This window comes from Streptomyces sp. NPDC041129 (assembly GCF_055592265.1).
This window is the reverse complement of record NZ_JBVIYV010000005.1, coordinates 265977-380579: the sequence shown is the minus strand read 5'-3', so window position 1 is coordinate 380579 and position 114603 is coordinate 265977. Positions and strand designations below refer to the sequence as shown.

The following is a 114603-nucleotide window of genomic DNA, read 5'->3' as shown; positions in this document are numbered from 1 at the left end:
GGAGCCGGCGAGAACAACAAAAGACCAGGTCACGCTTTACGCGACCTGGTCTCCAGTGGAGCCGCTTTCGGGATTCGAACCCGAGACCTACGCATTACGAGTGCGTTGCTCTGGCCATCTGAGCTAAAGCGGCGCGCTGCCCGCACCATGGTGCGATCAGCAACGTCGGTAAGTCTACACAGTTTCGCGGGGTGCTTCGCACCCGCCCCGGAGCAGGGGGCTCCGGGGCGGAGGCGAGGCTATGAGCAGCGTTTTCCGGGGGACGGCGGGGTGCCGTTGAGGAGGTAGGCGTTGATCGCCGAGTCGATGCAGGAGCTGCCGCGGCCGTAGGCCGTGTGGCCGTCACCGACGTAGGTGAGGAGACGGGCCGAGGACAGCTGGCCGGCCAGGGACCGGGCCCAGCGGTAGGGGGTCGCCGGGTCGCGGGTGGTGCCGACGACCACGATGGGGGCGGCGCCCTTCGCCTCGATCCGGTGCGGCTCGCCGATGGCCTTGACCGGCCAGTACGCGCAGTTCAGCGCGGCCCAGGCCAGGCCCGCGCCGAAGACCGGGGACGCCTTCTCGAACGTGGGCAGCGCCTTCTCCACCTGCTCGGGGCCGGTGAACGCGGGCGGCAGGTCGAGGCAGTTCACGGCGGCGTTGGCCATCATCAGATTGCTGTACTGGCCCTTGGCGTCGCGTTCGTAGTAGCTGTCGGAGAGGGCGAGCAGGCCCGCGCCGTCGTTCTCCCGCATCGCCGAGGTCAGCGCCTCGCGGAGCTGCCCCCAGGCCGCCTGGTCGTACATCGCGGCGATCACCCCGGTGGTGGCCAGCGACTCGCCGAGCTTGCGGCCGCTCGAGTCACCCGCTGGGACGGGATGGGCGTCCACCTTGCGGAAGAACGCCCTGAGATGGTCACCGACCTGCGCGGGAGTCGTGCCCTTGCCGCCGAGCGGGCAGTCGGACCGGTGCACGCAGTCCTTCGCGAACGCCTGGAACGCCGTCTCGAAGCCGGCCGTCTGGTCCAGGTTGATCCTGCGGGAGTCGAGGGAGGGGTCGATCGCGCCGTCCAGGACCAGCCGGCCCACCCGGTCCGGGAAGAGGCCGGCGTACGTCGCGCCGAGGAAGGTGCCGTACGACGCCCCCACGTAGTTCAGCTTCGCGTCGCCGAGCACCGCCCGCAGGATGTCCATGTCCCGAGCCGCGTCGACGGTGGACACGTGCCGCAGCAGCCGCGCAGAGCGCGCCCCGCAGCTCTCCGCGAACTTGCGGTACTGCCCGACCAGCGCGTTCGTCTCCTGCCGGTCGTCGGGCGTCGTGTCGGTCTGGGTGAAGGTGTCCATCTGGCGGCCGTCGAGGCACTCGACCGGCTCGCTGCGCGCGACGCCCCGCGGATCCATCGCGACCATGTCGTAGAGCGCGCGGACCTCGGCGGGGTAGCCGATCCCCGCGTATTGCTCCAGGTAGCCGATGGCCGAGCCGCCCGGGCCGCCTGGGTTGACCAGCAGCGAGCCGAGCTTGTCCTTGCCGGTCGCGTTCTTGCGCGCGACGGCCAGCTTGATGTCGCCCGCGCCGGGGTCGGCGTAGTCCAGCGGCGCCTTCATCGTGGCGCACTGGAAGCCGGGGACACCGCAGGCCCGCCAGCGCAGGTGCTGGCTGTAGTACGGGGCCAGCGCGGAGGGCGTGGCCCGCGGCAGCGCGGCCAGCGCCGCCTCCGCCGCACCGGTGGACGTCGTGGTCGAACTCCCGGCGGAGCAGGCGGACACGAGCAGGGCGGCGGCCGCGATCAGGGCGCCCGTGACGCGGGCCGTCGCCCGGGATCGGGGCCGGGTGCGCGTTCCGGTGCGGGTCCGGCCGGTCCGGTGGGGACGGCGGAGGGAGGGCCAGGTGTGCATCAGGCGATCGTAACGCTGAGCGACGTGATGAGTACGCTACGTACGAAGCGTGGCCTCGTACGGAGGACGGCGTCCGTCAACCACGGTACGTCCGGCTCACCCCGCCCGCAGTGCCATCGTCATCGCCTCCACCGCGAGCAGCGGCGCCACGTTGCGGTCCAGGGCCTCACGGCAGGCGGCGATCGCCTCGATGCGGCGCAGTGTGGACTCCGGGCTGCTGCCGCGGGCCAGCCGGTCCAGGGCGTCCTCGGTGTCGCCGTTGGCGATCGCGACCCGGGAGCCGAGCTGGAGGGCCAGGACGTCGCGGTAGAAGCCGGTGAGATCGCCGAGGGCGACGTCGAGGCTGTCGCGCTGGGTGCGGGTTCTGCGGCGCTTCTGCATCTCCTCGAGGTCCTTCACGGCGCCCGCCGTGCCGCGCGGCAGCCGGCCGCCCTGGGCCGCGCCCAGAGCGGCCTTCAATTCCTCGGTCTCCTTGCCGTCCATCTCCTCGGCGAGCTGCTTGGCGTCCTCGGCGGCCGCGTCGACCAGTTCCTGGGCCGCTCTGAGGCAGGCCCCGATCTCGTCCAGCCGCAGCGGGAGTCTGAGCACGGCGGCCCGGCGCTCGCGGGCCGCGGGGTCGGTGGCCAGGCGCCGGGCCCGGTCGACATGGCCCTGCGTGGCGCGCGCGGCGGCCATGGCGGCCCCGGGTTCGATGCCGTCGCGGCGTACGAGCATGTCGGCGACGGCTTCGACCGAGGGCGTGCGCAGGTTCAGGTGGCGGCAGCGGGAGCGGATCGTGGGCAGGACGTCCTCGACCGAGGGGGCGCACAGCAGCCACACCGTGCGGGGCGCGGGCTCCTCAACGGCCTTGAGGACGGCGTTCGCCGACTTCTCGTTGAGCCGCTCGGCGTCCTCGACCAGGATGATCTGCCAGCGGCCGTTGGCCGGGGCGGTGTACGACTTGCGGACCGTGTCCCGCATGTCCCTCACCAGGATCTCGGCGCCCACGGCGGCGACCGTGCTGACATCGGCGTGGGTGCCGAGCAGCGCGGTGTGACAGCCGTCGCAGAAACCGCAGCCCGGGGCGCCGCCGAGGGCCCGGTCGGGGCTCACGCACTGCAGGGCCGCGGCGAAGGCCCGTGCCGCCTGGTTCCGGCCGGCTCCGGGCGGGCCGGTGAACAGCCACGCGTGCGTCATCCTCGACGCCTCCGGCGGCGGCCGGTCCGTGGCGGCGGCCGTGACGAGGGCGTCGGCGTCCCGCGCGGCGCCGTCGAGCACCGCGCTCACCTTGTCCTGTCCGACGAGGTCGTCCCACACGGTCATGGGTCACGCCGTCCTTCCGTCACACTCCGCGTTCCGCCCTCCATTGTGCGGGCGGGCACTGACAACGACGGCGGCGCCCGCCGGTACCCCGTGGGGTCCGGCGGGCGCCGCCCGGTGTTCCTCGCTCGGCGCGCCCGTGCGCCCGTTCGGTGTGCCCTCGGCGTGCGCGCTCAGCCGCGCCGGCCGCGGCCGCGCCGCCGGCGGGGCTCGTCGTCGCCGGACTCGTCCCGCTCCGGCTCCCGGTCGCCGTAGGACCCGAGCAGTTCGTCCGCCAGCGAGGGCAGGTCGTCCAGCGGGGTCTCCTCGGCCCAGTCGGACCGGGGGCGGCGACGGGGCGTGCCGTCGGCGTCGATCTGCGGCATCTCCCGCGTGCGGTCCTCGCCGCCGCCGGGACGGGTGGCGCTCCGCCCGTCCCGGGAGTCGTCCCGGAAGTAGCCGGGCGGCACCCGGTGCGCGGGGTCTTCGTCCCGGACCGGCGGCAGCACGGCGGTCTCGTCGGCGGCACCGGACGGCACGGGCGGCAGTACGGCCGTCTCGTCGGCGGACACGGGCGGGAGCACGGCCGTCTCGTCCGCGGCGCCTGAGGGGGCCGGCGGCTGCGGCAGCTCGGCCGTCACCTCGGAGTCGGGGGTGCGGCCGGCCGTGCGCGCGTCCTCGGCGCGCTCCTCGCGCACCGGCCGCAGCACCGCCGTCTCGTCGTTGCCCGGCGAGAGCACGGGCGTGGGCACCGTCTCAGCCGCCCCCGGCGAGACCACCGGCGTCGCCACGGTCGCCGCGTCGGGCGTCATGCCCGGCACCTTCGGCTGCGGCGTGCCGGGCCGGCGGGCCGCGGTGTCGGCCGCGGCGGCCGCCTCGGCTGCCTGCCGGCGGGCCTCCTCGGCGCGCAGCAGCGCCTCCTCGGCCTTGCGCTGCTTGTCCAGGCGCCGTGCCTCTTCCTCGGCACGCAGCCGGGCCTGCCGCGCTTCCTCGTCGGCGCGCAGCCGGGCCTCCTCCTCGGCCTGCCGGCGCCGGCGTTCTTCCTCGGCCCGGCGGCGGGCCTCCTCCTCGGCGCGGGCCTTCTCCTCGGCGAGCAGCCGCTGCCGCTCCTCCTCGGCCCTGCGGGCGGCCTCCTCGGCCCGCTGCCGGGCCTCCTCCGCCTGCCGTTCGGCCTCGCGGCGCTGCGCCTCCTCCAGCTCGCGGCGCTTGCGCTCCTCCTCCTCGGCACGCAGCTTGGCGAGCTGCTCCTGGCGCTCACGCTCCAGGCGCTCCTCCTCGGCCTTGCGCGCGGCCTCCTCCTCGGCCTTGCGGCGCGCTTCCTCCTCGGCCTTCCTCCGCGCCTCCTCCTGGGCCTTGATCTCGGCCTCGGACAGCGGCAGCACGGTGTCGAGCCGGTGCCGGATCACGGTGGTGACGGCCTCGGGCTCCTGCCCGGCGTCCACGACCAGGTAGCGACCGGGGTCGGAGGCGGCGAGGGTGAGGAAACCGGCCCGCACGCGCGCGTGGAACTCGGCCGGCTCCGACTCGAGCCGGTCGGGGGCCTCGGTGAACCGCTCGCGGGCGGCCTCCGGCGAGACGTCCAGCAGGACGGTGAGGTGCGGGACGAGTCCGTTGGTGGCCCACCGGTTGATGCGGGCGACCTCGGTCGGGGACAGGTCGCGGCCGGCGCCCTGGTAGGCGACGGACGAGTCGATGTACCGGTCCGAGATGACGACCGCGCCGCGCTCCAGGGCGGGCCGTACGACGGTGTCGACGTGCTCGGCGCGGTCGGCCGCGTACAGCAGCGCCTCCGCGCGGTGCGACAGGCCGGCCGAGGAGACGTCCAGCAGGATCGAGCGCAGCCGCTTGCCGACCGGGGTGGCGCCCGGCTCGCGGGTCAGCACGACCTCGTGGCCCTTGGCCCGGATCCACTCCGCGAGGGCCTCGGCCTGGGTGGACTTGCCGGCGCCGTCGCCACCCTCCAGGGCGATGAAGAAACCGCCCGCCGCCTGGGTGGTGACCGGGTCGTCGCCGCCGAGCAGCGCGTCCCTGAGGTCGTGCCGCAGCGGGACGCCGGAGCGGTCGTCGGCCTTGGCCAGGACGATCACGGCCACCGGCAGCAGCAGTGCGCCGACCAGCATCAGGGTGAACGAGGCACCGCCGTGCGCGAAGACGAACTTGCCGTTCTCCAGCCGGTGCGGGCCGATGAGCCCCGCGACGACGGGAGCGATCAGGGCGCCGAGCGCTATGAAGACCCGCACGACCGCGTGCAGGTGCTCGGTGGTGCGCGCCCTGCGGTACTCCTCGGTCTCCTGGTCCAGCAGGGCGTGCCCGGTGTTGGCGGCGATGCCCGCGCCGACACCGGCCAGCGTGACGATCAGCAGCACGGTGGTGACGTCCGGGACCAGCCCGGCGGCCAGCAGCGCGATGCCGGTGAAGGCGATGGCGAGCGCGAGGAGCCGGCGGCGCGAGAGCGACGGCAGCACCGAGGGCGCGGTGCGGATGCCGACGGCGGTACCGCCGGTCAGGCCGAGGACCAGAAGCCCGTAGAGGACCGGGCCGCCGCCCAGGTCCCTGGCGTGCAGCACGCACACCGCGACGGCGGCGGCGATGGCTCCGGCGACGGCGGCGCAGGCCGGGACCAGCAGCGGGATGGCGCCGGTGCGGCCCTTGTCGACACCGGTGCCGGTGCGCGGGCGGCGCAGCCCCTCCAGCGGGGACCGCGCGCGCGGGGTGCGCGTGCCGGGCAGCTCCAGGGAGGTCAGCACGGACAGGGACGCGGCGAACAGGCCGGCCGCGACGTAGGAGCCGAGGGCCGCCTGGTGCTGGTCGAACCAGGCCACGCCGGTGCCGAGCAGGTTGTTCAGCAGGGCGGCGGCGACCAGGACGGCGGCGGCCAGCGGGACGGCCAGGAAGGCGGTGCGCAGCGCGAGCCGGCGCAGGGCGTCCAGGTGGTCCGGCAGCGGCCGCACCGTCGCTCCCTCCGGGGGCGGGGCGGGCAGCAGGGCGGGCGCCGCGCTCTCCCGGCACACCGTCCACAGCCGCTCGGCGACGCCGGTGACGAAGACGGTCACCAGCAGGACGGCGAGCGCGTTGTCCGGGATCCAGTCGATCCACAGCGGCGCGACGATCAGCAGCGCGGCCCGCAGGCCGTCGGCGCCGACCATGGTCCAGCGGCGGTCGAGCGGGCCCTCCTGGGCGGTGAGCGCTGTCAGCGGACCGAGGAGGACGGCGCCGAAGAGCACGGTGGCGAGGATGCGTGCCGCGAAGACGGTCGCCACTGCGAACGCCGCGCCCCGGTACCCCCCGCCGAAGGAGCCCTCGGCGACGGCCGTCTGGAGGACCAGGACGATCAGCACGAGAAGGGCGAGACAGTCACCGACACCGCTCACGAGCTGCGCGCTCCACAGGCGCTTCACCTGCGGTCGGCGCAGCAGTGAGCGGACGGCGCGCTCGCGGGAGTCCGCGACCAGGGCGTCGTCCGGTGCTGGCGTGGGGGCCGTAGGCTGCTCGGCTCGCGTCATGCGTTCAGCCTATCCGCAGGCGCCGACACCACACCCACCACTCCTGACGTGTGCACGCCCCGACATCGAAGTGATGCCGGGGCGTTCGTTTCGCGAAGCCTGAGCCGGAGCTGCGGCCGGGACCGGGGCCGGCCGGAGTGACGGTCCGGCCGACGGCCCGGCGGGGTGTCAGTCCTCCGTGCCCGAGGCCGTCGCCTTCGAGGCCGTCGCCTTCTTCGCGGTCGTCTTCTTGGCCGTGGTCTTCTTCGCGGTGGTCTTCGCGGCCGCCGCCGTCTTCTTCGCCGCCGTCTTCTTGGCGGTCGTCTTCTTCGCGGGAGCGGCCTTCTTCGCGGTGGCCTTCTTCGCCGTCTTCTTCGCGGGGCCCTTCGCCCGCTTCTCGGCGAGCAGCTCGAAGCCGCGCTCCGGGGTGATCGTCTCGACGCTGTCGCCGGAGCGCAGCGTCGCGTTGGTCTCCCCGTCGGTGACGTACGGCCCGAAGCGGCCGTCCTTCACCACGACCGGCTTGCCGGAGACCGGGTCCTCGCCCAGCTCCTTCAGCGGGGGCTTGGCGGCGGCCCGGCCACGCTGCTTCGGCTGGGCGTAGATCGCCAGCGCCTCTTCCAGCGTGATCGTGAAGAGCTGCTCCTCGGCCTGCAGCGAGCGCGAGTCCGTGCCCTTCTTCAGGTACGGGCCGTAGCGGCCGTTCTGCGCGGTGATCTCCACGCCCTCCGCGTCCGCGCCGACGACACGCGGCAGCGACATCAGCCGCAGCGCGTCGTCGAGGGTCACCGTGTCCAGCGACATCGACTTGAAGAGGGAGGCCGTCCGCGGCTTCACCGCGTTCTTGCCGGTCTTCGGCGTGCCCTCGGGGAGCACCTCGGTCACGTAGGGGCCGTAGCGGCCGTCCTTGGCGACGATCTGGTGGCCGCTCACCGGGTCGGTGCCCAGCTCGAAGTCGCCGCTGGGCTTGGCCAGCAGTTCCTCGGCCAGGTCGACGGTCAGCTCGTCGGGCGCCAGGTCGGCCGGGATGTCGGCGCGCTGGTGCTGCTCGGTGTCCTTCTCGCCGCGCTCGATGTAGGGGCCGTAGCGGCCCACCCGGAGCACGATCTCGTTGCCCACCGGGAAGGACGACACCTCGCGCGCGTCGATCGCGCCCAGGTCGGTCACCAGCTCCTTGAGGCCGCCGAGGTGGTCCCCGTCGCCGTTGCCGGCGTCGGCGGCGCCGCCCGTGGCGCCCGCGGCGAAGCCGCTGTCCGGCACGGTCTCACCGAAGTAGAACCGCTTAAGCCACGGCACGGCACGCGCCTCACCGCGGGCGATGCGGTCGAGGTCGTCCTCCATCCGCGCGGTGAAGTCGTAGTCGACGAGCCGGCCGAAGTGCTTCTCCAGCAGGTTGACCACGGCGAAGGACAGGAAGGAGGGCACCAGGGCCGTGCCCTTCTTGAACACGTAGCCGCGGTCGAGGATCGTGCCGATGATCGACGCGTACGTCGACGGGCGGCCGATCTCCCGCTCCTCGAGCTCCTTGACCAGGCTGGCCTCGGTGTAGCGGGCCGGGGGCTTGGTGGCGTGGCCGTCGACCGTGATCTCCTCGGCGGACAGCGCGTCGCCCTCGGCGACCTGCGGCAGCCGGCGCTCGCGGTCGTCCAGCTCGGCGTTCGGGTCGTCGGCGCCCTCGACGTAGGCCTTGAGGAAACCGTGGAAGGTGATCGTCTTGCCGGACGCGCTGAACTCGACGTCCCGCCCGTCGGCGGCGGCGCCACCGATCTTCACGGTCACGCTGTTCCCGGTCGCGTCCTTCATCTGGGAGGCGACGGTCCGCTTCCAGATCAGCTCGTAGAGCTTGAACTGGTCACCGGTCAGGCCGGTCTCGGCCGGGGTGCGGAAACGATCACCCGAGGGCCGGATCGCCTCGTGCGCCTCTTGCGCGTTCTTGACCTTCCCGGCGTACGTACGCGGCCGGTCCGGCAGGTAGTCGGCGCCGTACAGCTGCGTGACCTGGGCGCGGGCGGCCGCGACGGCGGTGTCGCTCAGCGTCGTGGAGTCCGTACGCATGTACGTGATGTAGCCGTTCTCGTACAGCTTCTGGGCGACCTGCATCGTCGCCTTCGCGCCGAAGCCCAGCTTGCGGCTGGCCTCCTGCTGCAGCGTCGTCGTACGGAACGGGGCGTACGGCGAGCGGCGGTACGGCTTGGACTCGACGGAGCGCACGGAGAAGCGGGTGTTCTCCAGCGCGGCGGCGAGGGCCCGGGCGTTCGCCTCGTCGAGGTGCAGGGTGTTCGCGCCCTTGAGCTGTCCCAGGGAGTCGAAGTCGCGGCCCTGCGCGACCCGCCTGCCGTCGACGGTCTGCAGGCGGGCGACCAGCGTCGACGGGTCCGACGGGTCTCCGGCGCGGCCGGTCGCGAAGGTGCCCGTCAGGTCCCAGTACTCGGCGGAACGGAAGGCGATGCGCTCGCGTTCACGCTCCACGACGAGCCGGGTCGCGACGGACTGGACACGGCCGGCCGACAGACGCGGCATGACCTTCTTCCACAGGACCGGCGAGACCTCGTAGCCGTAGAGGCGGTCGAGGATGCGGCGGGTCTCCTGGGCGTCGACCATGCGCTGGTTGAGGTCGCGCGGGTTGGCGACGGCCTCGCGGATCGCGTCCTTGGTGATCTCGTGGAAGACCATCCGCTTGACCGGGACCTTGGGCTTCAGGACCTCGAGGAGGTGCCACGCGATGGCCTCGCCCTCGCGGTCCTCATCGGTGGCGAGGAAGAGCTCGTCGGAGTCCTTCAGCAGGTCCTTGAGCTTCCTGACCTGCGCCTTCTTGTCCGCGTTGACGACATAGATCGGCTCGAAGTCGTGCTCGACGTCCACGCCGAGCCGGCGCACCTCGCCGGTGTACTTCTCGGGTACCTCCGCGGCACCGTTCGGAAGGTCGCGGATGTGCCCGACGCTCGCTTCGACTACGTAGCCGGGGCCCAGGTAGCCCTTGATCGTCTTCGCCTTGGCAGGCGACTCGACGATGACGAGTCGGCGGCCGCCCTGTGCGGTCTCGCTGGTCGGGGACAACTTCGCTCTTCTCTCCGGTCGACGCCGCCCGCTCCCCCCGGCCTTCGTCCCGGGGTCACGGCGTGCTTCTGGCTCGTGTGACGCTGCGGAGTGTGACGGTACATCCCGCCCCCGTGTCAAACGGGAAAAGCCCACAACGGCCACTCGAACGGTAACCCGACTACCGGCATTCCTGCCGCCCGGACTCCACGGCGACCCCCGCTCCCCTGTCCGGAGCGTGACGCTCCTATTACCGGGGCGGCACCACGGCCGCCGACGTCAGAGGCGGGTCAGACAGTACGCGGCGAGGCCCAGCGCGACCACTCCGACGGCACCGGCGAGGGTGGCCGATGCGACCGGGCTCACACCTCGGGCGACCGGCTCACGGTGCCGTACCCGGGTGCCGGTCCACACCAGCAGGGCGCCCCCGAACAGGGCGAACACCACTCCCGCGAAGATCGCCGGTCCGCTCTCCATGACCCCGCCCGCCCCTTACGCGCCGCCCGCCGTACCCAGCGCGGGGAGGGTGGCACGCGCGGGAGACGGGCCGGCGACATCGCGGTGAACGGAAGGCCACGGCGCCTGCGAACCCGCGCACGAGCGGGACCCGGCCGGGCCGCACCCGTATTTTTCCGGCCGTTTTACCGGCACCGGCACGTTCCGGCCCGTGCCACCGGCATACGACGACGGTCCGGACGCGGCTACGACGGCTCGGGGAGCGGGGATACGGCAGCGGGGCGCGTGGACGTGACCGCGCTCCGTCAGGGCTGCTGAGCCGCCCCCGCGTCCGGCTGGTGCTCCGGTTCCAGGAAGCCCTGCTCGACCAGCAGCCGGATCTGGGAGGGGGTGCGGTCGCGCAGCAGGACCGGGTCCTCACCGACGAGCTGGGCGATCGCGTCGAGAATGCGGCCGGCGCTCAGCGTGCCGTCGCACACGCCCGCGAAGCCCGCGCCGATCGTGTCCACCTTCGTGGCCCGGCGCATACCGCGGTGCTGGCGCAGCACCACATGCTCGGGGTCCTCGGCGCCGGGCAGCCCGACCTGTTCCTGGACCACCTCGGCGGTCAGCCTGAAATGGCCTTCGAGCAGGGCGGCGTCGTCGTGGTCCCGGAGGTAGTCGAGGCGGTCGAAGTGCGCCCGGATCGCCTCCCCGAGCGGCTGTTCGATCGAGTGCGGCCACTCCTCCACGGTGACCGAGGGCTCCGCCGCCCCGGTCCTGCGCAGGGTGATCCAGCCGAAGCCGACCGCCTTGACCTTGCGCGCCTCGAACTCGTCGAGCCAGGCGTCGTAGCGCGCCTGGTACTCCGCCGGGTCACCGCGGTGGTCGCCGGCGTCCCTGAGCCACAGTTCGGCGTACTGCGTGACGTCCTGCACCTCGCGCTGCACGATCCAGGCATCGCACCCGCGCGGCACCCACGACCTGAGTCTGTCCTGCCAGTCCTCCCCCGCGACGTGCTGCCAGTTGGCGAGGAACTGCGCGAACCCGCCCTCGTTGAGCCGTTCCCCCGCCTGCTGAACGAGCGAGCGGCACAGATCGTCCCCGCCCATGCCACCGTCGCGGTACGTCAGCCGCGCGCCGGGCGAGATCACGAAGGGCGGGTTGGACACGATCAGGTCGAACGTCTCGTCGTCGCGGACCGGCTCGAACAGCGAGCCCTCGCGCAGGTCGGCGGCGGGCGCTCCGGAGAGCGCGAGGGTGAGCGCGGTGATGTGCAGCGCGCGCGGGTTGACGTCGGTCGCCGTCACGCGCGTGGCGTGCGAGGAGGCGTGCAGTGCCTGGATGCCGGAACCGGTGCCGAGGTCGAGCGCGGAGGCGACGGGGGTGCGCACGGTGATGCCGGCCAGGGTCGTGGAGGCGCCGCCGACGCCCAGGACCACTCCCTCGTCCCGCCGGCCGATGCCGCCCGCGCCGCCGACCGCGCACCCCAGGTCGGACACGATGAACCAGTCCTCACCCGCGGGGCCGCCGTAGGGCCGTACGTCCACGGTCGCGGCGACCTCGTCGCCGGTCACGGACCTGAGCCAGCCGCCCTCCAGCGCCTCCGCGACCGGCAGAACGGCCGCCACGCGGGCGCGCGGCACCGGTTGCTGGAGCAGGAAGAGGCGTACGAGCGTCTCCAGCGGCGTGTCGCCGCGGGTGGCCCGGAGCGCGGGCACGGTCTCGCTGCGGGCCAGCGCCGCGTAGGCGGGGGCGCCGAGCAGATCGAGCAGCCCGTCGGCGGTGAAGGAGGCGGTGAGCAGGGCGTCGCGCAGCGTTGCGGCGACGTCGGGCCGGTCGGTGGCGGGCAGGGGGGCGAGGCCGGAGTCAGTCACGCTCCCATTGTGGCCCGGCGCGGCCGGCCGGGGCCGCCTCCGCGCGGGCGGGCCGGCCGTGTCCGCCGGTCCGCGATGCCTGTCGGGCACCGGGGCCGGCCGCCCACGGACGCCGGCCGCCTGCCCGCGTCCGTCTGTCTGCCGGGTCAGCCGGTCGTGGCCGACGCGGGGGCGGAGCCCGATGCGGCGACCTTGCAGCTCGGCTGCTTGGCGATCGCCTCCTTCACATCGCCCTGCTCCAGCCGCTTCAGCGCCTCCGTGCCGCTGTTGCTCTGCTCGCCGATCTGCTTCGTCTGGTCGGCGACCTCGTGCAGGCCCTTGGCGAACTTGCCCTGGTCCTTGGTGTCGAGTCCGTCGACCTTCTTCTTCAGGTCGCCGTAGGCCGTGGCGAGGCCGGCGAGGTTCTTGGCGGCGTCCTTCTGCCGCTTGGCACCGCCGTCGACCCCGGGAGGCGCTCCGGCGCTGTTGATGGCGGCGGCCAGCCCCTTGTAGCCGTCGGCCATGTCCTGGAAGGCCGACGAGTACGTGCTCTTGGCGGTCTTGGGCGGCAGGTTGCTGTCCGTGGCTATCTTGGCGATCGAGGCGTTCGCCTCCCTGATCTTGGCGTCCTGCCCGGGCACCGCGTCGCACACCGTCTTGGCCCAGGCGACCAGCTTGGGGTCGGGCCCGCTGCCCCCGCTGCCGCTGCATCCCGACAACGCCACTACCAGTACCGCACCGCCGGACAGTGCGGCCGTGAGCTTCTTGTTCACCGGATCGGTCCCTTCCATGGCTCTCGGCCCCCGGAATCTACACGGCATACCGACACCCCCCACATGCCGAAGGCCCCAGAAGTCTGCTTTTGTGATTCTTTGCACCATGGGAGAGAAGGCTCACGGCCGGGGCGGCACCGCACACGCGACGGGCGGGCGGCACGTCAGCACGTGCCGCCCGCCCGCCCGTTGCGCGAGTCCGGTGGAGGCGGACTACGAAACCACCGCCGTGTCCGGTGAGTTGGATACCCGCTCGGCGCTCTCGTCGTCCCCGACGGCGATCCCGCGCCGCTTGGAGACGTACACCGAGACGACGATGACCAGCAGCGCGAGAACCGCGACTCCGATCCGCACGCCGAGGTTCTTGTCGTCGCCGTAGGAGAACTTGATCACCGCGGGTGCGATGAGCAGCGAGACCAGGTTCATGACCTTCAGCAGCGGGTTGATCGCCGGCCCCGCGGTGTCCTTGAAGGGGTCGCCGACCGTGTCGCCGATCACCGTGGCGGCGTGGGCCTCGCTGCCCTTGCCGCCGTAGTGGCCGTCCTCCACCAGCTTCTTGGCGTTGTCCCAGGCACCGCCGGAGTTGGCGAGGAAGACCGCCATCAGGGTGCCCGCGCCGATCGCGCCCGCGAGGTAGGAGCCGAGGGGGCCGACGCCGAGGGTGAAGCCGATGAAGATCGGCGCCATGACGGCGAGCAGACCGGGTGTCGCCAGCTCGCGCAGGGCGTCCTTGGTGCAGATGTCGACGACCTTGCCGTACTCGGGCTTCTCGGTGAAGTCCATGATCCCGGGCTTCTCACGGAACTGCCGCCGCACCTCGAACACCACCGAACCGGCCGAACGCGACACGGCGTTGATGGCGAGTCCGGAGAAGAGGAAGACGACCGCGGCGCCCGCGATGAGGCCGACGAGGTTGTTGGGCTGCGAGATGTCCATCGACAGGGTCATCAGCGAGCCGGGACCGGTGAGCTTCGCGCCGACGTCCTGCACGTTGGTGGTGATGGCGTCCCGGTACGAGCCGAAGAGCGCCGATGCCGCGAGGACGGCGGTGGCGATGGCGATGCCCTTGGTGATGGCCTTGGTGGTGTTGCCGACCGCGTCCAGGTTGGTGAGCACCTGGGCGCCCGCGCCCACGACGTCACCGGACATCTCGGCGATGCCCTGCGCGTTGTCCGAGACCGGCCCGAAGGTGTCCATGGCGACGATCACGCCGACCGTGGTGAGCAGACCCGTGCCGGCCAGGGCCACCGCGAACAGCGCGAGCATGATCGAGGTGCCGCCGAGCAGGAACGCGCCGTACACACCGAGCCCGATGAGCAGGGCGGTGTAGACGGCCGATTCCAGACCCACCGAGATGCCGGAGAGGACGACGGTGGCCGGGCCCGTGAGGGAGGTCTTGCCGATGTCCCTGACCGGGCGACGGGTGGTCTCGGTGAAGTAGCCGGTCAGCTGCTGGATCACGGCGGCGAGCAGGATGCCGATCGCCACCGCCACCAGGGCGAGGATCCGCGGGTCACCGTCCTTGGTGCGGATCGCCGCGTCGGTGACGCCGCTCAGGTCGGAGTACTTCGCGGGCAGGTAGACGAAGACCGCGATCGCGACCAGCGCGAGGGAGATCACCGCCGAGATGAAGAAGCCGCGGTTGATCGCGGTCATGCCACTGCGGTCGGCCCGGCGCGGCGCGACCGCGAAGATGCCGATCATGGCGGTGATCACACCGATCGCGGGCACCAGCAGCGGGAAGGCGAGCCCCGAGTCGCCGAAGGCGGCCTTGCCGAGGATCAGCGCGGCCACCAGGGTGACGGCGTACGACTCGAACAGGTCGGCCGCCATGCCCGCGCAGTCGCCGACGTTGTCGCCCACGTTGTCGGCGATGGTCGCGGCGTTGCGCGGATCGTCCTCCGGAATGCCCTGCTCGACCTTGCCGACCAGGTCGGCGCCGACGTCGGCGGCCTTGGTGAAGATGCCGCCGCCCACTCGCATGAACATGGCGATCAGGGCGGCGCCGAGGCCGAAACCCTCCAGCACCTTCGGCGCGTCGGCCGCGTACACCAGCACCACGCAGGAGGCGCCCAGCAGGCCGAGCCCCACCGTGAACATGCCGACGACGCCGCCCGTGCGAAATGCGATCTTCATCGCGGTGTGCGAGACGGTGGTGAGATCCTTTTCGGGTTCGCCTTCGCCCGGAGTCGCTTCCCGGGCCGCGGCGGCGACGCGCACATTGGCGCGCACGGCGAGCCACATGCCGATATAGCCGGTGGTCGCCGAGAACACCGCACCGATCAGGAAGAACACCGATCGTCCGGCACGCTGATTCCAGTCGTCCGCGGGCAGCAGCAGGAGCAGGAAGAAGACGACGACGGCGAATACGCCGAGCGTGCGCAACTGCCTGGCCAGATACGCCTTGGCACCTTCCTGGACCGCTTCGGCGATCTGCTTCATGCTGTCGGTGCCCTCGCCCGCCGCCAGGACCTGGCGCACCAGGACGCCTGCGACCGCGAGCGCGGCCAGGGCGACGGCCGCGATCACCGCCACGATGATCCGGTTGTCGTCCGTGAGTACCGCGGCCGCGAGGGTTGTGGGGTGGCCAAACTGATGAGGGGTAGAAAGCCCCGCCATTCGTCCTCCTTGACGCTTGGGCTGAGCTCAAGATGTGGACGGATTGTAGGTACCCCGGAGTGATCTAAACAGGGGACGGTAAACGGAATTCGCCTTCTCGCGCTCTTCAGCAAATGATCGAGTTCCCGCCATCGAACCCGAAAGTGGTAATGCCTCAAAGGCATTGACGGCCACATTGATGCTTGATCAAATTATCAGGTATTGATCGTGAATTCTTTCACGATTTTCCCTGGGCACGCCGGCGACAGCACGAAGGGCCCTGCTCAGCAGGGCCCTTCGGTGCGCTGTGCGCGGTGTCGGGACGCGCGGTGCTCGGCTTCAGACGAGCGTGACGGCCGGTGGCGCGGTGGGCCAGCTCATGCGGATCAGCCCGCCGTCCCGGCCCGTGGTGACCTCCACGTCGTCAACGAGACCGCTGATGACCGCGAGGCCCATCTCGTCCTCCTCGGCCTCCACGTCCGCGTCCGCGGCGGCTCCGCCGGCCACCCGCTCGGCGGGAGCGGCGTGCGGGGCCTCGTCGCCGACCTCGATGGAGAACTGTTTCTCGTCTTCGATCAGCGCCACCTTCACAGGTGCCGTGATGGCGTTGCTCTGATGGAGTCCGACGGCACGGGAGCAGGCCTCACCCACGGCGAGGCGCACCTCGTCGAGTACGGCCTCGTCCACTCCGGCCCTGCGCGCCACCGCTGCCGCCACCAGCCGGGCGGTCCGGACGTGCTCGGGCAGCGCGCTGAAGCGGAGTTCGACGGTGGCCATGCATCCCCCTCGCGGCTACGGGCGTGCGGTCCGGGGGCGGGGCCGCCGAGAGCCCGCACCCCCTGCTGTACTACTGGGCCCCGGACCGACCGGCCCGGGGCTGGGCCGACCGATGTCCGGACCGGCGAGCGGTCCGGACCAGGTGGCCGGCCGGGTCAGTCGGTGGCCGCCACCGCTTCCTCGACCGAGGTGTGGATCGGGAACACCTTGGTGAGGCCGGTGATGCGGAAGATCTTCAGAATGCGCTCCTGGTTGCAGACCAGGCGCAGCGAGCCCTCATGGGCACGCACCCGCTTCAGGCCGCCGACCAGCACGCCGAGCCCGGTGGAGTCGAGGAAGTCCACGCCCTCCATGTCGACGACGAGGTGGAAATTCCCGTCGTTCACCAGCTCGACCAACTGCTCGCGCAGCTTGGGCGCGGTGTATACATCGATTTCGCCACCGACCTCGACGACCGTACGATCGCCGACGGTACGGGTCGACAGGGACAGGTCCACGGATCCTCCAGCACCTTGCTATCGAGCGGTCGCCCCTCGGGACACCGGCTTGCGGCCCCCGGGGCGCACCGCCAGCCGCGATGGCATTCAATCACTTACCGGCATGCGTGCACGACGCCTTGGCTCCATTGTCCGTCACGCCGGTGACACACTCGGTGCCGATGGCCAAGAATCACCGATCCGATCGGCCCATGGCGGACCCGGCGTCCCGCCCGTCTCCAGGCACCGTTCTGGACCGGCTCGCCTCCGGGCCGAGCCGATCCGCGCGCATCACTCATACGGAGCACTTGCCCCCGCGTGCGGGTCGGCATGCCGTCTGGCCTGACCGGATTCGCTCCGAGGTGATCGCCGCGGTGCAGGCGTGCGGCATCGAGCACCCGTGGGCCCACCAGGCGCTGGCCGCGGAGCACGCCCTGGACGGCGACTCGGTGGTGGTCGCCACCGGCACCGCCTCCGGCAAGTCCCTCGCCTACCTCGTGCCGGTCCTGTCGACCCTGCTGGACGGCTCCGAGGCTCCGAACGGCCGCGGGGCCACCGCGCTGTACCTGGCGCCCACCAAGGCGCTCGCGGCGGACCAGTGCCGCTCGGTGAAGGAACTTTCACAACCTTTGGCCGGTGCCGTACGCCCAGCCGTGTACGACGGCGACACCCCGTTCGAGGAACGGGAGTGGATCCGCCAGTACGCGAACTACGTCCTCACCAATCCCGACATGCTGCACCGCGGGATACTGCCCTCCCACCCGCGCTGGTCCTCCTTCCTGAAGGCGCTCAAGTACGTCGTCATCGACGAGTGCCACACCTACCGGGGCGTGTTCGGCTCGCACGTCGCCCAGGTACTGCGCCGGCTGCGCCGCCTGTGCGCGCGCTACGGCTCCTCGCCCGTGTTCCTGCTGGCCTCCGCGACCGCCGCCGAGCCCGCCGTGGCCGCCGGCCGGCTCACCGGGCTGCCGGTGGTGGAGGTCGCCGACGACGCCTCCCCGCGCGGCGAGCTGGTCTTCGCCCTGTGGGAGCCCCCGCTCACCGAACTGCACGGCGAGAAGGGTGCACCCGTTCGGCGTACCGCCACCGCCGAGACCGCCGACCTGCTGACCGATCTCACCGTGCAGGGCGTGCGCTCGGTCGCCTTCGTGCGTTCCCGGCGCGGCGCCGAACTGATCTCGGTGATCACCAAGGAGCGCCTGGCCGAGGTCGACCGTTCCCTCGCCCGGCGTGTCGCGGCCTACCGGGGCGGCTACCTCCCCGAGGAGCGCCGTGCCCTGGAACGTGCCCTGCACTCCGGCGAGCTCCTCGGACTCGCCGCCACGACGGCCCTGGAGCTGGGCGTGGACGTCTCGGGCCTGGACGCGGTCCTGATCGCCGGATACCCCGGCACGCGCGCCTCCCTGTGGCAGCAGGCGGGCCGCGCGGGCCGCTCCGGACAGGGCGCCCTGGCGGTGCTGGTGGCCCGCGACGACCCCCTGGACACCTTCCTCGTCCATCATCCCGAGGCCCTGTTCGACCAACCGGTGGAATCGACCGTCCTCGACCCCGACAACCCGTACGTGCTCGCCCCGCACCTGTGCGCCGCCGCGGCGGAGATCCCGCTGACCGAGGACGACCTCGACCTCTTCGGGCCCGCCTGCGCGGAGCTGCTGCCCCAGCTGGAGGCCGCGAAGCTGCTGCGCCGCCGCACCCGGGCCTGGCACTGGACACGCCGGGAGCGGGCCGCCGACCTGACCGACATCCGCGGCGCGGGCGGGCGGCCGGTGCAGGTCGTGGAGGCGGACACGGGCCGTCTGCTCGGCACGGTCGACGCGGGCGCCGCGCACTCCGCGGTGCACGAGGGAGCGGTGCACCTGCACCAGGGCCGCACCTACCTGGTGCGCTCGCTGGACCTGGAGGAATCCGTCGCACTGGTCGAGCAGGCCGACCCGCCGTACTCGACGGTCGCCCGGGACACCACGTCGATCGCCGTCCTGGAGACGGACGTCGAGATCCCCTGGGGCTCCGGCCGGCTCTGCTACGGCTCGGTCGAGGTCACCAACCAGGTGGTCTCCTTCCTGCGCCGACGGCTCATCACGGGTGAAGTGCTCGGTGAGACGAAGCTCGACCTCCCTCCTCGTACGCTGCGCACACGCGCGGTGTGGTGGACGGTCACCGAGGACCAACTGGACGAGGCCCGGATCACCCCGGAGATCCTCGGCGGCTCCCTGCACGCCGCCGAGCACGCCTCGATCGGGATGCTCCCCCTGTTCGCCACCTGCGACCGCTGGGACATCGGCGGGGTGTCGGTTCCGCTGCACCCGGACACCCTCCTGCCGACGGTGTTCGTCTACGACGGCCATCCGGGTGGCGCGGGCTTCGCGGAGCGCGCCTTCCACACCGCCCGCGCCTGGCTCGCCGCGACCCGGGAGGCCATCGCCTCCTGCGAGTGCGAGGCGGGCTGCCCCTCCTGCATCCAGTCCCCCAAGTGCGGCAACGGCAACGACCCGCTGCACAAGAGGGGGGCGGTACGGCTCCTCACGGTGCTGCTGAGGGAAGCTCCCGAGGAGAAGCCCCGGGAGGACTCAGCGGCGCGGGACTGAGGGGCCGGCGCGCTGAGATGCCTTCCGGATCAGGCAGGCGGCCTCGGAGCGGCTGTCCCCGGCGCCGGAGGCAGGGGCCCGGGCGGCCCTGCTCTGGCCCTGACCTCCGCCGCGAACGGCCCGCGCCCCGCGGCCGCGGTGACGTCGGAGGTCTCGCCCGCGATCACGCACCGCACCAGCCGGACGCCCTGGGCCGCCGCCACCCGTTCCGCCCGGGCGCAGGCGCCGGCAGTGCCCTCGGCCCAGTGGTCCGCGGCGGCGAGCGCCGCCAGATCCGCGCCGCCGGCCGCGCGGTGTCTGACCACGACCGCCTGCCCGAGGGCGAGCACGGCGCCGAACACCACACACAGCACGGTGATCACCCCGACGCTCCAGACGGTGGCGGAGCCCCGATCCGAGCCGCGGGCATCGCCGCCGAGTTCGACTCGCCGGCGCCTCATGACCCCGGCTCCCCCACGGGCCCCGCCACCGCGCCCGTGCCCGTGCCCAGACCGGCTCCAACGCCGGCGCGGGTACCGGCACCCGCGCCCACGCCGCCTCCAGCCGCGATCCCCTTGTCGGCACCAGGGCCACTGCCAGCGGGGGCGTCAGTGCCCGTACCGACGGTCTCCTCCGCCGCTGCCACCGCCTCCTCCCGTACCTCGAACGGCAGTCCGGACAGCACCGGCGGTCTGGCCACCACCGTCACCCGCACCTGGCCACCCGAGCGGCCGACCGTGACCCGCGCCCCGCGCGGTGCCGCCTGCCGGGTCACCTCCACCACCGCGTCGGCCGGGTCCTGCCGGGCGGCGGCCCGGGCGCCGGTGCGGGCGGCGTCCACGCACTGGATCTGGGCCGCCACCACGAGCAGCCCCCAGACCAGCGCCATGGTGAACGCCACCAGCACCGACAGCACCACGGCCGACTCCGCGGTCACGAACCCGCGGTCCGACCCCCGCTCACATCCGCGCACTGAGGGCCCGTTTCACGATGGCCTGCAGCTCGGCCTTGACCTGGCCGCTGGTGACGACCTCGTAGAGCAGCAACGCGAATCCGACCGCGGCCACGATCCCCATCGCGTACTCCGAGGTCACCATCCCCCCGTCCGCGCGCCATCGATCCCGCACCGAAACCCACAGCTTTACGGCTTTCTTCCGCACCTCGAACTCCCTTCGTCCCAGCTTTCTCGTCCGTTTCCGAGACCACGCCTTCCGCGTCTCGCGCCGTCACGGGCACCGTGCCGCCCGCGGCCACTTCCGCCGCCGTTGCCGTCAGCCGCCACCCCCTCCCATCACTCCGCCCGCCAGCCCGATCACCACGGGCAGCACACCGATCGCGATGAAGGCGGGCAGGAAGCACAGCCCGACCGGCGCGGAGACCAGCACGCCCGCCCGGCGCGCCCGCGCCGTAGCCGCTCTGGCCCACTCCGCGCGCGCGTCGGAGGCGAGCCGGGCCACGGGACCTGCGGCGGGCAGACCCGACTCGTCGGCCCGTTCCAGCAGCCGGGCCAGCGCCCCGGCGCCGGGCAGGACGGCCAACCGGCGCCACGCGTCGCGCGGTTCACCACCGAGCCGCACCTCGGCCGCGCCCCGGTCCAGTGCGTCCCCGACGGGCCCGCCGAGGGCCTCCCCCACCGCCTGGGCGGCGATCACCGGGCCGGCCCCGGCCGCGATGCAGGCGGCCAGCAGATCCGCTGCGAGGGGAAGCTGGCGGGCCGCGAGCGCTCTGTCGACCTCCTCCGCCGGGCCCGCCGCCGCCCGCCGGAGCCGCCACCGCCACAGCCCCGCGCCGACGGCGAGCGCCACGACCGCGCCGACCGCGCCGCCGGCCAGCACCCACGCCCCGCACGCCGCCCCCGCGACCGGCAGCCACCGCCGCACCGTGTCCCCCACCTCGAAGGACCGGCCGGACTCGGCCTTCACCAGGGCCAGCAGTTCGGCCACCCTGCGCCGCGCCCGGCGCCGCCGCCGGGCCATGACCAGCCACCGGGCCGCCCAGCCCGCACTCAGCAGAACGACCACGACTGTCCCCAGCCTGTGGACGACTTCACCGCTCATACCGCCTCAGCTCCCCGCACGATCCGTCCCGCCCACCACACCCCGGCGCCCTCGAACACCGCTCCTGCCACCAGACATCCGAGCCCGGCCCCGCTGTGCAGCAGCACCCGCAGTGGGTCGGCGCCCATGGCCGAGCCGAGCAGCAGCCCCAGGGCGGGCAGCGCGGCGAGCAGCAGCGCCGTCGCCCGGGCCCCGGACAGCTGGGCCCGTAGATCCGCCCGTTGGTCCCGTTCGGCGCGCAGGGCCCCGTCCAGCCGGTCGAGGCCGTCCGCGAGCCCCGCGCCCTGATCCACGGCCACCCGCCAGCAGGCGGCGAGACCCAGCAGCCCCTCGGCGCCCGGCTGCCGGGCCGCGACGGCCAGCGCGCCCGGCACATCGCCGCCGAACCGCGCGGCCGCGACCACGCCGTCCTGCGCCTCACCGAGCCCGCCTGAGTCCCGGGCGGCCCGCAGCAGTGCCTCAGCAGGCTGCCGCCCCGCGCGCACCTCCCCGGCCAGCGCCCCGCACAGGCCGATCACCGCGTCCGCGCGCCGCTCCCTGGCCCGCCCGGTCTGCCGGGCCAGCCGCATCCTGCGCAGCACCGGCACCCCGGCAGCCCCCGCGACGACCGGAATCACCGAGGCTCCCAGCAGTGCGAGCAGCAGCCCGACCGCGAGCGACCACCATTCGGCCCGCAATCGGCCCTGTAACTGACGCAGTTCACCGAGGGTCCGCTCCCAGGAGGGCGGCCCGGCCGCCTCCCCCGCACCCCCGGCCAGCAGCAGCCTGGCGCGCCGCACCCCGTGATGCCGTCCGCCCAGCAGCCAGGCAGCCACCCCGACACAGGCCGCCGCCGCGCCCATCGACGCCTCAGTGCTCACTTCCCTCGCTCCTCTCGTCCCGGCTCGCTCCCGGATCCCCCGCTGAGCAGCTCCCGCAGCCGTTCCCAGCCCCGCTCCCGGCTGAAGGCCCGCACGCCCCACCGCAGCGCCGGCACCGTCCGCACCAGCCCCGAGTCGCCCCGCTCCAGCACGTGCACCTCGGCGATCCGGCGCCGCCCGGACCGGTCCCGTACGAGGTGCAGCACCACCGACAGCGCTGCCGCCAACTGGCTGTGCAAGGCCGCCCGGTCGAGTCCCGCCGCCGTACCGAGCGCCTCCAGGCGTGCGGGCACGTCGGCGGCGGCGTTGGCGTGCACGGTCCCGCAGCCTTCGTGGCCGGTGTTGAGCGCGGCCAGCAGATGCACCACCTCGGGGCCCCGCACCTCGCCGATGACCAGACGGTCGGGCCGCATCCGCAGTGCCTGCCGGACGAGGTCCTCCAGGGTCACGAGGCCGGCACCCTCCTGGTTGGCCGGCCGGGTCTCCAGCCGTACGACGTGCGGGTGGTCCGGTCTCAGCTCCGACGAGTCCTCGGCGAGCACGATCCGTTCACCGGGTTCGACCAGGCCGAGCAGCGCGCTCAGCAGTGTCGTCTTGCCGCTGCCGGTGCCTCCGCTGACGAGGAAGGACAGCCGGGCCGCGAGCAGCGCCCGCAGAATCCGGTCCCCGCCGGGGGGCACGGTGCCCGCCTCGACCAGTTCCCCGAGCGTGAACGCCCGGGGCCGCACGACGCGCAGGGACAGGCAGGTGCAGCCGACGGCCACCGGGGGCAGCACCGCGTGCAGCCGGGTCCCGTCGGGCAGCCGGGCATCGGCCCAGGGCCGGGCGTCGTCCAGCCGGCGTCCGGCCACGGCGGCCAGCCGCTGCGCGAGACGCCGTACGGCGGTCGCGTCCGGGAAGGCCACCGGGGTCAGCTCCAGGCCGCCGCCGCGGTCCACCCACACCCGGTCGGGGGCGGACACCAGGACGTCGGTGACGCTCGGATCGGCGAGCAGCGGCTCCAGCGGGCCGGTTCCGACGAGTTCCGACCGCAGATGCTCGGCCGCGCCGAGCACCTCGGCGTCACCGAGGACCCGGCCCTGTGCGCGAAGCGCCTGGGCGACGCGTGCCGGGGTCGGTTCGGCGCCGCTCTCGGCGAGCCGGCGGCGGACGCCGTCCAGGAGGGCCGTGACGTCGGCCCGGTCGAGTCCGGGCAGTGTCATCGGGGGCCTCCCGCCTCGACCAGCGCCTGTTCCCAGAAGGTGGCGCAGAAGCGGGCCAGCGGGCCGCGGCCGGTCGCGGCGGGCGGCTTGGCGGTGCCGTGCGCACGCTGCAGGGCCGGTTCGACGGGGACCTCGCCGGCCAGGGGCAGGCCGAGCAGCCGGGCGACCTCGCGGTCGTCGAGGCCGGGCGCGTACGGCCCGCGCACCGCCACGCGCAGGTCCCGTACGACCATGCCGAGCGCCGAGGCGACCCGGCCGGCGGCCGCGACCGCCCGCAGTTCGGCCGGGACGACGAGCAGCGCCAGGTCGAGCTGGGCGAGGGCTTCGGCGACCCCGTCGTCCAGGCGGCGCGGTAGGTCGACGACGACCGTGCCGCCGCGCCGCCGGGCGGCGGCGAGCACCGCGCGGACGGCCTGGGCCGGGACGGCCACGCAGTCGCCGCGGTCCCAGCTGAGCACCCGCAGCGAGTGCAACTGGGGCAGTGACTCCTCCAGCGCGCCGCCGCCGACCCGGCCGCGGGAGGCGGCGAAGGCGGGCCAGCGCAGTCCCTCGGCGGTCTCCCCGCCTAGGAGCACGTCGAGTCCGCCGCCGAGGGGATCGGCGTCGACGAGGAGGGTACGCAGCCCCTCGCGGGCGGAGGTGACGGCGAGGGCGCAGGCCAGTGTGGACGCACCGGCCCCGCCACGACCGCCGACGACCCCGACGGTCAGGGCCGGGCGGCCGACGCCCTCGGCGACGTCGGCGATGCGGTCGACGAGCCACTGCTCCCCGTCGGGCAGCATCAGGACGTGGTCGGCGCCGATCTGTACGGCCCTTCTCCACACCCCGGAGTCGTCCTGGTCACGGCCGACCAGCACCACCCCGCGCCGGCGTGCCGCTCCGCGCAGACGGCGGGCCGCGTCGTCGCCCACCAGGACGAGCGGGGCCGCTTCCCAGCCGCCGCCGTGATCGGGTACACCGTGGTGCACCTCGGGCGTGGCGCCCGCGGCCGCGCACAGGCGCAGCAGATCGTCCAGGAGATCCGCGTCCTCCGTGACGATGAGCGGCCGTCCCGGCAGGCCTCCGGTGGCCGGTGACGGGTCGTGGGCGACGGTTCCGGTCACGTGTGCTCCCCCTTCCCATGTCTTCCGCGTGACCTCCGAGGCCCCGCGATTCCCAAAGTGGTGAAGAACCGGCAAGCGACGCTCTTTGCAGGGCGACAGAAACCGGCCACAGGCACTCCGGCAATGGGAACCGGCCATGAACTCGCCGCCCTCGGAGCGCGTGGGAATCACGGTGCAGCGATCCGGGAAATCGTGTGGATCTTGGTCGAAAACCGTGGACAACTCAGGCGTTGTGAATATCGCCGTCACCCACACCGGTGACCTCCGGACCGGCCTCTTCGTGCTTCCGCACAGCAGCACGTCGATTACTTACCGTGACGGATTACGGGCACGCTGAAGTCCGGTCGACGTCGCACGCGACCGCTCGGGAGACATGTTGAAAAGGGGAGAAAACGCATCCGGACATGCGACGACCCCCGCCGGGGGGGAGAGCGGGGGTCGTCCCCACGGCCGACTCGGGGGGGGAGGAGTCGGACCGGGTTAGCACGGTCGCGAACGATCCGTGACTTCCATGGTGTACCCGAGAGCCTTCTCAGGCAAACCCACGCGCCCCACCTTACGCCGAATGGTGGGCACCTATGCTCAGGGGCGTGGAAAACCACTCCTTGCCCCGCGCAGCAGCCTTCTTTGACCTGGACAAGACGGTCATTGCGAAGTCGAGCACACTCACCTTCAGCAAGTCCTTCTACCAGGGTGGGCTGATCAACCGCAGGGCCGCGCTGCGTACCGCATACGCCCAGTTCGTCTTCCTGGCCGGCGGTCTCGACCACGATCAGATGGAGCGGATGCGCCAGTACCTGTCCGCGATGTGCCGAGGCTGGAACGTCCAGCAGGTGAAGGAGATCGTCGCCGAGACCCTGCACGCCCTGATCGACCCGATCATCTACGACGAGGCCGCCTCGCTCATCGAGGAGCACCACACGGCCGGCCGCGACGTGGTGATCGTGTCCACCTCGGGCGCCGAGGTGGTCGAGCCGATCGGGGAGCTGCTGGGCGCCGACCGCGTGGTGGCCACGCGCATGGTGGTGGGCGACGACGGCTGCTTCACCGGGGAGGTGGAGTACTACGCGTACGGCCCGACCAAGGCCGAGGCCGTCAGGGAGCTGGCCGCGTCCGAGGGATACGACCTGGACCGCTGCTACGCATACAGCGATTCGGCGACCGACCTGCCGATGCTCGAGGCGGTCGGGCACCCGCACGCCGTGAACCCGGACCGCGCGCTGCGCCGCGAGGCGGTCGCACGCGGGTGGCCGGTCATGGAGTTCGCCCGGCCGGTCCGGCTCAAGCAGCGGCTGCCCGGGTTCTCCGTACCGCCCCGCCCGGCCCTCGTCGCGGCGGCGGCCATAGGGGCGGCGGCCGCTACCGCCGGCCTCGTCTGGTACGCGAGCCGGCGCCGGAGCATCGCCGCCTCCCGACCGATCCAAGCCTGACCGATTCACGCCGTTTGAACCTGAAAGTAAAGATGTGCGGGCAGGGGTTCCGCTTGCTCCGGGGGTGCAGTACAAAGGGTTCAGGCCCGCGAGACCACAGGACATCCGTGAGGATCCCCTACTACTACGCACATGGCCCCACGGACCCCGCATGAACACCAGGCACCCACGCGACGTCGACCCGTCGATTACGGGCCAGCCGCACCAGGTGACGGGCAAAGTCCCCGACCTGATGGGCATATATCGAGGACGCTTGGTAACCCGGTGAGCATGCCAGCGGCGGTACGAGAACTCGTACCGCCGCAACCCTGTCCAGGCCCCCTTCCGGGGGCCTTTCGCATGCGCCCGCCGCTCGACGCTCAGGCGGCCCCGCGCTGCAGCGCCTCGCACACCGCGGTGGACTCGCGCACTCCGAGCTCGACCGCACGGCCGCAGTGGGCGATCCAGGCCGCCACGCCCTCGGGAGTGCCGGAGACATACCCGTCGAGCGCGGCCAGGTAGGAGGCGCGGCCCAGCTCGGCGTGGCCCACCTCGGCAGGGCAGACCGCCTTGGGGTCGAGACCGCTGCCGATCAGGACGATCCGCTCGGCCGTGCGCGCGACCAGGCCGTTGTGCGAAGTGAAGGGGCGCAGCGCGAGCAGTTCGCCGTGCACCACCGCCGCGGTGACCAGCGCCGGCGCCGACGAGCCCGCGATGATCAGGTCCGCCAGGCCCTCCAGCCGGCCCGAGACCTCCCGGGCGTCCGGCAGCGGCAGCTCGAGCAGCGGCTCGTCGACCGGCTCCCCCGCCTGGCGCGGACGGCCGACCTCGTCACCCTGGGTCGCGGCGGCCACCAGATGCAGCCGGGCCAGCACCCTCAGGGGCGACTGACGCCAGATGGACAGCAGCTGACCGGCCTCGGCCGTCAGCCTGAGCGCCGCACCCATGACCATCGCCTCGGTGTCGGCGCTGAAGTCGGAACGCCGCCGCACCTCCTCCAGGGCCCAGTCGGCACCGGACAGCGCCGCGGAGCCGCGTGCACCGCGCAGGGCGGCCTCGGAGGTGATCTCGTTGCTGCGGCGACGCATGACCCGGTGCCCGTAGACCCGGTCCACGGCCTTGCGCACGGACTCCACGGACTCGGCCACACCGGGCAGCGAGCCCAGGGCCGCGAGCGGATCGGCGGTCGCGCCTGTCGTACTCATGAGTACGACACTACGCACCCCACCACCCCACCCCACAAAGGAGTGGTCTTCTTCACTCAGCCTGACACTTAAAGCTACCGCTTCGCTACTGTTCGTGAACATGAAAATTGCTTTCGTCGGGAAGGGCGGCAGCGGCAAGACCACGCTCTCCTCCCTCCTCATTCGCCACCTCGTGGCTGCCGGCGCCCCGGTGCTCGCCATCGACGCCGACATCAACCAGCACCTCGGCCCGGCGCTCGGCCTCGACGAGGCCCAGTCGACAGCGCTGCCCGCCATGGGCGGGCAGCTGTCGCTGATCAAGGACCATCTGCGCGGCTCCAATCCGCGCATCGCGTCCGCGGCGACGATGATCAAGACGACCCCGCCCGGCGAGGGCTCGCGGCTGGTGCGGGTGCGGGAGCCGAACGCGGTGTACGACGCCTGTGCACGCCCGGTGGAACTCGACGGCGGCGCCGTCCGTTTGATGGTCACGGGCCCCTTCACGGACGCCGACCTGGGGGTCGCCTGCTACCACTCCAAGACGGGAGCGGTGGAGCTGTTCCTGAACCACCTCGTCGACGGCCCCGACGAGTACGTCGTGGTCGACATGACGGCGGGTTCGGACTCCTTCGCCTCCGGCCTGTTCACCCGGTTCGACATGACGTTCCTCGTCGCCGAGCCGACCCGGAAGGGGGTCTCCGTCTATCGCCAGTACAAGGAGTACGCCCGCGACTTCGGCGTGGCCGTGAAGGTCGTAGGCAACAAGATCCAGGGTCAGGACGACATCGACTTCCTCCGCGCGGAGGCCGGTGACGACCTGCTGGTGACGGTCGGGCACTCGGACTGGGTGCGCGCCATGGAGAAGGGTCGGGCACCCCAGTTCGGTCTCCTGGAGGAGGCCAACGTCCGCTCCCTGCAGACCCTCCGGGCCGCTGTCGACGCCACGTACGAACGGCGCGACTGGGAGCGCTACACGCGCCAGATGGTCCACTTCCACCTGCGGAACGCGGAGGCCTGGGGCAACGAGCGCACCGGGGTCGACCTGGCGGCGCAGGTCGACCCCGGTTTCGTGCTCGGTGAGGGCCTGGCGGCCCCGGTATGACGCCTACTGCTTGACCGCCGGCGCCCCGGGGACACCCTTGGGCGCCGGCGCCGGGCGCCCGGACATGAGGGACGCCCAGCCCTGCCGGGGCGCCTCGCCCACCTTCAGGGTGCGCAGCTTGGCCAGCGTCCGCGGGTCCTGCGCGTCCAGCCAGTCGGCCAGCTGGTGGAAGGAGACACAGCGCACCTCGGGCTTGTTGCACACCTCCTTCACCACCTCGTCGATGGCACGCATGTAGGTGCCGCCGTTCCAGAACTCGAAGTGGTTGCCGATGATCATCGGCGCGCGGTTGCCGTCGTAGGCCCGGTAGAAGCCCTTGAGCAGCCCGTCACGCATCTGGTCGCCCCAGTAGTCGTACATGTCGGGGTCGCCCTGGGTCTGGGTGCCGGACTGGTTGACCATGAAGTTGTAGTCCATGGTCAACTGCTCGTAGGTGTGCCCGGGGAAGGGGACCAGCTGCATCGACAGGTCCCACAGGCCTTCCCTCTTCTCGGGCCACACCTGATCGTCGACTCCGCTGGAGTCGTAGCGGAAGCCCAACTGGTGGGCCGCCTTCCTGAAGTTCTTCTGCCCCTCCAGGCAGGGGGTTCGCGCGCCGATCAGCTCCTTGTCGTAGTCGAAGGGCAGGGGAGCCGCCTTCTTCATGCCGGTGTTGGTCCGCCAGTTCTTCACGAACTGCTTGGCCTGGGTGATCTCGCTCTTCCACTCCTTCACCGACCACTCGCCGACGCCGCCGTCGGGACCGCAGAAGTGGCCGTTGAAGTGGGTGCCGATCTCGTTGCCCTCGAGCCAGGCCAGCCGCACCTGCTTGAGGGTGTCGGAGATGCCCTGCGCGTCGTTGAAGCCGATCTCCGAGCTGCCCGGGGCGTGCTGCGGCGGTCTGTAGAGCTCGCGTTTCTCCTCCGGCAGCAGGTACACGCCGCTGAGGAAGTACGTCATCGTCGCGTTGTTCTCCTTGGAGACCTTGCGGAAGTGGGAGAACAGCTTCTGGCTGTCCTCCCCCGCGCCGTCCCAGGAGAACACCACGAACTGCGGAGGTTTCTGACCGGGCTTGAGCCGCTCGGGGACGGGCAGGTGCGGCTGCCCGCCGGTGTACGCGGTGGACCCGTCGCCGATCAGACGGAGCACGCTGTTGGGCGCCGGCGCCCCCTGCCGCGGGCCGGACGCTCCTTCCTTCGGGCCGTTGCCGCCGGACGAGCAACCGGCCAGCGACGCGGTACAGGCCGCGGCGACCATGGCGCCAACGGCGATCCTCTGGGTGGCGGCCATCTTCCGCCCCACCTTCTTCCTTCTCTCAGGCAAACGCTGATGAGGGCGTTTTCAGGTGATGCGTGCCGGGTTGTACCGACAGCGCCGCCAAGGTCGCACGGGCCAGAGAAGGAATTAGTACGACAAGCCGATGAAATGATCGCTTCGCCCGTAGAGGTGACCTTTTACCCCATTTGCGACTAAAAGCTATGCATGACCTTTACTCTGCATTACGGTTCGTTTACGAAGCGTGACCCCATCCCGCCGCCGCACGCCGTGACCCCACGACCGCGACCGAGCCCCCGCACCGACGGGGACCCACCCCGTACGCGACCGCGCCACCCGGAGGAGACGGGACCATGACAGCCTGCGCACCCACCCACACCCACCACTCCCACCCGCCGCACAGCCCGCCCCGGGCCCCGCGTCGCCGCCTGGTCCAGGGCGCCGACCTGTCCGCGTCCGTCGCGGTCTTCCTGATCGCCCTGCCCCTGTCCCTCGGTATCGCCCTCGCGACCGGCGCCCCGCTCCAGGCCGGCCTGGTCGCCGCCGCCGTGGGCGGACTGGTCGCCGGCCGGCTCGGCGGCTGCCCGCTGCAGGTCAGCGGCCCCGCCGCCGGACTCACGGTGGTCACCGCCGACCTCATCCACCGCTACGGCTGGCGGACCACCTGCGGCATCACCGTCCTCGCCGGACTCGCCCAACTGGGCCTGGGCTGCCTGCGCGTGGCCCGCGGCGCGCTCGCCGTCAGCCCCGCCGTGGTGCACGGCATGCTCGCCGGCATCGGCGTCACCATCGCCGTCGCCCAGCTGCACATCGTCCTCGGCGGCAGTCCGGACAGTTCCGTCCTCGCCAACCTGCGCGCCCTGCCCGCCCAACTGGCGGACCTGGACCCGGCCGCCGTGGCGATGAGCGCGCTGACCCTGACCCTGCTGCTGGCCTGGCCACGCGTCCCCGGCCGCGCCGGCCGGCTGCTGCGCAGGGTCCCGGCCGCCCTGGTGGCCGTCGCCGGAGCCACCGTCACCGCCGCGCTGACCGGACTGGTGCTGCCCCGGGTCGACCTGCCGTCCTGGAGCAGTCACGCGCTGGCCGGACTGCCCGAGGGCCCGGGACTCGGCATCGCCGCCGCCGTTCTCACCACCACGCTGGTGTGCAGTGTGCAGTCGCTGCTCGGCGCGGTCGCCGTGGACAAGCTGGTCGCCGCCCGGCCCGGACCCCAGGCCCACGTCGGGCGCTCGGACCTCGACCGCGAGCTGCTCGGCCAGGGCGCCGCCAACATCGTCTCCGGGGCGCTCGGCGGACTGCCGGTGGCGGGGGTGGCCGTCCGGAGCACCGCGAATGTGAACTCAGGTGCGGTGAGCCGGAACTCCACGATGCTGCACGGCGTTCTCGTAGTAGTCGCCGCGCTGCTGATGGTCCCACTCCTGGAGTGGATCCCGCTCGCCTCGCTCGCCGCCCTGGTGATGGCGGTCGGCATCCAGATGGTGTCCCTGAACCACATCCGCACGGTGACACGCCACCGTGAAGTGCTGGTGTACGCCGCCACCACACTCGGCGTGGTGGTCTTCGGCGTCCTGGAGGGCGTGGCCCTCGGGGTCGCCGTGGCGGTCGCTCTCGCCCTGCACCGCCTCGCCCATACCCGCATCACGCACACGGAGAAGGAAGGAGTCCATCACGTACACGTCCGAGGCCAGCTGACCTTCCTCGCCGTGCCACGGCTCAGCAGAGCCCTGCATCTCGTACCCCAAGGCGTCCACGCCGTGGTGGAGTTGGACGGCTCGTTCATGGACCACGCGGCGTACGAGTCACTGCAGGACTGGCAGAACACGCACACCGCGCGGGGCGGAACCGCCGAGCTGACCGGCCGGCGCGGCGGAGTCCGCTCCCCGGACCCCGGTCCGGCCGCGACGTGCCGGTGCCGGCCCTGGACGCCCTGGCGCAACCACCAGGCCTGCTTCGCGCAGGCTCCGGCCACGCCCGTCACCCATGAACTCGCCCGTGGCATCAGCTCGTTCCAGCGGAACACCGCCCCGCTGGTGCGCGAGGAGCTGGCGCGGCTCGCGCGGGAGGGACAGCGGCCCTCGCAGCTCTTCCTCACCTGCGCCGACTCCCGTCTGGTCACGTCGATGATCACCTCCAGCGGTCCCGGCGACCTGTTCGTGGTCCGCAACATCGGCAATCTGGTGCCGCCGCCGGGCGAGGAGCACGGCGACCACTCGGTGGCGGCCGCCATCGAGTACGCGGTGGACGTGCTCGGGGTGCGGTCGATCACGGTGTGCGGGCACTCCGGATGCGGGGCCATGCAGGCGCTGCTGGCCGCCGGGCCCGAGGACGCGACGACCCCGCTGAAGCGGTGGCTCGGGCATGGGCGGCCGAGCCTCGCCCGGATGGCCGGCGACCACCGTGACCGGCCGCGGCTGGCCGGGCGGCTGGCCGCCGACGCGGTGGAGCAGCTGTGCCTGGCCAACGTGGTCCAGCAGCTGGAGCACCTGCGAGCGCACGACACGGTCGCACGCGCTCTGACGGCCGGTGCGCTGGAGCTGCACGGGATGTACTTCCACGTGGGCGAGGCGCAGGCCTATCTGCTCGACGGCAGCGGGGAGGCGGTGTTCGAGCATGTGCAGGGAGCCGCCGGAAAGGAGACGGAGGAGGAGGCTCAACAGGAGATCGGAACGGCCCCGGAGCTGCGGAGTCCGGTTTGACCGCCCAGCCGGTCGACAGGTCTAAACCAATTTTGCCGTCGACCCTTGTCATCGGACCCCCGCGTCTGATGAGCTGTGGCCTGGGACACAACGGACACCCTGGGAAAGGGAGATGTCGTGAGCAACGAAAGCCTGGCCAACCTCTTGAAGGAGGAGCGACGCTTCGCGCCGCCCGCCGACCTGGCCGCGAACGCCAACGTCGGGGCAGAGGCGTACGAACAGGCCAAGGCTGACAGGCTCGGCTTCTGGGCCGAGCAGGCCCGCCGGCTGACCTGGGCCAAGGAACCGTCCGAGACGCTGGACTGGTCGAACCCGCCGTTCGCGAAGTGGTTCAAGGACGGCGAGCTGAACGTCGCGTACAACTGCGTGGACCGGCATGTCGAGGCCGGGCACGGGGACCGGGTCGCCATCCACTTCGAGGGTGAGCCCGGCGACAGCCGCTCGATCACCTACGCGGAGCTGAAGGACGAGGTCTCCAAGGCGGCCAACGCCCTGCTGGAGCTCGGTGTCCGCAAGGGCGACCGGGTCGCCATCTACATGCCGATGATCCCGGAGACCGCGATCGCGATGCTGGCCTCGGCCCGGATCGGCGCGGCGCACTCGGTCGTGTTCGGCGGCTTCTCGGCGGACGCGCTCGCCACCCGGATCCAGGACGCCGACGCCAAGGTCGTCATCACCTCCGACGGCGGCTACCGGCGCGGCAAGCCGTCCGCGCTCAAGCCGGCCGTGGACGAGGCGATCACCAAGGTCGACAACGTCGAGCACGTGCTCGTGGTGCGCCGCACCGGGCAGGACGTCGCCTGGGACGGCGAGCGGGACGTGTGGTGGCACGAGCTGGTGGACCGGCAGTCCGCCGAGCACACCCCGGAGGCGTTCGACGCGGAGCACCCGCTGTTCATCCTCTACACCTCGGGCACGACGGGGAAGCCGAAGGGCATCCTGCACACCTCCGGCGGCTACCTGACCCAGGCGGCGTACACGCACTGGGCGGTGTTCGACCTCAAGCCGGAGACGGACGTCTACTGGTGCACGGCGGACGTCGGCTGGGTCACCGGGCACTCGTACATCGTGTACGGGCCGCTGGCCAACGGGGCGACCCAGGTCATGTACGAGGGCACCCCGGACACCCCGCACCAGGGGCGCTTCTGGGAGATCGTGGAGAAGTACCGCGTCACGATCCTCTACACCGCGCCGACCGCGATCCGTACGTTCATGAAGTGGGGCGACGACATCCCCGCGCAGTTCGACCTGTCGTCCCTGCGGGTCCTCGGCTCCGTCGGCGAGCCGATCAACCCCGAGGCGTGGATCTGGTACCGCAAGCACATCGGCGCCGACGCCACCCCGGTCGTGGACACCTGGTGGCAGACGGAGACCGGCGCGATGATGATCTCGCCGCTGCCCGGCGTCACCGAGGCCAAGCCCGGCTCGGCGCAGCGCCCGCTGCCCGGCATCAGCGCGACCGTCGTGGACGACGAGGCGAACGAGGTGCCCGACGGAGGCGGCGGTTACCTCGTGCTCACCGAGCCGTGGCCGTCGATGCTGCGCACCATCTGGGGCGACGACCAGCGGTTCATCGACACCTACTGGTCCCGCTTCCAGGGCAAGTACTTCGCCGGTGACGGCGCGAAGAAGGACGACGACGGGGACATCTGGCTGCTGGGCCGGGTGGACGACGTGATGCTGGTGTCCGGCCACAACATCTCCACCACCGAGGTGGAGTCGGCGCTGGTCTCGCACCCGTCGGTCGCCGAGGCGGCGGTCGTCGGCGCCGCCGACGAGACCACCGGCCAGGCCATCGTCGCCTTCGTCATCCTGCGCGGTTCGGCGTCCGAGGACGACAAGCTGATCGGCGCGCTGCGCGACCACGTCGGCGCCACGCTCGGCCCGATCGCCAAGCCGAAGCGGATCCTGCCGGTGGCGGAGCTGCCGAAGACCCGCTCCGGCAAGATCATGCGCCGGCTCCTGCGGGACGTCGCCGAGAACCGTCAGCTCGGCGACGTCACCACGCTGACCGACTCCACGGTCATGGACTTCATCCAGGCGAAGCTCCCGGCGGCGTCGAGCGAGGACTAGGGCCGGACGGCGGGCGGCGGCCACGCCGCCCGCGGGAGCGAACAGGAAGGGGCGTCCGGCGCGAACACGCCGGTCGCCCCCTTTTGCGCCTAATGTTCAGATCACCGGATGCGTCCCGCGACAACCTTAGGTAATCTAAACAAAGCTCGATGTGAAAGAGCCCAAGGTGCGCCGGGAAGTCTGGTCGGCATGTGCTCAGCCCTGCCCACCACACCCGGAGGTCTCCACCGTGGCCGCCCCCCGTGACACCGCGTCCCCCACCTCGCGCACCGGCCGCAAGGTGTTCGGGCGCCTGTCCCTGCCCGAGCGGACCGTCGTCACGGACGCGCTGCGCACCGAGACCGTGGGCGGCGTCCTGCTGCTCGCCGCCGCCGTCACGGCGCTGATCTGGGCCAACATCCCCGCACTGCACCAGGGCTACGAGTCCGTCAGCGACTTCCACTTCGGCCCCGCCGCCCTCGGCCTGAACCTGTCCGTGTCGCACTGGGCCGCCGACGGGCTGCTCGCCGTCTTCTTCTTCGTCGCCGGGATCGAGCTCAAGCGCGAGCTGGTCGCCGGGGACCTGCGTGATCCGAGGGCGGCGGTGCTGCCCGTGGTGGCGGCGCTGTGCGGGATGGCCGTACCCGCGCTCGTCTACACCCTGACCAATCTCATCGGGCACGGCTCCACCGACGGCTGGGCGGTGCCCACCGCCACCGACATCGCCTTCGCGCTGGCCGTCCTCGCGGTCATCGGCACCGCGCTGCCCAGCGCCCTGCGCGCCTTCCTGCTGACCCTGGCGGTCGTCGACGACCTCTTCGCGATCCTGATCATCGCCGTCTTCTTCACCGACCGGATCGACTTGGCCGCCCTCGGCGGCGCCGTCGCCGGGCTGCTGGTCTTCTGGCTGCTGCTGCGCGCGGGGGTGCGCGGCTGGTACGTGTACGTGCCGCTGGCGCTCGTCATCTGGGCGCTGATGTACAACAGCGGTGTGCACGCCACCATCGCCGGCGTGGCGATGGGCCTGATGCTGCGCTGCACCACCCGGGAGGGCGAGGAACGCTCACCGGGCGAACGCGTCGAGCATCAGGTGCGGCCGCTGTCGGCCGGGCTCGCCGTACCCCTGTTCGCGCTGTTCAGCGCCGGAGTGTCGGTGTCCGGCGGGGCGCTCGGGGACGTGTTCACCCGGCCCGAGACGCTCGGCGTGGTGCTCGGACTGGTCATGGGCAAGGCGCTCGGCATCTTCGGCGGCACCTGGCTGACCGTACGCTTCACCCGGGCCTCGCTCAGCCAGGACCTGGCCTGGGCCGACGTCTTCGCGGTGTCCTCGCTCGCCGGTATCGGCTTCACCGTCTCGCTCCTCATCGGCGAACTGGCCTTCGAGGGCGACGCGGCGCTCACCGACGAGGTGAAGGCGGCCGTCCTCGCCGGATCGCTGATCGCGGCCGTGTGCGCCACGGTGCTGCTGAAGATACGCAACGCCAGGTACCGCAGGCTCTGGGAGGACGAGGAGCGCGACGAGGACCAGGACGGCATCCCGGACGTGTACGAGCAGGACAACCCGGCCTACCACCTGCGGATGGCGGAGATTCTCGAGCGCAAGGCCGCCGACCACCGGCGCATCGCCGCCGAGAAGGCCGCCGCGGCGCGCCACGGGCTTCAGGAAGTACCGGGCGGGGCAGGCGATGAGGACGACCGTCCGGCATGATCTGACGAGACGGTACAAAACAAGACGGCACGCAAGACTTCAAACGGCACGCGAGACTTCAAAGGGAGAACGCGATGAGCGCACCAGACGGCAGCCCGGTCGGCGCCGAACGCAGCATCGGCCAGCTGTTCGCCTCGGCGACGACCGAAATGTCGGCGCTGGTGCACGACGAGATCGCGCTGGCCAAGGCGCAGCTGAAGCGGGACGTCAAGCGGGGGGCGACCAGCGGCGGCGCGTTCAGCGCGGCCGGGATGCTGCTCCTCTTCTCCCTGCCGATGCTCAACTTCGCGCTGGCGTACGGCATTCGGACCTGGAGCGGCTGGAACCTGGCGGTCTGCTTCCTGCTCTCCTTCGCGGCCAACGTGCTGGTCGCCGGCCTGCTCGTGCTCATCGGTGTGATGTTCGCCAAGAAGGCCAAGAAGAGCCAGGGCCCGCAGAAGGTCGCCGCGTCCGTGAAGGAGTCGGCGAGCGTTCTGCAGAACGCCAAGCCGCACCCGCGTCCCGAGCTGCCGCAGGACCGTGCGCCCCAGGCCATCGAAGCTGTGGCACGCTCGTCCTCATGACGGAACCCGCCGCGGCAGCGGCCGTACGGATCGACCTTCCCTCCGGGGAGAAGGTGACACACCGGGACGTCGCCGCGAACGGCGCGCGGTTCCACATCGCCGAGCTCGGCGACGGCCCCCTGGTGCTGCTGCTGCACGGCTTCCCCCAGTTCTGGTGGACATGGCGCCACCAACTCGTCGCGCTCGCCGACGCGGGCTACCGGGCCGTGGCGATGGACCTGAGGGGTGTGGGCGGCAGCGACCGCACCCCGCGCGGGTACGACCCCGCCAACCTCGCCCTGGACGTCACCGGGGTGATCCGCTCCCTCGGCGAGCCGGACGCCGCGCTGGTCGGCCACGATCTGGGCGGCTATCTGGCGTGGACGGCGGCGGCGATGCGGCCCAAGCTCGTGCGACGGCTCGCGGTCGTCTCGATGCCGCACCCCCGGCGCTGGCGTGCCGCGATGCTCCGGGACGCCCGGCAGACGGCGGCCGGCTCCTACATCTGGGGGTTCCAGCGGCCCTGGATCCCGGAGCGCCAACTGACCGCCGACGGCGGCGCGCTGGTGGGCCGGCTGATCCGGGAGTGGTCCGGGCCGCGGCTGCCGGAGGACGAGGCCGTGGAGACGTACCAGCGGGCCATGTGCATCCCGTCGACCGCGCACTGCTCGATCGAGCCGTACCGCTGGCTGGTGCGCTCTCTCGCCCGCCCGGACGGCATCCAGTTCAACCGCAGGATGAAGCGGCCGGTGCGCGTGCCGACGCTGCATCTGCACGGCTCGCTGGACCCGGTGGCCCGGACGCGCAGCGCGGCCGGCTCGGGCGAGTACGTCGAAGCCCCTTATCGCTGGCGCCTGTTCGACGGGCTCGGGCACTTCCCGCACGAGGAGGACCCGGCGGCCTTCTCCGCGGAACTGGTCAACTGGCTGCAGGATCCCGAGCCGGACAGGTGAGACGACGGGTGCGCCGGGTACCCGTCACTGAACACCTGTTCCTCGAACGGCCACATGCCTGCCGCATAGGCCAATTGGGGGGCGTGGAAGCGGTTATCGACCTTCGGGCGGGGGCAGACGTCGGGGTATGGGCTGGACGCACGACTACAGTGACGCACCCCGCAACCGCCGCTCGGCCTCCGGGCTGAGTTCCCCGCAGCGAGGCACTCCGCAGCTCGCGGAGGCGGACCTCAGGGTGGGGATTCCGCATATCCTGCGACGCCGTGCCCGCTGGGTCTCGGTACGCCTGCGTCACCCGCGCGGCTGATCCGCCGCACGGGAATCACCACGGCCGGTCCCCCGGTCTCCGGGCTCACAGGGCGCAGCTGTCGGTGCCCACCTGCTGGTTCGCCGTGCGGCCCCGGTTGATGTCCTGCTGGATCTCGTCCGCCGTGAGGGCGTAGCCGGTGTTGGCGTCGTCGAGGGACTTGGCGAACACCACGCCGTAGACCTTGCCGTCGGGCGTGAGCAGCGGGCCGCCGGAGTTGCCCTGGCGGACGGTCGCGTACAGGGAGTAGACGTCCCGGCCGACCGTGCCGCGGTGGTAGATGTCCGGGCCGTTGGCGGTGATGCGTCCGCGCACCCGCGCGGCCCGCACGTCGTAGGAGCCGTTCTCCGGGAAGCCCGCGACGATCGCGCCGTCGCCGCCGGACGCGTCCTGGGTGCTGAACTTCAGGGCGTTCGCCGTCAGGTCCGGTACGTCGAGCACCGCGATGTCGCGCTTCCAGTCGTACAGGACGACCTTCGCGTCGTACTTGCGGCCCACCCCGCCTATCTGGACGGTGGGCTCGTCGACGCCTCCGACGACGTGCGCGTTGGTCATGACACGCCGGTCGGCGAAGACGAAGCCGCTGCCCTCCAGTACCTTGCCGCAGCTCTGCGCGGTGCCGGTGACCTTGACGATGGACCGCTGGGCGCGGGCCGCGACCGCGCTGTTCGCCAGGGCCGGGTCGGGCGGCTCCACGTCCTTGATCGGCTCGTTGGAGAACGGGCTGAAGACCTGCGGGAAGCCGTTCTGGGCGAGGACCGAGGTGAAGTCCTGGAACCAGGTGTCGGCCTGCGCGGGCAGCGCCTCGGAGACGCCGAGCAGCACCTTGGAGTTGCGGACCTCCTTGCCCAGCGTCGGCAGGGTGGTCTGGGCGAGGGCGGAGCCGATCAGCCACGCGACGAGCAGCATCGCGACGACGTTGACGAGGGCACCGCCGGTGGCGTCCAGGGCGCGGGCCGGGGACCAGGTGATGTAGCGGCGCAGCTTGTTGCCGAGGTGCGTGGTCAGGGCCTGGCCGACGGAGGCGCAGACGATGACGACGACCACGGCGACGACGGCGGCGGTGGTGCTCACCCGGGCGTTGTCGGAGACGGCGGCCCAGATGACGGGCAGCGTGTACACGGCGACGAGACCGCCGCCGAGGAACCCGATCACCGACAGGATGCCGACGACGAAGCCCTGGCGGTAGCCCACGACCGCGAACCACACGGCCGCGGCCAGCAACAGGATGTCCAGCACGTTCACTGCTTCAGGCCTCGCCTACTCCACTCCGGTCCCAGCAGCCTCGGCCGGGGTCCGAGGGCCCGCGGCGCAGCCGTCGGCGTCACTGCCCTCGGGCGAACACAGCACGGGGATCACCCTGTCATGACCGCCAGTCGAGCGGGACCTGCTTCTCGCGGTCCCAGGGGCGTTCCCAGCCCGCGAAGTGCAGCAGACGGTCGATCACTCCGGCGGTGAAGCCCCAGACCAGGGCCGATTCGACCAGGAATGCCGGGCCCCGGTGGCCGCTGGGGTGGACGGCGGTGGCCCGGTGGGCGGGGTCCGTGAGATCCGCCACGGGGACGGTGAAGACGCGGGCCGTCTCGTTGGGGTCGACCACGCCGACCGGGCTGGGCTCGCGCCACCAGCCGAGCACGGGGGTGACGACGAAGCCGCTGACCGGGATGTAGAGCGCGGGCAGCACGCCGAAGAGCTGCACTCCGGACGGGTCGAGGCCGGTCTCCTCCTCGGCCTCGCGCAGCGCGGCTCTGAGCGGCCCGTCGCCCGCCGGATCGCCGTCCTCGGGGTCGAGGGCGCCGCCCGGGAAGGACGGCTGGCCCGCGTGGGAGCGCAGGGAGCCGGCCCGCTCCATGAGCAGCAGCTCGGGGCCGCGCTCGCCCTCGCCGAAGAGGATCAGCACGGCCGACTGCCGTCCCGAGCCGTTCTCCGGCGGCAGGAAGCGGCTGAGCTGGAGCGGCTGGACCGTCTCCGCCGCCCGCACCACCGGGCCCAGCCAGTCGGGCAGGCCCTCCTCGCTCAGCGTCACCGGCCCCCTGTGCGTGTCGTGCGTCTCGTGCGTATACGTCATCGCCACCCCCGTCCTGCCGTGTCCAACGCCCGAGGGCGCCGAGATCGTTCCGTCATCCGGCCCCCAGCGGCGGTGCGGGCCTGCCGCCTGCGTCGAGGTAGGCCTGCGGCGGCTTCAGGCGCTGGCCCGGCAGTCCGCCCTTCTCGTACTTCAGGAGCTTCTTCGCCTTCTCCGGGTCGGTCTCACCCTCGCCGTAGGCCGGGCAGAGCGGGGCGATGGGGCAGGCGCCGCAGGCGGGCTTGCGGGCGTGGCAGATGCGCCGGCCGTGCCAGATCACGTGGTGGGACAGGTCGGTCCAGTCGCTCTTGGGGAACAGCGCGCCCACGGCCGCCTCGATCTTGTCGGGGTCGGTCTCGTCGGTCCACCGCCAGCGCCGCACCAGCCGCTGGAAGTGGGTGTCCACGGTGATCCCGGGCCGCCCGAAGGCGTTGCCCAGGACGACGAAGGCGGTCTTGCGGCCGACACCGGGCAGCTTGACCAGGTCCTCCAGCCTGCCGGGCACCTCGCCGCCGAAGTCCTCGGCGAGGGCCTTCGAGAGCCCTATGACCGATCTGGTCTTGGCCCGGAAGAAGCCGCAGGGGCGGAGGATCTCCTCGACCTCCTCCGGGTTGGCCGCCGCGAGGTCCTCGGGCGTGGGGTACTTGGCGAAGAGCGCCGGGGTGGTCTGGTTGACCCGCAGGTCGGTGGTCTGGGCCGACAGGACCGTGGCGACCACGAGCTGGAAGGGGTTCTCGAAGTCCAGCTCCGGGTGGGCGTAGGGGTAGACCTCGGCGAGTTCGCGGTTGATGCGGCGGGCACGGCGGACGAGCGCGGTGCGGGATTCACCGGCCGGGGGCTTCACGGCGATCTTCTTGACGGGTGCGGTCTTCTTCACCGGCACGGCCTTCCTGGCCGCCACCGCCTTCTTGGCCGGCGTGACCTTTTTAGCCGCTTTGCCGCTTTTACTACTACCGCCGGAGCCCTGTTCGCCCACAGCGGAATTACGACGTACAACCACCCGTGCAGCCCCCTTGCCCTGTGCTCTCACCGGCGTTTTGGACACCCGGCCAGCCTAAAGCCCGGCACCGACATCCGCCCTGGACCCGGGGGATCGGCCCCCGATTGGACCCCTGCCGCTTACCCCGGGACATCTGTGCGGCATCCTTGTGACAGATCACACTGTTTGGACCGCCCGGCAAAACGGGGAACACGGTCCCCTGGTACACGGGGGATCATGGTCCCCTGAGCAGGTCGACAAGGGAGAGAACTCGTGGACGACGTTCTGCGGCGCAATCCGCTTTTCGCGGCGCTCGACGACGAGCAGGCCGCGGAGCTCCGCGCCTCCATGAGTGAGGTGACCCTCGCACGCGGTGACTCACTGTTCCACGAGGGCGACCCCGGTGATCGGCTGTATGTCGTCACCGAGGGCAAGGTCAAGCTGCACCGCACCTCTCCCGACGGCCGCGAGAACATGCTCGCCGTCGTCGGCCCCAGTGAGCTGATCGGCGAGCTGTCGCTGTTCGACCCGGGCCCGCGCACCGCGACCGCGACCGCGCTCACCGAGGTCAAGCTGCTCGCCCTCGGCCACGGCGACCTCCAGCCCTGGCTGAACGTGCGTCCGGAGGTGGCCGGCGCCCTGCTGCGCGCCGTCGCCCGGCGGCTGCGCAAGACCAATGACGCCATGTCCGACCTGGTCTTCTCCGACGTCCCCGGCCGTGTCGCGCGCGCCCTGCTGGACCTCTCCCGCCGCTTCGGCGTGCAGTCCGAGGAGGGCATCCACGTCGTCCACGACCTCACGCAGGAGGAGCTGGCCCAGCTCGTCGGCGCCTCACGCGAGACCGTGAACAAGGCACTGGCGGACTTCGCCGGGCGCGGGTGGCTGCGCCTGGAGGCGCGGGCCGTGATCCTGCTGGACGTGGAGCGCCTGGCCAAGCGGTCCCGCTGACCGCCCGCACACGCGCGTGAGGCCCTGTCGTATGGCAGGGCCTTTCGCATGCCCCGCGGCGAAGATCCGGTCACCCTGTCGAGGACAGGGGTGTCGCAGCCCGACGGCCGCTTCACGGGCCGGTACGGGCTGGGCGCCGAACCTTCGGCCCACCGCCGCCCGGCCGTAAATCACCTGCCCCGGCGGCCCGGGCCGGGCACAGTGAACGCATGCCCGACACCGTTCGCCGTCCCGGACTCGACCCCGAGGGGTACCTCGTCCGCGAGGGCTCCCTCACGCGCGTGCGGGCCCCGTTCCGTCCCGTCGTGGCCGCCGCGCGCGACCGCCTGCCGGATCTTCTCGGGGCGCGGCTGCACAGCGCGTACCTCTACGGGTCGATTCCGCGCGGCACCGCGCGCGTGGGACGCAGCGACCTCGATCTGCTGCTGGCGCTGCGCGAGGAGCCGACGGACGCCGACCGGGCGGCCGTCCGGGCCTTCGGTGAGGGCCTCGACGCGGAGTTCCCGCAGATCGACGGAGTCGGCACGCTGCTGTACGGCCGGGCGCGGCTGCTGAGCGACCTGGAGCGGCACGACCTGGGCTGGTTCGTCGCCTGTCTGTGCACGCCGCTGCTCGGGGACGATCTCGCCGCGCACCTGCCCCGGTACCGCCCCGACTCCCTGCTGGCCCGGGAGACCAACGGCGACCTCGCCCTGCTGCTGCCGCGCTGGCGCGAGCGGATCGAGCGGGCGGCCGGCACCGAGGAGGCCCTGCGGCCGCTGGTCCGGTTCATGTCCCGGCACCTCGTGCGCACCGGCTTCACCCTCGTCATGCCCCGTTGGCACGGCTGGACCAGCGACCTGCGCGAGATGGCCGGGGCGTTCGGCACCCACCATCCCGAGCGGGCCGCGCAGATGCGCCGGGCGGCGGAGTACGGCTACGAGCCCGTCGGCGACCCGGCGGTACTGCGGTCGTACGTGGACGACCTCGGTCCCTGGCTCGCCGCGGAGTACGCGCGCGTGCACGGCGTGAAGGCTCCCCGGCCCGAGGACCGGGCCTGAGCGGCCCCGAGCGGCTCCGCGACGACGCGTGGGAGCCCGCCCGGAGGGCCCGCTGAATGAGCCTGGGCCCGCTAAATGAGCCCGTGCTCGCTCAGGTAGTCCATCTGGGCCCGCACCGACAGCTCCGCCGCCGGCCACAGGGAGCGGTCCACGTCGGCGTACACATGGGCGACGACCTGCGCCGGGCTGCGGTAGCCGTCCTCGACGGCCGTCTCGACCTGGGCGAGGCGGTGCGCGCGGTGGGCGAGGTAGAACTCGACGGCCCCCTGTGCGTCCTCCAGGACCGGCCCGTGGCCCGGCAGGACCGTGTGGACGCCGTCGTCCACGGTGAGGGAGCGCAGGCGGCGCAAGGAGTCCAGGTAGTCGCCGAGGCGGCCGTCCGGATGGGCGACGACGGTCGTGCCGCGCCCGAGGATGGTGTCCCCGGTCAGCACCGCTCGGTCGGCCGGGAGGTGGAAGCACAGGGAGTCCGCGGTGTGCCCGGGGGTCGGTACGACCCTCAGCTCCAGGCCACCGACCGTGATCACGTCACCGGCGGCGAGGCCCTCGTCGCCGAGCCGCAGCGCCGGATCGAGGGCACGCACGCGCGTGCCGGTCAGCTCGGCGAACCGGGCGGCGCCCTCGGCGTGGTCGGGGTGGCCGTGGGTGAGCAGGGTGAGGGCTATGCGCTTGCCGGCCTTCTCGGCCGTGTCGACGACGGCGCTCAGGTGGCCGTCGTCCAGCGGCCCCGGGTCGATCACCACGGCCAGGTCGGAGTCGGGCTCGGCGACGATCCAGGTGTTGGTGCCGTCCAGGGTCATCGCGGAGGCGTTGGGCGCGAGCACGTTGACGGCGCGTTCGGTCGCCGGCCCCGTGAGGACACCGCCCCGGGGCTGACCGGGCAGGGCGCTTGCGTCCGTCATGCGGGGCCTCCTCCGGTGCTCGGAGCCGTCGTCTCGCGTTCCGTCCCAGGTGCCCCGCCGACGGCCGTCCCACTCGCCGGGACGTGCTTGGTGAACTCGTCGTGCCCGGGCCAGGACAGGACGATCTCGCCGTTCACCAGGCGGGCCCTGGCCAGCACCGGGGTCATGTCCCGCGCCGGCGCCGCCGCGAGCGCCCCGGCCGCCGTGGCGTACGGCAGGAGCTGGCGCAGGGTGGCGATGGTGGGCGGCATCATCAGCAGCTCGCCCTTGTCGTACCCGGCGGCGGCCTCCTCGGGGCGGATCCACACCGTGCGGTCGGCCTCCGTGGAGGCGTTGCGGGTGCGCTGGCCCTCGGGCAGGACGGCCACGAAGAACCATGTGTCGTAGCGGCGGGACTCGAACTCCGGGGTGATCCAGCGGGTCCAGGCGCCCAGCAGGTCGGAGCGGAGCACCAGGCCGCGGCGGTCCAGGAACTCGGCGAAGGACAGCTCGCGCGCGACCAGGGCGGCGCGGTCCGCCTCCCAGTCGTCCCCGGTGGTGTCCCCGACGACCGAGTCGGCGTCGGGACCGGCGAGCAGGACGCCCGCCTCCTCGTACGTCTCCCGCACGGCGGCGCACACGACAGCCTGGGCGCCGCTCTCGTCGACGCCCAGCCGCTCGGCCCACCACGCGCGCGTGGGACCGGCCCAGCGGACCAGGCGGTCGTCGTCACGCGGGTCGACACCGCCGCCGGGGTACGCGTACGCGCCTCCGGCGAAGGCCATGGAGGCGCGTCTGCGCAGCATGTGGACGGCCGGCCCGGCCGGAGTGTCCTTCAGGAGCAGCACGGTGGCCGCGCGCTTCGGGGACACCGGTACGAGGGTGCCGTCCGCGAGCGCGCGGATGCGGTCGGGCCACTCCGGGGGATACCACTGACCGTTCGCCATGGCCGGAGGCTATCCCGTGTAGGGCGAATGTTCGAGAGGCGCCCGAGGTCGGAGCGGCTACTGCGCCAGCTCGACCTGGATCTCGACCTCCACCGGGGCGTCCAGCGGCAGCACCGCGACGCCCACCGCGCTGCGGGCGTGCACGCCCTTGTCGCCGAGCACCTCGCCGAGCAGCTCGCTGGCGCCGTTGACGACACCGGGCTGCCCGGTGAAGTCCGCGGCCGAGGCGACGAAGCCGACGACCTTCACCACGCGCGCGATGCGGTCCAGGTCGCCGGTGACGGACTTCACGGCGGCCAGCGCGTTCAGCGCGCAGGTACGGGCCAGCTCCTTGGCCTCCTCGGCCGTGACCTCGGCGCCCACCTTGCCGGTGACCGGCAGCTTGCCCTCCACCATCGGCAGCTGGCCGGCGGTGTAGACGTACACACCGGACTGCACGGCCGGCTGGTACGAGGCCAGCGGCGGTACGACCTCCGGCAGGGTCAGGCCCAGTTCGGCCAGCTTCTCCTCGACCGCGCTCACGCCTGCTTCTCCCGCTTCAGGTAGGCCACGAGCTGCTCGGGGTTGTTGGGCCCGGGCACGACCTGGACGAGCTCCCAGCCGTCCTCGCCCCAGGTGTCCAGGATCTGCTTCGTGGCATGGACGAGCAGCGGCACGGTCGCGTATTCCCACTTCTTGGTCATGGGCCGACTGTAGCCGCTGTGGTCACCTGGGAAGGCGGCCGACCACGGGCTTCGCCGCCCGGGGCGGACACCGGACATGAGGGCGGCGGACACGGGGCACGAGGACGACGGGCGCCGTACACGAGGACGGCGGTCACGGGTCCCGGGGCCGACCGGGAGCGCGGTTGTCCACAGCCTCCCGCGTGGCCGTCGGCCGGACTGGTTAGGCTCGAATACGTGAGCAGGCTCCAGGTCGTCAGCGGCAAGGGCGGGACCGGCAAGACGACGGTCGCCGCCGCACTCGCGCTGGCCCTCGCGACCGAGGGGAAGCGGACGCTTCTCGTGGAGGTCGAGGGTCGGCAGGGCATCGCGCAGCTCTTCGAGACAGATGCGCTGCCCTACGAGGAACGGAAGATCGCGGTCGCACCCGGTGGCGGGGAGGTGTACGCCCTCGCCATCGACCCCGAACTCGCCCTTTTGGACTATCTCCAGATGTTCTACAAGCTCGGCGGCGCGGGCCGGGCGCTGAAGAAGCTCGGCGCGATCGACTTCGCCACCACGGTCGCGCCGGGGCTCAGGGACGTCCTGCTGACCGGCAAGGCGTGCGAGGCGGTCCGCCGCAAAGACAAGGCGGGACGGTTCACGTACGACTACGTGGTGATGGACGCGCCGCCCACCGGACGCATCACCCGGTTCCTCAACGTCAACGACGAGGTCGCCGGGCTCGCGAAGATCGGCCCGATACACAATCAGGCGCAGGCGGTGATGCGGGTTCTGAAATCGCCGGAGACGGCGGTGCACCTGGTGACGCTGCTGGAGGAGATGCCCGTCCAGGAGACCGCCGACGGGATCGCCGAACTCCGCTCGGCACGGCTGCCGGTGGGCCGGATCATCGTGAACATGGTCCGGCCGCAGGTGTTGGACGCGGCCGACCTGGAACTCGTACGGACCGTGCCGCGCGCCTCCGTCGCGCGTGCCCTGTCGGCCGCCGGGCTCGGCGGCGCGCGGCGCGGCGGGCACGCCGAGCGGCTGGTGGACCCGCTGCTGGAGCAGGCCGCGGAGTACGCCGAGCGGCACGCGCTGGAGGAGGAGCAGCGCGCCGTCCTCGGCGAACTGGAGCTGCCACTGCACGAACTGCCGCTGCTCGCCGAGGGCATGGACCTCGCGGGCCTGTACGAACTCGCCACCGAGCTGCGGAAGCAGGGGTTGTCATGAGTCCGGACCCGGCCGAGGCGCAGGACGCCGCCCGCCCTCATCTCTCCCCCGCGCGCGTACTGGACGTCGATCCACTGCTGGACGACCCGGACACCCGGATCGTGGTGTGCTGCGGCTCGGGCGGCGTCGGCAAGACGACGACGGCGGCGGCGCTGGGCCTGCGGGCGGCCGAGCGGGGCCGCAAGGTCGTCGTCCTCACCATCGACCCGGCCCGCCGGCTCGCCCAGTCGATGGGCATCGACTCCCTCGACAACGTGCCCCGCCGGGTCAAGGGCACCGAGGGCGACGGCGAACTGCACGCGATGATGCTCGACATGAAGCGCACCTTCGACGAGGTCGTGGAGGCGCACGCGGACCGGGAGCGGGCGGCCGCGATCCTTGCGAACCCCTTCTACCAGTCGCTCTCGGCGGGCTTCGCGGGCACGCAGGAGTACATGGCGATGGAGAAGCTGGGGCAGCTCCGGGCGCGGGACGAGTGGGACCTGATCATCGTCGACACCCCGCCGTCCCGCTCGGCGCTGGACTTCCTGGACGCGCCCAAGCGGCTCGGCTCCTTCCTGGACGGCCGGCTGATCCGCCTGCTGACCGCTCCGGCCAAGCTGGGCGGCCGCGCGGGGATGGCCTTCCTCAACGTCGGTATGTCGATGATGACCGGCACCCTGGGCAAGCTGCTCGGCGGTCAGCTGCTGAAGGACGTGCAGACCTTCGTGGCCGCGATGGACACCACCTTCGGCGGCTTCCGCACGCGCGCGGACGCCACGTTCAAGCTGCTCCAGGCGCCCGGTACGGCGTTCCTGGTGGTGGCGGCGCCGGAGCGGGACGCGCTGCGCGAGGCGGCGTACTTCGTGGAGCGGCTGGCCGCGGAGGACATGCCGCTGGTGGGGCTGGTACTCAACCGGGTCCACGGCAGCGGCGCCGGCCGGCTGTCGGCGGAGCGGGCACTGGACGCCGCGGAAAATCTTGAGGACCCCCGCATTGTGGATCAGGGGGACGGGAAAGCTGGACTTCGTAACTCTCCCGACACGTACGGCAGTTCAGAATCTCCCGCTGCCACACCATCGGCTCCGGACGACGGCTCCCCCGCCGGCACCGACGACGGCCCCCCCGCCGCGGACCCGGAGCGGACTGTGGACCAGCTCACCTCAGGCCTGCTGAGGCTGCACGCCGAGCGCATGCAACTGCTCTCGCGCGAGCAGCGCACGCGTGACCGCTTCCTCGCCCGCCATCCCGAGGTGGCAGTCGTCGAGGTGCCCGCGCTGCCCGGTGACGTGCACGACCTCACGGGTCTGCGCGACATCGGCGACCGGCTGGCGGAGGGGCGTACGGAACTGCCGTAGCGCGGGCCGCGCGGAGCGCTCATGCGTACGTGACGGTCGTGCGCATGGGCCTTGCGGCGGCCGTGCACGGAGTTGTCGCGCGCGCGTGACGCTCGTGGCGGACGTGAATGGGCCACGCGCGGGGCGCGCGGAGGTGTCGCGCGCGCCTGGCGCTCGGGGCCGGCGTGCGCGTCGCACGCCCGGGTGACGGACGCGAGCGGCTCGCTGCCACGGGCCAACCGCCACCCCGACGGGCCACTTCCGCCCGTCGGCCCGGCGGCCGCCGCCTGCCCAGCGGGCATCGCCGCACCGGCGCGCACCGGCAGCACCGGCCGGCCGGGACCGGGCCGAGGCCGCTCCTCGAGCGGCCGTCGCCTGGACCGCGCTCGCCCCGGATCGTTCCGGGGCGACACCAGGGGCGTTGCCCTCAGCTGACCGCCGCGTAGTTCTCGTACACCTCGTCGCTGTCGAGGGACACGATGCCCGCGCCGCGCTCGTACTCCGAGCGAGCGGTCTCGAGCAGCCTGCGCCAGGAGGTCACGGTGGGCCGTCGGCGCAGCAGTGCGCGGCGCTCCCGCTCCGTCATGCCTCCCCACACGCCGAACTCGACGCGATTGTCCAGCGCGTCGGCCAGGCATTCAGTGCGTACCGGACATCCGGTGCACACCGCCTTGGCCCTGTTCTGCGCTGCTCCCTGCACGAACAGTTCATCCGGATCGGTAGTGCGGCAGGCGGCCTGCGCACTCCAGTCGGTTACCCAGCCCATACCGGCGCCGTCCTCTCCCGAATCGAGGCTCCCCCACGGCGGCAGCGGCATATTCACCGCCGCCAGTTGAGGACGTTACGGAAGGTGGGGGCAGCGCAACACCCCCGTCGGGCCCAATCTTGAATGGTCCGAACGGACTATGGGTAAGCGGCAGATCACCCGGGGGAGTGAGCTGACGACATGCGCGACCATCCCGGCATACCGGGGCGGCTGTGGTGCGCCACATCGGGCGCCAGGTGACACACAAGGCGGAATCGGACACGCCCCGCCGGGAATTCAGGGGTACTTCCGGAACGATTCGGGTTCGCCGGACGTATTGATGTGTGGCCGCGCCGCTGTGACAGTTACGAGCAGCTTAGGCCAAGGCCTGTGCGCCTGTCCGGCGAATGAGAACGTAGGCCCCTGCTTTGCCATGCCGTGACAGGAGCCGCGAGCGGCCGGGCCAGGGGCGCGCACGTCACGATCCGGCACCCGAACATCCCGACGGAGGGCCGCTCCCTCGGAACGCTCATAAGTACGGATTAGGCTGCCCCCATGGCAAAGAAGCGCTCGAGCGGTGGCCTGTCGGCAACGCAGCAGGCCGCCAAGTTCCTCGGTGTCAGTGTGCTCGCGGGAGCCGTGATGGCGGGCATCGCGCTGCCCGCGGCCGGCGCGCTGGGCCTCGCGGCCAAGGGCTCGGTCAAGGGCTTCGACGAGATCCCGGCCAACCTCAAGAGCCCCCAGCTCAGCCAGCGCACGACCATACTGGACAGCCGGGGGGACCAGATCGCGACCGTCTACTCCCGTGACCGCACGGTGGTGGACCTCAAGAGCATCTCGCCGTACATGCAGAAGGCGATCGTCGCGATCGAGGACTCGCGCTTCTACAAGCACGGCGCGATCGACCTCAAGGGCGTGCTGCGCGCCCTGAACAAGAACGCGCAGAGCGGCGGTGTCTCCCAGGGCGCCTCCACGCTCACCCAGCAGCTCGTGAAGAACTACTTCATCGAGGAGGCCGGTGACGACCCGACGAAGGTCGCCGAGGCCACCCAGCAGACCCTCGGCCGCAAGGTCCGGGAGCTGAAGTACGCGATCCAGATCGAGGAGAAGCTCGGCAAGAAGAAGATCCTCGAGAACTACCTGAACATCACCTTCTTCGGCGAGCAGGCCTACGGCGTCGAGGCGGCCGCCCAGCGCTACTTCTCCAAGCACGCCAAGGACCTGAACCTGCAGGAGTCGGCGCTGCTGGCCGGCATCGTGCAGTCCCCGAGCCGCTACGACCCGGTGAACGACGAGGCCGAGGCCACCAAGCGGCGCAACACCGTGCTGCAGCGCATGGCGGAGGTCGGCAACGTCTCCCAGGCGGAGGCCGACCGGGCCAAGGAGAAGCCGCTCGGACTGCATGTCAGCCAGCCGAAGAACGGCTGCATCACCGCCACCAAGGGCGCCGCGTTCTTCTGCAAGTACGTGGAGCACGTCTTCCTGAACGACCCGACCTTCGGCAAGACCCGCGAGAAGCGCGCCAAGCTCTGGAACCGCGGCGGTCTGACCATCCGTACGACACTCGACCCGCAGGCCCAGGACTCCGTCCAGGCCTCGCTGAAGGATCACGTCTACAAGTCCGACAAGGTCGCCGCGGCCGCCACGCTGGTCGAGCCCGGCACCGGCAAGGTCCTGGCCATGGGCCAGTCGAAGCCGTTCGGCTACGGCAACAACGAGACGGAGTACAACTTCTCGGTCAACCGGGACATGGGCGGCTCGAACTACGGCTTCCCGACCGGTTCGACGTTCAAGCCGTTCGTGGCGGCGGCCGCGATCGAGGGCGGCAAGCCGGCGACGCAGGAGTACTCGGCGCCGTACAAGATGAACTACCCGAGCCCCGTCCAGCGGTGCAGCAGCAACCCGTACGTCAACACCAAGAACGAGACGGTCGAGAACGAGAACGAGTCGGAGAAGGGCCCGTACCGCATGAAGGAGGCGATGGCGAAGTCCATCAACACCTACTTCGTGCAGCTCATCTCCGACATCGGTCTGTGCCCGGTGGTGAAGATGACCGACGCGCTGCACGTGGTGCAGGGTGACGGCTCGAAGCTCCCGGAGACCCCGTCGATCGCCCTCGGCTCGATCGGCCTCTCCCCGCTGACCATGGCCGGCGCCTACGCCACCTTCGCCTCCCGCGGGATGTACTGCACACCGGTCGCCATCGAGTCGATCGTCCAGAAGGTCGGCAACGAGCAGAAGTCGCTCGAGGTGCCCCAGTCCACCTGCTCACGCGCGATGAGCGAGAAGACCGCCGACACGGTCAACACCCTGCTGCGCGGTGTGGTCGACTCCGGTACCGGCCAGGAGGCGGGTCTGAACGACCGTGAGAGCGCGGGCAAGACGGGCACGACCGACGAGCGCAAGAACGCCTGGTTCGTCGGCTACACCCCCAACATGTCCGGCGCGGTGTGGGTGGGCAGCGCCAAGCAGAACGTGAAGATGACCGGTATCACGATCGGCGGCGTCTACCGCGATCTCGTCTTCGGTGGCCAGGTCCCCGGTCCGATCTGGCGGGACGCCATGGCCGGCGCCCTCTCCGGCAAGGACGCCCCGGACTTCCAGTTGGTCGACATTCCCGACGACCAGGGGGACGGTGGTGACCAGGGAAAAGGCGATCAGGGGGGACGCGACAGGAACGGGGACAACACGGGGGGAGCACTCGGGGGCCTGATCGGCGGCCTGACGGACGGGGGAACAAGCCAGGGCGGTGACACGGGCGGCACCGTCCCGACGCCGACCTTCTCCTTCCCCGACAACTTCATCGAGGGCCAGACCAACGGCGGCACGCGCGGGAACGGCAACGGGGGGCACCGGGGGTAGCTCCTCCCCGTGACGCGGTGACAGTGAAGCGGCGGGGCCGCACCCTCGGTGAGAGGGTGCGGCCCCGCCGTCGTGCACGTAGCGGCCGGGGGCGGCTGGGCGGCTCAGCCCTGGAGCAGCTTCTTCACCGCGGCGGCCACGCGGCCGCCCTCGGCCTGGCCGGCCACCTTCGGGTTCACGATCTTCATCACGGCGCCCATGGCCCGCGGCCCCTCGGCGCCGCCCGCCTTCGCCTCCTCGACGGCCTGGGCGACGATCGCGTTCAGCTCGTCGTCGCTGAGCTGCTTCGGCAGGTACGCGGCAAGGACGTCGCCCTCCGCCTTCTCCCGCTCGGCCTGCTCGGCGCGGCCGCCCTGCGCGAAGGCCTCGGCCGCCTCACGGCGCTTCTTGGCCTCGCGGGTGATCACCTTCTGCACCTCGTCGTCGGAGAGCTCGCGCTTCTCCTTGCCCGCGACCTCCTCCTTGGTGATCGCGGTGAGCGTCAGCCGGAGCGTCGAGGAGCGAAGCTCGTCGCGCCCCTTGATCGCGGCGTTGAGGTCGTCCTGCAGCTTCGACTTGAGCGTGGTGGTCATGGGGCCGATTGTCTCAGGTACCGGGGCGCGGACGCCCACCGATTTTGCGGGCGGCCGGTCCTGGGCCCACCGCCGGTCTGACACGATGGTCGTATGCGCGCGCGATACGGAGTACCCCTGGGAATCATGGCGGCAGGCGCCGCCGGAGTGGCCTACGCGGCGGGCTTCGAGGTCCGCTCCTTCCGTCTGCGACGAGTGACGGTCCCGGTCCTCCCGCCGGGCATGGGCCCCCTGCGCGTGCTCCAGGTCTCCGACATCCACATGGTGCGCGGCCAGCGCAAGAAGCAGCGCTGGCTGCAGTCGCTGGCGGGGCTGCGCCCGGACTTCGTGATCAACACGGGCGACAATCTCTCCGACCCCGAGGGCGTCCCCGACGTGCTCGACGCGCTCGGCCCGCTGATGGAGTTCCCGGGCGCGTACGTCTTCGGCTCCAACGACTACTACGGCCCGCGGCTCCGCAACCCCGCCCGCTACCTCCTGGAGAAGGCGAGCGGCCGGCACGGCCTGAACGGCAACGCTCCTGCCGTGGGCGTGCTCCACAACCCCTGGGAGGACATCAGGGACGGCTTCGACGCGGCGGGCTGGCTGAACCTGACGAACACCCGGGGCGTCCTGAAGGTCGAGGGCGTGTCGATCGAGCTGACCGGCCTCGACGACCCGCACATCAAGCGCGACCGCTACGCGCAGGTGGCGGGCGGCCCCTCCGGCTCGTACGACTTCTCGATGGGCGTCGTCCACGCGCCCTACCTGCGCGTCCTCGACTCCTTCACGGCGGACGACTACCCCCTGGTCCTGGCCGGCCACACCCACGGCGGCCAGCTCTGCATCCCCTTCTACGGCGCCCTGGTCACCAACTGCGACCTGGACACGGACCGCGTGAAGGGCCTGTCCCAGCACACGGCGGAGGGCCGCACGTCGTTCCTGCACGTCTCGGCGGGCTGCGGCACCAACCGCTACACCCCCATCCGCTTCGCCTGCCCTCCGGAGGCGACGCTGCTGACGCTGGTGGGACGGGAGTAGGACGGAGGGACGGGGGCGCTCTGGGCGGGCGCCCCCGGCGATGGCGAACGGTGGACCACCGTGGACGCAAATGGCGAACGATGGACCACCGTGGACGCAAACCCATTCGGACTACCCCATATGGCCCCATTCATCCCCTCTGCCTAGCGTGAGGGCATGACCGCCCCGATACCCAGGGACATCCCGGACCTGCCCGCGGTGCCCAGCCCGCCCCTCCTGCTGCCCTCCCCGGTCCCGGCCACGGCGGTGGTGGGCCCGGTACACCGCCCGCTGGCAGCGGTGTTCCGGCTGCTGATCGCCCTCGCGGCGGCAGCCGGCGTAGTCCTGGAACTCCTCCTCGGCACCCCGGCCCGGACCCTGAGCTACTTCAGCGTCCAGGCCGACATCGTGCTGGCCGTCGTCATGCTGTCGTCGGCCTCCAGGGCCTGGCGCACCCGCCGCCCCCTGCCCGCGTCCGTGACCGGCGCCGCCCTCCTCTACGCCGTGATCACCGCGCTGACGTACCAGGTGCTGCTGGCCCACGCCACGCCCCCGTTCACCATGACGGAAGCGGCCCCGCCCCCCACCCGCTGGCACGCCCAGTGGACAGCGCTCCAGCTCCTGCACACGGTGGCCCCGCTGGCGGCCCTCCTGGACTGGCTCCTGCTCACCCCCGCGGCCCGCCTGCGGCTGCGCCACGCCGCGACCTGGCTCCTCTACCCCCTGGCCTACCTGGCCTTCTACCTCACCCGGGCCGCACTCCAGTCCCCCTCCACCCCGGCCCGCTACCTCTATCCCTTCCTCGACGCGCAGACCCACGGCTACCGCGACACGCTGGCCAACGCCCTCCTCATCGGCCTCGCCACCTACGCCCTGGCAGTCCTCCTGGTCACCCTGGACCACGCCCGCCCGACCCCGGTCCGCCACCGCGGCTAAACCGGATTTCGTCTCGGGCCACCAGTGGGCTAAAGTAAACGACGTCGCCGCGAGCAGCAGCGACATCGGGGTGTAGCGCAGCTTGGCAGCGCGCTTCGTTCGGGACGAAGAGGTCGTGGGTTCAAATCCCGCCACCCCGACACACAGGTCAGAGGCCCATTCACGTGATCGTGAATGGGCCTCTGAGCGTTTGTACAGCAGCCGAGTACAGCGGCTTCTACCACTCTTGACGGCTGTCCCAGGCTCTGCGCGTCCGCGCGAGCGGTCGTAGCCTGATCATGTGCCGGCCCTGTGGGCCGTGCCTCCGTGCCCGGGTGGCCTCGTCTCGCCGGAGGGAGAAGGAGCATGCGCGAGTTCCTGGTGGAGATCACCACCGACGTCCCCGAGGGCACCGACCCGGCCGAGGTCGACCGGCGCCGTGCCGCCGAAGCGGCCCGGGCGAAGGAGCTGGCGGCGAGTGGCAACCTGATCCGGCTCTGGCGCCCGGTCGGTGAGCTGCGGAGCATCGGCCTGTGGCGGGCCGCCGACGAGGCGGAGTTGCACGAGAAGGTGCTCGGCACGCTGCCGCTCAGGTCGTGGATGACCCTGGTCGTCACCGCGGTCGAGTCCCATCCCAACGACCCGGGCAAACCCGACGTCACAGCGTGATCGCACGGGTTGCCCCAGGTTCCGACCGCGCACACCGGCACACCGAAACACCGGGCCTGTCCCGCTGTGGCGGCTCCGGTTTCGGGACTACGAGGGTTCACCCCGGCGTTCGGATTCCGGGGCAGCACCGAGCACTCGCCACGCCGTGGGAAGCACGCCCATCGCCAGGGCCGCCTTCAGGGCGTCGCCCAGCAGGTAGGGCAGGGCGCCCAGGGCCACGGCCCGGGCCAGGGAGATGTGCAGGGACAGGGCGAGGTACGGCACCCCGGCGGCGTACACGCAGACGCTGCCCAGGGCCATGACACCGGCCGTGCGCAGCGGACTCCGGTCGCCGCCGCGGCGGGCCAGGCCGCCCACCACGACGGCGGCGAGGATCAGACCGAGGAGGTAGCCGAACGTGGGCATGCTCGCGCCGGACGCGCCCTCGGCGAACCAGGGCATGCCGCAGACGCCCGCACCGGCGTAGACGGCGAGCGCCAGCGCTCCGCGCCGCGCCCCGAGTGCGGCGGCGACCAGCAGAGCGGCGAAAGTCTGCCCGGTCACCGGGACCGGCGACCCGGGCACCGGCACCGCGAGCTGCGCGGCGGCGCCGGTCAGGGCCGCACCGCCGAGGATCAGCGCGGCGTCGCGCACCCTGGTCCGGGTGGCGCCCTCGGCGGGCAGGAGGTCGGCGAGGACCAGTCCCATGGGCCCGGTCGTCGTCGGCGTGATCCTGAAGGCGGTACTCACGTCAGGTGTGTCCGTTTCTGCGTGTTCGGTGGAGGTGTCGCGCGGAGGTCGGTCCCGGGGCGCTACTGATAGGGGTAGAAACCGCGGCCCGTCTTGCGGCCGAGCAGGCCGCCCTCGACCATGCGGGAGAGCAATGGCGGGGCCGCGTAGAGCGGCTCCTTGAACTCCTCGTACAGCGCTTCGGCCACGGCCGCCACGACGTCGAGGCCCACCATGTCGGTCAGCCGCAGCGGGCCCATCGGATGGGAGCAGCCGAGCACCATGCCCTGGTCGATGTCCTCCACAGTGGCGAAGCCCGTCTCCACCATGCGCACGGCGGACAGCAGATACGGCACCAGCAGCGCGTTGACCACGAAGCCGGCCCGGTCCTTGGAGCGGATCGGCCGCTTGCCCAGTGTCTGGGCCACCCATGTCTCGGCCCGGTTCATGGTCTCGTCGGACGTGTGCAGTGAGCCGACCAGTTCCACCAGGGGCATCGCCGGTACGGGGTTGAAGAAGTGGGTCCCGATGACCTGAGCCGGGCGGTCGGTGGCGCCGGCCAGCTTCATGATGGGAATGGAGGAGGTGTTGGAGGCCAGGATCGCCTCCGGGTCCTCGATCACCTTGTCGAGGGTGGCGAAGAGGTCGAGCTTGAGCACCTCCTCCTCGCGGACGGCCTCGACCACCAGCTGCCGGTCGGCCAGCTCGCCCAGGTCCATGGTGAACTCGACGCGTTCTTCGGCCGCGTCGCGTTCCGCCGCAGCGAGCCTGCCCTTCGCGACGGCCCGGTCGAGGGAGGCGCGAATGCGACGCCGCCCGGTGGTCAGTGATGCCTCGCGGGACACCGCGACCAGCACGTCCATGCCTGCCAGAGCGCTTACTTCGGCGATTCCGGCGCCCATGGCTCCCGAGCCGACCACTCCGATACGGCTGATGGGGATCATCTGGTTCTTCACTTCCGTCATGGTCTTGCCTTGGTTGCCCGGTGTCTGGACCGGGTTCGGTTCCGGGTGCGCGGCTCAGGCGGCTTCTTCACGCTGCTCCGACCCGATGACGACGAGGACCTGGTCGGCCGAGACGATGTCGGCGACGGCGCAGCGGATCTCCTCGATCACGCCGGAGGCGGTCGCGAGCACCCGGTTCTCCATCTTCATCGCCTCGACGATCGCGACGGTGTCGCCCTGCTTCACGGCCTCACCCACCGCTACGGGCAGCTGAATCACCGTGCCGGGCATGGGCGAGGTGACCGCATCGCCGACGGCCGAGCTGTCGTCCTCACCGGTGACGTCGAGCGTCAGGGTCAGCCGGCGGCCGTCGATGACGAGTTCGCAGCCGTCCGCCCTGCGCAGGCCGGTCCAGAGCGCCTCGCCGACCGTGCCGCGCAGCAGTGCCCCGTCCTGCTCGTACGTCACCCTGAAGCGCTCGCCGGCCACGGCGACTGTCAGATCGCCCGTCCGCAGGGAGAGCAGCGCCGCTTCGAGCGGACGGCCGCCGACCCGGCAGGCGACGCGGCCCAGCGGAGCCTGCGGATCGAGCAGGTGACGGTCGAGTGCGCCGACGGTGCCGTGCCAGGGTGAGCCGGCCGTGCTCACCGCGGCACGGGCGGGCAGGCTCATCGCGGCCGCGCAGGCCGACGCGGCCGGCTCGAGGTCCCGGCCGTGCTCGGCGGCGCGAGCGGTGAAATCGTCCACCAGGTGCGTGTCGATCAGTCCGGCGCTCACCCGGGGGTCGCGGAGCAGGTCGGCGAGGAAACCGAGGTTGGTCGTGAGACCGAGGACGGCGGTGGAACGCACGGAACGCAGCAGTCGGGCGAGGGCGGCGGGCCGGGCGGGACCGTGCGCGATGAGCTTGGCGATCATCGGGTCGTAGAAGGCCGGGACTTCGCCCGCGCCCTCGAAGGCCGCGTCGACCCGCAGATCGGTGGGCCACCGGGCCCCCAGCGCCCGGCCGGGAGCGGGGCGGAAGCCCGCGTCCGGGTCCTCTGCGTAGACGCGGACCTCGACTGCGTGTCCGGAAGCGGTGATCTCGTCCTGGGCCAACGGGAGTCGTTCGCCCGCGGCGACCCGCAGCTGCCACTCGACCAGGTCGAGACCGGTGATGGCCTCGGTGACCGGGTGTTCGACCTGGAGGCGGGTGTTGACCTCGAGGAAGTAGAACCCGCCGCCGTCACCGGCGCTGTCGAGAATGAACTCGAAGGTGCCCGCGTTGACGTAGCCGATGGCCTCGGCACCACGTACGGCGGCGGACCGCAGCGCCTCTTGGACCTCCGCCGGAAGATTGACGGCCGGCGCCTCCTCGACGATCTTCTGGTGCCGGCGCTGCAGCGAGCACTCCCGCTCGAAGAGGTGCACCACGTTTCCGTGGGTGTCGCCGAAGACCTGTACTTCGATGTGCCGGGGCCGGCGCAGATACCGCTCGACCAGCAGGCGTCCGTCACCGAAGTTGGCGCGGGCCAGCCGGATCGCGGCCTCCACGGCGGGGGCGAGGTCGCCCTCCCGCTCGATCACCTGCATGCCCTTGCCGCCGCCTCCGGCGACGGGCTTGAGGATCACCGGGTAGCCGACGCGGGCCGCGTTCGCCCGGATCTCGTCCACCGACTCGGTGGCGTCCGCCGAGCCCGGCAGCACCGGTACGCCCGCTTCCGCCATCAGCCGTTTCGCGATGGCCTTGTCACCCATGGCCGCGATGGTGTTCGCACCGGGTCCGACGAAGACCAGGCCGGCCTCGGCGGCCGCGGCGGCGAACCCGGCGTTCTCCGAGAGGAATCCGTATCCCGGGTGGACGGCGTCGCAGCCGGTGCGCAGTGCCGCGTCGATCAGGGCGTCGGCCCGCAGATAGCTGTCGGCCGCCGGGGACGGGCCGATCAGGACCTGTTCGAAGGCGCCGTCCAGGTGGGCCGCGGTGGCGTCCGCCTCAGAGTGGACGGCGACGTACTCGATGCCGAGGCGCCGGCAGGTACGGGCGATACGGCGGGCTATCTCACCCCGGTTGGCGATCAGGAGTCGTTTCACCATGTCGGACCATCACATCCTGAACACGCCGAAGCGCGTCTCTCGTTGCGGTGCTGCCGCGGCCAGGGCGAGGCTCAGCGTCAGCCATTCACGGGTGTCGGCGGGGTCGACCACGGCGTCCACCCACAGCCGGGCGGCGACATAGAGGGGCTGCCCCTCGCGGTCGTAGTTGTCCCGGATCGGCTTCTTGAACGCCTCTTCCTCTTCCGGGGTCAACGCGGCCCCGCGCTTGGCCAGTTGCTCGTTCCTGATCAGCGCCAGAACGGTCGCGGCCTGCTCGCCGCCGACCACGGACGTCTTGGCGTTGGGCCACATGGCCATGAGCTGCGGGCCGATGGAGCGGCCGCACATGGCGAGGTTTCCCGCGCCGTAGCTGCCGCCGATCAACACGCTGAACTTCGGGACGGCGGCGCAGGACGCTGCGTTCACCATTTTGGCGCCGTGCTTGGCGATGCCGCCGGCCTCGTACTCGGCACCGACCATGAACCCGTTGATGTTGTGCAGGAAGAGCAGGGGGATGCCACGCTGCGAGCACAGCTCGATGAAGTTGGCGGCCTTCTGCGCGCTCTCGGAGAAGAGCACGCCGTCGTTGATGAGGACGCCCACCGGGTAGCCGCCGATGCGGCCGGTGCCGCACACGATCGTCGGCCCGAACCGGGCGCGGTACTCGGTGAACTCGCTGCCGTCCAGCAGCCGGGCGAGGATCTCCCTGGCCGGAATCGGCTCGCGCGGGTTGGCGCTGACGATGCCCGGCAGTTCGGCGGGGTCGTACAGCGGCGGTACCGGCGGCTCGGGAGGCGCGGCCGGGGTCTGCCTGCCGTGCCGGGCGGCGATCTCCCTGACGAGGGTGAGGGCGTGCTCGTCGTTGAGGGCGAGGTGGTCGGCGACGCCGCTGGTCGCGGTGTGCAGGTCGGCCCCGCCGAGGGTCTCGGCGTCGACGATCACGCCCGTCGCCGCGCGGACCAGCTGCGGGCCGCCCAGGAAGATCGACCCGTTGCCCCGCACGATCACGGTCTCGTCGCACATCGCCGGGATGTACGCGCCTCCGGCGGTGCACGAGCCCATCACGGCGGCGATCTGCGGCAGGCCCATCGCGGACATCTCCGCGATGTTCCGGAAGATCCGGCCGAAGTGGTTCTCGTCCGGGAAGATGTCCTCCTGCATCGGCAGGAAGACACCTCCGGAGTCGACCAGGTAGATGCAGGGCAGCCCGTTCTCGCGTGCGACCTGCTGGGCCCGCAGGTGCTTGCGGACCGTCAGCGGGTAGTACGTACCGCCCTTCACCGTCGCGTCGTTGGCGAAGACGACCGTGGGCCGGCCCTCCACCATGCCGACGCCGGTGATGATGGCCGCCGACGGAACGGCCTGCTCGTACACCTCGTGCGCGGCGAGCTGACCGATCTCCAGGAAAGGGGTCCCCGGGTCGAGCAGCCGGGTCACACGCTCCCGGGCGGTGAGCTTGCCGCGCGCGGCGTGGCGGGCCTGTGCCTCGGCGCCACCACCGGCCGTCGCCGCGGCACGCGCTGCGGCGATCTGCTCGCGCAGTGCTCCGTACGCCTCGCTGTTGCGGCGGAACGACTCGCTGGAAGGGCTGACGTGGGAACGCAGTACCGCCATGTCAGTTGCCTTCCTTGGTGACTGCCGATGATGCGGCGATCCGGGTCATGAGCCAGGCGGCGGCCCCCAGCGCGGCGGCGACCGTGGCCCAGGCGAGGTCCGCGTGGAGCAGCGCGGCGCTGGCCGCGGCGATGCCCGCCATCGACTGCTGGAGGAAGCCACACAGGGAGACGGCGTAGGCGCCGTTGTCGGGCCGGCTGCTGACGGCGGCGGCCATGCTGTTGGGGAACAGCACGGACTGCCCGAACGTGGTCACGCAGTACAGCGCGACGAAGGCCACCAGGGCGCCGCCGTGCGGCAGGCCGGGCACCGACCACAGCAGGATCATCAGTACGCCGGCCGCGGTCATCACGATCGACCCCGCGGTCATCAGGCGCCCCGAACCCGCCCTCGCCACGAAGCGGTTGACGGTCATCGCGCCGGCGAAGTAGGCCGCGCCGAGCAGCAGTCCGAGGCTTCCGTACTCGTCGGTGGCGAGCCCGAAGTGCTGCTGGAACACGAACGGACTGACCTCCTGCAGCATCACGATCGTGGCGAACCCCGCGCCGCCGGCCAGTGCCGGCAGCAGGAATCCGGGCTGCCTGCTGATGGTGAGGCAGACCCGTAGCACTTCAGACGGCCGCTGCACGGCACGGCTCGTCTCGAACGGCACGGTGAAGGTGAGCGCTGCCGCGACCGTGCCGACCGCGCCGAGGACAACGAAGCCGGTCTCCCAGTGGGAGTACCTGCCGATCAGGCCGCCGAGGAACTGGCCACCGCCCATCGCCGTGATGAACGCGATCGACAGCACCGAGAGGCGCCGGGCCAGTTCGTCGCCGCTCCAGCGGTCACGCACCAGGATGCGGGCGATGATCGCGCTGCCTCCGGCACCGATGCCCTGGAGCGCGCGCAGCACCAGGAGGCCCTCGGGGGACCGGATCAGGGCGATCAGGGCGCTGGTGAGCACGAACAGCGCCAGCGAGGTCAGCAGCGGGCCGCGGCGGCCGTACCGGTCCGCCGCCACGCCCCACAGGACGACCGGAGCCGCGGCGCCGATCACGAACACCGAAATGGACAGCGCGGCGTAACTGCGGGACATTCCGAAGTCGTGCGCCACGATCGGGAGCGACGGCAGGTAGATGGTCGTCGCCATCTGGGCCATGAACACCAGGAGGCACGAGAGCGCCATGATGCGCCGGTTCACCCGGGCAAGCGCGCCCTTGGCCTTTTCGGCCACTTGGTTCCCGTCGGCCGTCCGATTCCCATCGGGCGACTTCTTCTCTTCGGGCGGCGCCTTCTCTCCGGGTGACGAAATCCTTTGATCAGTCATTCTGGCTCCGCAGGTCATTGACCAGACGGCCGAAGTGCTCGATGTCCGCCTTCGTCATGTCGGCGCGGAGCATGATGCGCAGCCCGGCTTTTCCACGGGCGATGACGGGGAAGAAGAGGGCGGAGGTGTAATAGCCCTCGGAAAGGAGGGTCCGGCCGATGGACACGGTCTTCTCCTCCGAGCCGATGTCGATGAACCGGATGGGCAGTCCGTCACCGCTGTTGGCGGTGGGCACCAGGGCGTCGAAGCAGTCGATGTTCTCCTGCAACCGGCGCTGGAGTTCCTTGAGTTCGGCTGAGCGGTGCAGGGCGGCGGAGGCGGTGATCGCCCCGAGTCCGGCGGTGTTGATCCGCTGCGACCAGGTCAGCGGGCCGCCGTAGCGCAGGGCGAGATCACGGCGGTTCCGGGAGCCGCGGGGCCCGAGGAAGATCGCACCGCCGGAGGCTCCGAAGCCCTTGTTGAGGGAGGTGATGATCAGCGTGCGGTCGTTGATCTCACCCATGGTGTCCAGGACGAGTCCGCGCCCCTGGTCACCGCAGGTGGACACGCCGTGCGCCTCGTCGAAGAACAGGAACAGCCCGTACTTCTCCTGCAGACGCAGGAGTTCACGCACCGGTGCCTGTCCGCCCGTGCTGTAGACGCCGTCGGCCACATAGGCGACGTTCGGATGGGTGCGGCAGAGCTCTTCCAAGGCGTCGAGGTCGTTGTGCGCGATGGTCCTGACCTCGGCCTCGTCGGCGACGCTCGGCTTCATCGCGTTCAGACAGAAGTGCGCGTGCTTGTCGAACACCATGAGTGGCGGTCTGCCGTCGGTGAAGGCGCCGGACGCCAGCAGGGGCAACGCGGACCAGGCGGCCGCGGCACAGGAGGCGAGGGTGACCGCCTCCACCCGGAACAGGTCCGAGAGCGCGTCCTCGGCGTCCTCGAGAATCCCGAAGTGCACACGCATCCGGGAGACGGAGGTGTTCAGTGAGGCGTTCTCGGTGACGGCGTCGGCCGCCGCGCGGATCAGCGCCGGGTGGGAGTCAAGACCGAGGTACGAGTACGACGACATGTTCAGGAACTCGTGGCCGTCCGCCCGGGTGGCATAGCGGCCGGCGCCGAGATTCGCGGCGACGATTCCAGCCATTCCGGAGTCGGCGGTGACGTTCCAGAAGTCGTTACTTATCCCTATCGTCTTCTTGATGTTCATGAAGGCATGCAAGATCGCTCCCGAAAATTTGCATCAGTCGAGTTCCGGACATGGAATCGAACCGGATCGGGGCAGATACATGTCCCCATGACCCACCTCCGCGCACTTCGTGAGCGGACGGCTTCCCTAAAGGCCCGGTGGACACAGAGATTCGCAACTCGCCGTAGCGAATGTCAACGGATTCGACCGGCAATGTTCTGCCGGTCGGCCGCGGGCGCCGGAAATCGGACCGGCAGAAAATTTCCGGTTGCCGGACCGGAAAACCTTTGCCGGTCGGCGGCTGTTGAACTGGCCGCCGCCATCGGCGAGAGTGAGGGAAGTGACGGAAGTGAGGGCTCAGCCGTCCTGACGGCCGGTGCGGGCGTCCGCGTCGGACTCCGTGCACAGGCTGATGAAGGTGAGCCGAAGCCCGGGGTAGCCGACGGGATTCAGCACCTGGGTGACGACGTCGACGGTGTGTGGAGCGAAGCGGGGGATGTTCAGACGGAACGTGTGTCCGTCCCGGTGAGCGATGATGACCGGGCCGTCGTCCCAGATCCGCCTGCACTCGGGGTCGGCGAGTGCCGTCCGCAGGGTCTCGGCGAGTTCAGGGTTCCCCGGGTACTGCGCCATGGCGTAGCGCAGCATCGCGAGGTACGCCCGTGCGTGCCGTGGCCAGTCGGTCAGCTGCTCCCGGGCCTCGGGGTCGGTCAGCCCCCAGCGGATCAGGTTCGCGCCGGGGATCCGCACCCAGGGGAACCACTCGGCCATGGCGGCGTTGTGGGCGAGGATGTTCCACGTGTTGTCGGTGAGGTAGGCGGGCTGCGTGGGCTGCAGATCGAGAAGGCGCCGCAGCGGCGTCAGGTCGACGCCGTCGACGGGCGACACGGCGGGGAAGGGGTCGCCGCTGGCGGCGTAGAGGAAGAGAGTGGCCCGTTCGTCCGGGCACAGCCGCAGCGCGTCCGCCAGCGCCGTCAGGGTCCGGGCGTCCAGCCGGGGCGTGGCCCCGCGTTCGAGGTCGCGGTACCAGCGTTCACTCATACCGACCTCAGCGGCGACCTCCACCTGCGAGAGCGGCTTGCCGAGGCCCAGATTGCGGCCCGCTCGCGCCCGCCAGGCCCGCAGAAGCACCGCGAGCCCCACCTCTTCTTCTGGCAGCCGTTCGCTCCCGGTCCGGCCTGCGGAGTTGCCATGCTGCATGAGTGGGGCCCTACTCTGACTGGTTCCTCTGCCGCAGCTCGGGTGGAGCGGCCGGCATGGGGGATACGCAGCGGCGGTGTTCACTCGGTCGCGATCGCGACACGTGCACCGCAGGTCAGGCCCCCTGTGCAAGGGTACCCAAGATCCCCCAACCGTTCCGCACCGCACACCGCGCAGGGCACGCCCACGCCACAACGCGGGATCGGCCGGCCGACGGGCGGTCACCGCCGGGCCCGCACGCGCCCGGCGGTGAACCACCGACGCGTCCTACCACGCACTGCGAGACGTCCGTGAGGTACTCGCCTCGGGCAGCACCATCACATCGGCGGACTATCACGCCGGGCAGGCGCACGGGGACGCGACCCGAGCGGTCCGTGTCGTGCTTCGGCGGGATCTGAGCGACCTGGAAGCCTGACCTGCCGCTCCCCCTGGGCGCCGGGTCCTTGCCCGCGAGGGCCCGGCGGGCCCGCCGTTCTCCGGAAAGAACCGGGGCCCTCCTGAGCAGGGCCTGCAGAGCCCGTCGGCCGGGTGCGCGCGCGGGCGCACCGATGTTCCCGTCAGCCGAACATGCCCGGCTCGTAGTCGCCGGCCGGCTGCTGGACGATGACGTTCATGCGGTTGTAGGTGTTGATCAGGGCGATCAGGCAGACCAGGGCGCCGAGCTGGTCCTCGTCGTAGTGCTTGGCGGCGTCGGCCCAGGCCTCGTCGGTGACGCCGCCGGCCGCGTCGGCGATGCGTGTGCCCTGCTCGACCAGTTCCAGGGCGGCGCGCTCGGCGTCGGTGAAGACCTTCGCCTCCCTCCAGGCGGCGACCAGGTTCAGCCGGATCGCGGTCTCCCCCGCGTGCGCGGCGTCCTTGCTGTGCATGTCGGTGCAGAAGCCGCAGCCGTTGATCTGGCTGGCGCGCAGCTTCACCAGTTCCTGCGTCGCGAGCGGCAGCGTCGAGTCCGACAGGACCTTCCCGGCCGAGTTGATGTAACGGAAGAACTTGCCGGCGACCGGGTTTGCGAAGAGGTTCAAGCGAGCGTCCATGACGTCCTCCTGTGCGGTTGCTGTTGGCTACACCTCATTGACGGAGTGGGCCGCGGAGATGTGACAGCAACAGTTGTGACCTGGGTCACTTTAGGCGGCCGCGGCGCGGAAACCGATGATCCCGAGTCGGTCATGGATCCGCAGGAAATGTGTGCAGGAGCGCCACACAGACCGCACACAGTCTGCGGAACGCCTCGTTACCGTTACCGCTCGATCTCCCGTACGAACGTGAACAGGCCCCGGCCGTGGCCGCAGGCGCCGCCGACTCAGGAAGACCGTAAATGGACTACTGCTCCTCGTGCCGTCGGCATCTGAACGGTGCCCTGGTGTGTCCCGGGTGCGGCGCCTACGCCCCCGACATCGCTCCGCCGGTGGCGGTGAGCGCGCCCCGTGCCACGACGGCCATGCCGACGGCGGCGGAGACGGGTCCGTTCGACGCGTTCGGCACCGGTGGCTGGTACGACGACTCCGTCGACGCCGCCGAAGAGCCCGAGCCGGCAGGTGCGGGCGCGGCGCCCCGCTTCCAGCCCTCCGGCGAGGTGGCGGTTCGTCCCGCCGCGTCGCAGGGCCGGGCGGCCCGGCGCCGGCAGCTCGTGCGCTGGAAGAAGAACAAGCGCCGGGCGGCGGTGGCGACCGCCTTCGCGATCGTCGGCGGCGGTCTCACGCTGGCCTCCATGGACCGGCACTCCGGCGATCGGGCCCAGGCGGCCTCGGCGTCCGACAACCACAGCATGGGCGTCGCGGAGCGGCAGACCTCCGCCGGGGCCCGGCCCGACGTGGCACCGCCCACCGGCCGTCATCGGGCTTCGCGCCCCGCGCACACCCCGGCGGCCCCCGCACACGCCGACACCCGTCACTCCGCGTCCGACGGGCAGGACCGGCGCACCATGGCCGCCGGGACGCGGACCACCGCGCCCAGCCGGCCGGACGCCGCCGCCTCGCCGCTTCCCGCGGTCACCCGGGCCGTGACGCACACCGTCGGCTCGGTGTCCGGGTCCGCTTCCGGGTCCGGGTCGGGGTCGGGGTCCGGGACCGGTTCTGGTTCCGGGTCCGCTTCCGGGAGCACCGGTTCGGCGGCGCAGGCGCCGGCCACCTCGGCGCCCGCGAACGGCGGGGGCACCAGCTCGGGGACGTCCCCGACGAGCCCCTCGCCGGCGGCCACCTCGCCCTCCCAGCTCTGCCTGCTCGTGGTGTGCCTCGGCTGACCTGAGTTCATCCGGTTGCTGGAACCACCTATCGGCGTGCGGCAGTCTTCTCCCTCGTGGCGAGTGTTCCGAACCAAGGTGGGCCCGGCGCCGGGACGGCGACGATGGTGGTGTGCGGTGACGACGGTCTCGCGCACCGGCTGACCGCCGAGTTGCGCACCTTCCACGGCGAGCAGGTCACCCTCGTCGTGCCGCCGAACGAGCGCCTGGCCCGGCCCCCGGTGGTCGGGCGGGCACGTGCCGCCTCGGCCGCGCTGCTCGACCGGATGGTCAACGCCACCGTCGGACGGGCAGGCAGCGGCGGCGGGTCCGCCGGGGCCGGTGCGCATGGACAGGGCGCCGACGGCGTACGGGTGCTGGAGGCCGTCGACCTCACCGAGGCCGTGCTCGCGGAGGCCGGCGTGGACCGGGCCGCCGCGCTGGCGCTCGTGTACGACGACGACGAGACCAACATCCGGGCCGCGCTGACCGCCCGCCGGCTCAACCCCCGCCTCCGGCTCGTCCTGCGGCTGTACAACCGGAGACTGGGCCAGCACATCGAGGAACTCCTCGACCAGGCGGCCACGTTGGCCTCCGGCGAAGGAGCCGACGGCGGGCTGGACGCCTCCACCACCGTGCTGTCCGACGCCGACACCGCCGCGCCCGCGCTGGCCGCGGCCGCCGTCGCCGGCACCACCAAGGTCGTACAGGCCGGCACGCTGCTGCTGCGGTCCGTCGAACGGCCCCCGGCCCGGGACGGACAGCTCCCGGACCGGGGGCTGTGCACACTGGCGCTGCTCTCGGCGAACGGCGGCGGGCCGGGAGGAACTGGCCGGGCCGACGGGAATGGGCAGGGCGGCGAGCAGGAGCCCCGGTTGCTGCCCGACGACGACGAGGTGCGGCTCGCCCGTGGGCGGTCCGCCCTGGTGCTGGAGCAGGTGTCGGCCGTCGGCGGGGCCGCGCCGGACGCCGCGGGGCGGGGTGGCGGGGTGGGGGCCGGGGTCGTACCGCCGCTCGCCTCCCTCTTCTCGCGGCGGCTGCGGTGGTCGCTGGCAGGTCTGGTGGCGTGCGTGGTCGCGCTCGCCGTCGCGCTGTGGGTGGTCACCGACATCGGTGCCCTGCCGGCCTTCTATCTGACGCTGCTGGATCTGTTCGCCATCGACGATCCGGCGATCGGGCAGCCGCTCGGGCGGCAGGTCCTGCAACTTCTGTCGGGGCTCGTCGGGTTGCTGCTCCTGCCGGTGCTGCTTGCGGCCGTGCTCGAAGCGCTGGGCACCTTCCGGACCGCCTCAGCGCTGCGGAAACCGCCGCGCGGGCTCGGGGGGCATGTGGTGCTGCTGGGGCTGGGGAAGATCGGCACGCGGGTGCTGACCCGGCTGCGGGAGCTGAACATCCCGGTGGTGTGCGTCGAGGCCGACCCGGAGGCGCGGGGGCTGGCGACGGCCCGGCGGCTGCGGGTGCCGGTGGTGCTGGGCGATGTGACGCAGGAAGGGGTGCTGGAGGCGGCGAAGATCCACCGCGCGTACGCGCTGCTCGCCGTGACCAGCGCGGACACGACCAATCTGGAGGCCGCGCTGTACGCCCGGTCGGTGCGGCCGGATCTGCGGGTGGTGCTGCGGCTGTACGACGACGACTTCGCGACGGCGGTGTACCGGACGCTGCGGGCCGCGCATCCCGGTGCGCCGACGCGGAGCCGGAGTGTGTCGCACCTCTCGGCGCCGGCGTTCGCCGGGGCGATGCTGGGGCGGCAGGTGCTGGGGGCTCTGCCGGTGGAGCGGAGGGTGCTGCTGTTCGCGGCGGTGTCGGTGGGCGGGCATGCGGAGCTGGAGGGGCGGGCGGTGGGGGCGGCGTTCCGGGGTGGGGCCTGGCGGGTGCTGGCGGTGGAGGGGCGGGTCGATGTGGGCCCGGAGTATGTGCTGCGGGCCGATGACCGGGTTGTCGTCGCCGCTACTCGTCGGGGGCTCGCGGAGTTGGGGTGAGCGTCCAGGGGGCTCCGCCCCCTGGACCCCCGTACTCGCCCACCACACCCACCCGTCTCGGTCAGTCGAGAAGGGCCCGGAACCGGCCGTGAAGGGCCGGTTGCCGGCCGCCGGAGCGAGGAGCCCGGGCCTGGGGAGGGCCCGGGCCTGGCCGAGGTGCCTGGGGCTAGGCGTGGTTCAGGTGGTGGTTGGCGTAGGCCAGTTCCAGGGTTACCTGCTTGATTCGTTCGTCGACCACCAGGGAGCCGTGGCCCGCGTCGTAGCGGTAGACCTCGTGCGGCGCGTCGCGGGCCTGGAGGCGCTGGACGTAGTTGTCGATCTGGCGGATGGGGCAGCGGGGGTCGTTGACGCCCGCCGAGATGTAGACCGGGGCCTTGACCTGGTCGACGTAGGTCAGCGGGGAGGACGCCTCGAAGCGGTCGGGGACCTCCTCCGGGGTGCCGCCCAGCAGGGTGCGGTCCATGGCCTTCAGGGCTTCCATCTCGTCGTGGTACGCCGTGACGTAGTCCGCGACCGGCACCACCGCGATGCCCACCGCCCACGCCTCCGGCTGGGTGCCGAGGCCGAGGAGGGTGAGGTAGCCGCCCCAGGAGCCGCCGGTGAGGACGAGGCGAGCCGGGTCGGCGAGGCCGGAGGAGACCGCCCAGTCGCGCACGGCGGCCACGTCCTCCAGCTCGATCAGGCCGACCCGGTGCTTCAGGGCGTCGGTCCAGGCGCGGCCGTAGCCGGTGGAGCCCCGGTAGTTGACGCGGATCACCGCGTACCCCTGGTCCACCCAGGCGGCCGGGCCGGCGGCGAAGGCGTCGCTGTCGTGCCAGGTCGGGCCGCCGTGCAGGTCGAAGACCGTGGGGAGCGGGCCGCTCGCGCCCGCCGGCTTCTGGACCAGGGCGTGGATGCGGCCGCCGGGGCCCTCCACCCAGACGTCCTCCACCGGCACCGACGGCGGGCACTTCATGCCGGGCGGGTCCAGGACGACGCGGCCGGAGGTGGAACGCACCGCGGGCGGCTCGGCGGCCGACGACCAGAGGAACTCCACACTGCCGTCGGGCCGGGCCGTGGCCCCGGAGACCGTGCCGGGCGGGGTGGGGATGCGGGTCAGCTCGGCGGCGGCCAGGTCGTAGCGGAACAGCTCGCTGCGGGCCTCGTAGCTGTGGACGACGAGCAGGGCGGTGCCGTCCGGGTACCACTCGGCGCTCACGTCGCCGGGCAGGTCGAGGGAGAGGTCCGTCTCCGTTCCCGCCGCCACGTCCCACACCAGGGGCTCCCAGCGGCCCCGGCGCTGGTGGCCGATGAGCAGCCGGGTGTCGCCGTCCACGGGGGCGAAGCCCAGCACCTCGAGGCCGAGCTCCTCGGTGCCGCCCTTGGTGTCGTCCAGTTCGGCGACCGTCGTGCCGTCCTGGCGCAGCACGCGCAGGGCCGCGTGCATCGCGTCGCCGTGCTCGGTGTGCTCGACGGCGATCAGGGTGCCGTCGTGGGAGAGGTCGCCGACGCCGGCCGACTCGCGGTGGCGGTAGATCTCCACCGTGGCCTCACCCTCACGGGCGAGGTGGATGGTCGTGCCCTCGTCGTCCGTGGAGCGGCCGACCACCGCCGTACGGCCGTCCCGGGCCAGGGCCAGACCGGCCGGGTAGGAGGGTTCGAGGCCGGGGACGGCCGTCTCGTCCGCGCCGCCCGTGAACGGCTGGCGGCGCCAGACGCCGAACTCGTCGCCGTCCTTGTCGTCGAACCACCAGATCCACTCGCCGTCCGGGGCGAGCACGCCGTCCGTCGTGCCGTTCGGCCGGTCCGTGGCCTGCCGCTGCCCGCCCGTCGCCCGGTCCCAGGCGTACAGCTCGTACGTGCCCGTCGCGTTCGAGACGAACAGGGAGCGGTCCGGCGCGTCCTCGGCCCAGTCGGGCAGCGAGACCCGTGGCGCCCGGAAGCGCTTCTCCCAGTCCGGCATGTCCGGTGTGTCCGGCGTCCTGCTCTCACTCATCGCCCCAGTCATGCGCCCATAGTGCCTGGCCCGACCGACAATCCGCTGACTGTGCCCCCAGCCTGTGGACAACTTCCCGATCATGCCCACGCGGTCCGCACACACATACGTACACAAGTGCGTGCACGGGTCCGCGCGCGCCGGCGGCCGACCCCGGGGCGGGCCGGTCGCACCGGCGCCGTACCGTTGTGGGGGTGTACCGGTTTCTGCTGACTCCCCGCTGGTGGGGCATCAACGTCTTCGTGCTGCTCGCCATCCCGTTCTGCGTCTTCATGGGGTCCTGGCAGCTGAGCCGGTTCGAGGGGCGGGTGCAGGACCACCGCGCCGCGACCGGACAGACCGCGTCGGACCGGCAGGGGACGGCCAGGCCCCTGGACTCGATGCTGCCCGTCGACAAGAGCACCTCGGGACGGCGGGTCACCGCGAGCGGCCGGTACGGCAGGCAACTCCTGGTGCCCGGCCGGGAGCTGGACGGCAGGAGCGGCTTCTACGTGCTGACGCTGCTGCGCACCGACTCCGGCCGGTCCCTGCCCGTGGTGCGCGGCTGGCTGCCGGGCACGGCGGACGCGGCCAAGGCGCCCGCCGCACCGGGCGGCGAGGTCACCGTGACGGGTGCGCTGCAGGCCTCCGAGACGCCGGGGGAGAACGGCGTCGGCGCCCAGGGCGGGCTGCCCGCCGGGCAGACGGCGGCGATCAGCTCGGCCACGCTGGTGAACCTGGTGCCGGACCGGCTGTACGACGCCTGGGTCACCCTCGACCGGGCCGACGCGGGGATGAAGGCCGTGCCCGCGACCGCGCCCGACGGCACCGGTCTCGACCTGAAGGCCTTCCAGAACCTCGGCTACACCGGGGAGTGGTTCGTCTTCGCGGGCTTCGTGGTCTTCATGTGGTTCCGGCTGCTGCGCCGAGAGGTGGAGTTCCAGCGGGACGCGGCGCTCGGTCTGGTGCCGGATCAGGAGCGGGAGGGCGAGGAGCAGGGGACATCCTCCGCTCCCACGGCCGTCTGAGACCGCCGCGGTCGCGGGCGGCTCCCCTGCCGGTCGCCGCCCGTCGTCCTGGGTCCGTCCGCCGTCCGAGGGCTACGACGCCGCCAGCACCCCGGTGTAGTACACCGTGCCCGCGCAGGCGTTGGACACCGTCGCGGACGTCGACGGGGAGCCCGTCTCGCCGGTGTAGCCGACGAGGACGCTGCCGTCGGCGGTGCCCTCCTCGGTGACGAGCTGGGTCGTGGTGCCCGAGGTGCCGCCGGTGTCCGTGCCACCGCCGGCGCTCGCGTCCTGCGAGGGCGACGGGTCGGGCGAGGGCTCTCCCCCGCCGTCTGAGCCGCCCGTGGAGGTGGAGCCGCCACCCGCGGGGCAGGTCTCGGAGGGCACGAAGGCGAACCGTTCCTCGTAGGCCGCGCCCGGCTGCAGGACCAGCTTGGCGACCTCGAGCGAGGGGTCGGGCAGCGCGGCCGCCGCGTCCCCGGCCACGTGCCGGACGACACCGATCTTGGCCTGGTCCGCCGCGCCCTGCGCGGTGGCGCTGACCACGACCCCGCCGGTCACGGTGCAGGCGGTGCCCGAGGTGTTGGTGACGCGGAAGGTGCCGTAGACGACGCCCGTCGAGTCCGGGGCGTCGACGCCCCCGGTGACGGAGCTCAGCTGGGCCGCCGTACACAGCCCGGCGCCCGAGGCCGTGGAGGCGGACGGGTCGGCGGCGCCGGCGGAGCCGTTACCGCTGCCGGTCGTACCCCGATCACCGGTCTTGCCGTTGTCCTTGTCCTGCCCGGGGGTGCTGCCGCGGGAGCCGCCGGTGCCGCCGGTGCCGGCCTGCGGGTCCTTTCCCTGGCTCGCGCCGCCCTGTGCCTCGGAGGACTGGCCCGCCATGGCGGTGTTGGGGTCGGTGCCGCCGGAGTTCGAGACGTGGACGAGGGCGGGGACGGCGGTGCCGATGAACAGGGCAGCGGCGGCCATGCCGACGGCGGCGTGGCGCTTGCGGGCCCGGCGGGCCGGTACCGCCCGGCGCAGGTGGGCGAGGGTGCCGGTGCGCGGTTCGATGTCGTCGACCGCCGAGTGCAGCAGACTGCGCAGGGCCTGCTCGTCCGAGCCGAGCCCGTCGAGCGCGTCGAGGCCCGTGCCGGGCTTGTCGGAGCCCTTGTGGTCGGGGCCGTGGTTCACAGTTCCGTTCCCAGCGTGCGGTTGCGGGTGCTCTTGCTCGTGACCCTCCGTCGGCTCGTGCCAGGCGTAGGGCTCGTGGCGCTCGTGCGAGAGGTTCTCGGGCGAGGGGTCCTCGGGCGGGACGCCCTCGACGCCGCGTTCGGTGTGCTCACTCATGCCGACGCCTCCATGGACACCCGCAGCGCGGCGATGCCCCGGGAGCCGTACGCCTTCACCGAGCCCAGCGATATCCCGAGCGTCTCGGCGACCTGGGCCTCGGTCATGTCCGCGAAGTAGCGCAGCACCAGGACCTCGCGCTGGCGGCGCTGCAGGCCCTTCATCGCCTTGATGAGGTCGCGGCGCTCGAGCTGGTCGTAGGCGCCCTCCTCCGCGCTCGCCATGTCCGGCATCGGCTTGGAGAGCAGCTTCAGGCCGAGGATGCGGCGGCGCAGGGCGGAACGGGACAGGTTGACGACCGTCTGCCGCAGGTAGGCGAGGGTCTTCTCGGGATCGCGGACGCGTTTGCGGGCCGAGTGGACTCGGATGAACGCCTCCTGGACGACGTCCTCGCAGGAGGCGGTGTCGTCGAGGAGCAGCGCGGCGAGACCGAGCAGCGAGCGGTAGTGCGCCCGGTAGGTCTCGGTGAGGTGGTCGACGGTGGTGCCGGCGGCCGCGGTGTCCGCGGCCGGCGCGGCGGCCGCGTTCTCCTCGGAGCCGTCACGCTGACTGGGGATGCGGGTGGGCCGCGCCGCGGGCATGGGCGCAATCACCGGCATGCCGCCGGCCATGCGCGGCCGGAGCGCCGCACGGACCGGCCGGAGGGCCGCGGTGCCGCGGGCCGCACTGAGTTCGAGTACCTCTGCCACGCCAGTTGGACACGCTTCCCCCCAAGAGGGTTGTACGTGCCGGACGTCACATGTGCGACAACCGACGGATCCTCAACAGCCGTCATGCGCCCCGCTCTTCCTTTATGTCCCAATTGAACGGGCGTCCCCCCGCCCGGACCACGGCGTCCCCACGCCGGATCCTCACGCCCACGCCTCGCAAGGGTCACTGCAAAGACGCTCCCCGCCCTCCGCACGGTTGCGGAGGACGGGGAGGAAAATCCTCTGTCGCCGGAGAGCGTGGATCAAGTGGTTTGGACCATGCTCCCGGCCACATTCCTTACATGGATACTACAAACGTTCTAGCCGCGGGCGACAGTCTCTTCCGCGATCTCCGCCGCGATCAGTTCGGCGATCTGCGCGGTGTTCAGCGCGGCGCCCTTGCGCAGGTTGTCCCCGCACACGAAGAGCTCCAGCGCGGTCGGGTCGTCCAGCGCGCGCCGGACCCGCCCCACCCAGGTGGGATCGGTGCCCACCACGTCGGCGGGCGTGGGGAACTCGCCGGCGGCCGGGTCGTCGCACAGCACCACACCGGGTGCGGTGGCGAGGATCTCGCGGGCGCCGTCGACGGTCACCTCGCCCTGGAACCGCGCGTGGACCGTGAGGGAGTGCGTGGTGATCACCGGTACCCGTACGCAGGTGACGGCGACCGGCAGCGCGGGCAGCCCGAGGATCTTGCGGGACTCGTCCCGCACCTTCATCTCCTCCGAGGACCAACCGCCCTCCCGGAGCGACCCGGCCCAGGGGACCACGTTGAGCGCGACCGGCTCCGGGAAGGGCCCGGTGTCCTCCCCGACGGCCCGCCGTACGTCACCGGGCTTGGTGCCCAGTTCGGTCCCGGCGACCAGGGACAGCTGGGCCCGCAAAGTGTCCACCCCGGCCCGCCCGGCGCCGCTCACCGCCTGGTACGACGACACCACCAGCTCGCGCAGCCCGAACTCGGCGTTCAGCGCGCCCAGGGCGACGATCATCGACAGGGTGGTGCAGTTGGGGTTGGCGACGATCCCGCGCGGCCGGTTGCGCACCGCGTGCGCGTTGACCTCGGGCACGACGAGCGGGACGTCGGGGTCCATCCGGAAGGCGCCGGAGTTGTCGACGACGACCGCACCGCGCGCGGCGGCGATCGGCGCCCACTCGGCGGCGACCTCGTCCGGCACGTCGAACATCGCCACGTCGACCCCGGCGAAGGCGTCCTCCGTCAGGGCCGTCACCTCGACCTCCTCCCCGCGCACGGCCAGCTTGCGGCCGGCCGAGCGCGGGGAGGCGATCAGACGGATCTCGCCCCAGACGTCCGCGCGCTGGGACAGGATCTGGAGCATGACCGCACCGACGGCTCCGGTCGCTCCCACGACCGCGAGCGTCGGCTTGCCGGTCATCGGCCGGTGCCCCCGTAGACGACGGCCTCGTCGGTGTCGGAGTCGAGTCCGAAGGCGGTGTGGACGGCGCGGACGGCCTCCGGCACGTCGTCCTTGCGGGTGACGACCGAGATACGGATCTCGGAGGTCGAGATCAGCTCGATGTTCACGCCCGCGTCGCTCAGCGCCTCGAAGAACGAGGCCGTGACGCCCGGGTTGGTCTTCATGCCGGCGCCGACCAGGGAGATCTTGCCGATCTGGTCGTCGTAGCGCAGGGAGTCGAAGCCGATGCCGCCCTTGTTGCGCTCCAGGGCGTCGATGGCCTTGCGGCCCTCGGTCTTCGGCAGGGTGAAGGAGATGTCCGTCAGCCCGGTGGAGGCGGCGGACACGTTCTGCACGACCATGTCGATGTTGATCTCGGCGTCCGCGATGGTCCGGAAGATCGCGGCGGCCTCGCCCGGCTTGTCCGGGACGCCGACGACCGTGATCTTGGCCTCGGAGGTGTCGTGCGCGACGCCCGAGATGATGGCCTGCTCCACCTTCTTCTCCCCTTGCTGCTGTGTCTTCTGCACGACTGGCTCGCTGCTGACCCACGTGCCCTGCAGCCCGCTGAACGAGGAGCGGACATGGATCGGGATGTTGTAGCGGCGGGCGTACTCCACACAGCGGTGGAGCAGCACCTTGGAACCGGACGCCGCGAGTTCCAGCATGTCCTCGAAGGAGATCCAGTCGATCTTCTTCGCCTTCTTCACCACGCGCGGGTCGGCGGTGAACACGCCGTCGACGTCGGTGTAGATCTCGCACACCTCGGCGTCGAGGGCGGCCGCCAGGGCCACCGCCGTGGTGTCGGACCCACCGCGGCCGAGCGTGGTGATGTCCTTCTTGTCCTGGCTGACGCCCTGGAACCCGGCGACGATGGCGATGTTGCCCTCGTCCAGCGCGGTGCGGATACGCCCCGGCGTGACGTCGATGATCCGGGCTTTGTTGTGGACCGAGTCGGTGATGACGCCTGCCTGGCTGCCGGTGAACGACTGGGCCTCGTGCCCCAGGTTCTTGATCGCCATGGCCAGCAGCGCCATGGAGATGCGCTCACCGGCGGTCAGCAGCATGTCGAACTCCCGGCCGGCAGGCATGGGTGAAACCTGCTCGGCGAGATCGATCAGCTCGTCCGTCGTGTCGCCCATCGCGGAAACGATGACAACCACCTGGTTGCCGTTCTTCTTCGCTTCCACGATCCGCTTGGCGACGCGCTTGATGCCCTCGGCATCGGCTACGGAGGAGCCTCCGTACTTCTGCACGACAAGGCCCACGTGCGCTCCTCGCTCGGTTCGTTTGTGTCGGCTCAGTTTACCGAGCGTCCGTTTTCCGCCCCCCTGCTCCCGCATGGTGAGACGCCGGACGCCCGCAACCGGCACCTGCCCAGCCGGAGGCGGAGCACGCGCAAAGTGCCCCGCGTCACAGCGCGACGGCTACCTGCCCGGGCCCATGCCGAGAGGGCCGCCGATCTCCTCGGCCATGACACGGCCCGCCTCGAACTCGAGGGTCTCGTCGCCCATGCCCTGGTCGGTGTCGAGCCCGTCGAGCTCCTCGAGGGGCTGGTTGAGACGGACGTGGATGAGGACGGACTGCAGGGCGCGCAGCACGGCGGAGGCGGTGGGGCCCCAGTTGGAGAAGTAGGAGAACTGCCACCACCACAGGGCCTCCGTGATGCGGCCCGACCGGTAGTGGGCCATGCCGTGCCGGAGGTCCGCCATGATGTCGGCGATGTCGTCGGAGATCCGGGCCGGCACGGAGGCCTTGCGGGGCTCGTAGGGGTCGAAGACCTCGGAGTAGACGTCGACGGGGTCCAGCAGACGGGCCAGGTTCTCGCGGAGTTCGTCCACGTCCCCCTCGGGGCCGAGGTCCGGCTCGTAGCGCTCGTCGGGGACGATGTCCTCGTGGGCGCCGAGACGGCCGCCGGCCAGCAGGAGCTGGGAGATCTCCAGGAGGAGGAAGGGGACCGTCGAGCCGGGCTCGTCCCCCCTCGCCACCTCCGTGACGGCGACCAGGAAGCTCTCGACCTGGTCCGCGATCTGGACCGAGAAGTCGTCCGGGTTCCGCGTCGAGTCGTGCAGCGTGGCGTCAGACATCTAGGAGTCGTCTCCCCTCGAAGGCGCGGCCGAGAGTGACCTCGTCCGCGTATTCCAGGTCGCCGCCCACCGGGAGGCCGCTGGCCAGGCGGGTGACCTTCAGGCCCATGGGTTTGATCATGCGGGCGAGGTACGTGGCCGTCGCCTCGCCTTCGAGATTGGGGTCGGTGGCGAGGATCAGCTCGGTGACCGTGCCGTCCGCCAGCCGGGCCAGGAGTTCCCTGATGCGCAGGTCGTCGGGGCCCACGCCCTCGATCGGGCTGATCGCGCCGCCCAGGACGTGGTACCGGCCGCGGAACTCGCGGGTGCGCTCGATCGCGACGACGTCCTTCGGCTCCTCCACCACGCAGATGACGGACGGGTCGCGGCGCGGGTCGCGGCAGATGTTGCACAGCTCCTCCTGCGCCACGTTGCCGCAGGTCGCGCAGAAGCGGACCTTCGCCTTGACCTCCAGGAGCGCCTGCGCGAGCCGCTTCACGTCGGCCGGCTCCGCCTGCAGGATGTGGAAGGCGATCCGCTGCGCGCTCTTGGGACCGACGCCGGGCAGCCGCCCCAGCTCGTCGATGAGGTCCTGGACCACGCCTTCGTACAACGGACTGCCCTTCCTGGAGACCTTTCGGTACGTACGGTAGTTGGCTGCCGCCTGTCCTAGGAAGGCGGTGGGGGTTTCGCTCAGGTGGCGGGCACCGGAACGGCCGGCGGATCAGAAGGGCAGACCCGGGATCCCGCTGCCGCCGCCGAGGCCCTGGGCCAGCGGTCCCAGCTTCTGCTGCTGCAGGTTCTGCGCGTTCTCGTTGGCCGCCTGCACGGCCGCCACGATCAGGTCCGCGAGGGTCTCGGTGTCCTCGGGGTCCACCGCCTTCGGGTCGATCTTCAGCGCCCGCAGCTCGCCGGAACCGGTGACGGTGGCCCGCACCAGGCCGCCGCCCGCCTGTCCGTCGACCTCCGTGTTCGCCAGTTCCTCCTGCGCCCGCTGGAGGTCCTGCTGCATCTTCTGGGCCTGCTGGAGCAGCTGCTGCATGTTGGGCTGGCCACCACCGGGAATCACGATCAGCTCCTGGTTCCTCGTCCACTGCGTCGTCGTTCGCTGTGCACGAGCCTACGTGGTCTGCCCGGCCATCGCCGCGCCACTCTTTCGAGTGATTACGGCGGCCGCCCTATACCTGATCAAGGCCCTCTTCCGGGCGGAAAAGCCGGCAAAGCTACGTCCGTGCCACCCATTGGGCGGTAGGAAGGGGGCCGCACGTCGGCATCAGATGTCACGCGGTGTGACGGGGGTGCGCAGTGCCGTGTTCGGTGTCGTGTTCAGTAGGGAGTGCCGGGTGGGTCAGCCGGAGATGCAGCCCGAGGGTCCGCCTCAGGACGGCCGGGGCGAAGGTCCGGCCGGACCGCGGCCGGACGATCTGACCGGGCGGACCTTCCCGCTCGGGGACTGGGGAGAGCCCGCCGAGCGCCTCGACGAGCTGTACCGGTGGGTGGAGCGGGGGGCGCTGGACACGGCCGCCTGGTACCTCGAGGACCGGGTCTGGAAGCGGCGGGGCGCACGGGTGCTGCGGGCCGGGGCGGCGACCGGGGCGGCCCTCGGGGCGGCGCTGCCCCTGCTGGACATGACCGGGGTGGTCGGCGGGGTCGCGCCCTGGGGGTATCTGGCGCTGCTGCTCGCGGTGGCCTGCGTCGGCGCCGACCGGTTCTTCGGGGTCACCTCCGGGTGGATAAGGGACGTGGCAACCGCGCAGGCCGTGCAGCGGCGGTTGCAGGTGCTGCAGTTCGACTGGGCCTCGGAGAGCGTCCGGGAGGTGCTGGGCCCCGCGGAGGGCACGGCGAGCGAGGCAGCGGAGCGGTGCCTGGGGATGCTGCGGCGCTTCTCGGAGGACCTGCAGGACCTGGTGCGCACGGAGACGGCCGACTGGATGGTGGCGTTCCGCACGGGGTCGGCACCGCTCGGGATCCAGACGGCGGTGGCGGCCGGCATGCGTGCGGAGTCGGCGGCCCCGGCGGGCCGGCACCCCCTGCCGCCCGCGAACGGCGCCCGCCCGAACATGCCCCGCCAGCGGCCACCGGAGCCCCGGTAGGCCGCACCTCACCGGCACAGCCGCAGGCCCTCCGGCGTCCAGCACGGCACATGGCCGTGGGTACGGATCACGTCCTGCCCGTTGCCCCTGGTCAGATAGGTCAGGAAGCTCGACGCCAGGGAGTCCGCCGGGGGCTGCCCGTAGGTGTACGCGTACTCGATCTCGCGGTACGGGTAGGTGCTGCGGCCGTGCTCGATCGCGTCCACGGAAGGGGCGCCGGAGTCGAGTGCCAGGACGTGCAGGCCCTCGGCCCGGGTGGCCAGGTTGAGTTCGCTGTAGCCGACGGCGCCGGGCAGGTCGGCCACCTCGGCCAGCACCTGGTCGGTGGAGTCGAGCCCGCAGCGGGTCACCGGGGCCGTCGCGTCGTCCTTGTGGACTCAGTCGACGGAGGAGTTCGCGAACTCGCCGCGGCCCAGCACCCGGCGCTGGAAGACCTGCCGGGCTCAGCCACTCCATACGGGTGCCCCCGCCACTCACCGGAGTCGGATGGTGGGGTCACGGTACGCACGGCGAGGGGCGGGAACCGGACGCGTCGGCCGGAGTTCGCCGAACGTTCAACTGCCTTGTGACGAGCGGGATCTCAGCTCACCGCTTGGTGTACGTCAGGCTCTCGCCGCCGCTCGCCTTCGCCCGCTTCAGCCGTCCGTCCGGGAGCAGGGTGACCTCGGTGGCCTCGCCCGGGGAGCAGGACGACATCGGCTCGCCGCTGCTGACCGTGGACGGGCCGATCTCCAACGGGCCGCCGTCGCCCGGCTGTTCGGCGAGGGTCGCCTCGAAGACGCAGTGGTACGTGCCGCCGCCCTCGCCGGGGCCGTCCGCGACCAGGGTGAGGACCTTGTCGCCGACGTCACCCTGGGCGATGGTCAGCCGGCGGGTGTTGGTGCCGTTGGCATTGTCGATGGTGGTCTCCCAGGTGCCGAGGTAGGCAGCGGGTACGTCGCCGTCCGCCGCCGCGGAGGAGGCCGAGGCGGAGGGCGTCGGCGTGGGTGCCGGAGAGGTGACGGGCGGGGCGCTCGTGGTGCCGGTCGGCGCGGGTCCGACCGTGCCGCCGGCCGTTTCGTCGCCGCCGTGCTTCATCAGCGCGTACACCGAGCCGCCCGCGCCCAGCGCCACCACCAGCGCGATCACGACGAGCAGCGCGGTGGACCGGCCGCCCGGGCGCTCCGGCTCCGGCCGCCCGGTGAACGGCGGCGGACCGTAGGGCGGGGTGGAACCGAGCCCGCCGTACGGGGTGTACGGCTGCTGCGGGTAGCCGTAGCCGGCGGACGGGGGCTGCGGATGCTGCTGGGCCTGCTGCGGGTAGCCGTAGCCGTACGGGGCGGGCGAGCCGTAGGCGGGGGGCGGCGCCCCGGGCGGCGGGGTCTGCCCGGCCACCAGGGTCGGCAGGTGACCGACCGCCGCACTCCCACCACCGGGCCCGCCCGGGGGCGGAGGAGTCGGGGCGTCGTCAGCCACGGGCGAGTGCTCGACGGAGCCCCCGGCCCCTGGCACCTGCACACCGTGGGCCCCTCCGGGCCCACCGGGAGCACCGGAGCCCACGGGAGCACCGGGGCCCGCGAGGGCATCTGCGCCCGCCGGGGCACCCGGACCCGCCCAGGCGCCCCCGCCCGCCGCAGGGCCCTGCGCCCCATCGGGGCCACCCGCGCCCGGGCCACCCTGACCCGCTTGGGCAACCCAGCCGGCCGGGAGAGCAGAGCCCGCTTGAACAGCGCCCGCCGGGGCATCCGAGCCCGCTGGTGTTCCCGAGCCCGCCGAGGCGGAGGCACCCACCGGGCCATCCGGCCCCGAGGACGCTCCCGCACCCGCCATCGAGGTCTGCGCCCCATCGGGGCCACCCGGACCCGGCGCACCCGATCCCATCGGCGCACCCCCGCCCGCCTCGGCACGCGAACCCGCTGCGGCGGCCGGATCCCCTGGGGCACCGGCGTCCGAGGACGCTCCCGCGCCCGCCACGGGAACCCGCGCCCCGCCGGGGCCACCCGCGCCGGGGCCACCCTGACCCGCCGGGAGGCCAGAGCCCGCTTGAGCACCCCCGCCTGCCGGAGCACCCGCACCCGCCGCCGGGCCCTGTGCCCCGTCCGGGCCGCTCATGGCGGGGGCTTCCGGGTCGGGGGCCGACTGTGGGTCCTCCACCTCCAGGAGGCGGACCGCGTGGCGGCCGAGCTGGGCCACCAGGGCGCCGGGCAGCCAGGGGTCGCGGGAGCGGCCGCCGGAGACCGTGTCCTCCGCGCCCGTCCGCTCCAGGATGCGGTCCAGCGAGGGGCGGGCGGCGGGGTCCTTGCACAGGCAGTCGCGGACCAGGTCGGCGATGCCCTCCGGCATCCCCTCCAGGTCGGGCTCCTCCTGGGCGATACGGAACATCAGGGCGTGCACCCCGCTGTTCGCGCCGCCGAAGGGCAGCACACCGGTCGCCGCGTAGGCCAGCACGGACCCGAGGCAGAAGACGTCGCAGGCGGGGGTGAGCCGGTCCCCGCGCACCTGCTCCGGCGCCATGAACCCGGGCGACCCCACCAGCGAACCGGTCCGGGTCAGGCCGTCCCCGGCCAGCGTCTCGAGCGCCCGCGCGATGCCGAAGTCGATCACGCGCGGCCCGTCGATCGTCACCAGCACGTTCGACGGCTTGAGGTCGCGGTGGACGATCCCGGCGGCGTGGATGTCCTTCAGCGCGTGCGCGAGCCCGGCCGCGAGGATGCGCACCGACCGCTCGGGCAGCGCCCCGTGATCGTGCCCGACGACCTGCTGAAGGCTCGGCCCGGCGACGTACCCGGTGGCCACCCAGGGCACCGGCGCCTCGGTGTCCGCGTCCAGCACGGGCGCGGTCCAGTACCCGCCGACCCGCCGCGCGGACCCCACCTCCTGCCGGAACCGGGCCCGGAACTCCTCCTGGGCGGCCAGTTCCCGGCGGATCAGTTTCACGGCGACGGTACGGCCCCGGTCCGACCGGGCCAGGAACACCTGCCCCATGCCGCCCGCGCCCAGCCGTGCCAGCAGCCGGTACGCCCCGATCTGCCGTGGGTCCCCCGGTCCCAGCTTCTCCATCCCCGCGCCGCCTTCCCCCCATAGGTCTGCAACGGACCGAGAATAGTGCGGGCGTACCGGAAGCAGCGCCGCCGTGCGTCCACGGTTCGGTAACAGCGTGTCCGGGCGCCCCCCGGCCGCGCGGGCGCCCGCCCGGCGCACGTCGACAACCTGTCGTGAAAAGCACCCGGCCGGCGAACAGGACGCCGATGTCGCGGCCGTGGCGGGGCCATCTACCCTCGGCCGCATGACCCCTCAGCCCAATCCCGAAGCCGGCGCCGCAGTGAAGGCCGCGGACCGCGCGCACGTCTTCCACTCCTGGTCCGCGCAGGACCTCATCGACCCGCTCGCCGTGGCCGGCGCCGAGGGGTCGTACTTCTGGGACTACGACGGCAAGCGGTACCTGGACTTCACCAGCGGGCTCGTCTACACCAACATCGGCTACCAGCATCACAAGGTCGTCGCCGCGATACAGGAGCAGGCGGCGAGGATGACGACCTTCGCGCCCGCCTTCGCGATCGAGGCGCGCTCGGAGGCGGCCCGGCTGATCGCCGAGCGGACCCCGGGCGACCTGGACAAGATCTTCTTCACCAACGGCGGCGCGGACGCCGTCGAGCACGCGGTGCGCATGGCCCGGCTGCACACGGGCCGCCCGAAGGTGCTCTCGGCGTACCGCTCGTACCACGGCGGCACCCAGCAGGCGGTGAACATCACCGGCGACCCGCGCCGCTGGCCCTCGGACAGCGGCAGCGCCGGTGTCGTCCACTTCTGGGCGCCGTTCCTGTACCGGTCCCGCTTCTACGCCGAGACCGAGGAGCAGGAGACCGCGCGGGCCCTGGAGCACCTGGAGACGACGATCGCCTTCGAGGGGCCGGGCACCATCGCCGCGATCATCCTGGAGACCATCCCCGGCACCGCCGGGATCATGCTGCCGCCGCCCGGCTATCTGGCCGGCGTCCGCGAGCTGTGCGACAAGTACGGGATCGTCTTCGTCCTGGACGAGGTCATGGCCGGGTTCGGGCGGACCGGCGAGTGGTTCGCGGCCGACCTGTTCGGGGTGGTGCCGGACCTGATGACCTTCGCCAAGGGTGTGAACTCCGGGTACGTGCCGCTCGGCGGTGTCGCCATCTCCGCGGAGATCGCCGAGACCTTCGGCAAGCGGCCCTACCCCGGCGGTCTCACCTACTCCGGGCACCCGCTGGCCTGCGCCGCCGCCGTCGCCACGATCGGCGTGATGGCGGAGGAGGGCGTCGTCGAGAACGCCAGGCGGCTCGGCGAGAGCGTGGTCGGACCGGGCCTGGCCGAGCTGGCCGCGCGGCACCCGAGCGTGGGCGAGGTCCGCGGCACCGGCATGTTCTGGGCACTGGACCTGGTGAAGAACCGGGAGACCCGCGAGCCGCTGGTGCCGTACAACGCGGCCGGCGAGGCGAACGCCCCGATGGCCGCCTTCGCGGCCGCCGCCAAGCGGAACGGCCTGTGGCCCTTCGTGAACATGAACCGCACCCATGTGGTGCCGCCGTGCAACGTGACGGAGGCCGAGCTGAAGGAGGGCCTCGCGGCCCTGGACACGGCGCTGAGCACGGCCGACGAGTACACCGAGTAGCCCTTCCACGGCTGCCGCCGGGGCGATCCGAACGCGTAAGGTGACGTGCTCGTAAAGAATGGCGAGTACGTGCGAGTACGTCACCCGTACGCGTGAGGAGAGGCCCCGACGATGCCCGGCAACGGCTCCGTGACGCGCAGCACCCTGCGCCAGCAGATCGCGGACGCGCTGCGCGACGAGGTGCTGGCGGGCCGCCTCACCCCGGGCCGGGCGTTCACCGTCAAGGAGATCGCCGAACAGTACGGCGTCTCGGCGACACCGGTCCGCGAGGCACTGGTCGACCTGTCCGCGCAGGGCATCCTGGAGGCCGACCAGCACCGGGGCTTCCGGGTCCCCGAGTACTCCCTCACCGACTACCGCCGGATGCTCGAGGCCCGCGGCCTGGTCACCGACGGGATGTTCCGGGCGCTGACCGTCGACCACCCGGCCTTCGCCGACATGGACAGCCCGCGGACGGTGGCGGCCCTCGCCGCCGTGCGCCGGCGCGGCGAGGAGGCCCAGCGGGCCGCCGCGGCCGGTGACCTCAGTGTGCTGATCGGCTACGACCTGCGCTTCTGGCGCGAGCTGAGCGGGCTGTTCGGCAACCCCTATCTCGCCGACTTCCTGCACCGGCTGCGCGTGCAGTCCTGGGTGTGCGCGGTGCAGCACCTGCGCCGGCTGCCGGACATCCGCGGCCGGCTGTGGGCCGGGCACACCGAACTCGTCGACGCGCTGGCCCGCCGCGAGGCCGGGGCCGCCCAGGAGATCGTCGCCGCCGCCAACGCCCACTCGCTGGCCCTGCTGGAACGGCTGCCGCCGGAATGACGCGGATGTGGAGACTCCACGGTGAGCTCTGGGTATGGGACCCGCACGAGGGGGGCTGTGCCCGCCCCGCACCGACTACCCTTCCCTGACCACCCGCTGCCGTGCGTGAGACGCGCGCCTGCCGATGCGAGGAGCTCTCTTTGGCCTGTGACCTGTGGCTGGTACCGCTCGTGGACGTGTTGTGCCACACCCCGGACAACCCGTTCGCCGAGGAACTCGCGCACTACAACGACGCGCTGGCCGCGGCCGGACTCCCGCCGGTGCCGGTGTACCAGTACATGCCGGGCCTGTCCGGTGAGGTCGCCCCGGTGGCCGGCTTCGACTACGACGCGCTGCACTTCCTGCGCCGGGCATACCTGCTCCAGGTCTGCGGGCTGCCGGTCACGCCGGTGGACGAACTCGGCGGCGACTACGAGCAGTTGCTGGAGATGTTCGAGTCGACGGCCCAGCAGTCCCACCTGGTCTGGCACTACGACCATGCGGGCGCGTACGTCCCCGTCGACTTCCCGCACCCGCTGTCCAACGACGAACTCCTCGCCGGCGGCGGCCCCTTGGGCTCCTCGCAGAGCCTGCTGCGCGAGCTGGAGCACGTCGCCCCGTCACTCGGCATCGACCCGGCCAACCCCCCGGCGGCGCCGGAGCCCCCCGCCGCCCCCACGGAGCTGGAGGAGCCGGCCGTCCCCGCGCCGTACGACCCCAGCCCCTTCGCCCGGGAACGGCACGTGTGGCTCGGCCTGCACGCGGCGGCCACCCGGTCCCTGGCCCAGGGCTCGATGATCGTTTTCAGCTGAGGGTGCGCGTCGTTCCCGGACCGCGCCCCGGGACTCCGGGGCGTGGTCCCGGTGACGTGCCATGTCCCGGTCGTTCTCCGGAATGATCGCGGACCATGCAGCCCCTGGCCCACGACGACCCCCCGCGCATAGGCCCCTACCGCCGGGTCGCCCGTCTCGGCGCCGGCGGCATGGGCCGGGTCCACCTCTCGCGAAAGGCCGCGCCGGTGCCCACGCCGAGACCGTCGCCGTCAAGCTGATCCGCACCGATGTCGACGCGGAGGAGACGGAGTTCCGGCGAACGCCAGGCCACGGTGAGCCGCTACCTGGGCCAGCGGGGGTTCACCCTCCGGCTGTCCGTGTACGACCCGGGTGACGTCCGGGCCTCGTGGGTGAAGGGGGACGGCCGGGCGGGTGCCCCGCGCCGGCCGACCCCTCCCCACAGGAACGGGCTCCTACAAGAACGAGTTGATCTCGATCGTCTCGGTCCGGCCCGGGCCCACGCCGATCGCGGAGATCGGGGCGCCGGACATCTCCTCCAGCGCCTTGACGTAGTTCTGGGCGTTCTTCGGCAGGTCGGAGAAGGACTTCGCCTTGGTGATGTCCTCGGACCAGCCCGGCAGGGTCTCGTAGACCGGCTTCGCGTGGTGGAAGTCGGTCTGCGAGTAGGGCAGTTCCTCGACCCGCTTGCCGTCGATCTCGTACGCCACGCAGACCGGGATCTGCTCCCAGCCGGTGAGGACGTCCAGCTTGGTGAGGAAGAAGTCGGTCAGGCCGTTGACCCGGGTCGCGTAGCGGGCGATGACCGCGTCGAACCAGCCGCAGCGGCGGTCGCGGCCGGTGGTCACACCCCGCTCGCCGCCGATGCGGCGCAGCGCCTCGCCGTCCTCGTCGAAGAGCTCCGTCGGGAACGGGCCGGCACCGACACGGGTCGTGTAGGCCTTGAGGATGCCGATCACGCGGCTGATCTTCGTCGGGCCGACGCCGGCACCCGTGCAGGCACCGCCCGCGGTCGGGTTCGACGAGGTGACGAACGGGTACGTGCCGTGGTCGATGTCCAGCAGCGTGCCCTGGCCGCCCTCGAAGAGGACCACCTTGTCGTCCTCCAGCGCCTGGTTGAGGACCAGGACGGTGTCGGCGACGTACGGCTCGATCTGCTCGGCGTAGCCCAGCAGTTCCTCGACCACCTGGCCCGCGGCGATCGCGCGGCGGTTGTAGAGCTTGGTGAGGATCTGGTTCTTGGCGTCGAGGGCCGCCTCGACCTTCTGGGTCAGGATCGACTCGTCGTACAGGTCCTGGACCCGGATACCGACGCGGTTGATCTTGTCGGAGTAGGTCGGACCGATGCCGCGGCCGGTGGTGCCGATCTTGCGCTTGCCGAGGAAGCGTTCCGTCACCTTGTCGACGGTCACGTTGTACGGCGTGATGATGTGCGCGTTACCGCTGATCAGGAGCTTGGACGTGTCAACGCCACGCTCGTTCAGACCGCTCAGCTCGGAGAGCAGGACCGACGGGTCGACGACGACACCGTTACCGATGACCGGCGTACAGCCGGGCGAGAGGATTCCGGAAGGGAGGAGGTGGAGTGCATACTTCTGGTCGCCCACGACGACCGTGTGGCCGGCGTTGTTGCCGCCCTGGTATCGCACTACATAGTCCACCGAGCCACCGAGCAGGTCGGTCGCCTTCCCCTTGCCTTCGTCACCCCACTGAGCACCGAGCAGCACAAGTGCGGGCACGCGCGTACACCCCTTCCGGGCGGGGCATGTCCATGGTCGGGGGCGTGGGCGTAATGTGCACCGCCGCATACCACCGCGACCGCCTTTGGTCGCACGACCGTCGGACCGGATGCCCCGGAATAGACGAAGCCCCTGGCGCAATAGCGCAAGGGGCTCTTGCACAAAGATGCTACCCGAGGAAGCGAGGCAGGACCGAGGTGGCGACCTTCGCGACGTCCGATCAGCTGCTGGTGATCATCGATCCGGCGGCACGGCAGGGGGACGGGGAGTCCGTACGGATCGCGAAAGACGTGCTCAGCGCGGGTGCGACCACCAAGGTGTGTCTGCCGGAGGGCCCGGAGGAATTCGCCCGGGCACTCGGCCGACGGGGTTCCCGGCGGCCGGTCGTGATCGGTGACGACCGGGCGCTGGTGCGTGCGGTGACCCTGTTGCACCGGCACCGGGAGCTGACCGGGTGCGCGCTGGCCGTGGTGCCGGTCGGGGAGGCGGCGCTGGCGGAGTCCCTGGGCGTGCCGGCCGGCCCGGTGGCGGCGGCGCGGGCCGTGCTGGAGGGCGCCGAGCGGCGGCTCGACCTGCTGATCGACGACAGCGACGGGGTGGTGCTGGGCACGCTCGGCATCCCGCCGGTGCGGACGGCCGCCGCGCGGCCGTTGGAAGCTCCCGACGGGCACCCCTGGCTGCGTACGCGGTACCGCTCACTGGTGCGCACGCTGGCCCCGCGCCCCGCGCGGCTCGACGCGGTGCCGGCGCCCGGTCCCGCCCGGCTGCGGGTGGAGGTCGACGGGGAGACGGTCGTGGACCTGGACCAGCCCGTGGAGGCGGTGTCGGTGACGCCGGGCGAGGGCGGGACGGCCGTAGTCGAGGTGCGCCCGCTGCAGGGTCCCGGCGCGGAGCCGTCGCCGCTGCTGGCCTCGGGGCGCATGGTGACGGTCGTGGGGGCGGACTTCCGCTACCGGGCGGACGCGGTGGTGTCGGGTCCGGTGCGGCGGCGGACGTGGACGGTACGGGAGGGGGCCTGGGGGCTGACCCTGCCGGTGCCGGAGTAGTCCGGAACCGGGGGCGTCACGGGGAGCCGAAGAGCTCCTCACGCCGGGCACGCCAGCGGACCATCATCGCGGCGACCTCGGTGTCGACGAACTCGAAGAAGGCCAGCGTCTCGGCCAGCCGGCGCCCGGCCGGGGTGGTGGCGCCGAGGCTGTCGACGCCCTCCCGCAGGGCGTGGCTCCAGCGCTTGAGAACGGCCTCGCGGCTGGTCAGGGTCTCGTACCACTGGTCGCCGTGCACCCGGTACCGCTCCCGGCGCGAGCCGGGTTCACGCTCCCGCGAGGCCATGTGCACCTGCGCCAGGTAGCGCACCGCGCCGGAGACGGCCGCGGGGCTGATGCGCAGCCGCTCGCCGAGTTCGGCCGAGGTCAGGGTGCCGGAGTCGGAGGCGAGCAGCGCGGCGAAGACCCGGGCCGGCATCCGGGGCACGCCCGCCTCGACGAGCTGGGCCGCGAAGTGCTCCACGAACCGGGAGACCGCCTCCGGGTCGCGTTCCGGTTCCCGGGAGGCCTGCCGGTCCGCCGCCCCGGGCCGTTCGGCCCTGTCCGCCCGCTCCGTCATTCCCGGTTCATCTCCCCTGATCAGCACCACCGTCGCACATCATCACGACACCCAATCGCAGTTTATACGGTTCCTTAACTTCACAAATTTGTGAAAGAAGCGTACGTTGCGAAACATGACGAAGGCAATCACGGTCTCCGGCCTCCACAAGTCCTTCGGCCGTACGCACGCGCTGGACGGCCTGGACCTGGACGTCGAGACCGGCGAGGTCCACGGATTCCTCGGCCCGAACGGCTCGGGGAAGTCCACCACCATCCGCGTCCTGCTCGGCCTGCTGCGCGCCGACGCGGGCGCCACGCGGGTGCTGGGCCGCGACCCCTGGGCGGACGCGGTGGAGGTGCACCGCCGTATCGCCTACGTCCCCGGCGACGTGACCCTGTGGCGCAACCTGTCCGGCGGCGAGGTCATCGACCTCTACGGCCGGCTGCGCGGCGGCCTGGACCCGCGGCGGCGCGCCGAGCTGACCGAGCGGTTCGAGCTGGACCCGACGAAGAAGGGCCGCACCTACTCCAAGGGCAACCGGCAGAAGGTCGCCCTGGTCGCGGCGTTCGCCTCGGACGTGGACCTGCTGATCCTGGACGAGCCGACCTCGGGCCTGGACCCGCTGATGGAGGAGGTCTTCCAGCGGTGCGTGGCGGAGGAACGGGACCGGGGCCGGACCGTCCTGCTCTCCTCGCACATCCTCAGCGAGGTGGAGGAGCTGTGCGACCGGGTGAGCATCATCCGGGGCGGCCGCACCGTGGAGAGCGGTTCGCTCGCCGACCTGCGTCACCTCACCCGCACCAGCGTCAGCGCCGAACTCGCCGGCCCGCCGAACGGGCTGGCGGACCTCCCCGGCGTCCACGACCTCGACGTCCAGGGCCGACGGGTGCGGCTCCAGGTCGACACCGACAAGCTGGACGGGGTGCTGCGGCAGCTCGGCGAGTCGGGCGTACGGTCGCTGACCTCGACGCCGCCCACGCTGGAGGAGCTGTTCCTGCGGCACTACCAGGAGGAACCGGCCGGACCGGCCGAGCCCGCAGAGCGGAACGAGGTGGCGCGATGACCACGCTCGCGGTTCGGACCTCCGTCCGGTCCCGCCAACTGGCGGGCACGGGAACCCTGTTGCGCTTCGCGCTGCGCCGGGACCGGGTGACGACCCCGGTCTGGGTCGCGGTGAACGCCCTCATGGTCCTCTCCATGCCGGGCACCCTGCGGAGCCTGTACGGCACCACCGCCGAACGCACCGGCCTGGTGGACCAGGTGGAGAGCAACGCCTCGTTCCGGGCGCTGATCGGCCCGGTCTACGACACCTCGGTCGGCGCGCTGACCGCCTGGCGGGTGGGCGTGTACGCCGCCGCGCTCGCGGCCGCGATGAGCCTGCTGATCGTCGTACGGCACACCCGGGACGAGGAGGAGAGCGGCCGGCAGGAGCTGGTGGCGTCCGGGGCGGTGGGCCGCCGCGCCTCCCTCACGGCGGCGCTGCTGGCGGCGGCCGTCGCCGACGCGGCCCTGGCGCTGCTGGTCACGGCGGGTCTGGCCGGCCAGGGCGCCGGCGGCGCCCTGGCCTTCGGTCTCGGACTCGCCGGCGTCGGCATGGTCTTCGCCACGATGGCGGCGATCGTCGCCCAGCTCACGGAGAGCGCACGCCTCGCCCGGGGTCTGACGGCGGCCGTCCTCGGGGCCGCGTTCGTGCTGCGCGCGGCGGGCGACTCGGCGACGGACGACGGCTCCTCGCCGCTGACGTGGCTGTCGCCGCTGGGCTGGCTGGAGAACCTGCGGTCCTTCGCGGACGAACGCTGGTGGGTACTCGCCCTGTTCATGGCGGCGATCGCCGCGCAGGCGGTGGTGGCGCACGCGCTCGCCGGACGCCGGGACATCGGCATGAGCTTCCTGACCACCCGGCCGGGCCCGGCCGCCGGCCGCCTCGGCACGGCGGGCGCGCTGGCCTGGCGGCTGCAGCGGGGCGGTGTGCTCGGCTGGTCGATCGGCTTCCTCCTCGCCGGGGTCGTCTACGGCGGTCTCACCGACGGCGCCGCCGACCTGGTCCGCGACAACGAAGGCGCCCGGCGGATCTTCGAGCGGATGGGCGGGCAGAGCGGCCTGACCGACGCGTTCCTGGCGTCGATGACCGGAATGCTCGGCCTGATCGCGGCCCTCCACGTGGTGGCCTCGGTGCTGCGCCTGCACGGCGAGGAGACCTCGGGCCGGGCGGAACCGGTGCTGGCGTGCGCGGTGGGACGGCTGCGCTGGGCCGCGAGCCATCTGACGATCGCCTTCGGCGGCTCGGCCCTGATCATGGCCCTGGCAGGCCTGGGCTTCGCCGTCGGCTACGGCAAGGAGGTCGTCCCGGTCCTGGGCGCCTGCCTGGTGCAGCTCCCGGCGGTGTGGGTGATCGGCGGAGCGGCGGTGCTGCTGTACGGCGCGGCCCCCCGGCTCGCACCGGCCGCCTGGGGTGTCGCGGTGGCGGTCCTGCTGATCGGCTGGGTCGGCCCCGCCCTGGACGCGCCGCGGATCGTGCTGGACCTCTCCCCCTTCGGCCACCTGCCGAAGCTGCCGGGCGCGGCGATGGAGTGGGGGCCGGTCCTCGTCCTCACCGGCCTGGCGGTGGCGCTGGTCGCGGCGGGGCTGGCGGCCCTGCGGCGGCGGGACCTGGCGGGCTGAGCGCTCCGGCCGGCCGGGTGATCAGCGGGCCTCCACGCTCAGCCCCTCCAGCCCCCTGATCACGAAGTTCGGCTTGCGCCGGGGCTCGGCCGCCAGGGCGAGGGTCGGGGCCTGTTCCAGCAGGGCCGTCATCGAGGCGGCCAGCTCGATACGGGCCAGTGGGGCGCCGATGCAGTAGTGGATGCCCGCGCTGAAGGAGATGTGCGGGTTGTCCCGGCGGGTGAGGTCGAGGCGGGCGGGGTCGGCGAAGACGGCCGGGTCGTGGTTGGCGGAGCCGAAGAGCATGGCGATCTCCGAGCCCCTGGGGATCGTCGTCCCGGCGATCTCGATGTCGTCCAGCACCCAGCGTTCGAAGAGCTGGAGCGGGGTGTCGTAGCGCATCAGCTCCTCGACCGCGGACGGGATCAGGGAGTGGTCGGCGCGCAGGGCCGCCAGTTGGCCGGGGTTGCGGAACAGGGCCCACCAGCCGTTCACCGTGGCGTTGACCGTGGCCTCGTGGCCGGCGTTGAGCAGCAGCACCGCCGTGGAGATCATCTCCTGCTCGGTCAGCCGGTCGCCCGCGTCGTGCGCCGCTATAAGACCCGAGATCAGGTCCTCGCCGGGCCGCTCGCGCCTGGCCGCGATCAGCTCCGCGAGGTACGCGGAGAACTCCGCCGAGGCCCGGACCGCGCTCGCCGCCGTCTCCTCGGACGGGTTCAGCTCGTACATCCCGCAGATGGCCGCCGACCAGGGCCGCAAGAGCGCCCGGTCCGCCTCCGGGACGCCCAGCATCTCGGCGATCACCGCCACCGGCAGCGGTTCCGCGACGTCCGTCAGCAGATCGCCGCCGCCCGCCTCGACCAGGTTCGCCACCAGGTCGTTCGCCAGGCCGTGCACATACGGCCTCAGCCGCTCCACCGTGCGCGGGGTGAACGCCTTCGACACCAGGCGCCTGATCCGGGTGTGGTCCGGCGGTTCCAGGTCGAGCATGCCGTGGTCGTTGAGGACGTGGAACGGCTCGTGCTCCGGCGGGGGCGCGGTCCGGCCGAACTCCTCGTGGGTGAAGCGGTGCTGGTAGGTGCGGCCCAGGCGGCGGTCGCGCAGCAGCGCCGAGACGTCCGCGTGGTGCGGGACGAGCCACTGGTCGGTCGGCTCGTACCGGATCACCCGGCCACGCGCCCGCAGCCCGGCGTAGGCCGGATACGGGTCGGCGACGAACCCGGGGTCCCAGGGGTCGAAAGCGAGGTCCGCGGCAGTGGCCATGGAGGGACGCTAGCCCGGCTCAGCCCGGTGTGACCAGCCTCGCCTCGTACGCGAACACCGCCGCCTGGGTGCGGTCCCGCAGGCCCAGCTTCACCAGGATCCGGCTCACATGGGTCTTGATCGTCGACTCGGCCACCACCAGCCGTCCGGCGATCTCCGCGTTCGACAGGCCCTGCGCGATCAGGACCAGCACCTCGGTCTCCCGCTCCGTCAGCTCCCCGTACGCCGCCTGCGCCGACGGCATCAGGCGCGGGGAGTCAGCGAGCCGGGAGAACTCGTTGATCAGCCGCCGGGTCACCGAGGGGGCGAGCAGGGCCTCGCCGGAGGCCACCACCCGGACACCGTCGGCCAGTTGGCGGGCGGATGCGTCCTTCAGCAGGAACCCGGAGGCCCCCGCGCGCAGCGCCTGGTACACGTACTCGTCCAGGTCGAACGTGGTCAGCACCAGCACCTTCGCCGCCCCGTCGGCGGCGACGATCTCCCGGGTGGCCTCGATGCCGTTCAGCTCGGGCATGCGGATGTCCATCAGCACCACGTCCGGGGCGAGTTCACGCACCCGCTCGACCGCCTCCCGGCCGTTGACGGCCTCGCCGACGACCTCGATGTCCGGCATCGCGTTCAGCAGGACAGAGAAGCCCTCGCGCACCATCATCTGGTCGTCCGCGATCAGTACGCGGATCGTCATGCCTCACCCTCGATCGCGATGTCCGCCGGCACCGGCAGGAACACCGTCACCTCGTACCCCCCGCCGGCCGCCGGGCCCGCCGTCATCTCGCCGTTCAGCATGGTGACACGCTCCCGCATGCCGGTGATGCCGTGCCCGGCCCCGGGAGACGGCTTGACCAGGTCGGGAGCGGGAGGCGGGCCGTTGACCACGCGCAGGCCCAGGCCGCCGAGCACGTACCCGATCTCCACCCGGGCGGCCGCGCCCGGCGCGTGCCGCAGGGAGTTGCTGAGCGCCTCCTGCACGATCCGGTACGCCGACAGCTCCACGCCCTGCGGCAGTTCGCGCACCGCGCCGGTCACCGCCTTCTCCACGTCGAGACCGGTCTCCCGCACATTGGCCAGCAGCCGGTCCAGGTCGGCGAGGGTGGGCTGCGGGCCGTCCGGCGCCTCGTAGTCCTCCGCGCGGACCACCCCGAGGACCCGGCGCAGCTCGGTCAGCGCCGCCACCGCGTTCTCCCGGATGGTGGCGAACGCCTTCTCCAGCTCCTCCGGCGGGTTCTCCACCCGGTACGGCGCGGCCTCGGCCTGGATGGCGACCACCGACATGTGGTGCGCGACCACGTCGTGCAGTTCGCGGGCGATGGTCGTGCGCTCCTCCAGCAGGGTGCGCCGGGAGCGCTCCGCCGCGGTCACCGTCTGCTGGGCGGTCACCTCGCGCTGGGCCTGCCGGCGGATGTGCCGGACGGTGACGGCCAGCAGGGACAGCGCCGACAGGAGCAGCATCGGGGCCACGTCCGTGTCGTAGCGGTCCCAGCCGAGGAGGGTGTCGGTCACGAAGCCGTAGACCGCGGTGAGCACCCACATCCAGGCCGCCGTGCGCGGACGGGTGCGTATCGCCACCACCGTGAGCACCACCAGATGTGAGACGAAGCTGCCCGGGCCCCACGGCCAGTCCATGCCGGTCGCCCCGCCGACGACGGAGACGACCGTGGTCGCGGCGAGCGAGAACCAGAACGCGCCCACCGGGCGCACCAGGGTCAGCAGCACCGGTCCGAGCGCCAGCAGCGCGCACAGCAGCGACGGCAGACCGGAGCCGCTCGTGCTCGCCAGCGCGACCAGCATCGCCAGCGCGCCGAGGCCGACGACGACGGCGTGCGGTGTCCAGCCCGTGTACCGCGTCGTACGGCCGGAGCGGCCGACGGACCGTGTCCGGGGCAGCGGGCGGTAGGCGAAGGCGTCGTCGAACAGGTCCTGCCGCAGGCCGCGCAGGGCGTCCACGGCGAGCCGCCACTCGGGGCTGCGCGGCCGCTCGGCTCCGCCCGCCGGGGTCGTCTGCGTGTGCGTCGTCTCGGTCACGTGGGCAACGGTAGGCCGAGCCGGCGCCGCGGTCGTCACCTCGGAGACGGGTCCTCGGCCGTCCCCCTGAAGTACTACGGCGCGCCGTGCGTCAGTATCCCGACGGCCGCACCAGGCCCGACTCGTAGGCGAAGACGGCCGCCTGGGTGCGGTCGCGCAGCCCCAGTTTCACCAGGATCCGGCCCACGTGCGTCTTCACCGTCTGCTCGGCCACCACCAGCCGCCCGGCGATCTCCGCGTTCGACAGGCCCTGCGCGATCAGCGTCAGCACCTCCGTCTCCCGTTCGGTCAGGTCGCCGACCCGCCGCATGAGCGGGGGCCGGGGGGTGCCGTCCAGCCGGGAGAACTCGGCGATCAGCCGGCGGGTGATGCCCGGTGCGAGCAGCGCGTCCCCGGCGGCCACCACCCGGACCGCCTCGGCGAGCTGGTCGGCCGAGGCGTCCTTCAGCAGGAACCCGGAGGCCCCCGCGCGCAGCGCCTGGTACACGTACTCGTCGAGGTCGAAGGTGGTCAGCACCAGGACCCTGATGTCCGGGTGGTCGGTGGTGATGCGGCGGGTCGCCTCGATGCCGCCCAGCTCGGGCATCCGGATGTCCATCAGCACCACGTCGGGGACCAGTTCGCGGACCTTGGCGATCGCGTCCAGGCCGTGCACCGCCTGTCCGACCACCTGGATGCCGGGCTTGGTGTCGAGCAGCACGGTGAAGCCCTGCCGGACCATCTGCTGGTCGTCGGCTATGAGTACGCGGATGGTGCCGGCGCCGCTCGTCATGGCGTCTGGTCTCCTGTCGTGGACGGGTGGGGCGGGTCGGGCGGATCGAGCGCGTCGGACGGGGAGGCGGGCGGGACGCCGTCCCGGGGGAGGAAGGCCGCGACCGCGAAGCCGCCGTCCGGGGCCGCGGCGGCGGTGACGTGGCCGCCGAGCATCGCCGCGCGCTCCCGCATCCCGAGCAGCCCGTGCCCGGCGCCCGGGGAGGGCGGTACGGGGCGGCGCGGGCGGGAGTTGGTCACCGCCAGCCGCAGTCCGTCCGGGCCGTGCGCGACCTCGACGCGCACCTTCGAACCCGGCGCGTGCCGCAGGGCGTTGCTCAGCGCCTCCTGCACGATCCGGTACGCCGACAGCTCCACCCCCGGGGCGCAGGGCCTCACCACACCGCCGACCTCGGCGGTCACGTCCAGTCCGGCCGCCCGGGTGTTCTCGATCAGCGCGTCGAGCCGGTCGAGCGTGGGCTGGGGGGCGTCCGGTGCCGTACCGGTGCCGGGGTCGCCCAGGCCGTAGGGGTCCTCGGGGTTCTCCGACCGCAGCACTCCGAGCACCCGGCGCAGCTCGGTGAGCGCCTCCAGCGCGTTCTGCCGGATGCCCGCGAGGTTCTCGACCAGCTCCGGCGACGGATGCTCGACGAGATGCGGGGCCACCTGTGCCTGGATGGAGATGACCGACATGTGGTGCGCGACCACGTCGTGCAGTTCCCGCGCGATACGGCTGCGCTCCTCCAGCAGGGTGCGGCGGGCCCGCTCCTCGGTGGTGAGGGTGGTCTGCTGGACGAGTTCGGCGCGGGCCACCCGGCGGCCGCGCAGGGCGGCGCCGAGCACCACGACGACCGTGGACAGGATGACGGCGACGACCCCGGTGGGCTGGTACTGCGGGCCGCCCCACACGCCCTGCAGGAGCCAGGTGACCAGCGCGGTCAGGGCCAGTGCCTCGGCCGAGACCCGGGTGCGCACGCGCAGCGCGAGCAGCAGCAGGACGAGCAGGTGAGCGATGATGCCGGCCGCGGTCCAGGGCCAGGTGAACGTCACGTCGGCCACCATGGCCAGTCTGCCGTGCAGCGCCGCGGCGCCCACCACGGTCCCCGCCATCGACAGCCACCAGCCCGCGACGGGCCGCCACAGCGCGAGCACGATCGCACCACCCTGCGCGAGGGCGATCACGAAGGCCGCTCCGGGCTCCAGGTGCCCGTCGTCCCCGAGCTGTGCCGTACCGCCGAGGGTGACCCCGAACGCGGCCAGGCACAGCAGGCCGTGCGGCAGCCAACGCAGCCACACGGACACGGGCAGCGGATCCGGCCGGAAGTTCCACAGGTCGTCGTGCAGCACCCGCATCGGCCGCCGCCACCGGCCCGCGGGCAGCACAGGTCCCCGGCGGCCCCCCGTCTCCGTCACGCGGTCCACCCTAGGGCCTGTCGTCGGGTTGGCGTCGTCCGCCCGGAGGGCGGGCCCTGCGGCGTCTGGTGCGTGCTCTCGGCGTACCGGGCGGAAGCCCTCGTACTGGACGTACTCGGGCTTTCGCCCGGTGCGGCGAGAGTGCGTGCCGGGCGTCGCGGGGCAGACGGGAATCCGGCGACAGGTCCTGGGGCCTGTCCGGGGAGCGCCGGATCCGGGTCGCAGCGGCGGTGGCCCGGTCCGCGGCTCGGTGCACATGGACCACCCGGGACCGGCCGGAGGCGCCGCCGCTCATGGGACGGCGGTGGCGGGTGCCCTGCTCGCAGGAGCGGAACACCGCCCAGTACAGGGCTAGTACGGCGGTGAACACCGGGAGCCAGAGGAGCCGGGCGGCCACCCAGTCCAGGCCGTCCGGGCGGGTGTGCAGGCCGGGGAGGCGTCCCGCCAGGAAGGCGGTGGCCGTGGTGGTCATCAGGGCCGTCTGGTGCCACAGGAAGACGGTCATCGCGGACAGGTTGACCAGGGCCACGGCCGCCCAGGCGAGCGGGCGGCCCATCGCCCGGCGCAGCCGGTCACGCAGCAGGAGGGCCAGCCCGCACTGGGCCAGACCGAAGGTCACCGCCGCCAGCGTCGGCGGGTCCAGGTTGGAGACGGGGGCGCCCGGCACCCCGACCATGGACGCGGGGTAGCCCGCGCATGTCACCAGCAGGGCCGTGGCCGCCGTACCGCCGACGAGCAGGACCCAGGCCGCGCGGCGGGTCTCCAGCTCACCACGGGTCCAGGCCGCGCCCAGGGTGTACGGCACCAGCCAGCCGGCCGCCACGTTCACCCAGCCCAGCCAGGACGGACCGGCGTGCAGGCCGAAGCGGAGGATGTCCACGTGCAGGACGACCGCCAGCGGCCAGAGCGGGCTGAGCCGGACGAGCAGCGGGGTGGCCGCCGTGAGGGTGGCGAAGACCAGCAGGAACCACAGCGGGGACAGGGCCAGTTTGAGGAGCGTGTGCAGCGTCCCGAAGGGGGTGCCGGACAGCAGCAGGGCTGCGGCCGCCACCGTCCACAGGGCGAGGAGCGCGACCACCGGCCGGAGCAGACGGGTCAGGCGGGCGCGCAGCCACGCCCCGTACGACAGCCCCCGGGCCCGCGCCGAGGCGAGTCCGCGCGTCGCGACATGGCCGCCGACCAGGAAGAACACCGCGAGGGTCTGGAAGACCCAGGAGACCGGGGCCAGCCACGGCAGATGCCCCAACGGGCTCGCCGTGCGCAGCGCGCCGTCCTGCGGGACCAGGGCGGTGACCAGCCAGTGGCCGAGGACGACACCGAGGATCGCGAGGGCGCGCAGCGCGTCGACCGCGCGGTCCCGGGAGGCGGGGGTGGCGGCGTCCACTCGGTGGGCGCCCACACGTATCGCGTGCGGCAGGCGCGGCGTGCCTCGGGGCCGCGTCGTCGCGGGCTGGGCGGGAATCGGGCGACGGGGACGGGGAGCCGGCTCAGGCACGGGTCACCTCCGAGGTCTCGCCGAGGGTGATCCGGGCCAGGTTGGCGAGGGCGGCCGAGCCCGGGGTGAAGTAGCCGCTGTGGCCGGCGCCGGCGGCGTCGAAGACCCGGGCGCCGAAGGCCCGGGAGACCGGGTCGGTGCCGAAGCCGACGGCGGTGACCAGCAGGCCGGCCCGTACGTGCGGCACGTGGGCCACCCAGTCGCCGCTGCCGCGCGCCGCCCACACCCGGGCGTGGGTGTGCAGCCCGGCGACGGTTCGGGCGCCCGTGCCGGGGCTGCCGACGAGGACGATGTCGCCGACGTCCAGACCGCGCGCGGCCCGGCCGCAGACGACGGAGCCGTAGGAGTGGCAGAGCAGGGAGACACGGGCGCGGGCGGGGGCGAGGGTGCGCAGCAGCCCGGTGAGGGCGCGGAGCCGGGGCGCCGCCTCGTCGGCCCTGGCCGTGGTGGTCACCGTGGTGCTGACCGTGCCGGGGGTGCGGTAGCCGAGCCAGGCGACCACGGCGACGCGGGTGCCGGCGGGGGCGCGGTGCGTGAGGTCGTCGTACAGGGCGGCCGCCGCCCGGTGGAAGCGGGCGTAGGTGTCGATCGAGGTGTCGGAGCCGGGTACCAGGACGGCGATGCGGTCGGCCCGGCGCAGCTCGCCGAGGACCTCGGTGGCCTGGCCGGGACCCCGGCCGTCGAAGGCGAGGAGGTCGCGGGTGGCGAGGGCCCGGTCGGCGGCGGCCCGGCGCACGTCGCCGTGGGCCGCGGCCATGGCGGCGGCCTCGGCGGCGTTGGCGCGGTTCGCCGCGTAGACCGACCGCAACGTGGCCGCGGTGGGCGGGGCGTGTCCGGCCGGGGGCGGCGCGGGGATCGTGGCGTGCGCGGCGGCGGTCAGAGCGAGGACCGTGGCGGCGGTGAGCAGCGCCTGGCGCCGGATCCGGAACCGCCCCGGTCGCCGCCCGCCCCGGCGGGGCGGCGGCGGGTGCGGACCGGTGGCGGGTGGCGACGCTTGCCCCATGGTGGCTTCCCTTCGCAGAGCCCGGCCATCGGGCTTGTCGAGAAGGGAAGTTAGGAGTCGGGGGGCGTCGCCGGCGTCCCGCCAGGGAGCTGTCCCGCGGGGTAGCTCTCAGGTACTACGGGTATGACCGGGACGGCTCACCAGGCGAGTTGGGCGATCTCCTCGGCCACCACCGCACAGGCGTCCGTCGCCGGGTCGATCAGCGGGAAGTGCCCGACGTCCGCCAGCAGGGTCAGGCCCACCATCTCGCCCGCCTTCTCCGCTGCGTCCGCGTACGACTCGGCCACCGGTTGCGGCACCACCAGGTCGGCACCGCCCTGGACCAGCGTCGTGGCGATGCCGTTCGGGAGGAGCAGCACGGGGTCGGCGTACGGCCGGCGCTCGGCGAAGTGGTCGTGTCCGCCGAGGAGTTGCAGGGAGGCGTTGCCGCAGACGTCCAGCTTCTCCGCCATGTCGAGGTCGGCGATCGGGGCGAGGGCCACCACGCCGCGCAGCGGGGCGGGGCCGTCGGTGCGCCAGGGGGCGTCGGCGGGCAGGACGTGCCGGGCCGCGGCCCACAGGGCGAGGTGGCCGCCCGCCGAGTGCCCGGTGAGGACGGTGCGGCGCGGGTCGGCCTGCGGGAGCGCCTCGCGGACCAGGCCGGGCAGGGCGTCCAGGGCGGCGGCCACGTCGTCGAAGGTGTCGGGCCAGCGGCCGGCCGGCGGGGTCGCGGCTCCGGGCCCGGCGCCCTGGCTCTGCGCCGGGATCAGGGGCTCGCCGCCGCGCCGGTACTCGACGTTGGCCACGGCGAATCCGGCCCGGGCCAGGTGATCCGCGAACGGAGTGACATGACGGCGGTCGTAGCGTGCGCGCCAGGCTCCGCCGTGCAGGACGACGACCAGGGGGGCGCCGGGGGCGCCGGTCCGCGGGGCGTAGAAGTCGATCACCTGGTCGGGGTGGTCGCCGTAGGCGGCGGTCACGTCGGGGTCGACCTCGGGGTGCGAGAAGGCCGATTCCTCTTCGGCGGCGGCGCGGGCTGCTGCGGCGTCGTCCGGCATGCTCCAACCTCTCAGCGGCGGGATGGGATCGGCGGACCTGCTGGGTACGAGTCGGTACGCATCGTCGGCCGTTGGCCGGGACGGTATCAGGCGGGTGACGTGGGCGGACACGGGGTCGCCGGGCGGCGGCGGGGAGGCTCTGGGCACCCCCGCCGCCGTTCCTGTCACCCGGTCAGCAGCTCCCCCAGCACCCGGGCCGCGCGTTCCGTGTCCGCGAAGCCCACGTACAGCGGGGTGAAGCCGAAGCGGAGGACGTCGGGGTGGCGGAAGTCGCCCACCACGCCGCGTTCGATCAGCCGCCGCATCACCTCTCCGGCGTCCGGGCAGCGCAGGGCGATCTGGCTGCCCCGCTCCGCGTGCGCACCGGGGGTCACGCACTCGACCCGGCCGGGCTCGGTGTAGGCGGCGACGCACTCCAGGAAGAAGTCCGTCAGCGCCAGGGACTTGGCGCGGACCGCGTCGACGCGGACCCCGTCCCACACCTCCAGGGCGGCCTCCAGGGCCAGCATGGAGAGGATGTCCGGGGTGCCGACCCGCCCGCGCGCCGCGCCCGGCGCCGGGGCGAAGGCCGAGCTCATGGCGAAGGGCTCGGCATGGGAGGTCCAGCCGGGCAGGGGCGAGTCGAAGCGGTCCTGCAGCTCCCGGCGCACATACAGGTACGCGGGCGAACCGGGGCCGCCGTTCAGGTACTTGTAGGTGCAGCCGACCGCCAGGTCGACCCCGTGCTCGTCCAGGCCCACCGGCAGCGCGCCCGCGCTGTGGCACAGGTCCCAGACCGCGAGGGCGCCGGACGCGTGGATCGCGGCGGTGAGACCGGGCAGGTCGTGCAGCCGGCCGGAGCGGTAGTCGACGTGGTTGAGCAGTACCGCCGCCGTGCGGTCGCTCAGCGCCGCGGGCAGCTCCGCCGGGGTCACCGGGCGCAGGGTGCGGCCGGTCATCCGGGCCGCCGACCCGGCGATGTAGCCGTCCGTGGGGAACGTCGTCGCGTCGACGAGGAGCTCGTCGCGGCCGGCGTCCGCCATCCGGAGCGCCGCCACGACCGCCTTGAAGACGTTGACACTGGTGGAGTCGCCCACCACGATCTGGCCCGGTGCCGCGCCGACGAGCGGGGCGATCCGGTCACCGATCCGCTCCGGTGCCGTCCACCAGCCGCCGTCCTCCCAGGAGCGGATGCGCCGTTCACCCCACTGCCTGCGGACCACGTCCGCCACCCGGTCCGGGACGTTCACGGGCAGGGCGCCCAGGGAGTTGCCGTCCAGGTAGACCACGTCGTCGAGGACGAAGCGCTCGCGCAGCGGGGCCAGTTCGTCCGCCGCGTCCAGTTCCTTGGCGCGCAGCGCGAGTTCGGGACGCTCAGACATGGGACCTCGCCGTCCACAGCTCCGGGAAGACGTTCTTGCGGGCACGCTTCTCCAGCCAGGCCACGCCCGCGGAGCCGCCCGTGCCGGTCTTCGAGCCCATCGCGCGGCGGGTGGCGACCAGGTGGTCGTTGCGCCAGCGCCAGACCAGTTCGGCCACGTCGGACAGGGCCTCGCCGAGACGCACGAGTTCGCCGTCCTGGTCGCCGGAGTAGACCGCGGCCCAGGCGGACTCGACGGCGTCCGAGTGCTCGTGGCGCTGGGAGACGTCCCGGTTCAGGACCGAGGCGGGGATCGCGTGGCCGCGGCGGGCGAGGAGCCGCAGGACCTCGTCGTACAGGCTCGGCTCGTGCAGGGCCTTCTCCAGCTCCGCGTACGCACGGGGGGCCCCGCGGTGCGGGACCAGCATCGACGCGGACTTCTCGCCGAGCAGGAACTCCAGCCGGCGGTACATCGCCGACTGGAATCCGGAGCCCTCGCCGAGGGCGCCGCGGTACGAGTTGAACTGCGCCGGGGTGAGCTGGCCGAGCGGCTTCCAGGAGGCGTTCAGCGCCTCCAGCTCGCGCACGGAACGCTTCAGCGCGGCGATCGCGGTCGGCACGTCGTCCTGGCGGAGGGCCTTCGCGGCGGTCTCCCACTCGTGCACGACGACCGTGAACCACAGCTCCATGACCTGGGTCGTCACCAGGAAGACCATCTCTCCGGGGTCGTCGGAGAGGGTGTGCTGGAGGTGGGTGAGCACGTCCGCCCGGACGTAGTCCTCGTAGGGCGTCGTACCCGCGAAGTCGAGATGCGGGGTCTCGGGCTCAGCGGCCTCGTGAGGGGGGCGAGCCTGTTGCGACATCGCTGTCTCCTGTTGTTGCTCCGGGTGGCGGTCCGCCCCTGCCGATGCCGGCACGGGGGCCCCGGTCCCCACCCCGCATCCTCCGCAATCACTCCGGTCACGGCAAGGCCCGCCTGCTGCCAGACGGGCCACACAGGTGACGCCGCGGGGCGCCCGGTCAGCCGAGGGTCTGGGCCGCCGCGGGCGAGGAGTCCTTCAGGAACTGGGAGCAGCGCTCGTACTCCTCCTGCTCACCGATCGCCTGGGCGGCGCGGGCGAGACCGTGCAGGGCGCGGAGGAAGCCGCGGTTGGGCTCGTGCTCCCAGGGCACCGGGCCGTGGCCCTTCCAGCCGTTGCGGCGCAGGGCGTCCAGGCCGCGGTGGTAGCCGGTCCGGGCGTAGGCGTACGACTCCACGACCGCGCCCCGCTCGAACGCCTCGTCGGCAAGCTGGGCCCAGGCGAGGGAGGAGGTGGGGTACTTGGCGGCGACGTCCGCGGGGGCGGTGCCGGTCGCGAGGAGTTCGCGGGGCTCCGGGTCGTCGGGGAGGTGGGTGGGGGGCGGGCCGCCGAGGAGGTTTTCGTGAATCGTCATGGCTCCAGTCTGGCGCACGCGCGGCGGTACGGCGGAGCCGTGCCGGGTGCCCGGCGCTCACCGGTGCCCGGGTGCCCGGCGCTTCCGAGGTGCCCGGTGCTGGTGCTCGGGTGGAGGGCGTTCCGCTCGCCCGCGCTCACGGGGTGCCGCTGCGCCCACCCGTGCCGCGCCTAGCGCACGCACGCCCGCAGCTGGGGGCCGACACCGGACGCCTGAGCAGGGGCGCGGGGAACTGCGCGACCGGCCACAACGGGCCCGCGGATGAAGTGCGGCGGAAGCCCGTGCTCGCGGCTAGGCGCGGCGCCCGGACTCCAGCGGCGGAGCCGTGACGCCGCAGAAGGTCCTGCATTCCGGGTGGCGGCAGCCGGGAGGCGGGCGGCGGATCAGGGTGAAGGCCAGCACCGCGCCGAGCACCAGCACCCCCGCGCAGATCGGCATCGCCCGGGAGAACGCCGCGTCGAAGGCCACCGGGGACCGGTACGCCTCCGGACCCATACCCGTCAGCAGCGGCAGCGCGGCCACGGCGACCAGTCCCGCCGCCCTGGCCGCCGCGTTGTTGATGCCGCTGGCCAGGCCCGCCCGGGCGGTGTCGACGGAGGCGAGCACCGTGGCGGTCAGCGGGGCGACCAGGGTGACCATGCCGGCGCCCATGACGAGCAGCGCGGGCAGGACGTCGGTGAGGTAGTCCGCGTCCACCCCCACCCGCAGCATCAGCAGCATCGCCGCCGCGCAGAGCAGTGGCCCCACGGTGAGCGGCAGCCGCGGACCGGTGCGGTCCGCAAGGGCGCCCGAGCGGGCCGAGAACAGCAGCATCAGGACCGTGGTCGGCAGCAGGGCCGTGCCGGCCTGGAGGGGCGAGTAGCCGGACACCACCTGGAGCTGGAGCGCGGTCAGGAAGAAGAAGCCGCCGAAGGCCGCGTACACGCACAGCGTGACCAGGTTGACCGCCGTGAACCGGCGCGAGGCGAAGATCCCGGGCGGGAGCATCGGGTCCGCGCGGTGCTTCTCGACGTACACGAAGGCCACCGCCGCGACCAGGCCCAGGACCGCGCTCACCACCACCCCCCGCCCGCCGCCGCCCGCCTCGATCAGGGCGTACGTCAGCAGGGCCAGGGCGAGGGCCCCGAGGCCGGCGCCGAGGACGTCGAAACGGCCCTTGCCGGGGCCGGCGGCGGACTCCGGTACGTGCCGCACGGCGATCGGGGCGCACAGCAGGGCGAGCGGCACGTTGAGCAGGAACACCCAGCGCCAGCCGGGGCCGTCCACCAGCCAGCCGCCCAGGAACGGGCCGACGGCCGCGCCGACCCCGCCGAAGCCGGACCACAGACCGACGGCCCGGCTGCGGTCGTCCGGGGGGAAGGAGGCCTGGATGAGGGCGAGGGAGCCGGGCGTGAGCAGGGCGCCGCCGACGCCCTGAAGGGCACGGGCGGCGATCAGGACCACGGGGTTCGGGGCGAGGCCGCAGAGCAGGGAGGCGGCCGCGAACCAGACGACGCCCAGCACGAAGACCTTCCGGCGGCCGTAGCGGTCCCCCAGGGAGCCGCCCAGCAGGATCAGGCCGGCCAGCGTGACCATGTACGCGTTGACCGTCCACTGGAGCGCGGCGAGGCTCGCGTCGAGGTCGCGGCCGATGGTCGGCAGCGCCACGTTGACCACGGTGGAGTCCAGCATGGCCATGCTGGAGCCGAGCACCGTGGTGAGCAGGATCCACTTGCCCTGGGACGAGCCCAGCCGGACATCGGACATGTTCCAGATATACAGCGGGCCCGGTGCCGAGGCACCGGGCCCGCCGAAGCCGCCGTACGCGAACTACTTGATCTTGTTGCCCGCCGAGCGCAGGTTCTGCGTGGCCTCGACGACGCGCGCGGCCATGCCGGCCTCCGCGAGCTTGCCCCAGGTGCGCGGGTCGTAGGTCTTCTTGTTGCCGACCTCGCCGTCGACCTTCAGGACGCCGTCGTAGTTCTTGAACATGTGGTCGGCGACCGGCCGGGTGAAGGCGTACTGGGTGTCCGTGTCGATGTTCATCTTCACGACGCCGTTCTCCAGCGCGGTGAGGATCTCCTGCTCGGTGGAGCCGGAGCCGCCGTGGAAGACGAAGTCGAACGGGGCGGCCTTGCCGAACTTGGCGGACACTCCGTCGGCCAGCTCCTTCAGCAGCTCGGGGCGGAGCACGACGTTGCCCGGCTTGTAGACGCCGTGCACGTTGCCGAAGGAGGCGGCCAGCAGGTAGCGGCCCTTCTCGCCCAGGCCCAGGGCCTCGGCGGTGCGGATCGCGTCCTCGACCGTGGTGTAGAGGGAGTCGTTGATCTCGTGGGTGACGCCGTCCTCCTCGCCACCGGTCGGGGTGATCTCGACCTCGAGGATGATCTTCGCGGCGCGGGCCTGCTCCAGCAGCTCCTGCGCGATCTCCAGGTTGTCGGCGAGGGTCTCGGCGGAGCCGTCCCACATGTGCGACTGGAACAGCGGGGCGAGGCCCGCCTCCACGCGCTTGCGGGAGAGCGCCAGCAGCGGGCGCACGTACCCGTCGAGCTTGTCCTTCGGGCAGTGGTCGGTGTGCAGCGCGATGTTGACCGGGTACTTCTCGGCGACGATGTGCGCGTACTCGGCGAGCGCGACGGCGCCGGTCACCATGTCCTTGCTGTACTGGCCGCCCAGGAACTCGGCGCCACCCGTGGAGATCTGGACGATGCCGTCGCTCTCCGCCTCCGCGAAGCCGCGCAGGGCGGCGTTCAGGGTCTGGCTCGAGGTGACGTTGATGGCCGGGTAGGCGAACTTGCCTGCCTTCGCCCGGTCGAGCATCTCGTTGTAGACCTCGGGGGTTGCGATGGGCATGGTCCGCTCCTTGGAGTGTGCGGGTTGGGGTTCTGCGTACTACGGCCCTGACCTAGACCTTGGGTGTGACGTCATCGTCGTGCCCATCTTTCCAGACATGACCGGCTGCTGAGCGCTGCGGTCAAGCCACGGGCAAGTCCAGGTCAATTCCGGGCGTCAGTCCAGACCCAGTTCATCCTTCGAGAAGGCGAAACGGTACGGAACGCCCGCACCGGCCTCGATCTTCTCGGCGGCGCCGGTGGCCCGGTCGACGATCGTCGCGACGGCGACGACCTCGGCCCCCGCCTCGCGCACCGCCTCCACGGCGGTGAGCGGCGAGCCGCCGGTGGTGGAGGTGTCCTCCACCACGAGCACGCGCCGGCCCGCGATCTCCGGACCCTCCACCCGCCGCTGCAGGCCGTGCGCCTTGGCCGCCTTGCGGACGACGAACGCGTCGAGCCGCCTGCCGCGCGCGGCGGCGGCGTGCAGCATGGCGGCCGCGACGGGGTCGGCGCCCATGGTGAGGCCGCCCACCGCGTCGAACTCGAGGTCGGCGGTCAGGTCCAGCAGCACCTGGCCGACCAGCGGGGCGGCCTCGCCGTCGAGGGTGATGCGGCGCAGGTCGACGTAGTAGTCGCCCTCGAGACCCGAGGAGAGGGTCACCTTGCCGTGCACCACGGCCTTGTCCTTGATCTGCTGCAGCAGCGCGCCGCGTACGTCGTCCGTCATGCCGCCCAGCTTAGAGGCGCCGCCAGGTCCAGGTGGTCGTCGCCTCCAGCGGCTCCAGCGGGGTGACCAGGCGCGGGAGGGTGTTGAGGCCGTTGGGCGGGCCGGTCTGCGGCTCGACACACACGGCCTCGGCCTGCTCGTCGTAGACGACCACCCACTCCTCACGGCTGGCCACCTTCAGCTCGAGCTGCCCGGGCCAGGTGAGGGTGACGTCGACGCCGCCGGGCATGCCGAAGCAGTCGTCCCACGGGCCGGCCCCGGGCTCCACGCGGTTGCCGGTGGGCAGATGGTCGGCGCCGCGCTCCTCCTGCCAGGCGGGCTTGAGGTCGAGCCGCACGTCCGAGCCGCCGAGGCTGCGGTTGAACCAGGGGTGCCAGCCGATCTGCGCCGGGAAGGAGTCGTCGTACGCCTCCACGGACATGGTCAGGGTCAGGCTGTCCCCGGTCAGCGTGACGACCTGGGTGATCCGGCCGCGGTGCGGCCAGGGGTCGGTCAGGTCGTAGGTGATGACGGCCTCCTCCGCCGACACCCGGGCGGTGCGCCAGGCGCCGTCGCGCGCGGTGCCGTGGATGGCGTGCGGCGGGGAGTTGAGGGGCATCTGACGGACGGTGGCGCCGTCCAGGAAGCGGCCCTCCCGGATCCGGCCGCACCAGGGCACCATCGGGAAGCAGCCGTAGCGCTCGCCCTGGCGCAGCAGCTCCACGCCGCCGATCCGGAGCCCACCGATACGGCCACCGTTGCCGGGCCGCACGCTCACTTCCGCGTCGCCCGCGGTCAGCGTGATGTCTTCGTTACTCACATGACGACCCTACTTGGACGATCAAGAGGGCGTCCGCCGCTCGCGGCTGCCGGGCGTGAAGCACCTGGTGCCGATGCCGGGGGGGGAGGCTTCCCCGGGCCTGTCAGGCCCTAGCGCCGGCGGCGCAGGGCGCGGCTCACCACGACCGCGGAGGCCACGGCCAGGGCCGCCGCGGGGGCCGCCCAGCGCAGGACCTGGTGGCCGGCGCCGGTCTGGGGGGCCGGTACGGGGGCGTAGCGGCCGCGCGGGGGTGCGTGGTCGACCTCCTCCGCGCTGCGGCCGATCATCGTCCGGCGCGCGTGCGCGGCCTCGGCGGGCGGCGCGCCCGTGTCGGCGAAGTCGTCAGCCGGGCGGTCGGCGGGGGTGCCGTCGTCCGCGGCGGGGTCGAGGGAGGGCGGCGGGACCTCGGTGTCGAAGACGGAGGCGGACTCGGGCCCGGGCGCCCGGTCCGGGTTGTCGGGGCTGGCCGCGAGGCTCTCCACGAAGCGGTTCAGCAACCGGGTCACCGCCGAGCTCACCGCGTCCGCCGGCAGCTCGGCGATGCGTCCGTCCGCCTCCGCGGTGCCCTCGACCGTGACGGTGGTGCCGTCGGCGGAGCCGTCCAGGCGCAGGGTGAGCGCGACCTTGGCCGTGCCGCTGCCGCGGGCCTCGCCGGCCTCGCCGTCGACGGCGTAGCCGCCGTCCTCGCGGGGCGTGATGCGCAGCGCCCCGCGGTAGGTGACGGAGTGTCCGCCGACCCGCAGCTTCAGCCGTCCCGAGACGGGTTCGGCGCCGGCGTCCTGCTGGAGCCCGGGGACCGCCCGGGCGACCCGGGCGGGCTCGGCGAGCGCCTCCCTGAGCCGGTCGGCCGGAACCGGAACGAAGACCTGGTGCTCCATGTCGGCTGAGCCTACCCAGTCCCGGCCGGAACGCACCCTCCCGCGCGCGGAGCCCGTGGAACCCGCTTCCGCGGTCGTCCGCGCACCCGGGAATGCCCCGAACGGCGGCAGCTTGCCGAGATCGGGTCCGGCCGGTGGGCGGCGCGGGCATGGATGGGGGCGGAGGTGTTGCCGCGATGCCCAGCGATGACCGGCTCATGCGTCTCGACGAGGCCGGACGGGTGCTCGAATGGCACCGCGCGGCCCAGGAGACGTACGGCTGGTCCGCCGAGGAGGCCGTCGGGCAGACCGTGGCCGCACTGCTGCGCGGCGGCGCGGCGGGCGGCCCGGCCGGCGGCGACCGTCCGGACGTGATGCGGCCCGTGCTGGTCAGGCCCGTGCTGGCGGAGGGGACGCTGGTGTGGGAGGTGCACCCGGCGGCGGAAACCGCGTCCGGCCAGGACCTCGCCATCCTGCGGGCGATGTTCACCCAGTCACCGGTGGGCCTGCATGTGCTGGACGACCGGCTGCGCATCGTCCGCGTCAACACCGCGACCCTCGCGCTGCGCGGCACGGCGGAGGACCGGCTGCTGGGCCGGGTCTTCTCCCGGGCCTACGGCCTGGCCGACCCCGCGCAGGAGGAGGCGGCGGCGCGCCGGGTGCTGGAGACCGGCCGGGCGGAGCTGAACCGGATCGTGCGGGTGGTGCCACGTACGGCCGGCCAGGAGCACACCGTCTACTCCGTCTCCTACGTACGTCTGGAGAACGAGCGCGGCGACATCCTCGGCCTGGTCGCCTCGGCCATCGACGTGACCGAACGCGAACACGCCCTGTGGCGGCTCTCGGTGGTGGACGAGGTGCGACGCCGGGTGGGCGAGCGGCTGGACGTGATCGCCGCCTGCCAGGAGTTCGTGGACGCGGTCGTGCCGCGGTTCTCGGGCATCGCCGTGGTCGAGGTGGTCGAGGAGGTGGTGCGGGGCGAGGCCCCGCCCCTGGTCCCGGTCGGCCGCGAGGTGCCGATGCGCCGGGCCGCGTTCCGGGGCGTGGTGTCGGCGTATCCGGTGGGAGAGGTGCGGCGGCTGCCCTACGGCACGCCGTTCTCGCGGGTGCTCACCGATCTGCGGCCGCGGCTCATCACGGTCGACGAGGACAGTCTGTGGCTGGCGGCCGATCCGCCGCGGGCGGACGCCATCCGGGCCTCCGGCGCCCACTCCCTGATCGTCGCCCCGCTGGCGCTGCGCGGCGAGGCGCTCGGCGTGGTCAGCTTCTACCGGCACCGGGAGGAGGACCCCTTCGAGGAGTCGGACGTCGCCCTCGCCGCCGACGTGTGCGCGCACGCCGCCCTGTGCATCGACAACGCCCGGCGCTACGCCCGGGAGCGGACCATCGCCGCGACCGTGCAGCGCAGGCTGCTCCCCCAGCGGCCGAACCTGCCGGACACGGTGGAGCTGTCCCATCTGCATCTGCCCGCCCCCGAGGGAGGCGGCGTCTGGTTCGACGCGATCGGCATGGCCGGCGCCCGGACGGCGCTGATCGTCGGCGAGGTGGCCGGCCACGGCATGGCCGCCGCGACCACGATGGGACAGCTCCGCACGGTCATCCACTCGCTGGCGTCCCTGGACCTGGCGCCGGACGAGCTGATGGCCCGGCTGAGCGACACGGCGGCCCGCCTCGCCGAGGAACGCGCCGCGCTGCCGACGGGCGACCCGCTGCACCGCGAGCCGCTGACCGCGAGCTGTCTGATCGCCGTCTACGACCCCATCGACCTCACGTGCACCTTCGTACGGGCGGGTCTCTCGGAGCCCGTCGTGGTCCCGCCCGGCGGGGCTCCGGCCGTCGTCTCCGTACCCGCGGGACCGCTGCTCGCCGGCCCCGGCAACGCCCCGTTCCCGGCCACCACGATCGATCTGCCGGCCGGCAGCACGCTCGCGATCGGCACCCGCACCCTGGCGCGGGACGTCCTCGCCCCGTCCGCGCCGCTGCGCGCCCTGTTCGACGAGCACGCCCACGAACCACTTCCCGAGCTGTGCGACACCATCGCCTACGCCGTCCGCGACGGACGGCGGTCGGAGGACGCGCTGCTGCTGCTCGCGCGCACCGCGGCGCTGCCCGCCGAGCGGGTCTTCGGATGCGACCTGCCGGAGGGGCCCGAGGCCGCGCCGTTCGCGCGTGAGGCGACCCGGCGCCGGCTTCGGGCCTGGGGCGTCGACCGGGAGGCCGCCTTCACCACCGAGCTGATCGTCAGCGAACTCGTGGGCAACACGGTCCGCTACGGCTCCCCGCCGATGCGTCTGCGCCTGATCTGCAACGGCATGCTGACGTGCGAGGTCAGCGACGGCGCGATGTCGGCCCCGCACCTCAAACACGCCCGCACCAGTGACGAGACCGGGCGCGGTCTGTTCATCGTCGCCACCCTGGCCGACAACTGGGGCACCCGGTACCAGGCGGGGGGCAAGACCGTGTGGGCCCAGCAGGCCCTGGACGGCTGTCCTTGAGGCGCGGGCACCGCGGTCAGTAGGGCGCGGGCACCGCGGTCAGTACCTCGGGTGCACCAGCGTCGACGCCGGCAGCCCCCCGATCCGCGTGGCGGCCGCCGCGCGCGCGTCGGCAGCCAGGTCGTCCCCGGTCAGGGTGCGGGGCGGGGGCCCTCCGGGGTCCAGACGCAGCCGCGGTGCCCCACCGCCCGGTGCCGCCAGCAGGAACCCCCAGTCGTGCGGGGCCCGGGAGGCGTCGGCCGACCGGTCGGGGCCGGCCGGGAAGCCGGAGTCCTGGCCGGGGACCCGGTAGGCGGCGGTGGCGAAGCCGGCCGCCCGCAGGGTCGACGCCACCGTCCAGAAGGCGCGGGGGCGGGCGGTGACCGGACCGGCGTGCACCACGAGCCGCCCGTCGGCGGCGAGGACGCGGCGGGCCAGGCCGTAGAACTCCTGGGAGTACAGCTTGGTGCTGGCGGTGATGCCGGGGTCGGGCAGGTCCGCGATCACGACGTCGTACGCCCCCGCCGGTGCCCCGCGCAGCCAGGTGAGCGCGTCCGCCGTCGTCAGGTGCAGGCGGGGGTCGTCGTAGGCGTGGCCGTTGAGGGCGGACAGGCCGGGGTCGCGGCGGGCCAGGCGGGTGAGGCCGGCGTCGAGTTCGACCAGGTCGACGCGGCGCACCTCGCGGTGGCGCAGGACCTCCCGGGCGGCCAGGCCGTCGCCGCCGCCGAGGATGAGCACGCGCGTCTGCGGTCCGCTCAGCGCGGGCTGGACGAGGGCCTCGTGGTAGCGGCGCTCGTCGCGGCCGCCGACCCTGAGCCGGCCGTCCAGGAAGAGGTCGAGGGGCCGTCCGCCGGTGCCGCCGGCCAGGACGACCTCCTGCGTGCCGGTCCGCACGGCGACCCGGACGTCCTTGCCGTACACCGCGTGCCGGGCGGCGCGTTCGAAGTCGCCGGCGAGTGCGGCCGCGGCGGCGAGGACGCCGAGCACGACGAGCCCGGCCAGCAGCAGGGTCCAGCGGGCGCGGCGGGTCAGATCGCGGCGGAACAGGCCGAGCACCAGGGCGCCCCCGGCGATCACGTTGACCGCGCCGGTGAGCAGCGCCCCCGTCAACTGGCCGAGGAACGGCAGCAGCAGGAACGGGAACGCGAGACCGCCGACCAGCGCGCCCACGTAGTCGGCGGCGAACAGGTCGGCGACCGCTCCCCCCGCGTCCTGGCGGCGGATGCGCTGGATCAGCTCCATCAGCAGCGGCACCTCCGCGCCCACCAGCAGCCCGATGGCGAGCGAAAAGGCGACCAGCAGACAGCGCGGGCCGTCGGCCCACATCCCGCCCCAGCCACCGGTCCAGGCGAAGACCGCGTACAGGGCCATCGCACTGCAGCCGCCGACCAGGGCGAGCGCGATCTCGAGCGCGCCGAACCCGGCGGCCGCGTGCCAGCGCAGCCGCTTGGCCGCGAGGGAGCCGATGCCCATCGCGAACACCATCACGGACAGCACGACGGAGGCCTGGGTGACCGAGTCGCCCATCAGGTACGAGGCGAAGGCGACGAGTTCGAGTTCGTACACCAGCCCGCAGGCCGCGCAGACGAACACGCACACGAGGACCAGGAACCGCCCGGTGCCGGGCCGGACGGGCAGCCGTACGGGGGCCGTCCGGGGCGGGGCGCCCGGCGGAGCGGGAGCGTGCGGATCGATCACGCTGCGACGTTACGTCACGCACTCGGTACGCTTCGTCACCCACACGTGTGGAACTCCGGGCAGTTGACGCATTACTGGTTTATGCCGCGTGGAACGCGTGCGGCCCCGTCCGGCCGGCCGGGACCCGCGCCCCGACCCGTGTCCGGGTCGCCACCAGTTGCCCGTCCTGCGGATAGGCGTGCCAGGTGCGCCAGTGGACCTGGCCCTCGTGCCACTGGGCCAGCAGCGCGGTGAAGGCGAGCGGGCTGCCGGGGAAGACACCGGCGAGGCCGTGCGGATGGTCGGAGACGAGGGCCAGCAACTCCTGGGCGCGGCCCTCGAACGAGCCCGGTGTGAGCACCTCCACGCGCGCCGCGAACTCGTACTCCCAGTCGTCGACGCGCTTGGCCACGCCCAGCGGAAGCGGGGTACTGGATCCGGGGATGCACGCGACCGTCTCCGAACATCGCCCCCGCTCCTCCTCGAGCAGCACCTGGTGGGACGCGCCGAGGAGCCGCAACTGCAGTCGGGTTCCGGCCAGTTCCAGGTCGAGCGTGGCCAGGGCGGGCAGCGGTTCGCGGCCGAGGGCCCAGGCGAGGTCGGCGGCACGGGTGTCGGTGTAGGACGCGTTCAGGGTCGTGAGCATGGGTCGGCTCCGCTAACGAACAAGGAGGGGGGAGTTCGGCCTTGTCAGCCCAGTCAGCCCGGCCGGTGGGGGCGACTGCGGGAGTCCGAGGGCTGTATCGGTGAGTAGGTCGGCCGCATTGGTGAATCAGAGGGAATCATGAACAGTGGCGCCACCACAGCGTTTTTACCCAAGTTCGTGGGGTTTCCATCCCTCAGAGGGCCCCACAGCTCAACTGTTCAACTACGGCGCGCGCCAGGCGCGCGGCCGGGAGACACCCGGGCGCCCGCCGGAGGCGTTCCTCCGGCGGGCGCCCGGGCCCCGGGAAGCCGGCTGCCCCGTGTCAGCCGCCTCCCCCGCTCGCACTCTGTCAGCCTCCTCCGCCCCCGCAGCCACCGCCGCCGCACGAGGAGCCTCCGCCGCACGAGGAACCGCCCCCGCAGGAGGAACCGCCGCCGCACGACGAGTTCCCTCCCCCGCAGGAGTGGTGACCACCGGAGTGGCCTCCGCCGTGGTGGCCGCCGGAGGAGGATCCGGCGTCCGCCGCGCCCGCGACCCACCAGCTGTTGCCGCTGTCGTACGACGACGCGGACCTCCTGCGGGACGAACGGGCCCGGCCGGTCGAACGGGTCCTGCCCTTCGTGAGGTCCGGGCCCCGGTTCCTGGCCCGCTTCCTGCGCGCCCGGTCCGCCGCCCCGGCGATGATCAGCAGCGCGAGCAGAGCCAGGCCGAATCCGATCTCCATGGCGCCGCCCTCCTTCCCTTCCCCCGAAGCGGCCCCCCGTGGGCGCCTCGCTGTCACCGCCTCTCGTGCGGTGACCGGGGGATGCCCGGCCGCCGAACGCGCCAAAGCAGAGTTGAGGAAGTCCAGAGCTTGGGCGCAGGATGACCGGCATGACCTCCAGCGCGCGCCCGCACCTCAACCGCCGCCTGGCGGAGTTCGGTACGACGATCTTCGCCGAGATGTCCGCCCTCGCCGTGTCGACCGGGGCGATCAACCTCGGCCAGGGCTTTCCCGACTCCGACGGCCCCGAGGAGATCCGGGAGGCCGCCGTACGCGCGCTGCGCGACGGGCGGGGCAACCAGTACCCGCCGGGCCCCGGCGTCCCCGAACTGCGCGCCGCGATCGCCGCACACCAGCTCCGGTGCTACGGGCTGGCGTACGACCCCGACACCGAGGTGCTGGTGACGGCCGGCGCCACGGAGGCCATCGCGGCCTCCCTGCTGGCGCTGCTGGAGCCGGGCGACGAGGTGGTGGCCCTGGAGCCGTACTACGACTCCTACGCGGCGAGCATCGCGATGGCGGGCGGCCGCCGGGTGCCGGTGACGCTCCGGCCGCACGACGGCGCCTTCCGCCTGGACCTCGACGAGCTGCGCGCGGCCGTCACGGACCGCACCCGTCTGCTGCTGATCAACACCCCGCACAACCCGACCGGTACGGTCCTCACCCGCGCGGAACTGGCGGCGGTCGCCGAGCTGGCGGTGGAGCGGGACCTGCTGGTGGTGACGGACGAGGTCTACGAGCACCTGGTCTTCGACGACGCCGAGCACACGCCGCTGGCCGCGTTCCCCGGGATGCGCGAGCGCACGGTCACGATCGGCTCGGCCGGCAAGACGTACTCGTTCACCGGCTGGAAGGTCGGCTGGGTGACGGCCGCCCCGGCCCTGGTGACCGCCGTGCGCTCGGCCAAGCAGTTCCTGACCTACGTCTCGGCGGGCCCGTTCCAGTACGCGGTGGCGGAGGCCCTGGCCCTGCCCGACACGTACTACGAGGACTTCCGCCGGGACATGCGTGTCCGCCGGGACATCCTCGCGGAAGGGCTCACCCAGGCCGGTTTCGAGGTCTTCAGGCCCGCCGGCACCTACTTCATCACCACCGACATCCGGCCCCTCGGCGAGAAGGACGGCTTCGCCTTCTGCCGTGCGCTGCCGGAGCGGGCGGGTGTGGTGGCCATCCCCAACGCGGTGTTCTACGACGACCGTGAGGCGGGCGCACCGTTCGTGCGGTTCGCGTTCTGCAAGCGCGCCGAGGTGCTGCGGGAGGCGGCGGAGCGGTTGCGGCGCATGTGAGGGCGGGGTCCGGGGGCCGGGGCCCCCGGACCGGCCGGGGGACGGGGTTACTCCCCGTCGTCCTCGGGCTTCTCCGCTTCGTTCACTTCCTCTTCCAGGCCCAGCTGCTCCACCAGCCACTTGTCGAACTCGATCGCGGCCCGCACCCAGCTGACCGTGGAGGAGACGAAGTGGTTGAGGTCGACACCGGTGCCGACCAGCATCTGCGCCTCGCCGATGAGGCGGACGGTGCCGTCGTCGTGGGTGTGGGTGTATACCTTGGGCCACAGCGTGCGGCGGTTCCAGTCGTCGACGGACTCCAGCAGCTGCGGCTTCTCGTCGATCTGGTGGGGGCGGTCGTAGAAGGTCCGCACCGAGAAGACCGCCTGCTCATCCTCCCCGCGGAACATGAAGTACGTGCGGAACTGCTCCCAGGGCGCCGCGAGGTCTCCCTCCTCGTCGACGACGTACTTCAGCTCCATCTGGTCGAGGAGCTGCTTCACGAGGTC

General features: G+C 72.5%; 94 protein-coding genes, 2 tRNA genes and 3 pseudogenes. 30 read left to right on the top strand and 69 right to left on the bottom strand.

Annotated elements, in window-relative coordinates:
• Window positions 1-56: 56 nt before the first annotated feature.
• The 11 genes from ACZ6B1_RS19650 to bldG all read right to left on the bottom strand — a co-directional run bounded on the left by ACZ6B1_RS19650 (window position 57) and on the right by bldG (window position 16606).
• Window positions 57-133: transfer RNA gene (locus ACZ6B1_RS19650), tRNA-Thr, on the bottom strand.
• A 106-nt stretch (window positions 134-239) separates the two neighbouring features.
• Window positions 240-1874, bottom strand: coding sequence for an alpha/beta hydrolase (locus ACZ6B1_RS19645; protein ID WP_468779965.1), 1635 nt, complete (start codon window positions 1872-1874; stop codon window positions 240-242).
• Between the two features lie 96 nt (window positions 1875-1970).
• A complete protein-coding gene (locus tag ACZ6B1_RS19640) occupies window positions 1971-3176 on the bottom strand; it encodes a DNA polymerase III subunit delta' (protein ID WP_468779963.1) in 1206 nt (401 codons plus the stop codon).
• 170 nt (window positions 3177-3346) lie between these two features.
• A complete protein-coding gene (tmk, locus tag ACZ6B1_RS19635) occupies window positions 3347-6655 on the bottom strand; it encodes a dTMP kinase (RefSeq protein ID WP_468779962.1) in 3309 nt (1102 codons plus the stop codon).
• A gap of 168 nt (window positions 6656-6823) precedes the next feature.
• Complete coding sequence (gene topA, locus ACZ6B1_RS19630; protein WP_468779960.1) at window positions 6824-9691, bottom strand: type I DNA topoisomerase; 2868 nt, start codon at window positions 9689-9691, stop codon at window positions 6824-6826.
• Window positions 9692-9949: 258 nt separating this feature from the next.
• The gene (locus ACZ6B1_RS19625; protein ID WP_468779958.1) at window positions 9950-10147 is read right to left on the bottom strand and encodes a hypothetical protein; all 198 of its coding nucleotides are present in this window, start codon (window positions 10145-10147) and stop codon (window positions 9950-9952) included.
• A gap of 284 nt (window positions 10148-10431) precedes the next feature.
• On the bottom strand, window positions 10432-11982 hold the full coding sequence (locus ACZ6B1_RS19620; protein WP_468779956.1) for a DUF7059 domain-containing protein: 1551 nt from the start codon (window positions 11980-11982) through the stop codon (window positions 10432-10434).
• A gap of 146 nt (window positions 11983-12128) precedes the next feature.
• Window positions 12129-12734: a small secreted protein gene (locus tag ACZ6B1_RS19615; RefSeq protein WP_468779954.1), complete on the bottom strand. Its 606-nt coding sequence runs from the start codon at window positions 12732-12734 to the stop codon at window positions 12129-12131.
• Window positions 12735-12947: 213 nt separating this feature from the next.
• On the bottom strand, window positions 12948-15353 hold the full coding sequence (locus ACZ6B1_RS19610) for a sodium-translocating pyrophosphatase (protein ID WP_468779952.1): 2406 nt from the start codon (window positions 15351-15353) through the stop codon (window positions 12948-12950).
• A 318-nt stretch (window positions 15354-15671) separates the two neighbouring features.
• The gene (locus ACZ6B1_RS19605) at window positions 15672-16109 is read right to left on the bottom strand and encodes an ATP-binding protein (RefSeq protein ID WP_250401325.1); all 438 of its coding nucleotides are present in this window, start codon (window positions 16107-16109) and stop codon (window positions 15672-15674) included.
• A gap of 155 nt (window positions 16110-16264) precedes the next feature.
• Complete coding sequence (gene bldG / locus ACZ6B1_RS19600) at window positions 16265-16606, bottom strand: anti-sigma factor antagonist BldG (RefSeq protein WP_010986038.1); 342 nt, start codon at window positions 16604-16606, stop codon at window positions 16265-16267.
• 80 nt (window positions 16607-16686) lie between these two features.
• On the opposite strand from bldG, the gene ACZ6B1_RS19595 reads away from it, so the two are divergent.
• Entirely contained in the window at window positions 16687-19170 is a 2484-nt protein-coding gene (locus tag ACZ6B1_RS19595) for a DEAD/DEAH box helicase (protein ID WP_468779949.1), read from the top strand.
• 29 nt (window positions 19171-19199) lie between these two features.
• On the opposite strand, the gene ACZ6B1_RS19590 is transcribed toward ACZ6B1_RS19595, so the two are convergent.
• From ACZ6B1_RS19590 to ssd, 7 genes and pseudogenes are all read right to left on the bottom strand, one after another.
• A complete protein-coding gene (locus tag ACZ6B1_RS19590) occupies window positions 19200-19610 on the bottom strand; it encodes an Rv3654c family TadE-like protein (protein WP_468779947.1) in 411 nt (136 codons plus the stop codon).
• 149 nt (window positions 19611-19759) lie between these two features.
• A pseudogene (locus ACZ6B1_RS19585) lies at window positions 19760-20086 on the bottom strand (TadE family type IV pilus minor pilin); the annotation flags it as partial.
• 22 nt (window positions 20087-20108) lie between these two features.
• Window positions 20109-20246, bottom strand: a complete 138-nt coding sequence (locus ACZ6B1_RS19580) for a DUF4244 domain-containing protein (RefSeq protein ID WP_358933122.1) — start codon at window positions 20244-20246, stop codon at window positions 20109-20111.
• A gap of 174 nt (window positions 20247-20420) precedes the next feature.
• Complete coding sequence (locus ACZ6B1_RS19575) at window positions 20421-21206, bottom strand: type II secretion system F family protein (protein WP_468779945.1); 786 nt, start codon at window positions 21204-21206, stop codon at window positions 20421-20423.
• Window positions 21203-22048, bottom strand: coding sequence for a type II secretion system F family protein (locus tag ACZ6B1_RS19570; protein WP_468780143.1), 846 nt, complete (start codon window positions 22046-22048; stop codon window positions 21203-21205). The genes ACZ6B1_RS19575 and ACZ6B1_RS19570 overlap by 4 nt, the downstream gene beginning before the upstream one ends.
• 14 nt (window positions 22049-22062) lie before the next feature.
• The gene (locus ACZ6B1_RS19565; protein WP_468779943.1) at window positions 22063-23268 is read right to left on the bottom strand and encodes a TadA family conjugal transfer-associated ATPase; all 1206 of its coding nucleotides are present in this window, start codon (window positions 23266-23268) and stop codon (window positions 22063-22065) included.
• On the bottom strand, window positions 23265-24371 hold the full coding sequence (ssd, locus tag ACZ6B1_RS19560) for a septum site-determining protein Ssd (RefSeq protein WP_468779941.1): 1107 nt from the start codon (window positions 24369-24371) through the stop codon (window positions 23265-23267). The genes ACZ6B1_RS19565 and ssd overlap by 4 nt, the downstream gene beginning before the upstream one ends.
• Window positions 24372-24949: 578 nt before the next feature.
• Here ssd and ACZ6B1_RS19555 point away from each other — a divergent pair.
• Complete coding sequence (locus ACZ6B1_RS19555; protein ID WP_468779939.1) at window positions 24950-25801, top strand: HAD family hydrolase; 852 nt, start codon at window positions 24950-24952, stop codon at window positions 25799-25801.
• A gap of 359 nt (window positions 25802-26160) precedes the next feature.
• On the opposite strand, the gene ACZ6B1_RS19550 is transcribed toward ACZ6B1_RS19555, so the two are convergent.
• On the bottom strand, window positions 26161-26985 hold the full coding sequence (locus ACZ6B1_RS19550; RefSeq protein ID WP_468779937.1) for a Fic family protein: 825 nt from the start codon (window positions 26983-26985) through the stop codon (window positions 26161-26163).
• 100 nt (window positions 26986-27085) lie between these two features.
• On the opposite strand from ACZ6B1_RS19550, the gene ACZ6B1_RS19545 reads away from it, so the two are divergent.
• Window positions 27086-28066 (top strand): ATP-binding protein, encoded by a 981-nt coding sequence (locus ACZ6B1_RS19545; RefSeq protein ID WP_468779935.1) that lies wholly within the window; start codon window positions 27086-27088, stop codon window positions 28064-28066.
• A gap of 3 nt (window positions 28067-28069) precedes the next feature.
• Here ACZ6B1_RS19545 and ACZ6B1_RS19540 read toward each other — a convergent pair whose 3' ends face one another.
• Window positions 28070-29335 carry a polysaccharide deacetylase family protein gene (locus ACZ6B1_RS19540; protein WP_468779933.1) on the bottom strand — a complete coding sequence of 422 codons (1266 nt, stop codon included), beginning with the start codon at window positions 29333-29335 and terminating at the stop codon, window positions 28070-28072.
• Window positions 29336-29673: 338 nt separating this feature from the next.
• On the opposite strand from ACZ6B1_RS19540, the gene ACZ6B1_RS19535 reads away from it, so the two are divergent.
• From ACZ6B1_RS19535 to ACZ6B1_RS19510, 6 genes are all read left to right on the top strand, one after another.
• The gene (locus tag ACZ6B1_RS19535; protein ID WP_468779931.1) at window positions 29674-32016 is read left to right on the top strand and encodes a bifunctional SulP family inorganic anion transporter/carbonic anhydrase; all 2343 of its coding nucleotides are present in this window, start codon (window positions 29674-29676) and stop codon (window positions 32014-32016) included.
• A gap of 117 nt (window positions 32017-32133) precedes the next feature.
• Window positions 32134-34089, top strand: a complete 1956-nt coding sequence (gene acs / locus ACZ6B1_RS19530) for an acetate--CoA ligase (protein WP_468779929.1) — start codon at window positions 32134-32136, stop codon at window positions 34087-34089.
• Between the two features lie 229 nt (window positions 34090-34318).
• The gene (gene nhaA / locus ACZ6B1_RS19525; RefSeq protein WP_468779927.1) at window positions 34319-35776 is read left to right on the top strand and encodes a Na+/H+ antiporter NhaA; all 1458 of its coding nucleotides are present in this window, start codon (window positions 34319-34321) and stop codon (window positions 35774-35776) included.
• 74 nt (window positions 35777-35850) lie between these two features.
• A complete protein-coding gene (locus ACZ6B1_RS19520; protein WP_468779925.1) occupies window positions 35851-36339 on the top strand; it encodes a phage holin family protein in 489 nt (162 codons plus the stop codon).
• Complete coding sequence (locus ACZ6B1_RS19515; RefSeq protein ID WP_468779923.1) at window positions 36336-37271, top strand: alpha/beta fold hydrolase; 936 nt, start codon at window positions 36336-36338, stop codon at window positions 37269-37271. The genes ACZ6B1_RS19520 and ACZ6B1_RS19515 overlap by 4 nt, the downstream gene beginning before the upstream one ends.
• Window positions 37272-37398: 127 nt before the next feature.
• Window positions 37399-37578, top strand: a complete 180-nt coding sequence (locus tag ACZ6B1_RS19510; RefSeq protein WP_468779921.1) for a hypothetical protein — start codon at window positions 37399-37401, stop codon at window positions 37576-37578.
• A gap of 45 nt (window positions 37579-37623) precedes the next feature.
• On the opposite strand, the gene ACZ6B1_RS19505 is transcribed toward ACZ6B1_RS19510, so the two are convergent.
• The 3 genes from ACZ6B1_RS19505 to nth form a co-directional block, all read right to left on the bottom strand.
• Window positions 37624-38823, bottom strand: coding sequence for a MarP family serine protease (locus ACZ6B1_RS19505; protein WP_468779919.1), 1200 nt, complete (start codon window positions 38821-38823; stop codon window positions 37624-37626).
• A gap of 118 nt (window positions 38824-38941) precedes the next feature.
• Window positions 38942-39646, bottom strand: a complete 705-nt coding sequence (locus ACZ6B1_RS19500) for an NUDIX hydrolase (protein WP_468779917.1) — start codon at window positions 39644-39646, stop codon at window positions 38942-38944.
• A gap of 52 nt (window positions 39647-39698) precedes the next feature.
• Window positions 39699-40619, bottom strand: a complete 921-nt coding sequence (gene nth / locus ACZ6B1_RS19495) for an endonuclease III (protein WP_468779915.1) — start codon at window positions 40617-40619, stop codon at window positions 39699-39701.
• Window positions 40620-40895: 276 nt separating this feature from the next.
• Between nth and ACZ6B1_RS19490 the strand changes: the two genes are divergently transcribed.
• A complete protein-coding gene (locus ACZ6B1_RS19490) occupies window positions 40896-41570 on the top strand; it encodes a Crp/Fnr family transcriptional regulator (protein WP_199211391.1) in 675 nt (224 codons plus the stop codon).
• A gap of 209 nt (window positions 41571-41779) precedes the next feature.
• The gene (locus tag ACZ6B1_RS19485) at window positions 41780-42610 is read left to right on the top strand and encodes a nucleotidyltransferase (protein WP_468779913.1); all 831 of its coding nucleotides are present in this window, start codon (window positions 41780-41782) and stop codon (window positions 42608-42610) included.
• Between the two features lie 71 nt (window positions 42611-42681).
• Here ACZ6B1_RS19485 and ACZ6B1_RS19480 read toward each other — a convergent pair whose 3' ends face one another.
• The 4 genes from ACZ6B1_RS19480 to ACZ6B1_RS19465 are packed head-to-tail and all read right to left on the bottom strand — an operon-like array spanning window position 42682 to window position 45121.
• Complete coding sequence (locus ACZ6B1_RS19480) at window positions 42682-43512, bottom strand: MBL fold metallo-hydrolase (RefSeq protein WP_468779911.1); 831 nt, start codon at window positions 43510-43512, stop codon at window positions 42682-42684.
• The gene (locus tag ACZ6B1_RS19475; protein ID WP_468779909.1) at window positions 43509-44438 is read right to left on the bottom strand and encodes an NUDIX hydrolase; all 930 of its coding nucleotides are present in this window, start codon (window positions 44436-44438) and stop codon (window positions 43509-43511) included. Before ACZ6B1_RS19475 ends, ACZ6B1_RS19480 begins: the two co-directional genes overlap by 4 nt.
• A 57-nt stretch (window positions 44439-44495) precedes the next feature.
• A complete protein-coding gene (locus tag ACZ6B1_RS19470; protein WP_199211388.1) occupies window positions 44496-44960 on the bottom strand; it encodes a RidA family protein in 465 nt (154 codons plus the stop codon).
• Window positions 44957-45121: a DUF4177 domain-containing protein gene (locus ACZ6B1_RS19465; protein WP_136744038.1), complete on the bottom strand. Its 165-nt coding sequence runs from the start codon at window positions 45119-45121 to the stop codon at window positions 44957-44959. The genes ACZ6B1_RS19470 and ACZ6B1_RS19465 overlap by 4 nt, the downstream gene beginning before the upstream one ends.
• A 216-nt stretch (window positions 45122-45337) precedes the next feature.
• On the opposite strand from ACZ6B1_RS19465, the gene bagA reads away from it, so the two are divergent.
• Together bagA and bagB are read left to right on the top strand one after the other, a co-directional pair.
• Window positions 45338-46315 (top strand): ATPase BagA, encoded by a 978-nt coding sequence (gene bagA / locus ACZ6B1_RS19460; RefSeq protein ID WP_468779907.1) that lies wholly within the window; start codon window positions 45338-45340, stop codon window positions 46313-46315.
• Window positions 46312-47652, top strand: a complete 1341-nt coding sequence (gene bagB / locus ACZ6B1_RS19455) for an ATPase BagB (RefSeq protein ID WP_468779905.1) — start codon at window positions 46312-46314, stop codon at window positions 47650-47652. Before bagA ends, bagB begins: the two co-directional genes overlap by 4 nt.
• Before the next feature lie 406 nt (window positions 47653-48058).
• On the opposite strand, the gene wblA is transcribed toward bagB, so the two are convergent.
• On the bottom strand, window positions 48059-48397 hold the full coding sequence (wblA, locus tag ACZ6B1_RS19450; protein ID WP_174266212.1) for a transcriptional regulator WblA: 339 nt from the start codon (window positions 48395-48397) through the stop codon (window positions 48059-48061).
• Window positions 48398-48931: 534 nt separating this feature from the next.
• On the opposite strand from wblA, the gene ACZ6B1_RS19445 reads away from it, so the two are divergent.
• On the top strand, window positions 48932-51238 hold the full coding sequence (locus ACZ6B1_RS19445) for a transglycosylase domain-containing protein (RefSeq protein ID WP_468779904.1): 2307 nt from the start codon (window positions 48932-48934) through the stop codon (window positions 51236-51238).
• 104 nt (window positions 51239-51342) lie between these two features.
• Here the strand turns inward: ACZ6B1_RS19445 and ACZ6B1_RS19440 are convergent, their stop codons facing one another.
• Window positions 51343-51810 carry a GatB/YqeY domain-containing protein gene (locus tag ACZ6B1_RS19440; RefSeq protein ID WP_468779902.1) on the bottom strand — a complete coding sequence of 156 codons (468 nt, stop codon included), beginning with the start codon at window positions 51808-51810 and terminating at the stop codon, window positions 51343-51345.
• A gap of 93 nt (window positions 51811-51903) precedes the next feature.
• Here ACZ6B1_RS19440 and ACZ6B1_RS19435 point away from each other — a divergent pair, with 93 nt between their 5' ends.
• The 4 genes from ACZ6B1_RS19435 (at window position 51904) to ACZ6B1_RS19420 (ending at window position 54393) form a co-directional block, all read left to right on the top strand.
• On the top strand, window positions 51904-52830 hold the full coding sequence (locus ACZ6B1_RS19435; protein WP_468779900.1) for a metallophosphoesterase: 927 nt from the start codon (window positions 51904-51906) through the stop codon (window positions 52828-52830).
• 156 nt (window positions 52831-52986) lie between these two features.
• Window positions 52987-53745: a Pr6Pr family membrane protein gene (locus ACZ6B1_RS19430; protein ID WP_468779898.1), complete on the top strand. Its 759-nt coding sequence runs from the start codon at window positions 52987-52989 to the stop codon at window positions 53743-53745.
• Window positions 53746-53811: 66 nt separating this feature from the next.
• Window positions 53812-53885 (top strand) — tRNA-Pro (locus ACZ6B1_RS19425).
• A 205-nt stretch (window positions 53886-54090) separates the two neighbouring features.
• Window positions 54091-54393, top strand: coding sequence for a muconolactone Delta-isomerase family protein (locus tag ACZ6B1_RS19420; RefSeq protein WP_468779896.1), 303 nt, complete (start codon window positions 54091-54093; stop codon window positions 54391-54393).
• 87 nt (window positions 54394-54480) lie between these two features.
• On the opposite strand, the gene ACZ6B1_RS19415 is transcribed toward ACZ6B1_RS19420, so the two are convergent.
• The 8 genes from ACZ6B1_RS19415 to ACZ6B1_RS19380 form a co-directional block, all read right to left on the bottom strand.
• Complete coding sequence (locus ACZ6B1_RS19415) at window positions 54481-55080, bottom strand: biotin transporter BioY (RefSeq protein ID WP_468780139.1); 600 nt, start codon at window positions 55078-55080, stop codon at window positions 54481-54483.
• A 104-nt stretch (window positions 55081-55184) separates the two neighbouring features.
• Window positions 55185-56045, bottom strand: a complete 861-nt coding sequence (locus ACZ6B1_RS19410) for a 3-hydroxybutyryl-CoA dehydrogenase (protein ID WP_468780137.1) — start codon at window positions 56043-56045, stop codon at window positions 55185-55187.
• Between the two features lie 75 nt (window positions 56046-56120).
• Window positions 56121-58115, bottom strand: a complete 1995-nt coding sequence (locus tag ACZ6B1_RS19405) for an acetyl/propionyl/methylcrotonyl-CoA carboxylase subunit alpha (RefSeq protein ID WP_468779894.1) — start codon at window positions 58113-58115, stop codon at window positions 56121-56123.
• Between the two features lie 9 nt (window positions 58116-58124).
• Entirely contained in the window at window positions 58125-59729 is a 1605-nt protein-coding gene (locus ACZ6B1_RS19400; RefSeq protein WP_468779892.1) for a carboxyl transferase domain-containing protein, read from the bottom strand.
• Window position 59730: 1 nt separating this feature from the next.
• Window positions 59731-60945 carry an MFS transporter gene (locus ACZ6B1_RS19395; protein ID WP_468779890.1) on the bottom strand — a complete coding sequence of 405 codons (1215 nt, stop codon included), beginning with the start codon at window positions 60943-60945 and terminating at the stop codon, window positions 59731-59733.
• An 85-nt stretch (window positions 60946-61030) separates the two neighbouring features.
• On the bottom strand, window positions 61031-62230 hold the full coding sequence (locus ACZ6B1_RS19390; protein ID WP_468779888.1) for an 8-amino-7-oxononanoate synthase family protein: 1200 nt from the start codon (window positions 62228-62230) through the stop codon (window positions 61031-61033).
• Window positions 62231-62566: 336 nt separating this feature from the next.
• Window positions 62567-63409 (bottom strand): helix-turn-helix transcriptional regulator, encoded by an 843-nt coding sequence (locus ACZ6B1_RS19385; protein WP_468779886.1) that lies wholly within the window; start codon window positions 63407-63409, stop codon window positions 62567-62569.
• A gap of 557 nt (window positions 63410-63966) precedes the next feature.
• On the bottom strand, window positions 63967-64440 hold the full coding sequence (locus ACZ6B1_RS19380; protein WP_468779884.1) for a carboxymuconolactone decarboxylase family protein: 474 nt from the start codon (window positions 64438-64440) through the stop codon (window positions 63967-63969).
• A 281-nt stretch (window positions 64441-64721) separates the two neighbouring features.
• Between ACZ6B1_RS19380 and ACZ6B1_RS19375 the strand changes: the two genes are divergently transcribed.
• Entirely contained in the window at window positions 64722-65645 is a 924-nt protein-coding gene (locus ACZ6B1_RS19375; RefSeq protein ID WP_468779882.1) for an SCO2400 family protein, read from the top strand.
• A gap of 104 nt (window positions 65646-65749) precedes the next feature.
• On the top strand, window positions 65750-67603 hold the full coding sequence (locus ACZ6B1_RS19370) for an NAD-binding protein (protein WP_468780135.1): 1854 nt from the start codon (window positions 65750-65752) through the stop codon (window positions 67601-67603).
• A gap of 166 nt (window positions 67604-67769) precedes the next feature.
• Here the strand turns inward: ACZ6B1_RS19370 and ACZ6B1_RS19365 are convergent, their stop codons facing one another.
• Window positions 67770-69578 carry a S9 family peptidase gene (locus ACZ6B1_RS19365; protein WP_468779880.1) on the bottom strand — a complete coding sequence of 603 codons (1809 nt, stop codon included), beginning with the start codon at window positions 69576-69578 and terminating at the stop codon, window positions 67770-67772.
• Between the two features lie 194 nt (window positions 69579-69772).
• On the opposite strand from ACZ6B1_RS19365, the gene ACZ6B1_RS19360 reads away from it, so the two are divergent.
• Window positions 69773-70585 (top strand): SURF1 family protein, encoded by an 813-nt coding sequence (locus ACZ6B1_RS19360; protein WP_468779878.1) that lies wholly within the window; start codon window positions 69773-69775, stop codon window positions 70583-70585.
• 72 nt (window positions 70586-70657) lie between these two features.
• Here the strand turns inward: ACZ6B1_RS19360 and ACZ6B1_RS19355 are convergent, their stop codons facing one another.
• From ACZ6B1_RS19355 to ACZ6B1_RS19325, 7 genes are all read right to left on the bottom strand, one after another.
• Window positions 70658-71893, bottom strand: coding sequence for a DUF4232 domain-containing protein (locus ACZ6B1_RS19355; protein WP_468779876.1), 1236 nt, complete (start codon window positions 71891-71893; stop codon window positions 70658-70660).
• Entirely contained in the window at window positions 71890-72582 is a 693-nt protein-coding gene (locus ACZ6B1_RS19350; RefSeq protein WP_468779874.1) for a SigE family RNA polymerase sigma factor, read from the bottom strand. Before ACZ6B1_RS19350 ends, ACZ6B1_RS19355 begins: the two co-directional genes overlap by 4 nt.
• 320 nt (window positions 72583-72902) lie before the next feature.
• The gene (locus ACZ6B1_RS19345) at window positions 72903-73976 is read right to left on the bottom strand and encodes an aspartate-semialdehyde dehydrogenase (protein ID WP_468779872.1); all 1074 of its coding nucleotides are present in this window, start codon (window positions 73974-73976) and stop codon (window positions 72903-72905) included.
• Window positions 73973-75265, bottom strand: coding sequence for an aspartate kinase (locus tag ACZ6B1_RS19340; protein WP_468779871.1), 1293 nt, complete (start codon window positions 75263-75265; stop codon window positions 73973-73975). Before ACZ6B1_RS19340 ends, ACZ6B1_RS19345 begins: the two co-directional genes overlap by 4 nt.
• Before the next feature lie 159 nt (window positions 75266-75424).
• Window positions 75425-76084 (bottom strand): DUF5063 domain-containing protein, encoded by a 660-nt coding sequence (locus ACZ6B1_RS19335; RefSeq protein WP_468779869.1) that lies wholly within the window; start codon window positions 76082-76084, stop codon window positions 75425-75427.
• Window positions 76077-76676: a recombination mediator RecR gene (gene recR, locus ACZ6B1_RS19330; RefSeq protein WP_199211360.1), complete on the bottom strand. Its 600-nt coding sequence runs from the start codon at window positions 76674-76676 to the stop codon at window positions 76077-76079. The genes ACZ6B1_RS19335 and recR overlap by 8 nt, the downstream gene beginning before the upstream one ends.
• Before the next feature lie 111 nt (window positions 76677-76787).
• Window positions 76788-77132 carry a YbaB/EbfC family nucleoid-associated protein gene (locus ACZ6B1_RS19325; protein WP_468779867.1) on the bottom strand — a complete coding sequence of 115 codons (345 nt, stop codon included), beginning with the start codon at window positions 77130-77132 and terminating at the stop codon, window positions 76788-76790.
• Between the two features lie 274 nt (window positions 77133-77406).
• Here ACZ6B1_RS19325 and ACZ6B1_RS19320 point away from each other — a divergent pair, with 274 nt between their 5' ends.
• The gene (locus ACZ6B1_RS19320) at window positions 77407-78156 is read left to right on the top strand and encodes an SLATT domain-containing protein (RefSeq protein WP_468779866.1); all 750 of its coding nucleotides are present in this window, start codon (window positions 77407-77409) and stop codon (window positions 78154-78156) included.
• Between the two features lie 8 nt (window positions 78157-78164).
• Here the strand turns inward: ACZ6B1_RS19320 and ACZ6B1_RS19315 are convergent.
• A pseudogene (locus ACZ6B1_RS19315) lies at window positions 78165-78596 on the bottom strand (type 2 periplasmic-binding domain-containing protein); the annotation flags it as partial.
• 145 nt (window positions 78597-78741) lie between these two features.
• On the bottom strand, window positions 78742-81195 hold the full coding sequence (locus tag ACZ6B1_RS19310; protein WP_468779864.1) for a serine/threonine-protein kinase: 2454 nt from the start codon (window positions 81193-81195) through the stop codon (window positions 78742-78744).
• Between the two features lie 226 nt (window positions 81196-81421).
• Here ACZ6B1_RS19310 and ACZ6B1_RS19305 point away from each other — a divergent pair, with 226 nt between their 5' ends.
• From ACZ6B1_RS19305 to ACZ6B1_RS19295, 3 genes are all read left to right on the top strand, one after another.
• Window positions 81422-82777 (top strand): aminotransferase class III-fold pyridoxal phosphate-dependent enzyme, encoded by a 1356-nt coding sequence (locus tag ACZ6B1_RS19305; RefSeq protein ID WP_468779862.1) that lies wholly within the window; start codon window positions 81422-81424, stop codon window positions 82775-82777.
• Window positions 82778-82888: 111 nt separating this feature from the next.
• Window positions 82889-83581: a GntR family transcriptional regulator gene (locus ACZ6B1_RS19300; RefSeq protein WP_468779860.1), complete on the top strand. Its 693-nt coding sequence runs from the start codon at window positions 82889-82891 to the stop codon at window positions 83579-83581.
• A 140-nt stretch (window positions 83582-83721) separates the two neighbouring features.
• A complete protein-coding gene (locus ACZ6B1_RS19295) occupies window positions 83722-84372 on the top strand; it encodes a hypothetical protein (RefSeq protein WP_468779858.1) in 651 nt (216 codons plus the stop codon).
• A gap of 434 nt (window positions 84373-84806) precedes the next feature.
• Here the strand turns inward: ACZ6B1_RS19295 and ACZ6B1_RS19290 are convergent, their stop codons facing one another.
• Complete coding sequence (locus tag ACZ6B1_RS19290) at window positions 84807-86090, bottom strand: adenylosuccinate synthase (protein ID WP_468779856.1); 1284 nt, start codon at window positions 86088-86090, stop codon at window positions 84807-84809.
• 197 nt (window positions 86091-86287) lie between these two features.
• On the opposite strand from ACZ6B1_RS19290, the gene ACZ6B1_RS19285 reads away from it, so the two are divergent.
• Window positions 86288-87136, top strand: coding sequence for a diacylglycerol kinase family protein (locus tag ACZ6B1_RS19285; protein ID WP_468779854.1), 849 nt, complete (start codon window positions 86288-86290; stop codon window positions 87134-87136).
• A gap of 16 nt (window positions 87137-87152) precedes the next feature.
• Here the strand turns inward: ACZ6B1_RS19285 and ACZ6B1_RS19280 are convergent, their stop codons facing one another.
• Window positions 87153-87695: a GbsR/MarR family transcriptional regulator gene (locus ACZ6B1_RS19280; RefSeq protein WP_468779852.1), complete on the bottom strand. Its 543-nt coding sequence runs from the start codon at window positions 87693-87695 to the stop codon at window positions 87153-87155.
• Window positions 87696-87810: 115 nt separating this feature from the next.
• On the opposite strand from ACZ6B1_RS19280, the gene ACZ6B1_RS19275 reads away from it, so the two are divergent.
• Both ACZ6B1_RS19275 and ACZ6B1_RS19270 read left to right on the top strand, forming a co-directional pair.
• Window positions 87811-88740 (top strand): ABC transporter ATP-binding protein, encoded by a 930-nt coding sequence (locus ACZ6B1_RS19275; protein WP_468779850.1) that lies wholly within the window; start codon window positions 87811-87813, stop codon window positions 88738-88740.
• Entirely contained in the window at window positions 88737-90338 is a 1602-nt protein-coding gene (locus ACZ6B1_RS19270; protein WP_468779848.1) for an ABC transporter permease, read from the top strand. The genes ACZ6B1_RS19275 and ACZ6B1_RS19270 overlap by 4 nt, the downstream gene beginning before the upstream one ends.
• Window positions 90339-90359: 21 nt before the next feature.
• On the opposite strand, the gene ACZ6B1_RS19265 is transcribed toward ACZ6B1_RS19270, so the two are convergent.
• The 16 genes and pseudogenes from ACZ6B1_RS19265 to ACZ6B1_RS19190 all read right to left on the bottom strand — a co-directional run bounded on the left by ACZ6B1_RS19265 (window position 90360) and on the right by ACZ6B1_RS19190 (window position 107290).
• Window positions 90360-91580 carry a cytochrome P450 gene (locus tag ACZ6B1_RS19265; protein WP_468779846.1) on the bottom strand — a complete coding sequence of 407 codons (1221 nt, stop codon included), beginning with the start codon at window positions 91578-91580 and terminating at the stop codon, window positions 90360-90362.
• Window positions 91581-91599: 19 nt separating this feature from the next.
• Entirely contained in the window at window positions 91600-92265 is a 666-nt protein-coding gene (locus ACZ6B1_RS19260; protein WP_468779844.1) for a response regulator, read from the bottom strand.
• Window positions 92262-93602, bottom strand: coding sequence for a sensor histidine kinase (locus ACZ6B1_RS19255; RefSeq protein ID WP_468779842.1), 1341 nt, complete (start codon window positions 93600-93602; stop codon window positions 92262-92264). The genes ACZ6B1_RS19260 and ACZ6B1_RS19255 overlap by 4 nt, the downstream gene beginning before the upstream one ends.
• A gap of 91 nt (window positions 93603-93693) precedes the next feature.
• The gene (locus ACZ6B1_RS19250; protein WP_468779840.1) at window positions 93694-94374 is read right to left on the bottom strand and encodes a response regulator; all 681 of its coding nucleotides are present in this window, start codon (window positions 94372-94374) and stop codon (window positions 93694-93696) included.
• Window positions 94371-95765, bottom strand: coding sequence for a sensor histidine kinase (locus tag ACZ6B1_RS19245; protein ID WP_468779839.1), 1395 nt, complete (start codon window positions 95763-95765; stop codon window positions 94371-94373). Before ACZ6B1_RS19245 ends, ACZ6B1_RS19250 begins: the two co-directional genes overlap by 4 nt.
• Before the next feature lie 214 nt (window positions 95766-95979).
• A pseudogene (locus tag ACZ6B1_RS19240) lies at window positions 95980-97227 on the bottom strand (acyltransferase family protein); the annotation flags it as partial.
• A 25-nt stretch (window positions 97228-97252) separates the two neighbouring features.
• A complete protein-coding gene (locus ACZ6B1_RS19235; RefSeq protein ID WP_468779837.1) occupies window positions 97253-98263 on the bottom strand; it encodes an alpha/beta hydrolase in 1011 nt (336 codons plus the stop codon).
• A gap of 137 nt (window positions 98264-98400) precedes the next feature.
• Window positions 98401-99300, bottom strand: a complete 900-nt coding sequence (locus tag ACZ6B1_RS19230; protein WP_468779836.1) for an alpha/beta hydrolase — start codon at window positions 99298-99300, stop codon at window positions 98401-98403.
• 164 nt (window positions 99301-99464) lie between these two features.
• A complete protein-coding gene (gene kynU, locus ACZ6B1_RS19225; RefSeq protein ID WP_468779834.1) occupies window positions 99465-100661 on the bottom strand; it encodes a kynureninase in 1197 nt (398 codons plus the stop codon).
• The gene (locus tag ACZ6B1_RS19220; protein WP_468779832.1) at window positions 100654-101502 is read right to left on the bottom strand and encodes a tryptophan 2,3-dioxygenase family protein; all 849 of its coding nucleotides are present in this window, start codon (window positions 101500-101502) and stop codon (window positions 100654-100656) included. The genes kynU and ACZ6B1_RS19220 overlap by 8 nt, the downstream gene beginning before the upstream one ends.
• Window positions 101503-101659: 157 nt before the next feature.
• On the bottom strand, window positions 101660-102073 hold the full coding sequence (locus ACZ6B1_RS19215) for a DUF3151 domain-containing protein (RefSeq protein ID WP_351667482.1): 414 nt from the start codon (window positions 102071-102073) through the stop codon (window positions 101660-101662).
• Window positions 102074-102364: 291 nt separating this feature from the next.
• A complete protein-coding gene (locus ACZ6B1_RS19210; protein WP_468779830.1) occupies window positions 102365-103819 on the bottom strand; it encodes an MFS transporter in 1455 nt (484 codons plus the stop codon).
• A 63-nt stretch (window positions 103820-103882) separates the two neighbouring features.
• Entirely contained in the window at window positions 103883-104905 is a 1023-nt protein-coding gene (gene fbaA / locus ACZ6B1_RS19205; RefSeq protein ID WP_468779828.1) for a class II fructose-bisphosphate aldolase, read from the bottom strand.
• Between the two features lie 156 nt (window positions 104906-105061).
• Window positions 105062-105613 carry an orotate phosphoribosyltransferase gene (pyrE, locus tag ACZ6B1_RS19200; RefSeq protein ID WP_351667485.1) on the bottom strand — a complete coding sequence of 184 codons (552 nt, stop codon included), beginning with the start codon at window positions 105611-105613 and terminating at the stop codon, window positions 105062-105064.
• Between the two features lie 10 nt (window positions 105614-105623).
• Window positions 105624-106412: an aldose epimerase family protein gene (locus ACZ6B1_RS19195; RefSeq protein ID WP_468779825.1), complete on the bottom strand. Its 789-nt coding sequence runs from the start codon at window positions 106410-106412 to the stop codon at window positions 105624-105626.
• A 110-nt stretch (window positions 106413-106522) separates the two neighbouring features.
• Window positions 106523-107290, bottom strand: coding sequence for an SRPBCC domain-containing protein (locus ACZ6B1_RS19190; protein ID WP_468779824.1), 768 nt, complete (start codon window positions 107288-107290; stop codon window positions 106523-106525).
• 176 nt (window positions 107291-107466) lie between these two features.
• Here ACZ6B1_RS19190 and ACZ6B1_RS19185 point away from each other — a divergent pair, with 176 nt between their 5' ends.
• Window positions 107467-109764 carry a SpoIIE family protein phosphatase gene (locus ACZ6B1_RS19185; protein WP_468779822.1) on the top strand — a complete coding sequence of 766 codons (2298 nt, stop codon included), beginning with the start codon at window positions 107467-107469 and terminating at the stop codon, window positions 109762-109764.
• A gap of 39 nt (window positions 109765-109803) precedes the next feature.
• Here the strand turns inward: ACZ6B1_RS19185 and ACZ6B1_RS19180 are convergent, their stop codons facing one another.
• The 3 genes from ACZ6B1_RS19180 to ACZ6B1_RS19170 form a co-directional block, all read right to left on the bottom strand.
• Window positions 109804-111441 (bottom strand): polyamine aminopropyltransferase, encoded by a 1638-nt coding sequence (locus ACZ6B1_RS19180; RefSeq protein WP_468779820.1) that lies wholly within the window; start codon window positions 111439-111441, stop codon window positions 109804-109806.
• A 79-nt stretch (window positions 111442-111520) separates the two neighbouring features.
• Window positions 111521-112066, bottom strand: a complete 546-nt coding sequence (locus ACZ6B1_RS19175; protein ID WP_468779818.1) for a DUF2617 family protein — start codon at window positions 112064-112066, stop codon at window positions 111521-111523.
• Window positions 112067-112415: 349 nt separating this feature from the next.
• Entirely contained in the window at window positions 112416-112790 is a 375-nt protein-coding gene (locus ACZ6B1_RS19170) for a hypothetical protein (RefSeq protein WP_468779816.1), read from the bottom strand.
• Window positions 112791-112930: 140 nt separating this feature from the next.
• Here ACZ6B1_RS19170 and ACZ6B1_RS19165 point away from each other — a divergent pair, with 140 nt between their 5' ends.
• The gene (locus ACZ6B1_RS19165) at window positions 112931-114115 is read left to right on the top strand and encodes a pyridoxal phosphate-dependent aminotransferase (RefSeq protein WP_468779814.1); all 1185 of its coding nucleotides are present in this window, start codon (window positions 112931-112933) and stop codon (window positions 114113-114115) included.
• A gap of 47 nt (window positions 114116-114162) precedes the next feature.
• Here the strand turns inward: ACZ6B1_RS19165 and ACZ6B1_RS19160 are convergent.
• On the bottom strand, window positions 114163-114603 hold a 441-nt coding region (locus tag ACZ6B1_RS19160), incomplete at its 5' end, for a type III secretion system chaperone family protein (RefSeq protein ID WP_468779812.1).

Excerpts from the sequence above, each read along its gene's own strand:
- ACZ6B1_RS19645 (WP_468779965.1), bottom strand. The coding sequence starts at position 1,874 with ATGCACACCTGGCCCTCCCTCCGCCGTCCCCACCGGACCGGCCGGACC.
- ACZ6B1_RS19640 (WP_468779963.1), bottom strand. The coding sequence starts at position 3,176 with ATGACCGTGTGGGACGACCTCGTCGGACAGGACAAGGTGAGCGCGGTG.
- tmk (WP_468779962.1), bottom strand. The coding sequence starts at position 6,655 with ATGACGCGAGCCGAGCAGCCTACGGCCCCCACGCCAGCACCGGACGAC.
- ACZ6B1_RS19625 (WP_468779958.1), bottom strand. The coding sequence starts at position 10,147 with ATGGAGAGCGGACCGGCGATCTTCGCGGGAGTGGTGTTCGCCCTGTTC.
- ACZ6B1_RS19610 (WP_468779952.1), bottom strand. The coding sequence starts at position 15,353 with ATGGCGGGGCTTTCTACCCCTCATCAGTTTGGCCACCCCACAACCCTC.
- ACZ6B1_RS19605 (WP_250401325.1), bottom strand. The coding sequence starts at position 16,109 with ATGGCCACCGTCGAACTCCGCTTCAGCGCGCTGCCCGAGCACGTCCGG.
- ACZ6B1_RS19595 (WP_468779949.1), top strand. The coding sequence starts at position 16,687 with ATGGCATTCAATCACTTACCGGCATGCGTGCACGACGCCTTGGCTCCA.
- ACZ6B1_RS19590 (WP_468779947.1), bottom strand. The coding sequence starts at position 19,610 with ATGAGGCGCCGGCGAGTCGAACTCGGCGGCGATGCCCGCGGCTCGGAT.
- ACZ6B1_RS19580 (WP_358933122.1), bottom strand. The coding sequence starts at position 20,246 with ATGGTGACCTCGGAGTACGCGATGGGGATCGTGGCCGCGGTCGGATTC.
- ACZ6B1_RS19575 (WP_468779945.1), bottom strand. The coding sequence starts at position 21,206 with ATGAGCGGTGAAGTCGTCCACAGGCTGGGGACAGTCGTGGTCGTTCTG.
- ACZ6B1_RS19570 (WP_468780143.1), bottom strand. The coding sequence starts at position 22,048 with ATGGGCGCGGCGGCGGCCTGTGTCGGGGTGGCTGCCTGGCTGCTGGGC.
- ACZ6B1_RS19565 (WP_468779943.1), bottom strand. The coding sequence starts at position 23,268 with ATGACACTGCCCGGACTCGACCGGGCCGACGTCACGGCCCTCCTGGAC.
- ACZ6B1_RS19555 (WP_468779939.1), top strand. The coding sequence starts at position 24,950 with ATGCTCAGGGGCGTGGAAAACCACTCCTTGCCCCGCGCAGCAGCCTTC.
- ACZ6B1_RS19550 (WP_468779937.1), bottom strand. The coding sequence starts at position 26,985 with ATGAGTACGACAGGCGCGACCGCCGATCCGCTCGCGGCCCTGGGCTCG.
- ACZ6B1_RS19545 (WP_468779935.1), top strand. The coding sequence starts at position 27,086 with ATGAAAATTGCTTTCGTCGGGAAGGGCGGCAGCGGCAAGACCACGCTC.
- ACZ6B1_RS19540 (WP_468779933.1), bottom strand. The coding sequence starts at position 29,335 with ATGGCCGCCACCCAGAGGATCGCCGTTGGCGCCATGGTCGCCGCGGCC.
- ACZ6B1_RS19535 (WP_468779931.1), top strand. The coding sequence starts at position 29,674 with ATGACAGCCTGCGCACCCACCCACACCCACCACTCCCACCCGCCGCAC.
- ACZ6B1_RS19520 (WP_468779925.1), top strand. The coding sequence starts at position 35,851 with ATGAGCGCACCAGACGGCAGCCCGGTCGGCGCCGAACGCAGCATCGGC.
- ACZ6B1_RS19515 (WP_468779923.1), top strand. The coding sequence starts at position 36,336 with ATGACGGAACCCGCCGCGGCAGCGGCCGTACGGATCGACCTTCCCTCC.
- ACZ6B1_RS19510 (WP_468779921.1), top strand. The coding sequence starts at position 37,399 with ATGGGCTGGACGCACGACTACAGTGACGCACCCCGCAACCGCCGCTCG.
- ACZ6B1_RS19500 (WP_468779917.1), bottom strand. The coding sequence starts at position 39,646 with ATGACGTATACGCACGAGACGCACGACACGCACAGGGGGCCGGTGACG.
- ACZ6B1_RS19485 (WP_468779913.1), top strand. The coding sequence starts at position 41,780 with ATGCCCGACACCGTTCGCCGTCCCGGACTCGACCCCGAGGGGTACCTC.
- ACZ6B1_RS19480 (WP_468779911.1), bottom strand. The coding sequence starts at position 43,512 with ATGACGGACGCAAGCGCCCTGCCCGGTCAGCCCCGGGGCGGTGTCCTC.
- ACZ6B1_RS19475 (WP_468779909.1), bottom strand. The coding sequence starts at position 44,438 with ATGGCGAACGGTCAGTGGTATCCCCCGGAGTGGCCCGACCGCATCCGC.
- ACZ6B1_RS19465 (WP_136744038.1), bottom strand. The coding sequence starts at position 45,121 with ATGACCAAGAAGTGGGAATACGCGACCGTGCCGCTGCTCGTCCATGCC.
- bagB (WP_468779905.1), top strand. The coding sequence starts at position 46,312 with ATGAGTCCGGACCCGGCCGAGGCGCAGGACGCCGCCCGCCCTCATCTC.
- wblA (WP_174266212.1), bottom strand. The coding sequence starts at position 48,397 with ATGGGCTGGGTAACCGACTGGAGTGCGCAGGCCGCCTGCCGCACTACC.
- ACZ6B1_RS19445 (WP_468779904.1), top strand. The coding sequence starts at position 48,932 with ATGGCAAAGAAGCGCTCGAGCGGTGGCCTGTCGGCAACGCAGCAGGCC.
- ACZ6B1_RS19440 (WP_468779902.1), bottom strand. The coding sequence starts at position 51,810 with ATGACCACCACGCTCAAGTCGAAGCTGCAGGACGACCTCAACGCCGCG.
- ACZ6B1_RS19435 (WP_468779900.1), top strand. The coding sequence starts at position 51,904 with ATGCGCGCGCGATACGGAGTACCCCTGGGAATCATGGCGGCAGGCGCC.
- ACZ6B1_RS19430 (WP_468779898.1), top strand. The coding sequence starts at position 52,987 with ATGACCGCCCCGATACCCAGGGACATCCCGGACCTGCCCGCGGTGCCC.
- ACZ6B1_RS19420 (WP_468779896.1), top strand. The coding sequence starts at position 54,091 with ATGCGCGAGTTCCTGGTGGAGATCACCACCGACGTCCCCGAGGGCACC.
- ACZ6B1_RS19415 (WP_468780139.1), bottom strand. The coding sequence starts at position 55,080 with ATGGGACTGGTCCTCGCCGACCTCCTGCCCGCCGAGGGCGCCACCCGG.
- ACZ6B1_RS19410 (WP_468780137.1), bottom strand. The coding sequence starts at position 56,045 with ATGATCCCCATCAGCCGTATCGGAGTGGTCGGCTCGGGAGCCATGGGC.
- ACZ6B1_RS19405 (WP_468779894.1), bottom strand. The coding sequence starts at position 58,115 with ATGGTGAAACGACTCCTGATCGCCAACCGGGGTGAGATAGCCCGCCGT.
- ACZ6B1_RS19400 (WP_468779892.1), bottom strand. The coding sequence starts at position 59,729 with ATGGCGGTACTGCGTTCCCACGTCAGCCCTTCCAGCGAGTCGTTCCGC.
- ACZ6B1_RS19390 (WP_468779888.1), bottom strand. The coding sequence starts at position 62,230 with ATGAACATCAAGAAGACGATAGGGATAAGTAACGACTTCTGGAACGTC.
- ACZ6B1_RS19385 (WP_468779886.1), bottom strand. The coding sequence starts at position 63,409 with ATGCAGCATGGCAACTCCGCAGGCCGGACCGGGAGCGAACGGCTGCCA.
- ACZ6B1_RS19380 (WP_468779884.1), bottom strand. The coding sequence starts at position 64,440 with ATGGACGCTCGCTTGAACCTCTTCGCAAACCCGGTCGCCGGCAAGTTC.
- ACZ6B1_RS19375 (WP_468779882.1), top strand. The coding sequence starts at position 64,722 with ATGGACTACTGCTCCTCGTGCCGTCGGCATCTGAACGGTGCCCTGGTG.
- ACZ6B1_RS19370 (WP_468780135.1), top strand. The coding sequence starts at position 65,750 with ATGGTGGTGTGCGGTGACGACGGTCTCGCGCACCGGCTGACCGCCGAG.
- ACZ6B1_RS19365 (WP_468779880.1), bottom strand. The coding sequence starts at position 69,578 with ATGAGTGAGAGCAGGACGCCGGACACACCGGACATGCCGGACTGGGAG.
- ACZ6B1_RS19355 (WP_468779876.1), bottom strand. The coding sequence starts at position 71,893 with ATGAGTGAGCACACCGAACGCGGCGTCGAGGGCGTCCCGCCCGAGGAC.
- ACZ6B1_RS19345 (WP_468779872.1), bottom strand. The coding sequence starts at position 73,976 with ATGACCGGCAAGCCGACGCTCGCGGTCGTGGGAGCGACCGGAGCCGTC.
- ACZ6B1_RS19335 (WP_468779869.1), bottom strand. The coding sequence starts at position 76,084 with ATGTCTGACGCCACGCTGCACGACTCGACGCGGAACCCGGACGACTTC.
- ACZ6B1_RS19310 (WP_468779864.1), bottom strand. The coding sequence starts at position 81,195 with ATGGAGAAGCTGGGACCGGGGGACCCACGGCAGATCGGGGCGTACCGG.
- ACZ6B1_RS19305 (WP_468779862.1), top strand. The coding sequence starts at position 81,422 with ATGACCCCTCAGCCCAATCCCGAAGCCGGCGCCGCAGTGAAGGCCGCG.
- ACZ6B1_RS19300 (WP_468779860.1), top strand. The coding sequence starts at position 82,889 with ATGCCCGGCAACGGCTCCGTGACGCGCAGCACCCTGCGCCAGCAGATC.
- ACZ6B1_RS19280 (WP_468779852.1), bottom strand. The coding sequence starts at position 87,695 with ATGACGGAGCGGGCGGACAGGGCCGAACGGCCCGGGGCGGCGGACCGG.
- ACZ6B1_RS19275 (WP_468779850.1), top strand. The coding sequence starts at position 87,811 with ATGACGAAGGCAATCACGGTCTCCGGCCTCCACAAGTCCTTCGGCCGT.
- ACZ6B1_RS19270 (WP_468779848.1), top strand. The coding sequence starts at position 88,737 with ATGACCACGCTCGCGGTTCGGACCTCCGTCCGGTCCCGCCAACTGGCG.
- ACZ6B1_RS19265 (WP_468779846.1), bottom strand. The coding sequence starts at position 91,580 with ATGGCCACTGCCGCGGACCTCGCTTTCGACCCCTGGGACCCCGGGTTC.
- ACZ6B1_RS19260 (WP_468779844.1), bottom strand. The coding sequence starts at position 92,265 with ATGACGATCCGCGTACTGATCGCGGACGACCAGATGATGGTGCGCGAG.
- ACZ6B1_RS19250 (WP_468779840.1), bottom strand. The coding sequence starts at position 94,374 with ATGACGAGCGGCGCCGGCACCATCCGCGTACTCATAGCCGACGACCAG.
- ACZ6B1_RS19235 (WP_468779837.1), bottom strand. The coding sequence starts at position 98,263 with ATGGGGCAAGCGTCGCCACCCGCCACCGGTCCGCACCCGCCGCCGCCC.
- ACZ6B1_RS19230 (WP_468779836.1), bottom strand. The coding sequence starts at position 99,300 with ATGCCGGACGACGCCGCAGCAGCCCGCGCCGCCGCCGAAGAGGAATCG.
- kynU (WP_468779834.1), bottom strand. The coding sequence starts at position 100,661 with ATGTCTGAGCGTCCCGAACTCGCGCTGCGCGCCAAGGAACTGGACGCG.
- ACZ6B1_RS19220 (WP_468779832.1), bottom strand. The coding sequence starts at position 101,502 with ATGTCGCAACAGGCTCGCCCCCCTCACGAGGCCGCTGAGCCCGAGACC.
- ACZ6B1_RS19215 (WP_351667482.1), bottom strand. The coding sequence starts at position 102,073 with ATGACGATTCACGAAAACCTCCTCGGCGGCCCGCCCCCCACCCACCTC.
- ACZ6B1_RS19210 (WP_468779830.1), bottom strand. The coding sequence starts at position 103,819 with ATGTCCGATGTCCGGCTGGGCTCGTCCCAGGGCAAGTGGATCCTGCTC.
- fbaA (WP_468779828.1), bottom strand. The coding sequence starts at position 104,905 with ATGCCCATCGCAACCCCCGAGGTCTACAACGAGATGCTCGACCGGGCG.
- pyrE (WP_351667485.1), bottom strand. The coding sequence starts at position 105,613 with ATGACGGACGACGTACGCGGCGCGCTGCTGCAGCAGATCAAGGACAAG.
- ACZ6B1_RS19190 (WP_468779824.1), bottom strand. The coding sequence starts at position 107,290 with ATGGAGCACCAGGTCTTCGTTCCGGTTCCGGCCGACCGGCTCAGGGAG.
- ACZ6B1_RS19185 (WP_468779822.1), top strand. The coding sequence starts at position 107,467 with ATGCCCAGCGATGACCGGCTCATGCGTCTCGACGAGGCCGGACGGGTG.
- ACZ6B1_RS19175 (WP_468779818.1), bottom strand. The coding sequence starts at position 112,066 with ATGCTCACGACCCTGAACGCGTCCTACACCGACACCCGTGCCGCCGAC.
- ACZ6B1_RS19170 (WP_468779816.1), bottom strand. The coding sequence starts at position 112,790 with ATGGAGATCGGATTCGGCCTGGCTCTGCTCGCGCTGCTGATCATCGCC.
- ACZ6B1_RS19165 (WP_468779814.1), top strand. The coding sequence starts at position 112,931 with ATGACCGGCATGACCTCCAGCGCGCGCCCGCACCTCAACCGCCGCCTG.